Origin of the sequence: Lysinibacillus sp. AR18-8 (genome assembly GCF_001705465.1) — a bacterium.
Classification (GTDB): domain Bacteria; phylum Bacillota; class Bacilli; order Bacillales_A; family Planococcaceae; genus Lysinibacillus; species Lysinibacillus capsici.
In genome coordinates this window covers 56,927-170,913 of the sequence record NZ_MDGU01000012.1, presented here as the reverse complement: position 1 = coordinate 170,913, position 113,987 = coordinate 56,927, and the positions used below count along the sequence as shown (strand labels likewise).

Sequence of the window (113,987 nt, the reverse complement as noted above, 5' to 3'; positions counted from 1 at the left end):
GATTTAAAACCATTTAATGTTTTGCTAACATGTTGTACTTCTTGATTTAATTGTCCGGCCTCTGTTTCAGCAGTATTTAATCCGTTTGCAACGTGTTGTGAAGCTGTATGACCTGTTTGACCGAAATGGTTAAAACCTTGTGCTGTATGTGTTAATCCTTGGCCAACACTAACTATTTCATCCTCAATGTTATCCATGACCTGATTTAAGTGTTGTAAGGTTGCTGTTGCTTCATCGCGGAAATATATACCTACAAACATGTCACGCATAGCGCTACTCATTTGATCACCCCTAGCATTTTTAAGGATGCGAGTGTTTCTAAAATAGTATCGTTATCCCAATCTTCCACCGAATGTGGATCAATTTTATAGTGATACCCAATTACGTACTTCCACCATTTTTCGCCTGCTGCTTTTTCATAAAAAGAAGGGATGCTTTGCATCCCTGAAAGATTTTTTATTTTATTACTTTCCTGTTCGAAGAAAGTTAAAGGCTGCGTTAGTGACCTCCTCTAACTCCTCCCATGTTTCAAAATCATCCATGTTTAATTCATTTGGAATAACTACCACATGCTTTAGCATAAGGGGCATCATTCTTGAATTTAGAACTTTCCCATGTAATCCTGTACCCTCATCCATAATTTCAGCTTGCTTTGAATTAGGTACATTTTGGAATGTGTAATCATTACCGGCTGTTGACGTAAATTCTTTTGTTTTTGGTGTAAATGCCATTTGAATTAATCCTCCTTATATTGTGCTGCTAAAATCGTGTATTCGACGCCTTCTACTTCTGCTCCACGGGAAAAATTTGGGTTCTTCGCAAAACGACAATCTAAACCGTTCACACGTTTCTTACGTTTAGCATCATTTAGTGACACATTGAATGATTCCTTTGATTTTAATAACGCATCTAGCATAGGTACTACACTTGAATCTTGTTTTAATGTAAATGTGAAGGTACCTGTTTCGTCTGCTGATTCATTGTAAGTAACAGAACCATCAGCGCCTACATGTTGACTAAATGTATCTTCATTCTTCTCAGCTTCGATTGGAGTGCCATCCATAAAACCAGTAAGGATTATGCCACCAACAATCGCTACAGTGTCTTTAAAATTAAAAGTTTCTGCCATCTAAACCTCTCCTTAAACAGTTAATACACCACGTATTTGCACTTTTTCGAACGCTCCTGAAATAGTAGCCGTCCATTGAATATCGGGCAAAATACGTTGTGCTAGGGTATTTTTTGGAATATCTTTCCTTCTAGGAAAAGTTATTGTATACATTGGATTACCTGCGTCATCTCGGGCAATAATGCCTTCTCCAGTTGTTGTATTTTCTACTGTCGAAGCAAGTACGCTTTCCACCTCTGCAACAGCTAAACCAATACCTGTATCGGTACCTGGAACTTTGTCTCTCAATGCAAGCAATCTAAATACGCTTTCAGCCATACGTGCTTTAAGATAATGCGTTGCTTGAATAACATCAATGAACTCACCACTAGTTGCTACCCCTTTCGAGTTCAATAACAACCCTGCTTCATTAATGTAAGTAGAAGCGTTTGCAGCATGAATACGATTAATCATTGTATTGTCATACTTTACAGCAGGTACACCTTGTACATTTTTGAATGTCCATGTGTATGCCCCAATTTTCTTTGGTGCACAAACACCAATAAGCCCTTCAGCTACATACGTATTAGGTTGATCATGAACTACAAGGAATGCATTATCATATAATCCTCTTAACTTTTCAGCTAGCTCAACATTTGACGTTGTAGCACCATAAATTTTATCTTTAGTATTAGTCCATTCAGCTAAGGCAGTGATTTCCTCATCTCCTTGCTCTGGACTTACAACATAATAGAAGTCGTTGTGTGTTTTAATTAATTCGTTTAGAGATGATATTAAGGCAGTTGGCTCTGCCGTTGCTGAATCATAAGCAACACCAAAAACAGCAATTTCCGCTGGCCTCGGATTTTGACCAAACATACGAGATAGTAATTTATATTCATTTGTTGTTTCTTCAAAATCCTCTGCTACACTTTCTATCCCTGTATATTCCTTGTAATCTATAGCTTTACTAGTCGCTAATAACAATGATAATCCAAAACCTTTTTCAGAAATCGGCTTTGTCTCTCTTGAAATTTGCACATCAACATAGCGCATTTAATCACCTTCCTAATTTCATTTCTACTTCTACTTTGTCGAAGTAATCAATATCGTGTTCTTCAATATCAAGATAACGAATGATTACATCAAATCCCCACTTTTCATCATAGGAATCTAACAAAAAGGTAGTACGGTTTGTTACATCAGTTAGATTTACAATGGCAACATTGATTTCATCTAAAAATAAAGAACCTCGCCACTCAAACCACTTCCGAAGTTGAGTAGCTACTTCAAAAGCGTTATCATGCGAAGTTCCATAAGTGTTAAAAGAAATAGTTGCATTGCGTTCTTGTATTCGAGTTTCTGATAAGGCATCAGGCTTATTAACGTGGGATACATCTACTTGCCCTACTCCTTTGCGGTCACCTATTACTTTATAAGTGGCATAAGGTAATTTTGGTATATCACCTGTTTGATCTGCCCTTATAATTGTTAAATCAGTGTCGTCCGAGAGCTGTTTGCGAATTAATTTAATTAAATCCACTTTTCTCGCCACCTCATCAAGTAAATATTCACATCTGTATAAGCTGAAAAGTCTTTGAAAGCTTGTACAGCGTATTTTTGGTTATTGTACTCAACCTTTGTGCCTTCCGGTATGTGATCAACTGTTAACAATTTCTTTTCTTTCACGGTATAAGTACCGTTTTCAGCATATTTTAAGTCATCGTTGCTAAGAGGAAGGATGATTCCCGTTAATTCTGTAGGTGTTTCTTTGCCTTCTGCCCATTCACCGTCTACATAACCACCCTCATCCTGTAAATGAGCAATAAAGGGTACTCCTTGATCATGAATTACGGATGCAAATAACATTTTTTCTGGCATTAACGACTCACCACCTTGTAGGTGATTCTCATACGTAAACCACCTTTATCAATTAATGGATTACTAGACCCTTTTTGAGCGATTGTTGACGGAGCATTAGGCGGATCATCTAATTGTGTGAGTTTCCTTTGAATATCCCCTACCATCTTTGCCCCCAATCGTTCACAAATAGTACGAGCGTTCATTTGTCCATCCAATAGTTTAGGTAGTTGTTTTTTCACGAATTTGGCCCATTCACCATTCTTTTCATCAAATGTAGACCTCAAAAAAGAACGTTCAGGAATCACTATGGCACCTCTTTCTTTACGGATGGTGATACCAAACTCATGTACAGCTGCAATCATGGCATAAAAAGAGTCATCACTCCCAAAAATACCGACTTCAATCTCATACCCTGCTAATTCACTCAATGATTGAATTAATTGAGGAATACGATTTGTACCCCTTATCCTTACACTACACATTACAGCACCACCAAATTAATTGATTTCTTTGGTTTTAATTGATCAGCCAACTCATCCATAATTCGTTGATATTCTTGACCATATTTTGTTCCAAGCAAACCAATATTTTTGTTCGGATCACTGTATTGACGTTCAATCACGTCGACTTTTTCACGGATTACGGATTGGTCCTTGGCTACACTTAAAACTACTAAGTGAGCAGCTAAGTAACGTGCTAAACGCTCTTGATATAACTCTGGAACAGGCAAAGAGGACACTTCAAGGGAAGCATCCTCAATGCACATTGTTAATCGTTCGTCAGATATAGAAGTAAATTCATCACTAAGCATACGAATACGCTCAATTGAAGTTAATAACATTGTGAATCCCTCCTATTTTTCGGGATTTTTCAATTCTAAAATGCGTTTATCAATAGCATCCAGTACAGTTTTTCTGTCCTCTTCTTCTTTTAAGGCCTCCAACATTTCAATATCAAATGCATCTTCAATCATTGCAATCGTGTCCTTTGCTGTTGGTCTTGTTTTTTCGCTATCATAGGCAAATTCACCTTTAGATTCAAGGTGCTTCATTAATGGATGAGTAAGAAAACGTTCAAAATCCTTCTCATCCACTTTATTTGTACCTGGGTTAAGCGTTAAACCGTTGGCAGTATAGGAGTGATTTCCTTTGTTTTGAACTAACATCAATTATTCCCCCTTAAATTCCATCCGCACGGCAAATAGCCATTGGATAACGAATGATTAAGCCTGTAGTACGCTCTTCAAAAGGTACTTTGGTATTCGGGAATGCGTATTCTTGCGGATGACGTGTAATATCTAACGGAATACCTAGTTCCGCAACGTCAGGAGAAGAATCAAGAACTACGAAACAATCAGTATTGGCTAAACCTTTACCTTTTAAATCATTAATTGTTTCGATACGTTTGAACATATTTTCTGATTGTAGATATTGAAGAGCAGTTTGCTTCGTAAATTCGTTATACACTTTCTTTTGAAGTTGTTTCTTTGCTTCAGGTGTTAAAAGTAAAGTATCAGCCTCATGGCCGTTTAACATATCGACTTTTGATTTTGCTTCGATAATGTCGTCAATGATTTCCTCACCTGTTTTATCAGCCCATTTTGTTGAAGTACCTCCATTATTTTGTGGAGTTGCATACACTTGAATGCCTACGGAATCTGTTAATCCCTTAATACCATGTTTTTTATCACCTGAAAAAGCAACCTGATTTTCTTTCTCGGCAATTGCCTTACGTACTGTATCTGCCTTTGTGACGTCAATCGGGCGTCCTGCCATTTCAGCTTCGCGTACTTCAAAAATAGAAATATTAAAAGCTGCAGCAATGGAATAGATTTTCACCGTTTCTTCTGTTAAATCCGCATCTACTAAAGGCACATCAGTTGCACCCGGAGCTAGAATTTTAGCAGCGCCTGAACGTGTTAAAACATCATAGCTATACGTTTTCGCACCTGCTGGAATATCAGTTTTTAAAGAAAAAATAGATCGAGCCTTTAACTCTGATGCGTGTGGTTCATAGACACGCTTATCAATTGCGTTTAAGTCTTGTGGGCGGATTAAAGCATCTCCGCGATATGCTTGAATTGTCATGTAAAGTTTCCCCCTTATGGTAAGTTAATTTCGATTTCGACTAATTGATTTGCTGAGGCATTGGCTTTGAATACTGCACCGTTGATGCCAATTTCCCCATCTACAGTGAATTTTTGAGTAGTTGGGTCCACTGTAACAGCTTGACCATTAATGACGTCACCGCCTGCCACAACAAAAATCCGGCCACGCTTAACAATCGCTGCCGGTTCACCTACTGGATAGTTTTGATCGTCTTTCTTTTCTACCCAATCATGGATATTTTGAGCTAAAGCAATACCGATTACTGTGCCACCAGTGGCAATAGGCTTAATTGCTGTGCCTGTTGCGTTTAATTGTACTGCTGCACCAAATGGTACTGTTTGTTCAACAGCGTATGTGTCCGCTGTGTAATCTTGATAACTAGATAATTGTCCAGCTTTCCCTGCCGGCTGCATATAATCAGGATAATTTGTAATAGGCATGAAATGGCCCTCCTTAATTTCGCATATTTAAGCGTTGATTTTTTAGTTCTTCTAATTCTTTATTACTTGATGCATCCCCAGTGTAAGCACTATTGTGACCTGTGCTTGAAAAGCCATTTGATTGTACTTGCTCCACAGTTGCATCAAAAAAGGCGTTGATATAGTCATCTGACTTACCATCACCTTTAAATTCCGCTTTTGCAGCCGATATAACGGCTTCTTTAATCTCCCTCTCTGATTTGCCTGTAAAATCGAATGAATCACCTAGAATCGGCTGTGACGCATTAATTAAAGCCACTCGCTCTTCTACTTTCTTATCTAATTCATCAGCAGAGAAGAATTTTTCTTTTAAAGTTGCAATCTCTTGATCTTTGGATTGTAATTTAACCTCTAATGCATCCAGACGACCTTGCAAAGCATCAGCACTATCGCCTTTCACCTTTGCTGTTTCCTCTTTTGCTTTTAAAGCTTCAATATGTGCTTTTACTGCTGGGTCTACCTCATACTCGACACCTTCAATTTTGATTTTTGCCATCTCAGTGTTTCCTCCTTCTTTTTCATCGATTTGCCATGCGTCTGAATCTGCCCTTATAGCAACCTCGGGACCTGCTCGTCCTTTTTCAACAATCGCTATGTGATTAATTTCAACATTACGCTGTACATATTCGTACTGATCACCGTTATATGTTCCACTTTCTGCAACAACATCCGATAAGAAGCCAATACTAATTTCGTTGTACCCCTCGTGAATTTTTTCAATGAGAGCCTTATCTGTTACAGTTAACGAAATATAGAGTTTGAAATCCTCTACACGAGAATCTGTATGGCTCATACCTTTTGCATAGGCTTGATAGTTATCAATTGTTACTGGCTCATTAGGATGGCCGTCAGTAACGGGCTTAGAGCGGGCTGAACGAATGGTTCTGTCACTGAATATTTCATCAGGCAACTTTGCCTCCATTTGGACTGTGCCGTCTTGTCGTTGATATGGAAAAACACCAGGACGAGTAATCGGTACATTAACCGTTAAATACCCTTCTGGTGTTTCCATGTAGTCTTTAATATAAGATGTGTCGTAACGTTGCAGTTTCAATGTTTCACCCCCTTTCAAAAATAAAAAGAGAGTTGTTAACACAACTCTTTACAAATGTTGAGATGCAATGGCATGCGCCATTTCTTCTTGAACATTTTTTAAATTGTAATGTGAATTTATTATAAAGTTCGTCATTTCATAAGTTTCACTATTAAAATCACAAGTAAAATACATTTCTAACTCTACTTCATTTATTTCTGTTTTAGTTTGATTATCTTGTAAGAATATTACATCTTCTGTAGAGGATGTTAATTCAATTTCTCCATTGAAAGTTAAATTTCCACTAATAATACTAAAATTCCCTTGCTCCAAAGTCACTTGTTCTATGTTTAATAATTTTGATTTTCCTTCTCCTTTACCAAAGAAATATAGTTCTCTGAAAGTACTTTTTTCTATATATTCTGTAATGTAATTCCTTATCTCATTTTGAACTTCTTCTTTTTCTAACACCTTACTTAAGATATCGTGTCTAACTAAACTGTCCATTTCATTCCATTTCTTCACAAATTCTTTAAATTGTTCATTTGTTTCAACATAAGGTTCTAAAAGTTTTGAATAAAGAACTCCGTATGGTTGTTGGAAAATATTTATTCTAGTTGTATCTTTCTGTAAATCCTTGTGTAGTTCTTGTTTATTTAGATAGTCTGTAGAATTATTAGTAATAAATATGCAATTTTCTAAACAATTTTCCTCAGCGTAACGCGCATAGGTAAGCCAAATTATTCCATCCCTAAATTCTTGTTTTTTTTCAGTGAACGGCTTTATCCTATAAATAGATCTATTGACCAATTCAGGTAATAAATTATTATCATATTCCAATACAATAATCTGTTCAGAATTAGTGTAATATCTATCAAACCTATCTCTGCAATATTCAACTTCTTTTTCCACATCTTGGTATATATCTCTAAAGTAACCACGGTGCTTATCTTGTAAATATTTAGCAGATTTATTAAAAGAATTAATGTTTTCTCTTACTTTCTCCTCATAATGATGTCTAGTTTCCATTAATACAACACTCGAAACATAAACTTTAAAATCATGTTGCTTAAAGATATTCAAAAGATTTTTCATGTGCGGCTTTTGTAAAAAAGGATCATCATAAAAGACAGTAGTATCTAAAAATAAATGCATAATTAATCCCCCCTAAATTCATTAAAATTAATTTTAACTTCATTAGGTTATATTAGTCAAAGTTAATCAAAAACAGGAATCGCCACACACCTACAACGATAATCCTCACCAGGCAACACCTTACGACCATTTACAGTAGGTGGATCATCGTATGAAAATATCTTTCCGTTAAGATCTTTGTGTGATTTTCGTACTCGTTCATCAGCCGAATCATACCATTCGAATTTTTCAATACCTATACTCTGATGCCTTTCGGCCGTCATCTGACCTAGTATTGATCCTGCTTGGTCAACAGCTAAGAATTGCGCTCTACTTTCAGCAATATCCACTTGTTCTAGTATGGACTGACGTATCTGTTTGATAGATTGCCCTTCCTGAACGCCTTTTCGAACGACATTCTCAACCTCGTTTCGGTAATCATCCTCAATATTCTTGATGTAGGTCACATTATCGTTGATTTTATTGACTAGGAATGTCTCTAACCATGGTTCTCGTTGCGCTAGATCAATCCCTCTTACAGCAAGTTGATTAGCAATGTTATGTCTATTAAACCGATTAACGCTATTTACAAACTTTTTAGCTGCCGAAAGCCTTCTTCGCTCACTGAACGACTTTGAAGCCTTCTTCGCTAATGCTTTAAACATTCGTTTAACGTTGTCGAATATCCCATCAACTAAGTATTCTCTTGAGTCCTGCCTTTGATCGTTTAATAGTGGCACTACATACTTTTCTAACTGCTTAAAGGTTTCATCTCCTAATTCAAGTAACATCTTTCGGATGTCTCGACTGTACGTAACGGCTGCCGCATCTGGGAAACGTGTTATCGGAACCTTTTTACTCATGGCGGTCACGATACCCTTTGTATACTTTATCAGCAAGATTCTTCAAATCAGCTTCATCTCCACTGAATTTAAGAGTATCTGATAACCCAAACTGACCAAAGCGTGCCTCGCGGATTTCATCAGCGGTAATAATATTATTGAGTAAGTAAATCTGATCCGTTTCAGCAACTAACTTACGTATTTCAGCATCCGTCTTAGCATCAACGTTCCAAAGAGGATTAAATTGTATTTCCCACTCTAAGGATTCGGGGTCTATACGTCCCCCCAGCTCTTTCTCAGCCATCATTAACATACGAATAAGTTTTTCTAAATGGGGCTTCATTTCATTTTCTTGGTCTGCCACGATGCGAGAGTAGTAGTTCATCACATCGTATTGAGCACCAGTAATGGTACCTGATTCTTGACCTTTGATAACCGTTTTAGGCATCCTAGCAGCACCGGATAATAAATCCCAAACAAAATCGAGTAAATCCTTGATACCTGAAACTGATGTGCCTTGTTTTGTTAGATCCTCATCAGCCGCTATTATGGCTAATGCTTCAGTACGGAACATGAAGTCCATAATCATAGAAAGTTGTTGCTTATCCTGCGTTGATAGGTTCTCAATATCGTTTGATTTATAAACTTTGAACGTAAAATCATGAAGTATTTGACCAACTGACCATACAGACGTGTCAAAAACCGTCAGAATGTCATATAACGGCTCTAGGAGTGAACGTCCTTGCGCTTCCCCTTCAAATCGCCTTGTCTGGCTATGGAGCAAACGTGAAACGTGTACAGATGATTCTGTTGTTTGTGTCTGCATCCCATGGCTAGATGCCCGATTAATACGTAATTTTTCTAATTGGCCGTATTTAATATCAAATACATCCTCATTGATCAAGAATTCATTTACCTTCAATGAGCTGAAAGCATGCAAATAATCCACTGAATATAATTTATCCATTTTCAATTCTTCGCTTAATTCGAATTTGGAGGCTTGGGTTACTCCTAAACTAATAAAACCATCTCCACGGAGACGGTCATAAGTGAACATTTCTTTAAATGCTTTCTTAGCTTTTAGGTCAGCAAGCTTACTCATAATGTTACGTGCTAATTTTTCATCTTTCATACGCAATGTAAACCAATTACGTGTCATGTCCTCGGCAGGTATATCGATGATATTCTGAACAATACGACTATCACCATATAAGTTTGTAATTTCATCATGAGTTAATTTGCGTCCAACGCCAGCAACTTGACGAGTCAACTTATCTTTATGATTAGCCTTGCCGTTACCTTGCATAAAGTCCTCTTTAAATTGTTTAGCTTGGTCAATCGTTTTTATCGTTCTCACCTACTTTCCTAATAGATTTTTATAGCGAACAATCGGATTAGAATTGTTTGTATATAGTTGATTTAATGCTTGAGTTGTCATATCAACTAAATCATCATGAGCAGCATTAGGGAATGAAACAAGCTCTTCTACGAGGTCCTCGACCCATGGACACATATTTGGATGAGGTAAATAAACATTACCGGCCTCAAATAAAGGAGACACCGCATTTGCACGTGCCTCCTTACCGCCATTAGGGTCTACTGGAACAATACCGCTAATTTCATCCTTTAGCATTTCGATGATAGCTGAACCGTTTGCCTTATCCTCTATATATTTACTTCTTGCATTGGGCCATTTATCGGACATGGCACGAATTGCTTTCATCGTTTCAGCAAATCCCATTCGCCTATGATCTACATCCAGTAAGAAATATTGTGCTTTCTTACGTCCCCAAACACCTCCGGCCACAAAGTCGCTTGTATCGGTGCCTTTAAAAGTACAATCCCAAGATTGAGCCATCTTATCAAAATGGGTTGGTAATACAAGGACTTCATCACTTAAGCCCCATTCTTGCTTTTGTTCCTTTGTACGAACATAATATTTCATCCACGCTCGCTTAAAGATAGATCCGCCCGCCGGAGATGGACGTTGTTGGTACAATGCATTCCAAGTACGACTACCAACCTCGGTTTTTTTATCATTCGCCCAATTTTCGTCATAACCCAATTCGCGGCATAATGGTTCACCTATCTTACGTCCTAATAAATCATTTTCATCCTCTGCAATTGCAGGTAAGCGCAACCTAATCCATTTACGAGGACTACGAGCTAGCAAACGGCCAATTAAATCATCCTCATGCCACCGTGTCATGATAACTATTAAGGAAGCCCCATCGTGTAGACGTGTTGATAAAGTAGCTTCCCATTCATCCCAAATACTATCTCTTATTGTTTGCGACATAGCTTCTTTCATATTTTTGATTGGGTCATCAATAATCATCAAGTCTGCGCCTTGACCAGTAATAGAACCACCTATACCGGTTGAAATCATTCCGCCCCTTCTATCTTGAATTCCCCAATCTTTTGTAGCTGCATTGGATTCAGATAATTGCACTTTAAATAGTTCATTTGAAAACTCATTGAATTTATTACGGTTTAGACGACCAAATTTAGTTGCTAACCCATCCGAATAGGCAGCAGCTATTACCCTTTTATCAGGATTTTTCCCTAAATAAAACGACGGAAATGATTCTGTTACCGTCATACTTTTGCCATGTCGTGGTGGCATCTCTATTAATATAGATAACTGTTCACCATCGGCCACACGTTGGAGCACATCACAAATTAATTCAGTATGACGAAAGTGCTCATAATGGCCGTGATGTACATATTCAACATAATCACGGTAGAAGCGGCGTGCAAGTTCTTTGTCCGCTTCGTTTTCCAATGCGCTCATTTCCTCATCGCTTAGAATTAGCAATGGCTCTCAACTCCTCCGTCGTTAAATTACTTAAATCAACGCCTGTGGTGTTGCCACCTCCAGCACCTTTTGTTTCAGAACGTACTTTTGCAATGTCTACTTTTAATTTTTCTTCACGTAACCTTTTTAGCTGTTCATCACTTAATAAATCGGTGTACTTTGAAAGCATTGCAAGTGCTGCCATTTTGTCAGCAAGCTTCACACTGATACCATCCTTGCCTTTTTTGACCTCGGTTATGATCGTGCCATCTACCTCTGTGGCATCATGGAAGTGCACTGTATTTACCTTGTATGTCTGCATTCGTGGGTTTCCATCCTTATCTAAGATTACGCCCCCCATGCCATCTAGCATAGGCTCCTCCACTTCACGCATGCCGAAGTCCACAAAATCGGTGATGTCAGCAAATGCAATGTCAATGTACTTTTGTAAGACCTGGCGTGCATCCAGCATAATACCGTTTGCTAATTCTGCCTTCAATCGATGAATCTCCTTTCGAACCTTATCATTTCTTATCAATCGGCTGCCGTTACTCATTGCTGAAGCGTAGTCACATCCATACACTTTTTGGTATGCTTTCGTGGCATTCCAATACTTTGTGTAGTACAAACAAAAAAGCAACTGTTGACTATTGAGACCGTCACTGGGGACGATTTCAAACTGTACAGTTGCTTGTGGTTCCGCTTCTGGCGTTTCTTTGCTACGTTGCATTTTTTTCGTTTTCTTTTTTACGGAACGTTCCGTATTTTTCGGCTGTTTTGATTGGAACGTTCCATTCGGTTCCGCTTCAAGACGATCATCCCAGCTATCTTTGTTTTTCCACCCACGTACAGTTCCCTCAGATACACCAAGTTGCTCTGCTATATCCTTAAGCTTTATATCACCATTATGGGCTTTGTAAATGTCATATGCTTGGTCACGTCTTGGATCTCTTGCTCTAGCCATATCTCACATGCACCACCTCCATTATTTGTTTATTACAAAAAAGAAAAAAGAGCTGATATATCAGCTCTTTACTTATTTTATAACTCCTGCAATTAATCTAAATAAATCATCTGTTGTTGCACAAATTTTTCCTAAAGGAGTATCAATACATATTTTAAGATCTTCTAAATCTGGATTGAAAACATCAGTATCAAGCTCCACGTATGTTTTTGCTGCATAAATGGTGATTCCATTAGTTCGATGTTTGTGTCTAATCAGGATTTTTGCTTTAAATTTAGTTCCTTCTATATCTAATTTTTCAACCCTAGCATAACCTTCATTTCCTCGAGCTAAATGTTTGAAATATGTTTCAAGCATCTCAGTAACTTTTTCCTTAATAGGATCAATTAAGTTTCTTTTACTATCTACATCAAAACTGAACGATGTATTAACAGGCATAATTATCACTCCAATAAATTATTTTACATAATTATTATGTCCTGATTGTCGAATTTTACACTTTTTTAAATTATTCCACTCTCAAAAGTAAGTACCGTTGCCCTAGCAGTTAAAGGGGGAAATTGTTCGATACTCACTTTTCAGGGCAAAATAAAAACACCCCGAAGGGTGTCAGATTCAAAATAGAATTACTTAACATATTTCTTGTAAAATGCAAATATATCTTTCTTCTCCATTTCTATATTATAGAATTCTTTCAATTCAATTTGAATCCTCTCAACAGAGCTAAACCTTCCATTTCTCCTTATAATTTCTTCTAAAGCTCGTTTTAAAATATCTTCCCTCGTTGGATGTTGCGATGAATCTAAATATAGATTATTGTCTACTTTCTCTTCAATTTCATCACTAAAAGCTGATATTGTATCCTTAATAAGTGAGTCCACTTCTTCTTTGGTATATGTCGATTTCTGTTCATCTAACTTTGTTGTTTCATATGTTTTTTCTTTAATTTCTTGTATATCAGTTTTAGTAATTTGGACTACATGATTTTTCACTGAACCAACTTCCTTGCTAATACCTTGCAAAGTTGCTTCTAAATTATCATTTCCCCTACGGTTATCACTATCTTGTTTAAAAGCAAAAAATATTGCTACCAAAGCTAATGCAATTGACACAGCACTAGAGATAATACTAAAGTTCACTTCGATTCCCGTATTCTTAGCGAAAATTGTAGCTACTAAAAGAATAATGATACCTATTAAAATTCCTGTTACCCATTTCCAATCTCTATTTCTCCACTCCAATGACCTCACCTCTCAATTTATCATACCTAAAAATTGGAGATGATACCATATATATTCTTACTCTCAAAACCACACCAAACCCTGCCCTATCGGTTACTAGTACATGCCAGCGCTCCTCGGTATCTAATACTCCTGAGATACTTGGTCACCCGTAAACCAGTCCTTTTTATTTGTATGGCTGTTTGATGCAGTTTTCAAAGCAAAATAAAAAACACCTCGATAAGTAAGAGATGCTTTAAGGGGGCGATTCGTCAGTAGCTTCTTCAAATTTTAATACAAAACCCTCATTTTTCACTTTTTCTAGTTCTTCAATATAGTCTTTTTTACATTCATCGAGTCTGGAATCTAGGGAGTCTTGATAGGCTGGAAATAGATTGTAATCTACTGGTTTACCCAAATAATCACCTCAAATTCTCAAATTTTTACTCATTATAGAATATATTGATATTTTCTGACAATTCATTTAGATACATTTGATTATTAGGTCTGACAAGACAAATAAACTTTTTTCTTATAAAAAAAATATAAACATACCTCATTACCTATGTATAGTAAAAAACGGATAAAGAAAAAGCCTCATCACATTGATGCAGGCTTGATTTCTTAAACTAGACAAACAATATCAGTAGCATCTCCTAAATATAATTCTTTAGGTAGCCCATATTCTTCCGAGTCATTGCATAGAAAAATACTTCCGTTAGTCTCTTTAAAAACTATTTGTTCCCAATACCAATTGTCTTTTCCTGTAAACTGCAGGACTTGTTGAATTTTTGATTGTAACATTTTATCAGCAAAATCTGGTGGTATATTATATTTTTCCTTCAAATGACTAATGGCACTTTCACTAAAATACGCTTTTTCTGGTTTTAAAAGCTGCATGTAATCACCTCTCTTTTACTTTATGATAAAGCGAAAGGTATTTCTTGCATAATAAAAGCCCCTCTTGTAACGTTTGGCTCTTATTTCTTTTTCTCAATGGACTCACAAATTGCAATTACAGCAATGGCAATCCATATTGACGATAGAGCATAAACATCACGCTCATACCCTAGTAATAGAGAAAGTACATGATTGAACATGTTTCCTATTACATATAGCCATAACAATCTTTTTGCCATTAATACACCACCTCTATAAGTAAAAGCAAAAGCCCTGTGAAGGGCTCTTAATTACGTGCAATTGAAGCGTTAGCCCACATTACAGCAGTTTCGAGGTTAGTCATAGCAACTGATTTCTCACGGCTGTTTGGACATTCTTCATCGATTAGGTAAGCAAGCTCTTTCGCCTTTTCGCGAATAGCCTCATACTTTGCTGGTTGTCCCTCTTTTGGTGCATGATACATAAAGTTGTTTTCAATTTGTGGTTTCATTTGTTTTCTCCTTCCGAATGCATAAGAAAAAGCTTCCATCATAAGATGAAAGCTTTGATATTGTGGTAATCCTATTTTCGAGTGCTCTTTTCTGACTCGTGGTAGAGCGACACCACGTTATTTTGTAACGAATTGTGTTCTAATTTTATAGTCATTTCCGTGCACTTGTTGATGTAGTAAGTTTGACTGAAATTATGGAAAGTGGACGAAGTTCACATATAAACCACTCCTTCAGTTTATTTGCCTGTTCCCTATATCTCTTAAAAAATATGGGCCGGCCATGTATGTCTTGCTCCGAACAAGTTTGCTCAGCGCGGGTCGGTCGTCGGTCTTTCTTTCCCTAATAATTAGTAATTTATAAATACCAAGAGAGGAAAACATTACCGCACCGACCTACCTCCGAGTTTACATCATATTTTTTCTATCACAAAACATGCTACATGTTTTACATTTGTTCTTTTTGTTACATCAAATGGTAATTATAACTTTTCATGAAAATTAAACCGGTATATAGTAAATAATAGGAGGTAAAATATGATAAATAAGATAATGAAAAATATACTCTTAATATTTCTTTTATTAATAACTATTTCAGTCTGGGTATATATTATCCATACCATAGACATAGCAACATCTCTTTTTTATTTGGTTATTATACTTTCATTGTTACTAGCACAATACATAATGTCTAAAAAAAGAATTGTTACTAAGAAACAATTTGTTATGTTAGTTTGTCAAATAGGTCTCGCTGGTATTTTTGTACCAGCTTTATCTCTTATTTTTGTGTGGATTATAACGAAAATTTGGGTAAATTTTATTGGTTTAATATTAGCAATGATTATATCTTTTATTGCTTCGATAATTTTACTCTTTGTTTTTACTTCACCTATGAAAAAGTCATTTCTAGATAGTGATTTAGATCAAAATGCGATAACTAATTTGAGTGCAATTACAAACTTTTTAACATTTCTTGTTACAATGTTGTTATTATTTTATACTACATTTAGTGCTAACGAGAGTAATAATTATACGGAATATTTAGAAAAGAGAATTCAAAATATTGAATCTCATTTAATACAACCAAATGAAGAAGCATTTAAACCCGTTGAGGATAATAAAAATATCAATGTTGATAACTCTGCATATTATTATATGTTTATTGCAATGATAATTTATGTTTTAGCAAGTTATTATACTTTAATACCAATGATGAACAGAAAGAAGAAAATTACTCGTAACCCTTCTCAAGAAATAAGTGTTCCCGTGAATATCAATGAAAAAGTAGAGATAGCCATTTTGTTAGATATGAAATATAAACATCTTAAATACTATGATAAAGATAAACAAAAAAATTAAAGTAGCCATATGGCTACTTTAACATTTTAATTAATATCGTATTTCTAATTCTAAAAATTGTTGTACTTGATAAATTCATGTGTTTACCAATAGCACGCATACTATCCCCATCAAGCAATCTGTGAAGTACTTCAACCTCTCTGTCACCAGTTACAAGAGGAATACGGTTTTGCACCTCTGCAATCTTTTGCTCATATTCCTTAATTCGATAATTTAGAGAATATACACGACGTTGTACTTCTGTATACACTGGATCACTTGTACCTCCACTAGCCTTTGGTAATGTCGCTTCTATGCCATACATAGCTGTTTTCGCCCCAATGTAGCTATTGTTATCAACTTTCGCTACTGGCTGCCTTGCTTCCTCGATCGTTTCAACCATCCATCGATAATTCTCAATCCACTGAAGTAAATTCTCTTTTGTAACTGTTGTTTGCCCTGTTAACATAGGTTTGCCCTCCTAAGTTGTGATATAATACCGTTATCAGACAAGCCATTATAGGGCATAAACCAATTCGAGCTGTAGCGTGTGACGACGCTGCGGCTTTTTCATTTTTAGAAGAGTTAATAATGGAAAAGCATTAAACATTTGCTATATAATGTATCTAGATATACTTTAAGAGACCAGGAGCAGAGCTAGTAGCCTTACTTGTGTTGTTAGTAACATTACAGTTGCTTTTATTAGCAAAAATGAAAAGGACGGTGGTTGATATGAAAAATAACTTTTGGTATGAGTGTTTGGTACTTGTTGTTGGACATTTAGCCGCAATGTGCGGCTCAGCTGTAGTAACGGTTGCTCTGGCCCCTTAAGGTATATCGTTTAATTCTCATATTGTTCATTCATTTCGGTCTGATATTTTTAGTTCTAAATTAAATTCATGTCGTTTATTACACTTAATGCAATTATCAATACCTATGAATTTTTCTGTTTGTTCTGATGTAAAAACCAACAATTCTTTAGCTTCAAATTTATTTGCATTTCCACAACTGCATAGCCAATATACATTCATTTTTATCACCTTCCCCTTAACAATTTCCTCATATTGTGCAGTAACTAAATTACTTCAAAAATGTTCAACTGCTTACTCCGTTCGGTAAAAGCTGGATTCAACCATAGAACTTCTTGCTTTGAAGTAGCTGCTTCAGTTGTGGCCATCTTCGTTAATTTACTCCAACCTTGTAACAGATCATTATATAAGTCACTATCATAACCACTTAAAAGAACGAATCCTTGATGTTTATTTAAAGTTAGTAGTAATTTTTCATGCTCTGAATCTTTCATTTCGTGAGCATAATGACGTTTAGTACGGGTTTCTAGTAAATACGGTGGATCAGCATAAATTAAGCAATCATCACGGTTGTAACGTTCAATTAATGTAGCTGCATCCTGGTTCTCAATTTGTACCCTTTTAAGTCTGTTCGTTGCCTCTAAAATTGTGTTAGGAAGCCCTATCCAATCAGGTAAAGCATTAACTGTAACTGTATCTATATTGTGCCGCCAACCTGTTCTGTCGGATGTTTTACCGCCTCTCGCCATCCAACAGCGCACCAGGAATACTCGAGCACGTTCAAGTTCTGATAAATCACTTTCTAACGAATCAAATGCCTGATAATACTCTTGGCGTGAGTATGGTGTAAGCTCAATTGCCCTTGCTAATGCGTCAGGTTGTTCACGGATAACCTTGAACAGATTGACGATGTTACCATCTAAATCATTCACTGTTTCAATACGTGCAGCTGGTTTATTAAATAAGACAGCACCACTACCGAAGAATGGTTCAAGATATACTTCATGCTCAGGCATTTGGCTAACTATCCATCTGGCCATATTCCATTTCGAGCCTACATAATTTAAGATTCGCTTCAAAAACTCACCTCCTGTTACTGAACATTTTCTTTCTTGTGTTCGTTATCTCAAAACAAGCTCAACTGCTCATATTTTTGCTTTTTGACAGGCGCATTCATTATTGCAGGCATATCGTCCACCATTTCTACCGTTTCTTGCACCTTTTCCAGCTTTTCGTTCACTGTAGCCGCTTCTAATACACTAGCTATGTCTGTTGCTGATTCTTCAAAAAGCACAATACGCTCAAAACATTCCGTACGTTTATATGCGCCAATTGGAGGACCATCTGGACGATGCTTAAAAAGCACACTGTAGTATCCATCTGCTCTTGGCTCCGTAATGATGTATTCCTCATCGATCAGATAAAAATGTGAGGGTGGCTTCACTACACGTGCCAAATATTTATTAAGTACTTTAGCTGGCGCATCAACAACAGCATCCACTAGCTCAAAGTGATTCTCTTGGTAGGCCCCAAAGTGAGACCCAGGTCTAGGGAAGCGGCTAGCACAATATGCATGACCGCCATGTGGGAAAAGATAGTAAAGTTCACCTTTTGTGAGATTAGTAGAACCACCCGTATCAATACATTTTCCCTGAAACATACTCACCACCTACTTTCGATAAATGGTAGCAAGTAGTGCAATGTATAGCCGTCCATCGATACAGCTTCGCTTGCATGTTCTTCAAATGTTTCAATCGGAATAGATTTGCGCCCACCATTTTTAGCTGTATGCCACGCTGCTTGAAGCGGTGGAAATGGTAAACGATAGTATTTATCTAACTCGCTGAAATACACAAGCAAAAATGTGATAGCGCCTTTTTCGTACCAGGAGCGGAGTAGTTCGTACTGATGATCATGTAAGTTTTGGAGCGGAAAACTTTTTCCCTTCGTTTCCTTTGCATCAAATACGACTGCTCGTCCATTGCAGACACCTGCGTAGTCCACCCATACAGGCTTTTCCTTCCGTCCCTCTATTTGAGAGCCCTTATCCTTTGTAATTTGCACAGGGGTTGGAATTTTACGAATATCTGCTAAACCTGCATTACGATATTTTGTATTAGCCATGTCAATGATACGTTCTAAAAATTTACCTCGATTGGCATGTGTTGTTGATTTTGCACGTTGTTTAATTGTCTGAGTATGAAACATTCTACGCCCTCATTTCTTCATGATTTTCTGCCTCTAGCAAGTCATAAATGGTGAGCTGGTTCTTCAAAAACTCTTGCTCAAGATCATCCAAGTGCCGCTTCCAGCAAGTAACCCCATACTGTCTTACAATTGATTCCCCATTTTTTAAGGGTCTGTTGCATCTTTTACAACGACTCATACTATCAGCCTCCTAAAATGGCAAATCATCGTCAGACACTTCTATCGGTCCCCGACTATTCGCAAATGGGTCCTCATCTACTCTTGTATAGCCAGGTTGATTCATAGGCAGCTGATTTTGCTGATAAGCACCTTGCCCTGGCATAGGACCAGCGAATTGTTGCTGTGATTGCCCGCCGGCATAGTTTGGCTGGTTGTTGCCGTAAGCTTGTCCGCCATATTGAGGTTGTTGCTGTTGTGATGAATATGAATTAGGCTGCTGTTGACCACTAGCTTGACTACGTGACTCTAAAAATTGGATACTGTCCGCTACAACCGTTGTGGTATACACTCTTTGTCCATTCTGATCCTCGTAACTATGTGTTTGAATACGTCCCTCTAAACCAATCAGTGCCCCTTTGCGCTGATAGTTTGCTAGATTTTCAGCTGCTTTACGCCATGCTTGGCAGTTAATAAAATCTGCATCACGCTCACCATTTTGATTGGCAAATGTACGGTTAATGGCTACTGTGAAGCGGCAAGATGCAATCCCGTTCGGTGTGTAACGTAACTCAGGATCTTTTGTAAGACGTCCAACTAATACAACACGATTAATCATTTGTTTGAATCCTCCCTTTTTTTGGCGATACCAGCATGCACATTGTTTTCTAAATATCTAAGTTGTTGCATTGCATAATGGGGGCAGTTGCTGTCACTTAACCGCTTCTGTACGTCTTGTAGGACTGGAAGCGGGAACTGATAATCACTGACAAGCTGGTTAATACGCTTCGCTACTTCATCATGTGTCACTGCCCGTACCAGTGCTTGGTCAGTGCCATTAGTAAAAGTACCTTTAGCCTGAGCAACCTTGGCGAAATGGTCACGCATTTTCATATGTTCTTCATGTCTGCTCAAATTTTTCTTCCACCTTCCCTAGCGTTGCTAAGATTTTTTGTCGTTCTGCTTCAAAGTAAGCTTTCTGTTCTTCCGACGGCTCCGCCTCTACATCCGTAATAAGTATTGATGATTCGATGATTTCTCCATTTTGTGGTTTTTTAAGTTGCCGCTCTTTAAACCATTGTGGAACAATCTCTCTCCGCACCCGTTGATATTGCGGAGGAATACTTCCGTTAGCTTTCTCCCTTTCCCCTTTGATTTGAAGGATTAATGTGGTTGCTTTTTCACGTAGTTTTTTGGTTGAAAGAATATTTGATTGCCAGAAGCTGTTGTTTTGTGACCAGTCAATTAAGTATTCAATTTGTTGAGCTGTCCGTTGATCTCGTTCCATCATGAGACGAATATGATCAGCCCAGCTATTCAAATTTGGCTTTTTAAAATTGGCATCGTTAGCAAGAATTCTTTCATAAAGCCTATTTGCTAATTGATATTCAACAGAAGATTCGTCGTAAACTCGTTTGCGACTAGTATTCTTTTTAGTAATCTCTGTATTTGTAATCTCTGTAGTAATCTCTGTATACGTATTACCCTCAGGGGCAATAGGTGTTTCCCGTTTGGGTAATACCCTATTGCCCATATCGGTAACACCCTCTTTCCCATTTGGGCAATACCCTCTTTCCTTTTTGGGTAACACCCTATTACCTAAAAAGGTAATACCCTCTAAAAGTCCTATGTTTAAATCGATAAATAATACATTGGATAAATTTGTTCCATTTGATGTGATTGTCCGAAAATCACGAGAAATTAAACCAAGTTGCTCCAAACGATCCATGGCTTCTCTGACTTGTTTTTTGCTAAAGCCAAATTGTTCAACAAAGCTATCATAAGAACGTTGTAGCGCATCCGCTTTAAACTTCTTTTTTATGCCCAGTAAACGCCCTGATGCCTCTTCTTTCACATGTGTAGGGCGATACCAATAAACAATTTCACTGAGCAATGTGATAGCAATTAAATCAGGCTTACCTGTGCTTAATCGGATGCTTTCATACCAAGTATGTGGGATGACATTCCCTTCTAAATGCATCTGTCCAATTGCATCCACTGTTGTATTTCCTGTTGTAAACATTTGGTTTGCCCTCCTTATAAAAATCCATCTGTTCGCTTACAAATGGCAAAACTGCCTTTGATTTCGATCAACTTGTAATCAGGGTAGCTCTGCCATATGTACCGGCGTACAAGGCGATATACTTCCTTTTCATCGTCTGCCGCCTGTTCAAAAATCCAATGTGGTAACAACACTCTGTGCGGTACAGAATTCATTGAGGCACTTGCATCTTGATAGCGCGTAAATATTGAATTAAGCTATCTGCTTCTTTCATTGTTAATAAATCTGAATTCTTATCAGGGATTTTGCATCTCTGCATAGCACCGTTATAAACTGTGTTAGGATCGGAACCATATGCTGTGGCAACTTCACTCAACAATTTTGCTATTTCATTGAACTGTTCCTGAGTCCTTAAACCTGTGTGATTTGGTTGATTTTTTTGCTGCTGTGGCTGACCAATGTTACTTGGCTGTTTTGGAGGAGCCTGATTCATATATTGATAATCGTTTCCGCTCGCTCCATTTGCATCATCATCCTTCTCGGTAGCCAGCCCTAACATAGCCGACAAGCTATAGCGCTTCATATAAGTAATCTGACCACCGAAATCTTGCATGCTGTTGGCTGCTGGAAATTTGAGTGGATAAGATTTCACATACTCTCCTGATTCATGCAGGAATATGGTTTCTACACAAGCCATGGTTAAATTGCCTTCAACGGTTGTATAGCTGTTCTGAATGATGGATAAATGATTTTGAACAAATATAGGTCTGACAGCATCTAAAATGCCATTGAGATCCGTGTATTCAAACGTATATGAACCACCATTTTTGGTGCGAACATTTACTTTTGCATTATGTTTTGGTGTTTGAATAGTAGCCCATGCTTTAGCTAATGCTGCCGAAATATTGACATTACTCTCGGAAAAAAGCATATTCTTCCTCCTAGCTAGTTGATTTTTTGAAGTCTTGGGCGTAAAATACAAAGTAACTATTATTTCGAATAATTTTTTAGACCACTGCCGCAAACAGTGGTTTTTACTTTGTATAGGCCTGTGAATAAATCGTGGAACGTTCTGCAAATTTCAACGTCACAACTTCTCCATCTTTAGCGATTCCTTCAAGCCCTGTGTTCTTTACTTGTAAAAATCGAAATTCTTTCTGATCTGATAAACGCTTGAAGAAAACAATACGCATTTCAATCACCTACTTTCTGATGGAATCCCATCAAGCAGCCTATAACTGCAAAGCAATCCGTCAAGGGGAGGAACGGGTTATAGACTGCTTGACGAGAGCGAGTATCGTACTCGCAATCATCTAGTTTTGTGATATAATTATTGAGACTAATTTAGTTCTGCTGTTTAATCGCGCCAACGATTAAGCAGCTTTTTTATTGCCAGCAAGCAATAATGATTGGTACGCCAATAGCAACCATGACAATTCCGCATTTCACACAGAACTCCTTATGTTCTTGATCCCGGCCGTCATCTGGCATATACAAATAATTCACTAGCCATTTCACCATGCTGACCACCACTTCCCTACTGACACTAAGCGTTCTTGCAATGACAAATTACTCCATTTATTAACTTTTAATATTTTCATTAGCAAGTTTCTTCACCACCTTTAGGGAAATACCTCGCCTACTAAAATCTTGAATTAACCCACCAAAATTTTTGTTATCTTGTAGCTGGACTTCTAAACGTCTGATAGCATGTTCTGCCTTTTTAATCCGCCAAGCACATTCAGCTGCTAAGTTGTATGTACCGTGCTGTCTATGAAATGCCATGGCTCCTTGTAAATCCTCAATGCATGCTTTCTTTGCGGCTATCTCTAACTCCAATTTCTTTACATGATCCAATTGAAAATTCCTCCTCCTATAAACATTGGTACTGTCTGTAAAAACTGCACTGCTGCATCTGCGCTAAATAATGCTGCTACTACTGTGTCTTGAGAATTTGTAATTGCGGCAGTTCTGGCTAAAAAATTAACTTCGCAAGCGATGATATTTTGCTCGATACGACTGATAGTTGATTGCGTAGTATGCATAAGTTCCGCAAAGGCTTCCTGTGATAATTTTGCTTTCTTGCGGCACTTTCTGATTAACTCTCCAACATCTACATGCAATGAAATCACCTCCTTATGCAGAAAGTGCATATTATGCTTACCACGCATGGTTTCTCTATTAAGTTATCTTTATAGTTGAGATATGAGATTGTTTGCCCCGATCTCTTATACATACCTGTCCGGGTAGTTGTATTTTTAATTATTGTTGAGAATTTCATCAATTATTTTTGCTGTTGGCTCTGCTAACCAAACTCGCTTATATCTTGAACCTATTTGTCTTTGGTGCTCCCTAATTCGAGGATCGCAAAGAATATATTTTTCTAATGACGCTTTACTAAATCTAGTTTCTCGAACTAGATCATCGATATCCCAATAAAGTGTTCGTTGCCTAACGGTTGCTTGTACTATTTGGTCGTATCTTTCTAACAATTCCTTTTTAGAAACGCCAGCGTTCTCCAGAACTAATTGAGTAATGTCCGTATCATTTTTAATCACAGTTACTTGGCACCACCTTCAACAAGTTTTAACGCTTGTTGGTTGTATGCGTTAATCTCCATTCTCAGCGTAGTAGATGGCTGCCACATGGAGATAAATTTGATACTTTCAGCAAAACGTGTTTTAGGAATTTCTCCATAACGTGGGACTTCAAAGTGATTTTTGAAATCTCTCCAAAAAGCAGAAAATACTTGACGGCTTATTTTTTTATGGGCATTCGATTCTTTGCCGCCTAACGCAGCTATCACAACTTCTCGGCCACGCTTACTTATCTGTGCTTCTTGATTGCCATCAATACGCATTGTGACAACAAGGTTTTGTACAGTTTCTTTAACTTCAACAACTTCCATTTGGATGCTCTGCAATTGCTTCCGCGTATTTAACGCTGATTCAAGCGCTAATGTGATAGGATCTTGTGATAGTTGCTTTTCAATATGTTGCTCCATTTCATTGAAGCGTTCGATGTATTTAACCGCGAATTGTGTGCCCTTTTTGCCAGTCATGCGAGTGCCATATAATTCGCACCCCTTCTTAGTTAACAAGAAGCAAGGTTGCTGCTTATTTTGACTATTTGTATAAGTAGATTCGATGAAATAGGACTGGGGTAAATTCCCCTCTCCTAATTGAGCAATAATGCGCCTCACATCTTTCAAGACTTCGTTATGGTCACGTCCGACCATTTCTGCAACTTCTGTACTCGGGATATTCCTTGATAATTGATTCATTTTGAGACCTCCTTCTCTAATACTATTTATTATAGAAATTGGCGTTTTTACATTTTTGGAATTAACTTGCTTATTATCCTGATGTATTCTGATGTATTTAACTTCATTTACGAGTTTGACCTATCCAACGAAGTGTATTTAACTTTAAAATTGGAAAAAAGGAGACAACCTCAAGTCAAGAACTTTTTTATAAGTCTGGGAACAATTCAAAAAATGGTGTTTCTAGAACCTGTTCTAGTTGCATTGAAAGCTCTATATTTGGATTAGCTCGTCCAACCTCTAAATGACTAATCAGAGCAGTTGAACAACCAATTAATTTTCCGAGTTGTCCCTGTGAAAGACCCTTGGCCTTTCGTTCAGCAATCATTCGTTTGCGTTTAGAACCTTTAAGATTTCGAAATTGCTGTGAAGGAAACTGCTCTTTGCGTTTCTTTTTACGCTTTGATTTAGTCATGCTCACACCCCCTTTCGTTGTTGGATTAGCGTTGCTACCGCTTCGTGAGCTATTAGGATGGATAAAATCATATCTATAATGGAGTTTTAAAGTGAACAAAGATATTAGATAACTAAAAACAACATTTTGTTGTTTTTGTATCTAAAAAAATTTCTGTTGTTCTTACATCAAATAATTCAGATATTGAGAGAGCTACTTTTAACGAAGGCGTCCTCACTCCCTGTTCAATCATGCCATAGTAACTTTCAGAAATAACTATGCCATAATCTTTTTTTAATTTTTCAACAACATCTTTTTGCACCCAGTTTTTATCTTTTCTAAGAGTTATTAAAACGTATCGACGAATTGGTGTAGCCAAGAAATCACCTCCCAACATTTTGTTGTTTTTATACTACCCAACAAAAAGTTGTTTGTCAACAAAAAATCAGATTTTTTGTTGTTTCATATAGACTATAGGCAACAAACCCAACAAATAGTTGTATAATATTATTACTTTCAGTAAAAGAGGTGTAACTATGCCTAGTGTTCCACAAAGATTAAAGGCACTTAGAAAAGAAGCTAAATTGACACAAGCTGATGTTGCCAAATATCTAAATATTTCAGAAAGTGCATATGGATACTACGAACAAGGAAGAAATGAAATTTCCATTAGTGGTATAAAGCAACTTGCAGAAAAATACAACGTGAGTGTTGATTATCTACTTGGAAGTACTGATAATCCTGCTCCCCTTTCTCAACAAGAAAAAGACGAAGTTGAGTTCCAGGCTTTTGCCAACAACCCTACCCTGCAAAAATGGTACAAAGAGTTGCCGAAGTCGAAGGAAGAAGATTTGGAGAAGTTGCGTAAGATGTGGGAGATTTTGAAGGATAATGGGGAATTGTAATCGTTATTTGGAGAGAATCAAATAAACGATTTTTAATTAAGACTAAAAGTAACATAATGATATCTTAAAAAAGGACATGCATAAACATGTCCTTTTTTAATACCATTATTGGAAATATTATTTATTTATGATATATTTTTTGTAGTGATTATAGGTATATTTACGCAAGAACTATTAACCACTAAACTGGAATTAAATATAACTTTGCTTTAACTTAGTCTGGTTTTTCATTATTTAATATATTAATAGGAGGTTTTATTAATGGGTTTATTTGATATTTTCAAGGGAGATAAAACTGGAACTGAGCAAGGGATGCATCCACATTTCGCATTTGTAACATCTCTACTTTACATGATGGGTGCTGATGGAGAATATGACCATGAAGAAATTGGCCAGCTGTTATCTGTTATCGGCGGACAGAAAAAAGGCGATAAAATCTATGTTGGTGGGAACAACGATGATTTAATGTCAAAAGCAATAAAATATGTTAACAAGAACTCTGTAGAACGATTCTTACGTGAAGCTGCACCAGTTCTTACTGATGCTCAAAAAATGTGTATTTTAGTTAATTTAATTGACTCCTCTCTTTCAGATGGTGAAGCTGAAATCGAAGAACAACAATTATTTAAAAAGTTTTTAAATGCTTTTGGTATTTCTGAAGAACGCTTTAAGCCATTTTTTGAAGTTATCGTATTAAAAAATGATCGTTCTGTATTTTTAGATACGAACCATCAAAAAAATAAAAATGGCTATAAAGTAGAGCTTTCGAAATACTAAATTTTAGCCTCTTAATTGAGGCTATTTTATATTGAGTTCAATATCCAATATTTATAAGTATTTTATCTTAGGGGGATTTATATGTTATACAACCAGCTTACTCAATCTCAAATTGATAATTTATGGCACTTACTTGAATATTCTCAACTCCATCAATTGAATAACTTAAGAAAATCATTTCCAGAAATTATAAAAAAGAGAGATTTAGAACTTTATAGAAATAATGTTTTAGAATTCATAATGTTAAATGAAATTGAGATCGAAGATTTATTTGATTGGTTAAACACATTAAAGCAAGACAGTAACAATACAATTGTTCATATGGAGTTTTCTACTATAGAAAGTAAGAAGAAAATAAATTTTGCCGAACTTTCGAGGAAATTCAACAATACTTCATTAAAAATTCTTGATATTTCACGGAATGAAATTGAAAAACCTATTTTTTCACTAGTCAATAATATTAAAAATGAAATTGAATTAACTTTAGTAGTACCTGCTCGAAAACTAAAAGAGGAAAAACAAAATTTCCCAATAAATAACAATCGGAAAACTTTAATTCAGCAACCTGCCTTATATTTTATTTATATTTGGTTCGATTTTAGTCAAAAAAGCATTACTTTTTCGCTTCCTTCTACCAAAGAATATTTTTCTATTTGGGATGTGACTACTAAAAAAAATTTACCTGATATTTTAACTCGAAAAACTATTGATTTTTTAGAGGATATTATAGGTGATATTGAGTTAACTTCTCCAAATTGGGTAAATAAAGCGTTAAGAGATATCACAAACGAATATTATTACCATAATAATTCAGAAATCGAACTCGAATTGGAGAATATAAGTAAAAATAAAAAGATGTTTGAATCTTCTAATGAAAATGATGTGATAGAGGAATATTTCTCTACTTTATCGCCTATATTTAATAATGAAGTTACATTACAACGCATTAAAAATGCTATAGATAAGGTTATTGAAAAAGAACTCACTGCTCATTTTGGCCTAAACCCTTGTCGTCATCCATTTGAAGTATTTTTACAAGAAGTAAATAAAGGAGATACTACGTTTAAATCAAGAAATGGTAGTACAAATCATGATATGAAAAACTTACCTTCTCTTAGTACAAGAGATACTATTTTAAGTATTTTAGACTCTAGCTCCTTAAAAGTACTCGGGTTAAAATATTATTCGGACACTAATGAAACTGTACCTTACAAATTTATTTGCAAAGATAATTGGTTTATTTTAGAGCAAACAAATGAAACTGGTACAACAAAGGAGTTGGTAAAAAATGTACTTACAGAATTCAAAGCTTACAAAGGAAGTGAACCAATTTCTAACACAAGAACAAAATAGTCAACTTGAATATATAATTGAATCACTCTATCCTGAATCTATACTTTCTATTGAAGATATAGCATATAAACTTGAAGCTACTGAGGACGATGTTGAAAGTGTCCTTATTAAATTATCTGAGTATCAAATTATTGATCCTTTGTTTATACTCAGATGTGATAATGAGGAGTTTGATCACGTCCATACTTTTAGTTTTAATTCATTTATGGAATTAAGTAACTTTGTAAATAAAAATAATGCTATTTGTCCTGATTGTAATTCTAACTTTTTTGATAGTAATGTTGAAGTTTACTTTAAAATACCAAAAGTAAAATTGAAGAAGGTGAAGGACAATGGCTAGAGGAATTAGCTTTAATAAATATAAAAATAGTTTATCAAGTGATGCGTACTGGAAACCTATAACTTCAGAAAAAGATAAAAAAGAATTTAAAATATTATTAGAATCTGTTGAATCATCTAGAAAAACTGGTACTAAAGATCAAAAAGGAAAAGCTTTGGAATTACTAATGACATATATCTTCAATAGATTTGTTTATGCTGAAGTAAAAGATGATTTAAGGACTAAGGATAACCAACTAGATCATGAAATCTTTTTTTACGAATTTGAAGCACCTGACTTTATAAAAAGAATCGTAGGATGCCATTTGATAAATGAATGTAAAAATCATAAAAAATCAGTTTCTTCTCAAGAGGTAACAATTTTAAATAGTAATCTAGAGATTAGAAACTGCAAATTTGGAATAGTTTCTTCTTATAAGTCATTTTCCAAAGGAAGAAATAGTGTTTGGGAGAATGCTGAAGGGAAAAGAAGAAAATTTGCATTATTATCAAACTTTAATAGATTAATCATTGGATTTAATTATATTGATTTTGAGAAAATTTTAAATGGCGGAAATTTTTATACTATGATGCAACAAAAATACAGAAATATAATTGATGAAATACATGATGATGAGATATTTGATAATTCTCAACCGTATAATGCAAGATTAATAGCAAATTTAAATCATCTGAAAAGTATTGGGATTATTCCAGAAGATGAATGTAATACATATATTGATGTAGTAAACAAAAAATATGGAGCATTATAAACCTTACTTCCCAAAAGTAGGGTTTTATTATACAATAAAACAGAACACATGTTCTGTTAGTCGTTTTTAGGGGTTGATTTACATGCACTATACACATCTTGAAGATTATGTCCAACAGTTCTACACTCGCCTGGGCATTACAGACCCTACCCTGCTGCATGTTGAAGAAGTGGCTTTTAGAATGGGATTGAAAGTTTTTTATTGGCCAGATAAGAGTCAGGCCTTATTTATTAATGGACAGCATTATATTTTTCTTAATGAAAATCAATCGCCACAACAAAAATGGCAAGACTTTTGCCATGAGCTATCACATGTCCTATTACACACAGGTGATCAATTTCATATGTATCCCCTATTTCGTGAGTACCAGGAATTCAAGGCCAACAATTTTATGTACCACGCTTGTATTCCTACTTTTATGTTGGAGTCATTGTCAATACATAATCATACAGAACAAACGATTATGAAGGTAATGCAAATCTTTAACGTTGAATACGATTTTGCTTTCAGGAGATTAACACAATATAACAATAAGCAGATTATGCAGAGGTTGCATAATCTGACTTTTATAAATATGAGATGATGAGTGATAAGGACAGGTCATAAGAGCATGTTAACCGCTTTAGCTACCACTGTGAAAGGAGTGATGTAAATAGTTGTCCTATACGCTAATATGCCTGTCCGGGTTAGTTAGATAGGAAGTGGATAAAATGGCTAGATATCAATTAAACACTACAAAAAAAGAGGATATTTATTGGTACATTGATGCCGATAAGAAAAAGAAATATGCTTACCGTTACAAATATTACGATCATAACGGTAAGCGTAGAGAGAAATCAAAATATAGATTTGATACTATCCTTGCCGCTGAAAGAGCTCTCATTGCTATTAAAAGTACCATTTTAAATGGTGGAGAAAAGATTGCTTTAAATGATAATATGACGGTTTCACAATGGGTAGAAATTTATTTTGATCGCAAAAAATCAAAATGGAAAGGAACTACCCCTAAAACTTATCGTAATATCATTGATTCTTATATTCACCCATTCATTGGTCATCATAAACTTTCACGTCTAACAAAAAGTATTTATCAATCACAATTTATTGATAGATTAATACCTATCGCTGCACCAAAAAGTATTGTAACATACCATAATTTTTTTATAGGTTGTATAAATGCTGCTGTAGAAGATGAAATAATAGATAAAAATCGAATTGCAAAGGCTGATTTACCACGTGCGGAGAAGCAAAATACTGACGAAGTAGAAGGAAATTATTTAACATCTACAGAGTTAGCATATTTATTGCGCTGCGTAAAAGAATCTTGTGATATTACTAGATATACTTTAATATCCCTTCTTGCGGCTACAGGAATGCGGCGGGGCGAAGCTGGGGCTTTACGTTGGTCAGAAATTGATTTTAAAAATAAATTAATAAATATAAGTCGCACTAGAGACGTTCATGGAGAGCGGTCAGCAAAAACACTAAATAGTATCAGGACAATTGATATGACTGATAATTTAGCAGAACAGCTGGAACAATACCGTAAATGGTGTATTGAAAGGAAGCTAGCCTACGGTATACAACATGCAGTGGATGATTTAGTTTTCATTAGTAAAACATGTCATCCACTGAATCAAAATGCTGCGGCATTAACTTTGTTACGTATGCATGAGTTACATGGGGCAAAATTTATTTCCCCACATGGATTACGACATACCTTTGCTACAATTTCAATTGCATCTGGTACACCGCCTACAACGATTGCCAAAATTCTTGGTATGACTACATCTACCCTCTTGAAAACATATGCACATTCCTTCGCTGAAAGAGAAAAACAAGCGATGCAAGTAATGAGTCAATTCCTTCATTTTGATAAATCTCTCTAAAACTATTAAAAGTGGGGTACGAATTGAGGTACGGTTTACACCGAACCTCCCCCACCCCTTTGATATCAAGGGGTTTCAATACATAGTGTTGATAAGCATAACTTATGACCTTGGTTTCTATCTTGATGTTTTTAATTTTTTGATGTGCATAATATCAAGGTTTTGTATTAATGTGGGTTTCTATACCTGTCTAACGAAGCCTATCTAAGTGTATTTAACTGGGGCACTTTTTGGGGCACTTGCTGGGGCACCTGTAACTTTTTTTAAAATGGTGCCCCAGTTCGTAAAAATGTAGATAAAGAAGGTTTGGACAGGTACTATTTTATAAGGAAAGAACGATATAAATTCCCTTAAAGTTAATATTATTTCTTTGCCACAGTCTGTGTCATTTTTTTGATTAAACAAATTTCTACTATATAAATACATTTTTATTATGGTACCTTCTAGTGGTTCATCTCATTTGTAGATGCTAAAGAATTTTGTTTGCTTTCTCTCACTGCTTCAGTTATGATTTTGAAATTTCTTCTAAATCAAATTCATCACGATCCATGTGTCTGGGCTCTTTCTTTGTTGGTGTTTTTATTATAGGCTATCATATTTGACAGCCTTTAAAACCTTTAATTTTCATCTCTTTAGATCATTCTGATTACGTTGTAACCCTGTGCTCTTAAAAGGTTTAGAGCAACATCGTCTGTTAGTGCTTCATGTTCACCGTGTGTTAAATGTAAGCTTGATAAACCTATAATTGGTACATTGTCAGGCTTGCGTTTGAATAAAAATTTTACTGGTACTATTATATCGTAATTCATAATCCACACCCCTTTTTACAGATATTTCTACATATAAGTTTAAATACCCTTCCATTGAAGAGAATATTAACTTTTATTTCTATATACAAAACATCCTGATTTTCCTAAAATGGGAAATAGCAGATATGAGCAGAGAGGAAAATGTAATTGATAAATTGCCCTAATTGTTTAGCCAATAATTCATTTGAAGAAGTAAATAAAGATGGTTACTGTTTATATGTATGTGAATATTGCAATTCTGTAATTGAAAAAACACCAATTCCGAAGGAGAAAATTGTTGATGAGGCTTTGCCCTCACAAAAGATTTTTACAACTACACTCGAACAACCTCCAGAGTATAATCAAAAAAATATAGATACCTTTAATTTAATATTTATTGGTGTATTTATTTTTTGTTTTTTACTACTTTTATACTTCTTAATAGTATAATGTTAAACAAAAAGACCAGCTCGGCTAAATTTTAGCTTTGCTGGTTTTAGCGAATTTACAGAAACGAGCATTATTTACTACGCTGCTCAATAATAATCTTCAAACCTTCAAAATCCCCACCTGTCATAGTACCCGCATCGAATTTATCAAGCCAAGTCTTATCAATCTTGCCTTTATCTACAGCTTGTTTAATGTAATCACAAACTGCTGCTTTAGTTGTCTCATTTGAGAATTGCTAAATCACTGTAGCGGAATTTAAGTGCTACCCCAGATGCATTGCCCAGATTTTCATGTAATGTATCAACTCCACGGTCAAGCTCATAAATAGCTTTACGTCGTTCAAGTTCTTTTTCGTTAGCTTCAGTTTGAATCTCAGCCGATAATTTACCAACATCACCATTTTCATCCGTTTTGACTGCACGATAGACATTAAGATCGTGAAGAAACTCTTTTAAATCGACTACACCATAGTTAATGAGTTTATAGATAAAATTAGGAATATCAGCAAGTACATCTGCATTTGTAGAAGCTTGTGTATTGTAATTGTCAACGAGTGATTTAATCAGTTCAATTAGAGGCTGCTCTTCCTCGTTATACCTGAAATGAATAAGGGGTATCTTTTCCCACAGAACCGGTTGATCACCTAATAAAAAGTGATATCCTTGTTTTCCTCCCGCTGGGACATCAGAGATGAGTGTTGAACCTTCAAATACGTAGTGATCTATCCCATCACTGTGATAATGCTCTACCTTTTTCAACGTCCTTTTGGTCGTACCATCGTAATGATTGGTTTCATAAACCCGTAAAAACGCCTCAATTTTCATATTTTCAGAGTCAGCATAAAACGGTATGATCTGCTCGGATGGAAAACGCATAAAACTAAGCTCACCAACTTCATTAAAGTACGGATGCAGGTAAGCTACACCTTTGTTAACGGCCTCTTTTCCTACTTTACGTAAGCGGTTAATCATGCCAGCATCAAATATGTCATCTAACTTTTTCTGATAACCTTCATTTTCACTAGTTACTGAAGGTTGCTTCGAAAGAACATAGCCAATCTTTTGATCAACAAGTTTCTTCACGTAGCCATGTATCAGCTTTAAGTTGGACTTCCACTCTGCATCCCGCTTCTTTTCTTCAATGTCCATCTGATTTTTGTAATACCTATCGCCCGTTAACATGAGCTTCCGTTTTGGAGAATCCTCCCACTCCTTTATCTCATTAAGAAGTACTTGTTCATTTTTAATAACACTTTCAACCATTCGTTTTATCACCTCCTCCATCTGTTCATGCCAACGTGGTCTAAATAAATCCTCAATTAGCATTTAATCACCTCACTTTAAAACTGACATGGATGGTCGCTTCATATCTCGTTCAAATGCATAGCGAGTACCATCAATAGTATGATTATCCTTATCCTCTAAACGAGGAAGCGGATTGCCTTCTTTGTCTGTTTGATAATCAATATTTTCAAACTCTCTCGCAATATTTGGTGTACGGGACGGGGCAATGCAAATGAAATCTAAATCATCAAGCCATTCCTCACCATACTGAACACTATCAGGCCCGTTTTTAGCAGCTTTTATTCGCTTAATATCATGATCATTTTTCAACTCTGAGATTGATTTCGGTTCAGCACTATCAGCAAATATTTCATCTGATTGGTACCCTTTTTGTTTCAATTGTTTTGCCAATTCACGGTTACTAATTTTCACACCATAAATTTCGTCGATTGCATAGATACCGTTTTTCTTCTTATCATAATGCCAGCGGACAAACGCTAATGGATCCGTAGCATATCCAAAGTCCACGCCATTACGTATATTGTCAAACGATGCAACCATTTCATGAGTAATTGAACCTTTTTCAATTTGTAAGTTATCAAACGGCACAACACCCCTGCCTATTGCTTCACCAAGGTATTCCCAACGGTATTTTAAGGGCTTATTTTTCTTAACATTTTCTGCTTCTTCTATAAATTTTTTCGATAGGAATGGATTACCTAAATAAGTTGAATGATGTACGTAAGTATTGGCATCAATCATAGAGCTCTCGTACTTCTTATTCACCCACGATTGCTTACGTTTTGGTGGATTGTAAGAATAATAAAAAGAGTAGTCAAAAGGGTATGCTTGCTGTCTGTCAGCCTGCGAAAATATCTTCCCTTCTAACTCCTCACGTAGGATTGAGTTTTCAATTGTCGTTACTTCATCTTCTGACTTAAACTCAGCTAATTCCTCAAACCATACGATGGCTAACGGAAAATCCGCATCTTTGATAGATTTAATCTTCTCTGGATCATCAGCACCAGCAAAGTAAATCTTGTTTCCTCTGCCTAAGTAAGTAATCTCAAGCTTAGAATCGACGAAACGGAATTGATCACGTACTCCCATTACGTTTGCGGCAGCCTTAAAGTTGGCGTACACCGATTTTAAAATGGTGTTTTGCACTTTCCTGATACCATGTGCTGACACTGGATACTCCATGATGTCTAACAGGATACGCATCGGAATGTGAAATGACTTACCAGAACCACGGCACCCCTTTAGTACAAGTACATATCTAAGATGTTCCTTTGCTCTGAAGGCACGCCAAAATGGTTTGAATTGCTCTGTAATGATACTAGCTAAGCTGATACGTTGCTCTGACATTACACATCATCTACAATGACCACTTTAGTTTTACCGTCCGTTTCCACCTTATCAACCCACATACGATAACGCTTGCCCAGTAATTCAGCAGCCTTAATACGCTCGGCAGTAGTTGGAGGCATATCTTCATCAATGGTTTGCGCACCTTCACCGATGCCACGTAAGGTTGCTTAAGTTGTCTCACCCCTTGCAATTGCAGTCAGTAGCTCTAATATTTCTTGTTGATCCGCCACCCTCTTGGAATTTAACTCCTTCATACGATTGTCTATATAGGTTTTTATGCTAGCATTTGTTAGCAATCTACTTCCATTCGCCCTCGCTGTTGCTTCCTTCTTCACGTTCGGATATGCCTTTAAATATGCTTCTGTGACATTTCCTAACTCGATATAATAATCAGCAAATACTTGTTGTTTTACTGTTAATTTATGTTCAATCAATGGCATCACCCCATTATGCTAATCGCTAATTTTATTCAACAGAAAAAACCCTGTGTAGACAGAGTTTTTTACTGTTTTCTTATTAAAAATTCATTAAACAATGTGTCAATGTTACTTCTACATTTTCTAATTAATATATTTGAACTGTTTTTTCGTTCCTCACTATCTTGTTCTATCAAAGCGTTTATTTTATCCAACTCACTTAAATCGTCAGTTGTTGTTTCGATTGCCTCAAAGAGAGTATCTAATGATTTGGTAATTCCCTTTCTAAAGACATCAATTTCCAGTTCTAAATTTGGAAAATACATACTTTCTGTTTTTAATTGAGCTGAAAGTGTAATTATTTGTCCTCTTATCTTTGTTTCCTCGTCAAGTGCATTAATTCTATTTGTTGAATATCGTTGGTATGAATCCCTTATTTTATCAATTTTTCCAATAATATTAGAACCATCGATGAGTTTATTTCTTTCCAAAACTTTTTTATTATCTTTCAAAGTTTTCATATTTTTTGAGTAGCCAACATATTTCCTCAGCAAATTAAAGCGTGTATTATTTAATTCGTATAATTCCGTTATAATAGCCACAATTAGTTCATTCTTATTCAGTAAAAAGGTTGTGTGTATTCTTTCTCTTTCGGTTTGATCATTTAATTTAGCTGCATCCTTGGTAGCTACTTTGTTCGCTTCTATTATAAAATATGTTGTAGCAACTACCCCCATTGTCCCAATTGTTCCTCCAAGATAACTACCCCAAAAACCTAGCCATCCGTCTACATTTCCTTTTGAAAATTTAAAAAGAGGAACATACATAAATGCTGATACAAGAAGTGGTATTACTAGTACAAACCCTAGAATAGTTAAAGGATATTTTTTAAAAAAGTTAATTAATTTCATTCTTTCCCTCCCACTTCATCATAGAACAAAAGGTATGTACAAAACCTTAATAACTTTTTGCTCTCAAAACCACACCAAACTCCGCCTATCAACTCGTAGTGTTTTGCAGTTTTTAAAGTAAAAGCTCCTTGCAGATTCGATCCTGTAACCGTACCGGATTCTCTTTCTTTGAGCTATAGAAGCATAATAAAAAGCACCTCCGAAGAGATGCTTAAACTATTTTTCAAATTTTATGTTCGTTACCATAGAATGAAAATATACTGCTGTTGGATATGTTGAAAAAGCGCGAATCATTAGCAAAGTAAAATAAATGGCTAATACAAAGGTTACCATAAATGAATAAAAAACAGTGCCAGTGAACTTATCTAGTAATGTATAAAGTGAAATAATAAATCCAAAAACAGCTATTAGTACAGGGAAATATTTTGAAGGGTCGTTAGATTCTTTAAAATCGGCACTCCTCCCTATAACTAGCGCTTGTTGAGTCGAATCCAAAGTTTCTAAAAACTCTATATTTTTGTTTATTCTTTCAATGCCGAAAGGGGATTTCTTTATGTATAAATGTTCATCAATGAATTTCTTCAATTCCTGATCTTTCCCTCTTGTCGCTTCGATTAAATCGCTAATGAAAACACTCTGATCCGAACTATTCGTTTGTTCAGTCATTCAAATCACTCTCCCTCTTTAAGTCATTATTCCACCTGATAATAGAAATTACGTCCTAACCACTAAACTAGACAAGTATTCTCTATATTTTCAAAACTCCTACCTCCTTAGCCCAATACTAATCCAGAAGATAAAATATATGTAACAACTTTTTGCTCTCAAAGGCAAATACCGCTACCCAGCAGTTAAAGGAGAAACTGCTCGATACTCACTTTTCAGGGCAAAAATAGCCTCATCTAATTAAAGATGTAGCTAGTTTTTAAATATCTCTTTCTTCAATAAGATCCCCATAAAAGTAAACTTTACCGTCATCATCTACTCTAGTAGTTTTATTATTGATAGTTTTTCCTCTTACAGTTACATATTCAGCTTGTAACATAAGATTTAAAGTGACAAAATCTACTTTTATTTCATATTCAACACGTGTTCCGTAAGTATTGATAATTGTTACTGAAATGAAGTCCTCATTTTCGGATTTCACATATAAATTGTCCATCATTTTCACCTCCCACCCAAATATAACCTATAAAATGAAATATATGTAATACTTTTTTGCTCTTAAATCCACATCAAACTCCGCCCTCTAGGCTATTTGATGCAGTTTTCAAAGCAAAATAAAAAACCTTCATCCTAAAATGAAAGCTTAAATAGTGTGGTAATCCTATTGTCGAGTGCTCACTTTTGACATTCTGGCAGAGCGTACCACGTTATTTCGTAATTGTATGTTAGATTTAAAGTGCATTTTCGTGCACTTTAAATCTATAGTAAGTTTGACGAAGTTCACATATAAACCATTCCTTTCAAAATTCGAACTATAAAAACAAAATTAATTTATAAATACAAAAAGCCACACCTTATTAGATGTGACTCGCAATAAAAAAAATATGCTAATCTTAAAATTACAATAGAGGCACTGATAACCGAACTACCACTAGTTGTAGTATTTAATAAAGATATTGGAGTGGTATCAATACTTCTTAAAGTAAGAACATCCATTGCATTTAAAGTCGTGATCACTTCACCAGTTTGCCTTGTGGTAGGAGAATTACCCCCATAATTGGAACCTGCTATTTGGTTGTTGCCATTGAACAAAGCAAATGCAGAAGAAGGCGTACCTATAGCGAACACTTCATAGATAATAAGGTAAGTACCCATTTGGTTTATTATGATAGGTGTTGTTCCTGGTACATGTGTGACAAACCCTGCAGGAGTAATATTGCCATGTGTATTGAAAGTAATTTGACCATTATTCAGAATATCTGGTTGAGCAGTTGTATCATAAATATAAGCAAGCGCTGGAAACCCCGTACCAACGGGTTGTTGTGGTACCTGTACTCCTTGATGGACATTCTTGTTATTACAACTTTCTTCACAATCTTCATGAATTCTGCTAACTCTTTTTAAAAATATAGACCAGCCATATATGTCATGCTCCGAACTAATTTGCTCGGCGCAGGTCGGTCTGTCTTTCCCTAATAATTAGTAATTTATAAATACCAAGGGAGGAAAACCTTACCGCACCGTCCTGCCTCCTATTTTACAAGATAAATTTTTGAATACCTAATGTGTAACGTATATAACGTTTGTAACATGTATCACATTTAAACATTGATTAGTTTATTATTTTTCAATATTATTGCAAGCATCAAGTATGTAATTCATGAATTGGATAGTATCATCAATACGTTGTTTTTTAGATTTATAATAACGTATGTTCAATCCTTCTCTAATACTAATAGCTTCTTTTATAAGGTTATGCCATCTTTCTGGTATATGATTGATTGCATATTTACTAGCATCTACCTTTGAAACAATATCGCATTCTTTAAGTGTATAAAATTGACGTGACATCCCTGTAATAGACCACTCTACTTCCATATCGACAAATTTATTTGGTAACAGAAGAGCTAGGGTCTTATATTTTTTTATTGTCTTCAATCGATTTAACCAATAGGTATTCATATTATCTAAAACATATTCAATTAATATACTTTCATCAACATTAAAAACTAGTGTGGTAACATCTGAACCCTTTATAGTGATTCCTTTGTTTTTTAAAATCCACCAAGTAATAGGGTTAGTACAATCATTACTCCATTTTGTTTTACCTTCATTTACGTATAAACAATTCTTTATCTCAGATTGTTTCTTACCAAAAATCTTTATCTAGTAAATAACACCCATCCATTACTGTTTTCTTATATTTTTGATTTAGTTTTTCATGAAGATCAGATATTATTTTCACATCTGATTCAGTTAGGGATCGATTTACAACAACAATAAAGTCAATATCACTGGAACCTTCTATGTAAGCATGAAGAGCAATTGAACCATGTAAATATAATGCATCCAGTGTATTAGGAATTTGATTTTCAAATAACAATAAATATTCATTTAAAAAACTTTGAACTTGGATAGGAACTTTAGAATCCACAGAAACTCTCCTTTTAATTCTAACCAATACTTATATTACTAAATAAATAATATAATTCTCTTTTCATTATGAAGATATTCTTTTTTTATTCGCCACTTTTAAAATTAGGAATAGTATACTTTTTCTACTTTATATAATGTCTGCTCGATAGTCGAGCAGAGAACGGCATCCGCTTTGTAAAATTTAACTCGAAAGTATAAACTTTTCAAAAAGTTCTTTATATTATTTTTTTGCTTAAAGGCAGGGAGAAATTCTGAATTTTTCTCCACATCACCAAAACTTTGAATCCACTGCTCTACACAAGTCTGACTAAGTATTTTTCTATTTAAAACACTAATTATGGATTTGACCATTCTCTCATCTTCCCCATCGGAGTAAATTCGCTCTGTTATAGTCATCTTTTCGTAAACCAAATCGAGGATAGTTAAGAGGTCGCTTTTATCCAGTTCGGAACATTGAGCCAAATCATCTAAAGCATCTGCTGCATGGGCTATGGCATGAGCCCAGCCTTTTTCTTCATCATACCCACGGTAATCTCGTTCTTCTTGTACATTGTAAAATACTTTCTCTTTTATGTGATGAATTTGCTCTCTTGAGAGAAATGGTAATTCTCTATGCCTCGTTAAGAGGAGCGGTATGACTAGCATGGAGAAAGACCGAGTGAAGACAGAGTCTGTATTTGTTTCACCAAGCTTAAAAAGCAAATGGTTTTTATCCAAAACAACCGGTAAAAGTTGTTCTAGTTCGTTTGCGGTGAGAGATTTATCAGGAATCCAGTGTGATAAGGTTGTATAAATTAGCTCATCACGTAGTTGGGCATCCAAAGAGCCAATGTTATTTATCATTTCTAGTATCAACTGAAATCTATCGGGAGGTGCTTGGTACCCATTTTCTTTTATTAATATCAACTTTTCTTTTAAATTCATTTTACACGCTCCTATTAGAAAAATTTGTTTGAAATCAACCCTTTATTGATTAGTAAAGTATTCAACTTACGCCTTTTCTTAATTCGCTCAGTTTTTCTACAACAAAATCATTCAAATCTTTTAGTAATTTATTTAAATCATTTATGTAATACTTATTTTGCCATCGGAACGTTTCTTCTAGTTCATTTAAATTACCTATCGAATCTAAACTATTAATTATTATTTCGATATTCTGATTAACTGTATGTTCGTAACCATTAATTTGGTCTGATAAAATTCCGATGTAAATATTTTTTATAATTAAAGTATTTAAACAAACTGTTAATTCGTTTCGCAGTTTTTCGAATTTCAGATTGTTTTCGACCAAATCCCTTTTAGCCATATCATAAATTCCGTCATCTTTACGTTTTAAAGAAAATCTATCCTCATATGTGTTAATTAAGATTTGGTGTGTTTTAGTAATTCTGAAATTATCCATTATTTTTTTGTAGATTTGAGTAGATTTTATAATTTCATGGTTCAACTCCTCTGCTTTGGTAAGGATTAATGCAATGTAATCTCTATCCCTTGCCTGCTTATCTTGTTTTTTTAACGAATCCTCCACTGATTTTTTGTTTGCTTCGATAATGAAATAAGTAGTTACAATTACGCCTGCCATTCCTATTATCCCACCCACTATACTACCTATAAGTCCATTATCAACTTTTAATCCATCGATCAATATTGTATCAATTACGAATGATGTCCCTAAAATTATGACAACAAAAAATATGATTCCAATAAAAATGTTTTTAATTTTATCTGACATTATTTATCCTCCCACTAAATCATAATCTGAGAGATAATAAATTGGAACAATTTTCTACAAATTCCACTTTCAAAACATCACCAAACCCTGCCATCTCAACTCATAGCGTTTTGGCTGTTTGATGCTGTTTTCAAAGCAAAAGAAAAAGCCACAACCCATATAAAGTGTACCCTTTGTAAAGGGTACACTTTAATTTTAGACGTGACCTTTAATATTGTTTTACATTAGATTTGTTTTATGGAATTTTCTTCTAATTACTTTTTCAATGGATTCATATTTGGTAATTCCATTTTCTATTAGTGTTAATTTCGGAAGTGTAAAGTAAATTATTATTGCAGAAGTAATTCCAATAAGAGCACCTACCATTACATCTAATGGATAATGAACTCCTACCCAAATTCGTGAAATTCCGACTAATATAGCAAGCAAAATCCATAGAATCCATTTTCCTTTTTTAAATAACCAAAAGGACATACAGAATGAAAAAAATAATATGGTATGATCGCTTGGAAATGAATTATTTATTGCTTTTTCTATCAACTGATTTGTATTCGAAAGGACAGCAAATGGTTGGTGATTAAAATGTAATAACCCTGCAAATTTCCCTATAATTTCAGCCAAAACGAAAGCTATGCTTGCGCACATGAGCATTATTTTATTTTCTCTATCTTTGGTAAACCAGAACAGAATAACAAAAATAGCTAAAAAAATAACTGTGTATTCAGCAATAATAATCATTGGTAAATTGAAGAATTGAAATTCTTTTCCTAGACTATTAAGCATTCTAAATAAATCATTATTTATTTCTAATATATTCAAGACATTCTCTCCTTTATAGCTTAATAAAGCTATGTTAAGAAAAAATGTATCTTTAAACCATCGTAAAAGGTGACAATTAATTGCTTAAGCTAACATTATTGTCACTTTGATTTGAAAGACTTTATGATTAGTTGTATCAATTGCTCGTTTCTGACATACACGTACAAGTGAACGTGTTTATTTTACATATTCATAATGTATATTGACTCAATCTGAATAGTGAAATATTTACCAGTTTATGTTATCCTTATATAAATTATTAGGAAGCCTCGGGGGTTGTTTTGTGTTGAAAATACATTCTACAAATAGATATATCATATTTATTTTTGGCATTACTTTGATGATAACTGGATTAGGAAGATTATCTGGTTTCTTTGAATATGATTCAGTTATTCCAAATCAATCTGTTGCACTACTATACATATCTATGGGCGTTTCTGTTATGTTCATTTCTTACTTTGTTAAACCCAAAAAAGAAAAAAGTTAAACGTTTACCATTCCATATCTTTCAAGCATGTTCCTCATATTGTGTAGTTAGAAACTGTAAACAACCATCCTTGAAATATCTCTTTAATTCTCTTTTCCTAACAACCATTTCTTTATTGTTATTTACTAATCTTACATACTTACTATTCTTTGTTAGCATGAAAGTATAACTTTCGTCTGTTTCTCCTTTAAAACCTATGATATAGGTTCTGCGATACTCTAATTTGTTAGGTAGCCAACCCAGTTTATGCCGTAACATAAATGGTTTCATAAAACATACCCCTTTATTATAAATTCATATAATTTACTGACAGCCCATATTGACTTTTGTACTTCTTCCATCAACCTCAAATACTCCTATTGTGCAATAATCAACCGAACCATATTTTCAAATATTACCTAATCATGTTATCCTTTTGTAAGTTATTACCTAAATATAAAGAGTTGTTATAAAATGGAAACACCTTCTAAAATTGGACATATCATATTTGTTTTAGGCATCTTATCGCTTTCAATCGGATCAGCGAGATTAACAGGTGCCCTAGAATACAATTCATTTATTTCAAATAAATCTGTTGCAATACTTTTCATTGCTATAGGGGTTTCTGTTATGTTCATTTCATTCTTTGTAAAACCTCTAAAAGTTAAATAACTTTACAGAACAATATCTTTTAAATATCTAACTCCAATTGACCTGTTATTTCTTGTACATGATCATTCCAAGCAAGTTGATAATTACTTGCTATCAGAGTTAGCTGGAACAAATTTAAAAGCCTCTAACAGTCGAAGGGATAGTTGCAAACTACGTTTTAAAAAGACCATTAACGATATAACCAGTACTCATATTATTTTATAAGTGACCTGACTTTACTGAGAAAGTGAATTAATATCTTTATTACGAATATGAACAACTCCTGTATTACTAACTTTTATATTCACTTCTGTAATGCCTCTTTTTAAAATATGTTCTATTGCATATCTAATCTCCCATTCTTTAACTTGACCAAGATCATTTGAAATACTAGCATGGCTGGATTTCTTATTTTCACTATGAATAATGACTGTCCCTTCACATTCATATACCTTTACAACACCTCCCATAAAACCAGAAGCAATAGTTACAACATCGACTCTTTCTTTTGTTATATCTCGAAATGCTTTAGTTGGAAAATTATATATTTTCGCCATTTTGACCTCTCCTTCTACGGAACGTTTGTTTGTATTTATATTAGAACAAACATTCGCTCTTTAGCAAGGAGAAATTTATGAAAATATAAAAAGTATGTTATGTAGATTTTTTTGAGATTAACGCTTATTCTATGTACAAATTAATCTGCTAATTATTGATAGTTCTTTAACCTCTCATAATGCATGTGTAACACCTACTTTTTAATCAATTTCATAACCAACAGCAACCATCCGTTGCTATAAATACCAATATATGTTTAAATGTAAATTACTAGGGGATTATACTAGAATGGAGGAATAATAATGGTAAAAACAATTAAAGGTCGCATTTTTGGTTTTGCTCTACTCTCAGCTTTACTTGTTTCATTTTTCATCTATCCATCAGGTAATGTTTCAGCAGCCGAAATCAACGTTGTTCAAAACTCTACTAGTATAGACAATGTTAGTCCAGCTGCTGTGTATACTAAATATGTCACAGTTAATACAAGAACTTCAACGTTTCCACCTGGACAAATTTATCATGTTGAATGGGATGGAGATTTTAAATACGCAGGATACCTAACAAGATTTGATTATGCATACGATCCTGATGCAGGTATTTACTTTGCAACATATAAAGGAAATATTACAATTCAATAAAATTGAATAAACACCTAATCCCCTAGAGTTTTAATAAAGCATAACTAAGCATCCTGGTCACTTTTAATAGAAGTGACCTTTTTCTTTCGATTAATCCTCGGTAAACTTAATTAATTGTCTACCTTCTCCTCGCTAGTACGCTTTTGATGACATGTAAAAATTGATTAATTTATCATCAATCTTGAATTGTTTGTCGTTTATCACTTTGTACAATGCATATTCAGCTGCTATTGACTCCTCGCTTTCTTTCCAGTAGTCCAAAGAGCAATTTTCGCATTTTTTTAAGTAGTTTCTTTACAAATCATTAGTAAATTGCCATCTAAATCTTTGAACACAAAATAAAAATTATCCTGAATCTCTGTAACCAGTTCAACATTATTTTCTTTCATAAATTGATATGAAGCTTCAATATCATCGGTCAAAAGCTGAATTGAAGGAACTTGGTAAGTGGTAATATCACCATCTTCTTTTCTCCACTTTGGCATGGAATCTAAAATTAATCCAGCTGTACCTTTCATGGGTACCACGAATAAATGTCCAAAATATTCTTCTCCCCCTTCCAAACCAAGTATTTTTCTGTACCATTCTTTTGCTTTCTCTAGGTTACGAACTGGAACAAATACACCGCCGATTCTGTTTTTTATTGGTGATTTATAGTCATGGCTAGTCACAAATACATCCTCCTTACTAATTTATTTCTACTTCTATTTCAACGTGATATTCTACTATTCCTTCTTGCACACCTTCTCGATAAGTTGAAGAAACAACACTTTTAGAAATAACTAAATAGAAGAGCTTAAAATATTGTTTCTCACCTACAGACGTTCGTTTCAAACGTTCAATTAGAACGTCAAACAGCTTTAATTATTAGTACATTCTTTTCCTTTATTTTCTAAACACATCGTTAAAACCAGCAATTTTCTTCTTTATTTTTCTCTAAAAGGTGCTTTATTTTATTATCTATATTTAATAAAACCTGTTTAATTTGTTTAAGCTGATGTTCTCTTTGTAACATCTGCTCATACTTTTCTTGGAATATAACTTTTATTTCAAGTAGATTTTGTATTTCTTCTTTTGTCAGTTTTTTATTTTGATCAATATTTCCCGACCAATCAAAAAGCATTTTGATTTCTTGGAGAGAAAATCCCGTTTGTTTAAGTTTAAGAATTGCTTCTACTGTATCAATGTCTTTCTTGTTATAATAGCGGTGCTTATTTTTAATTTCCGGTTGCAATAAATTCATTTTTTCATAATAACGAATAGTATCTTTACTAAGACCAGTACATATTGCAAATTCACCAATTTTCATTAAAATCTCCTTCTATAATATAAATTTATAAACCATTAGGGCAATTATACAATGGAATATGAAACGAATGATATGATGGCTGAAAGTAATTCGTCCATTTGTTAACCTCCCTTCTATAACTGCTAGTATATGTAACAAGATAAATGCAATTATCAGTAATATAAATAACCAACCTTTGCTTGGTATCCATAATATTAAGAGAATACTAATTGATATGATAACAAATATAAATGTTCGTACTTCAAATCCAACTTCTTTCCATTTTTTTATCCCTGCCACTCCTATTAAAACCGCATATAACACAATTAGTATAGTTGTCAAAATTACCATCCCATCACTCCATTCTTTGATTTCATTCATCTTAAAAGATGGAGCCGACTCCATGTCAACAGATAAGAAATAGTTCCATTAAGCTCAAGTATCTTAATCTTCCTCACGAAACGCCCTAGTCTAGCCCTTGACATTTCAAAGTAAAAGAAAAGCCTCCATTTAGGAACCTCCCTAAATGTTTTTTTAATCGCTTAATTAGTACAACCGTGCTAAAATAAATACATGAGTAAAAAAAATAAAACAACTAATCAAAAAGAAATGTCATTTATTGAAAAAGCTCGTAGAACTCAAATTGTGGAATGTGCTATTGAAACCATTGCAGAGGTGGGTTACGCTCAAGCTTCTTTAGGTCAAATTGCAAAACGGGCACAAATCAGCAAGGGGGTTATCTCCTATCACTTTGCAAGTAAGGGGGAATTGTTAGAGCAAGTAATTTATGATTACTATATGGCATGTCAAGCTTATACTGCTCCTCTAATCGAAAATCAAAAATCTCCTATAGATATGCTTAGCATTTATATTGAATCAAACCTTAGATTCATAGATGAAAATCGGCAACATGTATTTGCTGTCATTGAAATTGTTTCTAATGAAAGAACTGCTGATGGCAAACTTCGATTTGCGGCGGATCATGATGATACTATTTTTCTTCCCATTGAAAACATACTTACACTGGGAATGCATGCGGGTGTCTTCCGCGAATTCACCAAATTGGCTTCAAGAGTTATGGCGTTAACGATACGAAATTCCATTGACGGATTCACTATTGAATTAATGAGAAATCCCCAGTTAAATGTTGAGGAATATACGAGAGAACTGATTACAATATTCGATAAATCAACTAAAAAGTAATATGTCAGAAAACTTGAGGAGGATAGCAATGCATTACTATGAGGTAATTTGTTCTAGTTGTAGAAATAAATTCAGAGTATACGAGGGGTCACTGAGATTTAGACAGTTAAAGGAAAGAACCGATAAGATTTTTCGTTGCGAAGAATGTTACAGCAAAATTCGTATGGATGCTATTAAAAATTTCTTTAGATAGCTCCTTCAGCAGATCTTGAGAATAATAAAAGGGATTACAAGTTAAATAAGTATAAAGCCCAGGCTCAAAATTAATGAGTATCTGGGCTTTGTGGAATCATTTAGTTCTATCTCTACTTACAACTATGCTATCGTCAGTCGTTTCTCAAAACAAATTCTATCATTTTCTTATGCCTATCCATGTTTGCATTAAGAATTTGCTGCTGACATTCTACTTTGAACACAAAACCTTTGCAAAAATAAAAAGCCATCAAGAATCAGGAACAACTACTACTGCCCAACTCGATTGCACTCAAAGCATTTAAAAAGAACACCTATGTTAGGTGCTCTTCCGATCAATTTTTCTTGTTTAAATCATCTGGATAAACTATCGTGTTAATTACATCTCCATTTGATTCATCTTTAAAAATTACTTTGACTTTATAATCCTTTTCATCCACACCATTAAATAATTGATAGTACATACCTGTTAAAGCTAGCCCGAATGAGGCCATGGTGTCAAGACTATTATCAAATTCTTCTTTGTTTACAGATAAAGTGAATTCTGAAAAAGACTTGTCATAGGTTACATCTTTAATAGATTTGAACTCTTCACTTGCTTTAAGCTCATCTACACTTGCTAGAATGCCTTCTTTTAAACCTTTCATCATTTCTTTATGTTCTGTTTCAGACATTTTATAAGTTAAAGAACCATCCTCATTCTTACTGACTTCCTTCATCCCACTGCTTTTTGCCTTTGAAATAACAGAATCAATGTCCTGACCCTCAAAAAATAGAGCTGGAATAGTTACTTCTACATCTCCACCATCTTTGCTACCTTTTTCCTGGCCCTCACTACAACCAGAGATCAAAACACCTAGTAATATAAATAATGGTAGTATCCATTTTCTTGCCATTAAATCTCCTCCTCATACACCAATATACAGAATATGAAGAGATTACACTATACTTTATTTACATAAAGCTCTATTTCTTAACCGCTTCTATACATGAAAAATCATTCTTTTTTTGAGAAACTGATTTTTTATCGTTATCTTAATGTGTTTGGTGAAGTTCCACATCATAAATAAAATCTATTTCTTACTTAGTGTTCAGTGCTTAATTTTATAAAATTCAACACGTACTTTGATATAATCAATCATGCGTTGTTTTACATTTCTTTTTCTTTACATTTTCTTCAACAAAGGTTGTGATGAATTTTTATGTTTGCAGTACTTTTGGCTATAGGTATTGGAGCTATTTTTGCTGTGCAAACAGCCATTAATGCTCAATTAAGAAAGTTTGTGATTTCTCCTTTTTTAGCTTCAATGATTTCCTTCGCTGTTGGTGTCATCTTCTTAACTATTACATTAGTAAGTAGTGGTTCATCACTGGAGATTCCATTAGATTTATTGTTGAACCAACCTATCTATATTTGGTTGGGGGGAATTGGTGGCGCTATTGCGATAACTACTAACATTCTCTTGTTTCCTAAATTGGGAAGTGTGCAAACAACTATCCTACCGATCTTTGGCATGACTCTCATGAGTATGTTAATCGATCATAATGGCTGGTTTAATGCAACACAATATTCCTTTGGATGGAATCGAATCTTTGGCATATTACTAGTCTTACTAGGCGTCCTTTTAGCTACAGCTATACGAAGCAAGAAAAATGAACAGTATTCTCCCCAAACAAATAAGGAGAGTGTGCGGAATCTATGGATTTGGCGCATAGTAGGGATTCTAGCAGGAATGTTACTAGCTATCCAAATCGCTGTTAATGGACAATTAGGAAAAGTTCTTCACTCTTCTTCTCATGCTGCCCTTGTTTCATTCTTTGTTGGTACTATTACCTTGATTATAATTGTTGGGTTAAAAGATCGATCTTACACAAATATTAAAGAGCCTTTTAAACAAGCTGCTCCTTGGTGGATATGGATTGGCGGGATCTTAGGAGGATCTTATGTTCTCATCAATGTATTTCTTGTCAATCAAATTGGAAATGGCCAAACTGTAGTCTTTGCTTTATTCGGTCAAATCACTGGTAGCTTGCTAGTACAGCAATTCGGATTGTTTAACTCGATAAAGTACCGAATTCAACCATTACAAATAATTGGTTTAATGGTGATGATAGTCGGTGTATTTTTAATCAGGATATTTTAAATAATTTTCTTTGCTAATCTTGATCGATGAAACTCTTTTTCAAGAATGGATGCGACATTTCCCTAAAACATAAAACCAGAGTTCATCTATAAAATGTAGCATAAACTCTGGTGACAATGGTGGTCTAACTTTATTTTATGAATTGCCTCATGATTATTTCTTCGCCGATACGTCCTATTAGCCTTTCATTCGTATCTTCAAACCCTACTTTTACATATAGTTTCTGTGCTGGTATATTATCTTTGTCTACAACTAAAACAATTTCATCACAATTAGGAAATTCTGCTTTAACAAACTCAACTAGTAATGTCATTCCTTGTTTTGCATAGCCCTTCCCTTGTTCTGTATGATTAATTGATAATGCAGATAATAGCATCGCATTTCTATTCGTAGAATATTTCTTAACTCGTTCATTTGCATTTAGGAGAAAGAAACCAACAGGTGTATTTTCACTTAGAATTACAATGCGATGCTGTCCTTCATTAATTTCCTCAAAATTGCTCGGCAGTGCAGAAAATTGTTTTTGCTCTTCAGTAAGTACAAAAGCGTTCAGTCCTTGCATATATTCACTTGAAAAATGTTTTAATTCAACCTTCTTCAGTTTTTCCATTACATAATTCTCCATTCACTTTTTCTATACTTTACCACTTTATTAGGTTGTGGTCATTCATTTATTTGAAATTTCGAAAAACAACACGTTCGTTAGATAAATAAATCACGTAAAAAATGCCCAGGCTCAACATTAATTTGAGTACCTAGGCTTTGTTGTTACATAGTATATTCATTCTAGTTACGTTTGTGGATTTGCCGCTAACACTCTACTGGCTTCATGTTGTACTTTTGTTAGCAATGTATGTAATCTTTACTTGATTTCGTTCACTAACACTGCAGTATTTGGAGCAACAATCGCTTCAATGCCCGAAGCTTTGTAGCTAACTCGAATTGAGTCGTTGCTTTTATATAAATGGAAAGTATCCGAACTAAAAACAAATTCCCCGTTCTCATCTAAAACCGGTGAATAAGTGATATCATAATGGAACTTTATGTCCTTTGCATCGGCTGGCATATCTGGTTCAGGTTGATAATCCTCAGGAACTTCCGTTGTAACGTATCTAAAAAATAGTTGTATGTCGTTATCATCTATTTTTTTCCAAAGGTCATATGTATTTCCTTGCGTCTTCATACCATCAAAATAAGTTGTTTCCTTTTCTTTATCAGTAAGAGGCAGATAAGGAATGGCCGCTTTTGCTAATTCCGTTATTTTTATTCTTTTCGTTTCTTTCCCTACGGCATTATAAACTAATAGTGTTTTGTCTATACTTCCAAACAAATCATCTCTTTTTCCAACGAGAAGATGATTTTGAAAGGTTAAAAACACCTCATCAGTTTGCAAATTTACATTATATTGATTTACAACTTTATTCATCTCTTTATTCATTAAATGTTCTTCAAGGATATATTTTAAATTTCCAAATCCCAATAAAGGAATTATTGCTGCGATAATCATACTTAAAAACAACAAACCAAATTTTTTGGATAAACTAATCTTATTTTTAATAAAGATAATTGGAATACCCACCGCAAAAGTAAAACCTAATAAGCCAGCATATGCAAAAAATTGCATCAACCCTAATTCATCTATTTCGTACATATTAATATATACACACACACCAAGTAGAGCGATAGCGATTATTCGTATCAATTGATTTTTCATAAAATACTTCCCTTCCTTTTACAAACCCTCTAAAAGCTATGGTCGCACTAAGAAAAGTTCGGATAATTTCTCTACAATAGTTTCTCTATTCTCAATTATCAGCTCTGTTTTTCCTTTCTTTATTACGTAAGGACTACCATTTCTGCTCCTATATTTTATTTTGACTACTTTTTTAATTGTCCCTAAGTTTAGACCTATGTACCATTTTTTAAAGTTTGTAATGACTAACTAGCTTTCTATTCCAATTCCATCGAATACTTTACCTATCAAATCTTAACAATGTCTCACCTAATTTTATATATGTAATATTTTCCTTTTTCGTAATGGAAGGAGCATTACTTTTAGAAATGTGCAACTAACTAATATCATTATTGTTGGAGGAGACTGGAATAGTTCATAAGACATTTTTCTTACTTTATCGTATATTGTTTATTTTGTAATCGTACTTTTCTTAACTTATTGTATCCAATCGGTGACTGTGCTTTTTATGGGAGGTATTCGATTTACAGCTGCAGAAAGTTATCCAGGCGATTTGAGTAGTATTTCTTTAGTTATATGGAGCTTCTTATTTTCTTGCATTCATTTTGTTATTTTAACAATGTATTTATTTCTTCATCATTTAGTGTTGTCTCTCTTTAAAATTAGGTTTCAAAGCAAGATAGCATTTTTGTTTAATACTTTTGTGACTGTTTAATTTTCTATTACTTAAAATCATTTTTATAGTACGTATCAGCAAGATAACTCGTTACTTATGAATAATACTACTCTTTAGGATCAATATCACAAGTGTGTCTCTACAATCTCTAGACACAAGTATTTAAATCTCAATGGATTACTTTCTTTTGGATATTGTTACAGGGATAGTGGCAACCATTAATATTAACCCTAGATAGAGAGGATATTTTAAACATTCATTCGTTGAATACCCCAATAAATAAGGCATACCTATTACAGCCATTACTACTCCAATTACAAACAAACCCATTTCAATTTTTCTAATCATATTTTTCTCCTATCCCTTAACATTTCTTATTCATTTCTCCCTACAACCAGAGAAGCTTAATCTAAGGAGCTTCTTTAAAATAAAAGACACCCCTCAGAAATAAGGAATGTCTAACTTTTTATCTATACACATCTAACAGATTTAACAAATATCTTTCTAATTCATTAATCGCAAACAAAACTTCCTTATGAAGTCTATCCTCGACGACGCTATCATCATTAAAGACCTCTAAGTATTTATTCACTTCTACAAAGAATTTTTCATACTCCTGTAAAAACTTATCAATCGTTTGATCACCAGGTGTTACAGATAAATAAATTGTTTTAAATAAATTAAAATCACTATACGCATTACTTAAAAAATAGATTGCCAGTATTCTATCGCTATTAATATACAATTTCACAAAAGATAGATTTTGCTTCAATTTTTTCAATGCATTGATAAGATTGTTCGTTTGCTTCAACATATTTGCCGTATTACTATACATCTGATAATCACCTCCATCTTTATAATAAGCAGAAAACCAACAAATTGGAATAATTTTCTGCAAATTACTAGCTGAAAACTTCCTTTACAATACAATTAAGTCGAAATATTAATTAATAATGCTAAATGTATGACAGAAAGGACCCCCATTGGATAAATAATGGATCTTGAAAAGCTATTTTTAAATTCATTTCGAGGATGCCTTTCAAAAAATAAATGCAGGATTGCATGAATGATAAAGAATAGATCAAGGACCCAAAAAATGATGGTTTGATACTGACTGAAAAGTAAGGAAAGGATTAATACGTATAGAAACAGGTGAATAAAAGTGAATACTTTATAAGCCTTTGAATCTTCCATATCTTTAAGTATTATAAACAATCGCCACTCAGAGCATCTTATTGCATCCATTTCGTGCAAAAGAAATAAAGAAAAGTTAAATAAAAAAAGAACGAGTAATAAATCAGGCATATAAAACCTCCTACAGACTATATACCAAATATTACTATAAAACAACTTTCGAAATACTAAGTAAACATGCCTAAATATGTCGATTTGTAGGCATATGGAGGCTTTCATTCTTTCCCTTATATTAAGCAACATAACCTTTTTACTTCATTCATTTTTGCATAAAGACATTTAAATCCATCTTACATTTAGTTCCAAATGATATTTTATCAAGTGGGCACCATTCTAAAATTGTCTACTTTCCTTGAGTAATCTTCTAGAAGTAAACAAAAGCACACAATCAGAAGGCTTTTCGTTGGTAAATAATATGTGTAATTCCCCAAGAAATAATATAGATTAGCATAATAAAAAGTGTTGCCCCTGTATATAAAACCGTAACGGATGTATTATCTACAAAATCAATAATTGTTGTTAAGTGTTCATTCATATACAATGCAATTGGTCGTGAAATCCAAGTTAAGAGGATAAAGCTAATAAGTATAACCGTTGTAATATAACCCTGTTTAAATATCTGAAATAATGGGAAGGTAAGCGCAGCAAATAGTAAGAATAAGCCACTACCAATGGCAATGTCAGATACCGTAAAATGTTTATTGAAAGCTAGCAGCGCTAGACTTGTAACACCTATGGATAAAATCATATAGACAATCGCTCCAAGATAGCGGGATGCGATAATTTCTGTACGTGTGTATGGCAAGGAGTTTAATAATATGTTCGTCTCAACTTTTTCATCGTATGCATACGTGTTAAAGGGAATAAAAATACTGGCGACCAGAAAAATTAAAACGGGTGGTGCCCCCAACAAAATAAAAACTAAGATAAAAGGAATAAAAAGCAATAGCTGCCTTTTCTGTAGTATGACATCGCGTTTAATTAAGTTAAGCATGATGGATGCCTCCTTTAAAGTAATACATGATATCTTCCAGAGAGGCACGTTCAATAATAACTGTGTCTCCGAAAATATTTTTCGCTGCTTTAATATTATCCGTTAATGCTTCAAATCCTGTGGATGCACGATGAACATGGACAAATGCTTTTTCAGTGTCTCTATCAAGTAGATTCAATTCACCTTTAACGAGCGCATAGTTTTCAGCTACATCGTGTATAGATTGATTAAATACTAATTCCCCTTTCTGTATAAAAGCTATGTAATCTGCGATACGATCTAAATCAGTTGTAATATGCGTAGAAAAGAAAATAGTGCGATTGCCATCAACCATTAATTCCTGTAATAGATCTAACAGCTCCCGTCTAAAAATGGGATCTAATCCTGCTGTCGGCTCATCCATAATGATTAGCTCTGCATGATGTGAGAGGGCTATTGCTAATGAAGCCTTCATTTGCATCCCTTTAGAAAATGTTTTTATTGCTTTGTTAAGCGGTAATTCGAATTGTTCTACATATTGATAAAATATTGTATCGTCCCAGCGCTTGTAGGCAGGTGCAACTATACGTTTTATATCTTTTAAGTTCAACCCTTCAAAAAATATATTGCCATCGTATACAAACCCAATGCGCTGCTTAATCTCCTTCTCATGCGTCTTGTAGTCTAATCCGAAAAGCTTTACTTCTCCAGCATCTGGCCTTAATAGATTCATCATCGTTTTTATCGTTGTAGACTTACCAGCTCCATTTGCCCCAATGAAACCCGTTACAAAGCCTCGCTTTACCTGTAAATTTATATGATTTACTGAAAAGCCCTTGAACCTCTTTGTGACATTCTTTAATTCGACTACATTTTCCATCCCTTTCACTCCTCGTATAAAATCTTCAATAATTCCTTTAGTTCATCAAGAGACAGGCCTATTTCTCTGCTATTCGCAATGACCGCACTCAGTTGTTCCTCAATAACCTTCAGCTTCTTTTCCCGTATAACCTCCAAATTTTGCTCCGCTACAAAAGATCCTTTACCAACAATGGAATAGATAAAGCCCGCCTTCTCCAATTCTTCATAAGCCCGTTTTGTCGTTATTACACTAATTTGTAAATCCTTTGCGAGGTTACGCATGGAAGGTATAGCTGTACCCTCCTGTAGTTCACCTGCTAAAATAAGTGATTTAATTTGATTCGTAATTTGTTCATAAATTGGCTCCTTTGAACTGTTCGAAATAATTATTTGCATGCCAATCCCTCTTCTTTATTTTTTTGAGAATATCGTTGAAATAATATTCCCTAGTGCTGCAATCAGTATAGCAATAACATGGATTGTGATGAACATATTAAAAAAAGGAAAGGAATAAGGCGTTATCCATTCGGTGAAAAGCCTCGAATCCAAAATCCATCTTCCCATTCTGGCAACTAAATTATTACTATCGTTCATGTTCGGCTCAAGAGCAGTGCCATCGACCGCGATAAAGATCAATTGAACAATTAAAAATATACCAATAGTAATGATCCATCGTTTTAACAGATTACTTTCATCCGCTTTTTCAGTGCCTATCACTTAAACAATTCCCCCCACAAATTCGTTATATTGTATATATACTATATAAACATTATATACACAAATAAAAAATTTGTTCAACCACTTTTTTTAAAAAGGAAATTTTATACCATGAAACGATCTATGACATTCAAATACAAAGAAGGAGCCTGTTTTGATAGCTATTATCAAAACAGGCTCCTATTAACAACTTGCCATTCATTGTGTCTTGTCATTCAAATATGTTCATTCTACAGTTGCAATCTGATAATTTATGATATAATGAATCATCTGACTAAATTGGCAAGACAATGGCTGTAGCGTGTGACGACGCTGCAGCTTTTTCTTTGTTTTTTCCTTACGTGATTAATTTAAATACTTACCCTGCTTGGGTAGTGCGATTTGTTCAAAATCATCGACAAGTTTTTTTAGGTTGCTTGTCAGTTCTTCGCCCTTCATTGGTAATCCGTGCCCTGTGATGGCAACTGAAGGTTTTAGTATTGCTAATTTTTCGATAGATGCTCGAGCAGCCAGCCAATCTGTTGTAAAATATTGAGGGGGACCACTGATTTCTTTTGTCTGCGTAATCACCTTATAAAGAGATTCTTGTTTGACCGTAACAAATGCATCTCCAGCAATAAGCACCTTATCCTTCTCACGGAATAAAGATATATGCCCTGGTGAATGGCCAGGCGTATGAATCCATCTGAAACCTGCCATAAATGGAACACTACCATCAGAAGGTAAAACTTTGAGGTTACCACCTAAATTTATAGCTTCATTTGGAAAAATAGGTGACATTTTAGCAACCAAGCCGTTATTTACCGTTGGATCAGGCTCGGGATAATTTTGTTTTCCAGATAAAAAGGGTATTTCCAATGTATGCGCATAGACAGGAACATCCCACCGCTCTATTAATTCTATGAGTCCTCCGACATGATCAAAATGACCGTGAGTCAGTATGATTGCCTTCGGTCGAGACTTAGAACCATAACGTTCTTCAACAACTGAAATGATCTCATCCGCACTTTTGGGCATCCCCGCATCTATTAGCACAAAATCTTTCATCTGCGGTTCACCATAAAGTACAATATTTACAATTTGAATCGTGTATTGATATAAATCAGGTAATATGTCTATACCTACACCGCTTCCAACAGAAGTTGCTGGGATAAATTTATAATCGTCCCCGTAATTCAAATTCTTGTCCATTTTAAATCATCTTCTTTCAATTAAGTCATTGGAGGTTCAAGCATTAACTATATGAAAATGCCACAACTATTGATGATGGCATACGCATACTTACCTTCTTACTTCTTTTCTTTTTTATTGAAGGGCTGTTCTTTCTGTTGCTCTTGTTCCTCTTTTACTGCTTCTAATTCTTCAGGATTAAATTCCATTGCTATTTCTTCTTGCTCTACTTCATTCTTTTGCTTTTCTTTTGTCAAAACACTCACCTCCAATATGCTTTAAAGTGGCCTTCCTAAAGAAAATCTATACTTTTCACTTTTTCAAAGCTACATTAAACGTATAACTAAACAGAAAACACCCATTCTATAAGTGCGTAGTGTTTCACTACTTAAAGAGCTGCAGAGATTTCTTTCTCTGTGGCTTCTTTTAATTTTTACATTAATAATTTTATTAAAAGTGAATTTTACTTATTTTTTCAGCCATACTAACATGGCTTTAATGGCGAAAAATAAGAAAAGGATGTGTACAGATGGGTATTCTTGGTGGAAATCCAAAAGATGAACCGTTGCATTATGGTGAGGTATTTAGTGTTTGGTCGGGTTTAATTGCAGACTATGGCATGATTTCTGGCTATCAAACGTTTTATAATCATGCTGGTGATGAAGATCTTAAAAAAATTATTGAAGATATCATCGAAACATGCAGGGAAGAAGTAAAGCAATTAGAAAAAATTCTAAAAACAAACGGGATCGCACTACCTCCTGCATCACCTGAAAGACCTGTAGCAAGACTGGAAGATATTCCTCCAGGTGCAAAGTTTAATGATCCAGAAATAAGCGCTGCTCTAAGTGCTGACCTAGCAGCTGGATTAGTTGCATGTAGTCAGGCAATGGGTACTTCTACTCGTGAAGATATCGCATTAATGTTTGGGCAATTCCATATGGCTAAAGCTCAACTTGGTGCAAAGCTTTTACGTTTAAACAAAAATAAAGGCTGGCTTGTACCACCACCATTACATGTTAATTATCCTGAAAAATAAAGACTATTCCCCGAATTGAGGAAAGTAAATGTATTATTATAAAGAAGAATTGATAAACATTATTAAACCTGACAAACCAGATCCTCAAGCAGCACGAGTAATGCAAGAAATACTTGGTGGTCATTATGGTGAAATGAGAACCATGATGCAGTACTTTTTTCAAAGCTCTAATTTTAGAGGCAAAGAGACCCAATATCGTGATTTATTACGGGGCGTTTTCTTAGAAGAAATTGCACACGTTGAACTTGTACAAAATACAATCAACCAATTACTAAATGATTCTGGGGAATCCTCTGCTCCTGGAAATAACGGCATGGACCAAGCACCTTTAGATGAGGCAGTTAAACATGCCAATCCACACCATTATATTGTGGGTGCACAATCATCTTTGCCTGTAGATGCAGCAGGTAATCCCTGGAATGGTTCGTGGGTTTATGCACATGGAAACCTTATTGCAGATTTATTGGATAATTTAGTATTGGAGTCAACGGGTGTACTTCAAAAGACACGTATATATGAGATGAGCTCTAATCAGACATTTAGAGAAACACTTGCTTTTCTAATTGTTCGTGACAATGCTCATCAAAATGCATTTGCCAAAGCATTAGAAACTTTAGGGGTAGATTGGGGAAAATTATTCCCTGTACCGAACTACGATATCAACAAATACCCAGAGTGTAGAAAGTTTGTTGAAATGGGTTATCACAATGCTCAATTTAACTTTAGATTAGATCCAACTCGTATCGGGGAAATCTTCCAAGGACAAACTCCAAGTAGAAATGGTGGAGAATTAAAAGTGACCCCTCCACCAGAAGGATTCCCAGTACCTGTTATGCCAGAGATGCCAAATGAACACAGTCCTGGCCTGAAGGATATGAATAACTAAAATACTTTTAGCTGTAGCGTTTGTCGACGCTGCGGCTTTTTGAATGTAAAAATAGACTGTATTTACACAAACTATTAATAAGTGTATCGCATAGGCTGTGACGTTGGTTGACCGTCATAGTCTTATTTTTATTTTAAAGGCAATAAACTATGCACAATGAGTTAACTTTTCATATAAATAGTAGTGTTAAGCTAATCTAGTTTAACATGTACCTCCCGAATTGTTACTTAGGGTCACTTTCAGCCGAGTGACCCTTAAATATTTATTCATTTATATAAACCTCGTTTTAAAGGAGATTATTTTACCTGAAGCTTTCTATACTTTACATATTCTAGATTTTCGAAAGGAGGGACTTTCATATGGGATATGAAGTTTACGGTTCAAACTATGGCAAGCATGATAATTTATCATTCGCTCTAATTGTTGTCCTCTTTATTCTTTTAATTATTGCTGGTGCTACTTTCTTATATCATTAATAATTACCTTCTATTATCCTCAAATATTCATGCTATGATCAAAGGGTCGTCTTACACCCTGGTGACCCTTTTTTACTACTTACTTTGTTGCATAGAAGAATGTATGTAGGAAGTTTGTTGCTTAGTGTACTAATCTAACAAACAGTTCATAGAATATATCAAGCATAATTTGGGCTATAAATAACAAAGGAGAATGCCTATGAGCATTGATTTTATTACACTTGCCCCAACAGTCATGCAGGTGTTTAAAGCAGGAGATGCAAATCCAAAAAAAGTAAAGCGCATTGTTTATGGACAAGCTACCTCTGATGCAAATGGAATAGCCACATTATATTTTACAGACAATGCATTAGCGAATGGCATTCCTCTCTTATCTACTATTGACTATGCAGTGGCAAGTGTATACTCGACAAATCCAACGATAAACTTAAGACCGAGGGTTCAAATGAGAGAGAAGAATATTAGTGGGAAATATGTCTCTGCTAATATTACAAATATTAGTGGTGTGACAGTATTAGGAATTAATGTATTAGGAGCGGAAAATCCAGTAAGTGGCGTTATTGTAGATTTTATGATTTTAGGTAGTTTTGATTTGTAAACAGATTATACTGAACAAACTCCCTCGTGTTGCTTTTTACATTCTTCTTGGTAAAACCTCATATCCTCACTTCTTTCATCGAGAATAGGCAAGTAACAAATGTATTTTGATTTGAAATGTAATGAGAAAAAAAATAAAGACAAAGTCGAAAAAATCGACTTTGTCTACTGAAACCACTCTATTTAAGAATGTTTTTCTTCATTTAAAAATTAAAGTTTAACGATGTTAGCAGCTTGTGGTCCACGTTGACCTTCTTCAACTGTGAATTCAACTTTTTGACCTTCTTCAAGTGATTTGAAACCTTCACCTTGGATAGCTGAGAAGTGAGCGAATACGTCTTGTCCGCCTTCTACTTCGATGAAACCAAAACCTTTTTCTGCGTTAAACCATTTTACTGTACCTTGTGTCATTTAAATGACCTCCAATAATGTTATTAAATAAAATCATACTACTTCCAAAGAAAAAAATTCACATATTACAAAAAGTAACTAACAAAACACGATTACTCTTTGTAATATGTGAATTTATTATTTCTTTAAGAAAGATTCTATTACATACAGTATATGATAAAAAATCGTATTAGTCCAGTGAAAAGTGAATTTTTTTATCAATGAAGGCTAAAACCTGCACGTACCACCAATTTTAAAGGTTAAAATTAGTCATTTCAACGCCATTAAGTAGCTAGAGGCAATTGTTTTTGTATTTCAATAGCGACATTCCTTACCTCGTATATTTTTTGAAGCTGAATATTACAATTTAGGACTTAATTGCCCTATGCATCCTTAGGCTCTACATGGACATGCACTTCATAAACCCCTTGCTCTTCCACCATATTTTTTTCAACAACCGAAGCAACATCATGCGCTTTCGTGATATCTAACTTTGCATCTACAAGTATAACGACATCAATTACCTCATTATTCCCATAATTTCTTCCTCTGATTTCTTTCAATCCTTTAACGCCATCTATTTTTAAAATAATCTCTTTGTATGTTTGAAGAATTTTCTCATCAAATCCATCCGATAGTTCATGAGAGGCTTCCTTGAAAATCTCCCAAGCTGTTTTACAAATGATGAAACCTACGACAATCGCAGTACCCGTATCTAACCAAGGCATATGTAGTTGTGACCCTAAAATTCCTACAGCGGTTCCAATACTTACCCAAGCGTCTGACAAATTATCTTTAGCTGCAGCCATAACGGCTTTACTATTGATTTTTTTAGCCAATTGTTTGTTGTAACGATAGACTAAATACATCACCAATGCTGATCCTATCCCTACATAGGCTGCGACCATATCCGGCGATTCTTTTCCACCTTGAAAAAAGGAAGAAAAACCACCGACCAATACTTGTATACCAACGGCCATCATAATAAATGAAGCGACCATTGATGCAATGGTTTCACTTTTCCAATGACCATAGCGATGATCATGATCTGCTGGTTTTTGTGAAAGCTTTAGCCCAATAAGTACTGCAATAGAGGCAATAATATCTGTCGTATTATTCAACCCATCAGCTTTTAAAGCTTCTGAACCACTCAAGTAACCAATGCCAACTTTTATGATGGATAAAATTATATAAGCAATAATACTGATAATGGCACCACGTTCACCTAATTTAAGATTATTATATCTTTCTGCTTCCAATTCACTTACCTCCCACTTACGTACATTATCATCATAACAACCCAACATCGAGTGGGTCTACAGCAACCTTTTTGCCTTGCTATACATAAGTAGGAGGACTATAAAAGTGTTGATATGGGGAAAAAATAAAGCCCTTAGGAAGATACGCTGTCACTGGTTTAAAGCCTAGAAATTATTATACTAACCGAATAAAATAGTAGTGTATCTGTTCTTTAAGATTTTTTCCTCCAACGAACACACCTAACAAACCTTGGTCATTCCCAATTTCGGGAGTGACCCTTTTTACGTACATATAAGCACGTAGAAAAGCCTCGCCACAACTGTAGCAAGGCTTTTAATCAATTATCCTCGTAAAAATCCGCCCTCTGAGTGGATTATTTGACCAGTTATCCATGTAGCCTCCTCGCTAGCAAGAAAGCTAATCACCTTGGCCACATCCACTGGTGTCCCAATCCGCCCCATCGGAAATTTGGGTAACAGATAACTTCTAATCTCATCATTCATCCATGTAGAATCTGTTGGCCCTGGATTGACAGCATTGACGGTAATGCCTAGCCGTGCTAGCTCCTGTGCTAATGATCTAGTAAAGGCTGAAATTGCCCCTTTCGTTGCCACATAGGCTAGCTCTCCCATCATAGGACCTAAATCTTGACCAGAAGTCATATTAATAATTCTCCCTGAGTTTAAATTAGCTTTTTCAAAAAGACGTGCAAATTCCACACAAAGTAGTAGGGTTGACCTTATATTCACCGCGTAATGCTCGTCTAATGTTTGAGCATCTAATGCTAGATAACCATCTTGTGCTGAATGGGCAGCATTATTCACTAAAATGGAAGGTACACCTAGTTTTTCGAAAACCGTTTGGAGTATCGTTTTTGGAGCTTGGGAATCTGATAAATCAATCGACAATTCTTCACATGAAACACCCTTACTCAAAATTTCCTGTTTGAATTCTCCTATCCACTTACGATCAGCATGCCAGTGTGTGAAAAAAACATTAACACCATCCATAGCCAGTCTTCTACAAATAGCTGTTCCAATATCTTGAGGGTGGCTTGCACCCGTAATGATTGCTATTTTATGTTGTGTTTTATTCATTTCTTTTTACCCCCATGGTTATTGAGATTATTAATAAAAAAAGAGCATCACCATAATGGTCCGCTCCGTTTTTAGAAATCAAAACCCTTACACTGCACTTCTTTGAAAATGACCATCATACCTTGACACACACCTATAAAAGAAAAAGATACAGAGTTTGTCACATGTAGAGTATGTATTCCCCTCTTCATCTAATCTGAATTATTTTTTAATCTAAAGTTTTCATCGTATTTTGAACATCAATAGAAAAGGTCTCTACATCAAATTGATGCTGCTTTATCGTATCTTCCGCTAACTGTTGAGCCTTCTTTTTAGCCTTGTGATTTTTCTCTTGTGTTAAATTAATTCTTACTTGAATTTCCTCAGACGTCATACTATGGTCAATGCTGAAAGTGCCAAAATTTTCTGCAAACATCGCCTCAAATAGATTGGCCATGATATCATTATAACTTAGCCGAGTTGAGATCGCTTCTACTGGCTCATAGAGTTGCTTTAACGTTATTTGAAAAGAGATGGGGTTTAATTCATTAGCTTTGATAACGTCCAGCATTGTTTCTTCTATATGTTGCTTTGTCTTGTGATCGACCTTGTCAGGTAATGACACAAGGAGCTCTATTTTTCCATTAGGTAAAATTCCATAATCTAATAGAAAGCTATAGGATTCTTTGCGCAATGTATAGGAAATCTCACTAATTAAAAATTGATATTGCTGAATATAACGCAATAATTCATCATTACTAGGCTGTGGCATGGAAACATTGGTTTTTTCAGCATATTGAATAGGTGCATTTGCCAAAAAGAAAAATGCACCACAAACAATGCTTAAAAGTAGAAACCATAACGTAAATAACCTTTTAATAAACATGTATAGCCCCCTTATTCGGGACTATATGCCAACTATCGAAAGTAAATTACGGTAGAATTTTATAAAACAACACACGATCTTGATTTTCACCACCATAATTACTATGAATGGACATATTTTCTATCACTTTGTCACCTTTTTCCATTCTAAAACCCAGATTCGTATGGAAGGCGATGGATACTTCATTAATAGGCGACGTGACACATTTCACAATATTTCGATGGTATTGCTTCACCACATGAAAGAATACATCATATAATCTTTTTGCAATATTCTGTTTTCTGTAATCAGGATGGACCCCAACAAAATGGATGAACGCTTCATTTGTTTTGGACTGCGATAAAAAGCCAATGAGGAAGCCAATAATTTCGCCATCCTTCTCCATAATAAGGCTTGTATTTGTAAAGTGATCAAAAAATAATTTAGGCAGCTTGTCTGACATATTCCTATCACCCCACCACTCATTAATCAATGGAGATAAAGTATAGTAATCTGAACTCTGTACACTACGAATGTTCATGGAATCCCTCCTCCTTTTCAAGTCATACAACAGATTTATGGTCTGAATGTATCTACAGCTAATATATAAATGGTGACAATCACCATGACAAACACACTACAAATGCATATTTAAGTTATTGTGCTGAGGCTCATACAAACTCAAAAACAATCACCACAACCAGATATGGATAAAACAATGTCGATGAATACTATCTCTATACCCTCCATCTAGGAAGGTTAATCCTTCTCTTATTTTACCCTACCATTTATTTCAATATCAATGGTTCTATTATACCTTTGCCATCACTAATGCCTTTAACGTGTTACTTAAAGCCTGAATATGATTTGTTGTATCCGTCATGCTTACTAGAAGCTGATTTTCGTCCTCCACTGAATGTAGAATAGCACCAGTAGAAGCCGCATTTTGCTCGGTCATGTGATTCAGTTTTTCAATTTGCTTTTGGATTACCTCGAATTGTGAGATGGCACTGCTTAATTCATGCATCCCTCTTGTTAAATCTGTATTCGTTTCCGTAAAAGAATCCTTTAAACTATTAAAGAAATGACTGACATCCTGTAAAAGCTGTTCTCCATGCTGGAGTGCCTTTTCACCGTCATCAGAGCGCTGATGAGCCTCTGTCGATTTTTCAAACAAGGTTTTTGTGACATTGGTAATGCTGACAGTAATTGCAGCGCTTTCCTCTGCTAGCTTACGCACTTCATCTGCTACAATAGCAAATCCTTTTCCATGTTCTCCCGCTCTAGCTGCTTCTATCGCCGCATTTAAGGCCAATAAATTAGTCTGTTCTGCAATATGGGTAATCCCCTTTAATAGACTATCCACTGTTTGCAGGCTGTGTTGCAGCTCGTTGACAGTTTCCGCAGTTGAGCCCATCGCATGACTCATGACGCTCATTTGAGTCATTGCATCCTGCATTTTATCCCACCCTGCTAATACTTCTTGTTGTAGATCAGTAGATTTAGCGACCGTATCCTTCGAAATCGTCAATGTTTTATTGACAAAATGAACCGAGTCACCCATTGTGCCATGAATCATTTGTAAACTAGATGCCTCCTGCTGAATACTTGCAGAAATATCCTCTGTCGCTACTAAAATTTGCTTACTAGAGCCAGAAATCCTTTGCATTGTTTGTTGGAATTGCGTGACATGTTTGTCCAATGCCTGACTACTCTTTTCGATTTCCTGAAATGTATTTTGTAGTTGATTGAAGGATGCTTGCACTTCATTTTGCTGGATTTCTGCATGTTGAATCAATTCATTTCCCCATTTTGCCAGCAAATAAAAAGCAATAATGACCCCATTCATAATTGCCAGAAGTGTCACAAAGACAATGGTGTCATCAAATGGTCCTAACAATGATGACGAGTTGACCATATATAAAATGAAAAAACTAAAATTGGTTAGAATCCCAAAGAAAACAATCAATTCTTTTTTAAAATATAGGGCAATGATGGCCACGGTGCACAGTAAAATATAATGTTTATTTAATGAGAAGCTATCAAGCAAAAATAAGGTAAACACAACACTTGATGGAATGAGGCCAAAAATAAAGCCTTTGACATACGTTTTTATAGGTAAAAAATAATTACATACCGCCAAAGCAATGACAGCTAACCCAATAAATAAAAAATGGATGCCCTTTGATAGAATCATAGGTCCACATATTAGAATGGCCAAAATTGAGATAATAGCCAAATTTACACGATGAACTTTTCGTGTATCATAACGAATTTTATGCTCCATTACTATCCCCCTAAAAAAATGAATAGACATTCAGTTTAATTTTCTATTATTATATAGTATAACAACCACTTTTTGTAGATAAATATTGCATTTATAAGCAGAATTAGCTTATTTTTGAAAAAAGGGGGAAATTGAATTGACTAGCGTCCAACAAATCGCACCAAATTTCTACTGTATCGATACACATGATTTAGGTCGAGAGCAGCGAACAAGCTCCTATCTATTAATCGATGAAAAGATTGCTCTTATCGAAACTTCGGCCAGTCCATCCGTACCTTATATTATGGAAGGGTTACAGAAATTAAATATTGCAGTAGAGGATATAGACTATGTCATCGTGACACATATTCATTTAGACCATGCAGGCGGAGCAGGGTTATTTTTGCAAAGCTGTCCCAATGCTAAATTAGTGGTTCATCCACGAGGCGCAGCCCACATGATTGATCCAAGTCGTCTTATCCGCAGTGCTAAAGGGGTTTATGGCGCTGAATTTGACCGCCTTTTTGATCCAATTGTGCCCATTGACGCTACAAGAATTATTGAAGTCCATCACGAACAGCGATTACAATTAGGTCAGCATCATTTAACGTTTTATCATACTGAGGGGCATGCTAAGCATCATGTTTCAATGCTTTATTCCGCAACAAATGGCTTGTTTGTAGGAGATACAACAGGTGTTCGCTATCCCGAAATGGATGAGGAAGCAATTGATTTAATCATTCCGTCCACCTCTCCAAATCAATACAATCCTGAAACAATGGAACAATCCTTAAAATTGTACGAAAAGCTACAAGCAAGTGAATTATACTTTGGTCACTATGGGGCTTATAAAAATCCAGCTGAAGCCTATCGTCAGGTGCGCTATTGGACACCACTCTTTTTAGAAGAAGGTAGAAAAGCGCAAGCAGCATCCAGCCAGTTCCAAGAACAAGTTCACTACTTAGATGCTCGCTTAAAGGAACTTTTATTTAACTATCTACAGGAAAACGGCATTCCGTCCGATCATCCTGTCTATCAAACCATCCCATTCGATACCATTGTGTCCGCAATGGGCATACTGGATTATCTCGAAAAAGCAAATGCGCAGATTCCACTTTAACGGCAATAAGAGGTGTTCCCAATGACATTAGGGACACCTCTTTTTTAGAAGCGCTTATAGTACTGGTCAAAGCAAGCTTTTTGTAAAACCTGCCCTTTTACATCGGAGGGCGCTCTTTTTTCAGGTGAACCGCTCGCTTTACATCGCACTGCGCTTATGCCCTGTCCAAGCTTTTCCTATCTCCATAAGTGTCCTCATTCCTTTAATTGATCTAGAACTGCTTGAAAATTTTGTTGCTCCCCTACTTCACGAAATAATTGAAAGGGATTGCTCATTTTTTTCATGCGCTCCATGACAAAGGGAATCGTAAAAAGTGTTGGTGTTAGGTTTTCATTGACCTCCTCCCATAGAAGCGGTGTTGCTACTAAACCCATTTCATTGCCCCGAGTAGAATACGGGGCAATGATAGTCTTGCCCTCTGCATGCTGCACATAATCTAAATATAATTTTTCATGACGATTCTTTTTTAAACGCTCAATTGTATATAGATTTGGCTTTTGCTCACATAAAAAGCGACAAACAAACTCTGTAAATATACGTACCTCTTCATAAGTAAATGTATTTGCGGGTAAAGGAATATACAGCTGTAAACCTTTTCCACCTGATGTTTTGACAAAGGATTGGAGCTGAAAATAATCAATAATGTTCTTTAAATCAAGTGCCCCTGAAACGGCTAATGAAAAATCTTGTACTGAGGGAGGATCTAAGTCGAAAACGATTTCTGTCGGGTACGGAGAATGATGTGTTTGAAATGGAATGTGGAGCTCTAATGCCAGTTGATTTCCAAGCCACAATAACGTTTCCAAGTTATTACACACGATATAATCAATATCATCCATCACAGCTGTTGCCACAAAATTAGGCATTTTTTCTGGTTTACTTTTTTGATAAAAACTTTCGCCTGGAACACCATGTGGATAGCGTATTAGCGTTAGAGGACGATCCTTTAGAAAAGGCATTAAATAGGGCGAAATATTTTGCAAATAGAACAAGTATTGATCCTTTGTAATCCCCATATTCGGCCATACAGGCTTGTCTGGATGTGTGATAGCAACTGAATCAGGGATAGGATACAGTTGACGTTGCATGTGCAGCCAATTACATTCCTTAGGTGATATCTCTAATCGAAAGGCATGAAATCTAGGCTCCCGAAGCTTACTACCATCAAAATCAATACAGGCAATATCAACACAAATCGAAGGCTCAAGTTCCCATAGCTCCTTTTTACGCAGTCCATTAGTCTGAAAGAATTTGACAAGTGTTTGATGCTCTTCCTCTGTCATCCCATGCTTAAACGTAACAACTTCTCGTAATTCATTGTCCTCAAAAACTGCACCATGAAAATAACTATTGCTATGGTCATATTGTGTGACAATGACTGTGACATAACGCCAATTTTTTATCTTTAACCAATGATTTGATCGTATGTTTTCAAGCCATTTACTTGTTTTCTTCTTAGCAACAATGCCTTCCCCATTGTAAAGCTCGATGGACTGCCATAAGCTCTCATGCTCCTCACTACCATGTATGACTTGGATAGGCGTTGGATTCTCATAGTTTACGCTTGGCCATTTGAACTTCGTAGCAAGCTTGCCCAATTGCTCCTTACGCGTTTTTAAATAGTGGTTTTGGAGAGATTCTCCTTTAAGGGTTAAAACATCAAATGCTAGATAGTGAAAAGGACATGAATGAGCATGTTCCTGAATCACGTCTTGATTTTGCATTCTCCCCCTCTTCTGAACAACGGCAAAATCACTTTTATAATGATTGCGTAAATAAACTAACTCCCCATCCAAGGTTAGGGGTAAAAAGGTTTGAATGGATGCATATATTTGCTGACAAAAAGCTAAAATTTCGGGAAACAAGTGATTTAACTGTCGTCCATTTCTGCTAATGAGCTTCGGCTCCTCATCCCAAACTAATAAGCAGCGAAAACCATCATATTTCGTTTCAAATAGCCATTCATCTCCACTAGGAATATCGTTTGTTTCGGATAAAAGCATTGGTTTCATTCCGCTATACCTACTTTGCTTTTTATATTCAGTGTTTGAAGATTTCATTTTAAGATACATAAAAAACCTCAAAATACATCATAGTAAGAAAAACGAGGTGACAACAATGCATACAGTGTGGAAAGGCAGTATTTCCTTTGGACTTGTTAATATTCCTGTGAAACTACATGCTGCAACTGAAAATAAAGATGTCAAATTGCGTCAGCTTCACAAAGACTGCCATACGCCGATTAGCTATAAAAAGGTTTGTGAGGGCTGTAACCAAGAGGTAACAGATGAGGATATCGTGAAGGCTTATGAATATGCCAAAAATAAATTTGTTGTGTTGGATCAAGAGGATTTAGAAAACTTGCGTAAGGAAAATGAAGATAAGGCTGTGGAAATTATTGATTTTGTGCAATTAACTGAAATCGATCCAATCTATTTTGAACGCACCTATTTTTTATCACCCGATTCGACGGGAGCCAAAGCCTATTCATTGTTACGAAAAACATTAGAACAATCAGGGAAAATTGGCATTGCCAAAATCGTTATCCGCTCTAAAGAGCAACTTGCCATTGTGCGTGTTTATCAAAATGCCCTTGTGATGGAAACAATTCACTATCCAGATGAGGTAAGAAGCATTGGCGATGTCCCTAATATTCCAAGTGAACAGGATGTAGTACAAAAGGAGCTCGATACAGCCCTCATGTTAGTGGAACAACTAACAACTACATTCAACCCTGAAAAATATACAGATGATTACCGCAATGCTTTATTAGAACTAATTGAAGAAAAGAAAGCTACAAATACGATATCTACAAGCGATAAACAACGTCCAATTCCTGAAAATGTCACGGATTTAATGACAGCTCTACAGGCCTCTTTAGAAAAAACAAAAAAGCCCGCTACAAGAAAACGGACTACACGTACAAAGAAAAATGCCTAAGAACAAGCGTATCCTGACATCGGGATACGCTTTAGAATTGTCGAAAATAGGAATCTAAATCCTTTTTGCGCTGAATCATTAAAAGTTTAGCCAATACAGCATGTTGCTGTTTAAAGAATTTAGGCTTTCCTACCCTTTCAAAGCGTTTATTCCAACGAAACATTTTAAAAAAGATCGAAAAAGTAGGTTGATAGTGAGCTTTTTCCAAGCCCATTTTTTGTTTTATAAATCTTTTTATTATACGAAAGACTCGAATTTTATAAGGCGTATCGAGAAAGATAATGCAATCAGCTTGCTGGAAGCTATCAACAACCCAATCCTCCTGATGGATCCCCTCTATAATCCAACTGTTCGTTTGGAGAATGGTTTGTAAGTGCTCCTTTTTTTCTTCATCTGTTCTTAGAATATCCCCTGATTCCTTTCGCATCCATGCCACATTATCAAGCTCATAATAAGGAATCTGCAAGGTTTTAGATAACTTCCTCGCCAATGTTGTTTTCCCACTGCCAACGGACCCAATGATATGTATTTTTTGTGGAAACGCTTTTGTCACAGAACCCCTCCATTATATGTACCTTTGTAGAAATAATTCCTTTATTATACAATAGATTTCAGCTTACATAACGATAGTTTCCCAAGAACATTCGTTCCTAATTATGGTATAATAAAGGAAAAACTAGGAGATCTTTATTCATGACAATACATGAGCAAATGTCGCAACAACAAATAGCTGGCCTCAGCATTGCCTATATAAAGGATGGTGAGCTTCAGAAAGCAGAGTGTTTTGGTCTATTAGAGGTCGGGAAAACTAACAGAATCAATACCGAAACCATCTTCAATGCCTGTTCAATTAGTAAACTAGTTACAAGCATTTTAGTGATGAAGCTGGTCGAGCAAGGTATAGTAGATTTAGATGAGGATATTAATCAAAAGCTCACATCTTGGAAGATGCCAGAGCATAGCTACACTCAGGAAAAAAAAGTAACATTACGACATTTGTTAAGTCATCAGGCCGGGATTAGTGACCCTAAAGGCAGCTTCTCTCCCTTACATTCACTATGGCAGAGGCCTTCGATGGTCGACTTATTAAAAGGTACAACTCCTTATTGTTCCATACCAATCGATAGTACTTTTGAGGCTGAGCAAGAATTTCACTATTCAGATGCTGGCTTTTGCATTGTTCAATTGCTGATTGAGGATACAACAGGCTCAAGTTTTTCAACACTCATGACAGACGTGATTTTCCGACCACTAGCCATGACAAATAGCTTTTTTTCTTCCGCAGTCCCAACTGCCAATACAGCAAGTGGTCATCAGAAAGATGGCACCCTAACAGCACAAAGATACCCTATTTACCCGTATGATGCAGCTTGTGGATTATGGACAACACCGTCAGATCTAGCAAAATTATTACAAGAGGTAATGCAGGCCTTAAAGGGAAAGGGTACACTTGGTTTAGCTTCAATCCATGAGCTAATTCGTCCTCAGGGCTGTAAAGAATGGATGGGCCTTGGTGTATTTCTTGATGATGCTGGTGAGCAGCTTGAAATATCCTCACTTGGCTGGGGCGTTGGCTATCAATGTATGCTAGTGGCCTACCCCCACCTAGGCAAAGGCTTTGTTGCCATGATTAACACCGATACAGGCGTACATCAAATGCAAGGTCTCTTAGGAGAAATCTATCGTTCCTTTATCCAATAAAGAAGAGGCTTGATTTAAGCCTCTTTCCTTACCTCATAATGCAGTTGTACCATTTGACCATATCGTTTTGTTTCCAATAGCCTTAAGTTTTCGAATGGACGGGGAGATTTAAACAAGGGTATCCCTGAGCCCAGTAAATGGGGTGTAATCGTAATAATCCATTCGTCAATTAGCCGCTCCTGTAAAAAAGCATCTAGAAGGTCCCCTCCCCCTACCATCCAAATCTTTGTGCCTTCTTGCTCTTTTAAACGTTGAGTAAATGTAACGACATCCTCCTGGATAAACGTCACATGCTCATTTTCCCCAGTTTGAGTTGTTGAGAACACATAGCATTTTTTATCAGGATAAGGGAACGGTTTAAGATGTTCTAGGATATAATCATATGTTCGTTTTCCCATAATGACGGTATCAATGGTCTGATACATATCAGCGTAGCCATTATCACCCTCTCCCTCTGTTTCCTCTAGCCACTGTAGATCATCATTTTCCTTAGCAATAAATCCATCTAAACTCCCTGCAATAAATACCAGTATTTCCCGTGACATTACGTCAGCTCCTCTTCTTTTGAAAATCTCTTGTACAATCTCTATACTAAATATAAAACATGACAACTATTGGCATGATTAAATAAAAAGGTGAAAAAATATGACCAAAGCTAAACGATTAATTGATATTTTGCTATTTGTCAGTAAGAAAAAGAAATTTACAGCGCAGGAAATTGCCGACACCTTCCATATTTCCGTGCGAACGGTGCATCGTTACCTTTTGGATTTAAGTGATATGGGGCTACCCATTTACGCGGAACAGGGAAGATATGGGGGCTATACGGTGCTATCAAATGCCATTCTCCCCCCGATATTATTTACCGAGGAAGAGGCGGTCGCCATTTTCTTTGCATTCCAGTCTTTGCACTATTATCGTGATTTACCCTTTAATACTGAAATGAAGTCTGTCTCTCAAAAGCTGTATGAATCCTTACAGAAGGAAGCCAAGAAAAAGGTGGATACGCTGCAATCCTATATTGCCTTTTGGAACCCTAAAAGAGCCATTACAACACCACTCTTAACGGACGTTTTAGAGGCTATCATCAACCAATCACAATTGCATATCCAGTATGAATCGAAGTCTGGTATCACCTCTAAGCATATCCAGCCTATTGGCGTGTACGCTCATGATGGCTTATGGTATATGCCTGCGCTACTGCTATCAAATGAAAGAATATTACTCTTCCGTGTAGATCGAATTAAAGGGATAAAAATTAGTGAAGCAACCCATAAAACGACGATGAATTTGCAGCAATGGCTTGAAACTGACTATGAGCCACAGCTGCCTATTCGGTTATATGTAGAATTATCAAGCGAGGGCGTTCGTCAATGTTTAAGTGAGCCCCATCTTGAAAAAGCGGTTGTTCGACATAGTGATGGAACAGGCTATATCGATACGATCATCGATCAACATGAGCTCCACTTTAATAGCTCCCTTTTCTTTCGCCTTGGTCAACATGCGATTGTCAAAGAACCGTACGCACTAATTCAGCTTATACGTCAGCATGCATATGAGCTATTAGCGATTTACCCTGAGCCAATAGAGCCTCTATAAGATGACAATTTTGTCAGATTCACGTAACATTCATCGTTACTACTTTTAAAAGATCTTCCTTATAATTGGTTTTGAAGGAGGAGATATACGTTGCAACCGACCAACAGTAATAAACGAATTGATACATTAGATTATTTAAGAGGGTTCGCCTTACTGGGCATTATTTTAGTCAATATCCCCTCATTAATGTGGATTGAACCACCTGAATTGGTAAACGATATTGCCTATAGCCGCCTTCTAACACTTTTTGTAGAGGGTAAATTTTTTATCATTTTTTCATTTTTATTTGGAATAGGATTCTATCTCTTTATTTCACGCGCACAGGCAAGGGGCGAAAAAGCCTATGCCTTATTTAGTCGTAGGCTTTTGATTTTACTGTTTATGGGGCTAGTGCATTTTTATTTCCAACCAGGTGAAGCCTTAACTGTCTATGCTATCTTTGGCTTTGTAGCCTTACCTTTTTATAAAATGCGCAAAGACATCAATCTCATCCTTGGATTCATCCTATTAGCCATCACTGCCTATTTTGGTCTAAAAATTTTAATGCCATTTCCACTGATTTTGCTTGGTCTAGCTGCTGGTCAATATCATTTATTTGAAAATATCTCGTTACATCGAAATAAAATCATGTTAGTGACGATTGTAATGGGCTTTATAAGCATGGCTAGCTGGTTTTATCAATGGCAGTATGTCCCTGCGCCTCTTGTCAATATCCAGCATTTGCCCAAGGATCAGCTAGCGGCTCATATTACAAATATTGAGCAATTTTCATTAATTGGACTACAGTTTAGCCCATTCGCTTCTGCCTTTTACATGGGAACAATCATCCTATTATTACAAAGCACTTTGTTCCAGCGACTATTGGCACCGTTAAAAGCATATGGACGCATGGCCTTGACTAATTACCTGGGGCAAACAGCGCTCATTCTCTTAATTGGCCATGCTTTCGGTTTAATTGGACAACTTCGCTATCTTGAATCTTTGTGGATTTGTCTAGGCATTTATGGTTGCCAATTGCTCTTTAGTAAGCTATGGCTATACTTTTTCCGCTTTGGCCCTATGGAATGGCTATGGCGAATCGGGACATATTGGACAATTCCTCCCCTACGACAAAGTACGAAAGATTATTTATCGTAAAGGATAAACACCTATCAGCTTGGTGGTAAACATCATATATTGGTAATGTACCCTACTCGCTTTCCATCTTTGCTCATATCTTCAGCAAGAAACACATCCCCATTTTATTTAGTCACCAAAGTGACTAATTTAAAAACAGCGTTAAGCCATTGTTAACGCTGTTTTTTTACTTTTATTACATCTAACCTAAGTGAATCATTGGGGTTACTTTGTGGGGAATAGGTATTAAAAGCTAATAAAGTTACTCGGACATAAACATACAAGTCACTGGATTTTAAAATCCAGTGACTTGTATTCATTACCATTATTTTTCTCTTGCAAGCAAGTATAGCTCTTCATCTTGATAATTGGTTCACTGTACTAAATACGGGTTAATGCGCCATCAGGTTTGGGAATTTCTTGAACTGTTAGCTGATTCATTTTACAAAAATGTTTAAAGAATTGTTGTGCCAACTCCAGTTCTTTTGGGTCACTTTTCAACGAAATGATATCAAGTAAAATTTGAGCCATCCATAAATTTTCGAAATAACGATATTTCCCTGTTTTCCATGTCATTTTTTCGGGGAATTTTTCATTGATATAATATTGCCAGAAAAGTAACTGATCCGATTCCTGTTCTGTCAGTTGAATTCTGTATTTTGAATGAGCAGGAATATGTCCATCTTCACACAGCTTGCCGACGAATTTTTCATTCACCATATAGACACCTAAGATGCGTCTATCACTTTCAGGCTGGCTGGAATCTCTTGCTGTTAAAAGGACAGCGCTATTTTGGTGCAAGCGGCTCGGCTTGTTTGGCTTCCCTTTATTATTACCACTCTTTAATATACCTGAAAAAACATTCCACTCTGAAACAGAACTATTCTGTTCCTCTGAATCACACCAAAAAACCATCTGTGATGCGGGATGAAGTTTATGATTACTCATAAGTTTTTCGTGTTCCAAGCGAAGCAAGAGTTCTTTCCGTTGAAGTTCTTTGGCCTCTTCCATCCGCGATTCTTCTTCTTTTCGTTCAATTTCTTTTTTTTGTATAATTTCCTCAAGTAACTTAGCATCACTTTTATCATGTATTGTTAGGTGCTTTCCAAATACATCTGGAAAAACAAACCTTTTATTTTCTGATGCAAAATGTATTTCAATACTTGAATCATTTTGATTAACTATACTACCTATGCCAAAACGCTTGTGTGTAACTTTCTTATTAATTAGATTCATTCATCTAGTCCTCCTTATGGAATAAAAATTAAGTTACTATTAGATAGTAAAATTTCAAATAACTTCTTTAAAACAATTTCGAATTTTTCTTCTGTTTAAAAATAAAAAAACGTATCCAAATTCTTTCTGCAAAATAGGACATCGGAATTCGAAATACGTTTATAAAAAAATGATCGTAAGACTATTATAACATTTTTTAATAAAATTACAAATTTATTATTGACAACACATTTTTACATGAGTTAAAATATTTATTTATTCTCTGAATGTCATTAGAATCCTGTTAGACCATAAACTTCTAAAAAACGCCTTATAAAATCCAACTTTTCCTTGTTACCTATTTGATGCCCATAAATTCTTCACCTGTTTCTTATTCTTAGCATACAATGCAAATAATACCCTTTTTTGTAGGGAGGATTATATGAAGCAAAATAAAGGTAATCGGAATAATGAGGGATTGGAATCCGTGAGTCAAGCAGCTAAGTTGGCTGTCATTGCGGGGGCGATTACAACACTTGGAGACGCTCTAGCGACCATTGCGGCTGGTCTTGCTCTAGAGGATGAGTTGAAGGAAATTGAAAGTAATAGCAATGATATTGACAAACTACAAAAGCAAATTGACGAATTAAATTATGAAATGAAACAATTAAAAAGGATGTTACGTTAATACCGTCTGTACACAAAAACGACAATACCACATGGATATTGTCGTTTTTTAGGCTATTTAGCAGCCCAAAGTTCAATCTCTATTTTTATATCTGGTAGCCCCAATGCAGATACATAAGCAATAGTCATAGAGGGATAGGAATGACCAAACATTACTTCCCATTGCTGATAGAAATGATGCCAATCAATCTCCTCTGTCGCCCATATATTCACCTTTACCACATGAGATGCATCCAATCCCTCAGTTGCTAAAAGCGCTTCAATATTTCTAAATGTATTGGTGGTTTGTTCAATTAAATCTACTGGCAGTTGATCATCTTGATCAACCCCAATTTGTCCAGAGAATGCATACATTGTTGCATCTTTCGGGATGATTGTGATGTGGCTATATTTCCCAACAGGGCTAGGTACCTGCATTGGATTTTTACGTACTATGTTAGTTTTCATATTCTTTTCTCCTTTAGGATTGTATTTTTTTCTAAAAAAGGGCAGACTTATCCCTTGTTTGTTGATTTTAGAAAAAAACAGCTGTGGAGAACCCTATACCCATGCTTAAAAAACGAATAGCTCTTTTTTTCATATGAATTCTCCTCCTTGTCCCTAAAGTTATGTTCACTTTACCATTTCTATCCTAGACAATCAATGAAATACCCAAACTCTTTTGCATTTCATCGATTATTTCTCAGGCAATTAACTATTCAACCATAGCAATCACAACATATATATAGTAGTGTAAAGCTAAATTAGCCTTACACCTCCGAAATTGTTACTAGGGTCACTCCATCCCAAGTGTCCCTTTGCATAAAAGAACTAGGTACCCCTCTTTGGCGGTACCTGTTTTTTTTGTTATTTGGGGTCGAGTCGCACTTATGTTGGCTAAGTTTTGTCCACCTGCATTACAGCTAGTTTTAATTCATCTGCAAGTAATGCTGAGGTGTAGAATTCTTATACGGAAATTTACCATTGCCAATACAAGAACTATAAACTTAAATATAATTACACCGCACACTTCCTTAATGCGATCCTTTTGCTTTAAGCTCAAATACTAGAGATTCTTTGTCTAAGCATTGTTTATACAACAAATATAGAAAATGAATGCAGTATGCAACAAAAATGTTAAGCTTAGTAATTATGAGCCGAGTCATGTTTACATAATTAAGAGATAAAAATATGAATCCCTCCTGTAATAACACTTAATGCCGCTATTGAGATATGGATTGTTCGCAAGCTTCGATTTTTTCTATAGTTGAATAAATTCATTCCTATAATAGCAGTAATTGATAAAAGAATAATTGCAATTAAGCCAATAATTCCTTCATTCTCCAATTCACCCTCATTAAAGTACATGATTATCCCATGACCAATACCTAACAACAATGCCATTGTGCCAAAAAGAATATGATATCTACCTATTAACTTTGCTACGTATAAATATAGCCCTTTAGATTGTGGGAAAGTACGAGTTACAGACTTCAAGAAAGTTCTAATAGGAAAAATCATACCCGCTGCACCAATTCCTATGAATGTACACCAACCAATTAATTCACCAAGGTCCTCATAACGCCCTTCTTCGTGTTGTTGTCTACCGTTACCCTCATCATACTCATCTTTTCCTTCAAAAATATCATCTGCATAAATGGGATTTACATCATACAAAAAAAACATAACTACCAATACTATCCCAAACATTTTTAAATATCGCATAGGAGATCTCCTTCCATATTGAGGTTCAACATTAGTCTAAGCAACCAATATGAAAAAAATCTGAAAAACGGTACTAGAAAAAATTACGATATTTAATTTAAATTTCTTTTTTGGCTTAGAATAAGTAGAAGATTGGTCGCACAAAAAATTCAGGTGGATTTCATAATGTTGTTATAAATTAGTTATATTGAATATAAAAAAGGTAGGAGGAGCTTCGTTGAAAATACTGATAGCAGAAGATGATAATCGATTAAGAAAAAACATTGTTCACATCATTCAAAAAGAATTTCATCAGGTGGATGCTGTAGATAATGGTCAGCATGCATTAGAATACATACTGTTTCATACATACGATCTAGTCATTTTAGATTGGATGATGCCAGAAATAAGCGGTATTGATGTGTGCAAAGAAGCTAGAAGAAATGGTTATGAAGGTGGCATTTTAATACTAACAGCAAAGGATGATTGCAATGACATCATCTGCGGATTAGATGCAGGTGCTGACGATTATGTTGTTAAACCATTTAAAATGGAAGAACTCTTAGCTAGAATACGTGCCATTTTAAGAAGAAAAAATAAATCCATTCATCAAATCATTCAAATTGATGATTTAAAGTTATATTTGGATTCCAGAACACTTTTTAAAGATAATCAAGAAATACTATTAACTAAAAACGAATTTTTATTGTTAGAGTACCTTTTTATCAACAAAGGCATCATTCTTACTAGAGAACAAATTTACACACAAGTATGGGGCTTTGATCATGAAATGACAAACAACAACCTTGATGCGTTAGTAAAATTAGTTCGTAAAAAAATCGATCATAATCGTCCAAAATCCATTATTGAAAACATTAGAGGAATAGGATACAGAGTGAGGTAGCATGTTTAAGAAAACTCGTAAAAAACTAACTTTATTTAACTCCATTTATTTTATAGGCTTTTTCTTTGCTTTTCTTATTATTCTATATTTTTCATTAGTTCAACTAATGGATTATCAACAAATAGAAGAACTAGAAACTTATTATAAAGAACAATATCATGACTTTTTTGAGCACAAAAATGATAATGAAGGGAAATTAGAATTTAACCCAAATGGTATGTATTTTTACTATATTTATACAAAAGACCAGATACTAGTCCACGGTGACGAAAACTATCAAGGTTTATTTAAAGACCTAGAAAAAATCATTCGAACGGAAGATCCTTCTAAACGTTTTGTAAAAAATATTAAGTGGCGCGATAAACATCTTTTAATTTTATCGAAACCCATTCAGCCGAACGATGAATTTCTTGGATATATTGTTATAGGCAAATCGACCACATCACAATATCATTTTTTTCAAAAAATGATCTTACTGTTTATTGTTTTAATTATAATTTTTACGATAATAATTGGATTCTTAAGTTACTACATGGCAGGAAAAGCCATGATTCCCATTCAACATGCACTTGAAAAACAGAAAAGCTTTGTTTCAGATGCTTCTCATGAGTTAAGAACACCGCTAAGTGTATTTTATAGTTCACTCGATATTTTAGAAACTGATGAAGCTAATAATATGAGTGATTTCGGTAAAGAATTGATTGAAGATTTAAAGCATGAAGCAGAGTTAATGAAAGAGCTATTAGATAAACTATTATTTTTAGCCCGACATGACAAAAATCGTATTCATTCAACTAAAGAAAAAATCTCCTTAACAGAGTTGCTACTAACGATTAGTAGGAAGTTTAAAAGAGCGTTACCGAAATCAATCGTTTTCGAAACAGAAATCCAACCTAATGTTGAATTTATTGGAAATTCAAATAATATAACTGAATTAATTTATATATTATTAGATAATGCCGCTCAGTACACACAAAGAGGATCAATCTATCTAAAGCTTTTACAAACTGATAAAATGATATATATCTACATTGAAGATACAGGCATTGGGATTTCTAAGGAAGACCTACCTTTTATTTTTGATAGATTTTTCCGGAGTGATGCTGTGAGAAACAGAAACGGAACAGGACTAGGACTTGCTATAGCTGATTCTATTGTTCAAGATCACGGAGGAACATTCACAGTTCAAAGCGAATTGGAAAAAGGTACAACATTTTGTATTCAATTTCCTCTTTATACTAAAAAATAGGCTCTTCATCGTTACATGATGGATAAACCATAGAATGGCATTACATGTATCAGTAGTGCCATTCAACTAGTTTATTTTTTTGAGCTACTTTGGCAGTCTAGCTAACATGGAGAAACTGCCTTTCATCCATTCATGCATCGCTTACTTGCTAACCCCTTGCTTTTGATCTTTCTTCTTAAATCCATCACTCATCAACCTTACAAGTAGTGCGGTAATTATAACCATTACCGTACTGCTATAAAATAAAATTACCAACATTTGATTAGAGTCAGTACCAATGAATAGCCCATGAATAAGTGATAATATCCAAGCAGGTAAAACAAGAAAATGCATCTTCTTCCAAAGTGAAAAGTTCATTTTATTTATCCATATATCTGATGTTAAAAGAACTATTAAAAATAAATAAAAAGCTATGGTTCCTAGCCCAGACAACAATGCCTGATAGTTAGCGCTAAAAGGTAATACGATTTCAGAAATAGTATAGGGTTCGTATTGATCAATCATTAGTAAAAGTAAATGTACAATAACAGTTATAAATCCCATCCATCCACTCATTTGATGTAATTGAAAGTATAAGTTTTTATTGGACTTGAGAGTAGAAGATTTCCTTAGTAAACCAAAAAAAATTGACATACTGAAGTAAAAATAACTTAAAAGCCCTAATAATCGAATCCATTCCCAAGTACTAAATAACATCTAATTTTTCTCCTCCTTTCAGCCAATATATACTTCCATCATCTTTTGCTATTAAGCAAGCACAAGGCATCTGTAGTTTGTCAAACCATACTTGTAATTCTTGTTCATTTAATAAAAAAGCCAGTTTTGTTGCCACTTCTGCTTGACATAATGAGTTTGTTATTATCGTTGTTTGAAGGATAGGGCTAATGATTACCTCTCCGGTTCTTCCATCTAATAAGTGATGCTTTTCTTTCCCCTGCTGTTTCCAACTTCTGAATATACGATTCGATGTGGCAATTGCTCCATTTTGAATTCTAATTGAACTGATCTCTTCGTGTATATGAAATGGATGAGCAATCCCAATGGTCCATGTCTTTTTGCCTGACGACCACATTTTCATATCTCCACCACCATCTACAATTCCAAACTCTGGAGAAACCTGTCTAAGCCAATCAGCTATTTTTTCAACTACGTATCCTTTGGCAAATCCACCTAAATCAATTAATTGATTATCCGTTTTTAAAACTTCATTGTGATCCAAAAAAAGAAATGGCTTATTTGTCTTTTTTTCTATTTGTATTGCCTTATACGTTGATTCTTGAAAAGGAAAGGATCGATCATACCCATGTTGTTCTAAATGTAATTTTAGATACGGAGAAAATATATTATTAGTTAATGTATAATAGTTGTCTGCTGCTTTTAAACAATCATATAATGCAGGAGAAATTCTACCTATTTCTCCTACCTTTAGTTGATTAATTTGATTTAACTCATTATTTGGCTCAAATCTCGACCACTCTCTTGCAACGTGTTGCAACCATTTCACCACTTTGTCTTTCCAATCCATTTTTTGCGTTCCAGCAATTTCAATATAAAAGTTTGTATTCATCGTGTTTAATGAAAGGGTATCCAAGCAACTTCAACTCCACTTCAAACTAAGTTTAGGATCGTTTGGTAGTTCGATCGGTACGAGTTTTATTTTGTTGTAGTTGATTCACTCCAACAATTTCAAAATTTGTCCAATCTAATTGAACAAGTTCCTTTTCTCGGTCTGACATTTTTTTTGATTGTTCATTTGTCAAATTTAGATCAGCTATGTTTTTATCTGATGGAACATTATTAAATTGCGTTAATAGTAAAGAAGATAATATTACTCCAGAAGTGCCTAATATCCATTTAGCTTTCTTTTGATCTTTCATTCAATCATCTCCCTTTTTATTTTAATAACTTCAATACAACAGCGTTATTCATTTCTTGCCATTCAGCCACATAGCCCAAACCATTTGAAATTACACTAATTGGAACATATATATTATCATTCAAGTAAAATGTAACAGCTGGTATCGGTGTTTTTATCTCGTTATAGTACACTACATTTGTCCCCGCACGAAAAATTAGTTCTGTACCAGCTTTATTAATTTCTAATATTTTACTATCATCATAATTAACTACTTTTGCACCTAAAAGTTCAGCAACAATTTTACCTGGCACATATATTTCACCATCTAAAGGAATCAAGTAAAGTGACACTGTATTATTATTATTTTCTAGTTTTAATTGAATTTCTTTCGCTTCTTTTAGGGGTAACTCTCCTTTATTTACATAAGTCGATCTTGTCCAAATATTCCATGTATTACTATTTGTTTCAGGGTATCTTTGGTCATAATATTCATAATCCTCCTCTTCTTTATAATAATCATAATCATCATCTTCCTCGTCATCATCATAATCATCATTGTGCTTTTTATGAACATCACCCTCGTATTTTTTATAATCTTCTTCATCATCCGCATTTGCTATGTTGGCATCAACAAATGGCCAAATTAAACTAATAATTAGCAGTATTTTGATAATCCTCATTTTTTCAGCTCCTTTATGATATTTCCATCTTAATTAAGCTAAATGAAAAAATACTGAAAAAACAAAATCATTCATTACAAATTTAACAAATGTATAGACTGCCATTTTTGTTTCGATAGAGAAAGTTAATTTTCTATGAGAACTTAAATAGCATTCTTGATTGAAATCAAAAAAAATTGCCTTCTGCAAATATAGAAGGCAACTTCAGTATTTTACTAGGCTTTTAGGATTCTCCCCCATAATACCTAATACATTTAATTAAAATAAATAGATCGAATTGCAATTTGTACCCATGAAATGTTGTCACTAAAGAAATTACTAATATTATCTAAAGATTTTATGCTCATAAAGATAGTCATAGGAAAGGTCAACAAACAAATATTCATGCTCGTTGATGGCAATGGAGAATGTTCTTGTAATTTCTCCTGTTTCAATATCCCGATACAATTCAGAGATTTCCCCACTTTGATCGTTGCGCATTTTGATAATCGTTTGAAGGAAATAAGGGCGCCAGCTCCAATTTTTATTGATGGCACGTGGCTGTAGCTCCCAATTCCCATCAATTCGCATAACGTTAGGCGTTAACTGGAACCCATCCTCATTACAAATATAGAGACGGAAGGAGTAGTTATCCAATAAATCAGCTAAGTACTCCAAATGGGAGACATTGTCGCTTGTTGGTTTCACACGGTGAACAATCGCTTCTAATTCCTCCCTTAATTTTTTCAACTGCAAATATTGCGCCTCCAGCATTTTCTTTTCGGAAGTAATAAATTGCTGGCATTCTTTTTTAAAACGTTCCTTTAATATATCCTTATCAACAAAAGTCATAGCTGGATTTGCTAGGTATGGCCCTTGATAAAATCTACCGCCATTTTTCCAAGCAAATTGTAGCTGATAAACCGTTTCAATATCTTCAAATAATAGATTTGCTCCAATTTTATAAGCTAGGCTACCAATGGCAGAAATCATGTCCGATTGAGCGGACCAAGAATCGTAATTTAAATCACGTGTATTGACCTTTAAGATATGTGGTGCCAATAGCGCAATATGCTCTAAATGACTTTCGGCTCCTACTTCCTGAACGGCAATTTTTACCCCAAACGTCGTAAAATAGCGTAGGGCGTGATGTAATTTGTTAATATCCCCTATAAAACGATGCTCTGATACGACAAGTACGATACGCTGTAAATCTTTTTCCTCTATATATTGTTGGATAATATTAAAATGACTTTCACCAAAATCTTGCATCAATAAATTTGGATTGCTTGGGATATAAATATCAATTTCTGGTGCAATTTCATCAATTTTGGCTAATGCCGCATGTAAAATTTTATGTTCCATATCAATTCGATATTCTTCTGGAATATCTTCATTGTTGACAAAATCCTTTAAATTAATTTGCTGACCTTGAATTTGTAGATATCCGGAAATTTCGTAGGCAATCACCGTATGCGCATCTGCGCTAAATATCGGTTGATAATACCCATGTATTTGATCTAAATTTGTTAACACTTCAATTGCGTCCATCATCGAAACCTCCAATATGAATAACGTTTTCATTGTTATTCAAAAATAACATTACATTTATCATGACTAGCTTAAAAAATGCTCTCTGACTGTATAATAAGTTGTTTAAAGTAAAATCGCAACTTCACTTCTCATCATTAATGGAAATCCGCCCCAATTTTTAACACCATAATTGCATTATTTCTAACGACTTTCCTACATAGTAGGTTGCTTGTTACACCAACTTGCAACGTTATGCTTTTGTCCAACCAAGGCTGTTCTGATATTTTACTCTCCCTTTAATCTATGCAACTTGACGCAATGACAGCCGTGATAATGGATGATGATTATCCTATACCAGTCAATTAATTCAGTCATTTACCCAGTATTTAAGGACAATTTTATGAAAAAAACAGTATCCCAAAAGGACAATAAGAGGCTCCTACTGGCATACTGTTTATTATTATTCAGACATAAAGAAATACCAAATCAGAGCGATTACTGCTAATGATAAAATAACTGCAATTGTCACCCGAAGCGGTGAAATAGGGGCATTACCACCAACTCGACCCGTTTGTCCATTCACCATAAAGCGGTAAATCTTCTCCTTATAGCGGAAAGAAGATAACCAAATCGGTAACATTAAATATTTGTATGTAATATCATCATGGTTTGTGGAAAAGCGTAGATTGGATACTACATCCGCCCTATTTTCCCAACGGATTTTGGATGTAATCTGCGCATGGAGGTGATCATGGATTTCACTTTTTGCTTGGCTCCAGCCATCCTGCAAACCAACACTGTAACGCTCTGATAAAAATCCAGCTACATATTGAGGTTTATAGGCCTTATTATTAAGAAGATTAAATGGTTCAATTTTTCGCATCATATCTCGATCATAGCGTGTTGTGGCACTCACTAAATGATCGTCTATAAATTCCTGATAAAACCCACTTGTTGAATACCAATCCGTTTCAGTATGCGTTTTACCATCTTTATCCGTAACCGTTCGATGTCGTCCATATCTTGCGGAGTATCTGGAGCTTGTTTTTGAATCAAACGTCCAATACGGGAGGTATACCCCTTTAAAGGCATCAGGCTTTGCACTTATTTTGGCAGCCTTTGGTGTAAACCATCGACCTTTGATCCATTTCTGAAAATGTTCTCCTGCCTGCTTATCCGTTACTTCAAAAGCACATACGCCATTGGGAGCAAGCGTATTTTCAGCGCTCGCTTCCATTACCTGATTTGAGCCGCAGTAAGGACAACTGTCAGCGACCTGCAGAGCATCATAAATTGTCTCGGCCGCGCAAGCTTTACAAATAACTGTTTTCTTCTCCACGCCCCAATTGAAATTCCCACGTTCCGCTGCTTTTAAGAAGTCCATTTCCTGTGCAACCTTTTCCTCTTCTTGCTCAGGGGTTGCAATTTCTGATTCAAATCCACAATACGGACAAGTAAGCTTACCTGTAGCAGGATTAAACTCAATTGATGCACTACAGGATGGACATTCCGCATCAAAGTCAAGCTTTACTTGTTTGACATGTTCAACTTCTTGCGTTGACATAGGTCATCATCTCCTTACTTGACATCCTTTTCATCAAAAACATCGCCGCATTCTGGACAAAATTTAGGCGGATTGGCAGGGTCCTCTGGTGCCCACCCACATTTATCGCATGCATAGAGTAAAGCACCAGCTGGTTTTTTAGAGCCACACTCGCTACAAAACTTTCCTTTATTCACCGCTCCACATGTACATGTCCAGCCCTCTTCCGCTGGTTTTGCTGCACCGCAATTTGAACAGAATTTCCCTGTGTTGTCATGACCACATGCACATGTCCATGTACCAGATGCTTTGGCTGATTGATTTTGCATCGCAGCCTGAGCCATTTGCGCTTGTTTATTTTGCTCATTCATTTGATAAAGCTGACCAGCATTGACTCCACCTGCTTGTGCAGCCATATTCATCCCCATAAAGCCTGCCATAGCGCCACCATCATTGTTAGCAGCTGCAATCATCGCTTCTGCCTGAGCGCCTGTTAAATGGGCAGCAGCCATACCTGGATCACGCATGACCGCATTGCGTTGTAGTTGTTTTATCATGGCTTCGTCTTCCTCAGAAGCCTTTAGGGTACTAATCCCAAATGACACAACAGCTAAACCACGTGTAGCAAGCCACTTTTCTGATAATACCTTATTGAGTGCGTCTGCTAACGCAACCGTATGCGCAGGTATTTCACTATAACGAACGCCACTTGCTGAAATTTGTGCAAAGGCTGGCTGTAACGCTGTCATTAATTCTGATTTTAACTGGCTATCAATGGCCTCTCGCGTATATTCACGCTCTACATTTCCACATACATTTGTATAGAATAATAACGGATCAATGATTCTATAAGAATACTCACCATGACAACGAATGGCAATGTCGATATCTAATCCGATATTACGATCAATAACACGGAATGGAATTGGTGCGGGAGTACCATATTTATTGCCAACAATCTCCTTTTTATTAAAATAATAAACTCGCTGATCTTTAGCAGGTTCTCCACCAAATGTAAAACGCTTGCCTATCTGTTTAAATGTTTCCATAATGCCATGAGATAAATCTGAGCCATACATAATCGAAGGCTCTGTAGATGTATCATAGACATATTCCCCAGCTTCTGAAGAAAACTCTACAACCTTCCCCTGTTCAACAATCATCATACATTGCCCTTCATTGATGGCAATAATCGAGCCATTGCTAATAATGTTGTCATTTCCTTTATTTGAACCTCGTTTAGAAGTGCGTTTAATACCCTTAGTTACTAGAACATCTGAGGATAATGCCTCACAATAAAAATATTCACGCCATTGATCCTCTAAAACACCTGTTAATGCCCCAACGCCTGCTTTCAATAAACCCATAAATATTCCCACCTTCACATTGATGTTTAGCTTATTTTAACATCTCTTCATACTATGTAATACGCAAAATCAGACAAATTGTTTCATTTTCTTCCTATCAACTAAAAAAACGAGAAGCGCCAATGATATAAATCATCAAAACGTTCTCGTTACTTTTTCTGTATTAGGATAAGGCAGCAATTATAACAAGCACCCACGCAACAATAAATAACATGCCACCAATTGGCGTAATCGCACCTAGCTTTTTCACACCTGTCACGGCTAGCACATATAGACTACCAGAGAAGAATACAATCCCTGTAAACATCAAGTAGCCTGCCCAAGAAAGTAGACTTGAGCTTCCTAAAAATGCATCATTGGATAGAATGCCAAGGGCTAGAATCCCTAAAGCATGATACATCTGATATTGCACAGCCGTTTCCCAAACGGCTGCATAATGCGGTGAGGCAAACTTATCCTTGAGTGCATGTGCACCAAAAGCACCTAAAACAACACCAAGAGCTGCCAAAATAGCGCCTAAAGCTATAAACATTTCCATCTATATGTTCTCCTATTTTGCCTCTACGGCAATTTCTTTATATTTGGCATCCCAAGCTGGGTCAATCTTACTTAATGATACCGGTCGCAATGTATCCTTATGTGCAAGAATATGTACGGATTGAGCTGTGGCTGCTACCGTGCCATCCTCATGTAAAATTTCATAGCCATACGTCGTTCGTAAACGATCATGCTTTTCTACCCAAGTGCGCACCGTCGCCACTTGTCCATAATGCATGGCTGCTTTATACGAAATCGATAAATCCATCACTGGCGATACATAGCCATCTTTTTCTAAGGCAGCATACTCAAAGCCTGCATCACTTACAAGCTGGGTACGCCCAATTTCCATCCAAATAATATAGTTCGCATGGTACACCACGCCCATCTGGTCTGTCTCTGCGTACCGTATTTCAATCTGTTTCTCACTCACAAACATTTTCTTCACCTCGTCCTACATTATAGCGCAAAAGTGTTGATTTGGTGGGGTTTTTGCTCTACTGATTAGAAAAAGTTAATAAATTGTAATTTAAAAAAATTTGAAATTAGATTCAGAAAAATATTTGGTGAAAAATGTTTTTTCTGTTTTTACCCGTTGTACCCCACTTATTTGGGGTACAAAAATTTAAAAATAAAAGATACTGGTCAGGTGCTGGAAATCAAAAATGTAATTTTTTAACAATTTAATTCAAAGCAAAAAAAGGTTTTAGTTTATAAGTTTTCAATAAATATGATTGAGAAAAACCACTCATCACTTTATTAGAACTGCCCCGTAAAAGTTAAACATCAATCTAACTTTACGGGGCAGTTCACACACAGAGTTGTCTTTTATTCATTTATTATTTTATTGACTATCCAAAAATTATAAAAAAGGCAATAAAAAACATCATTGTGAATGAACCTATAGCAATTAATACATTTCCATATGACAGCAATTCACTCGCTCTTTTCCATCCTTCTAAATAGACCCATGACAAAAGTAAACATACCTATATTAGCAAACACACTTGTTAACAGCTTTCCTACCCAATCTTCCTTCTTTGCAAAGGTTGAATGTGCAATGCGAGATGATATAATTACAATAGCTATTAGAATAAAACAGGAAAGAAATCCATAAATATCCAATCTATCATTTGAATGCAAAATCCATTAGATACATCCTTCACTTTGCATGAAATCTTCAATCTTTTTCCGTACTACTGCTGGGGAAATTAGTTGAATATGTTCCCCTTTATCGTCACATGTAAAAATTCCTTTGAAAACTTCAGGCATAGCGTCGTACTGTTTTTTTAACTGTTCATTAAATTTTTTGAAACAGTCGTATTGATATTTTTCCAATAAATAAGGTATCAGAAAAGATGAACGCAAGATTTCGTATTCCTGATAATTATATGGTGTACTTTCTGATCGCCTTTTTAAGATTTCTAACATCTTTTTCATTAAAATCGCAACTTCTTCTTCGCTTGCATAGGCAGCATATCCTCTAATCGCAGTTAGCCGCATATCTAAATATCTCTCTTTTTTATATACTTTGAGAAAAAAGTCCTTTCCGTTCTCAGGCAAGTCAAATACTATTTGTTTTAATAATACATTACGTTTAGCAATATCCTTTGTATTAAAATATGTTTCCATTATTGAGTTTCTTTTGTCCATATATCACACATCCTTTCCTAAGCTAAGAAGTTACATTTTGTTTTTTAACAATACAGTACGAAATAGTTACTATATTTCTGTTATGTCAAGCTTACCATTTCCAACATGTCTTTACGATTTTAAGTGTTAATTTTCAATATCGTTTTTAACATAAATATCTAAAAACGTATTCCTAGGAATAACTACTTCCTATTCTAAATTGTTGACTCCATTCCTCGTAACTTACGAATGGTACTACAACACTTGGAGGCTTCACCTCTTTGTACGCCTTATTAAAGGCTTGTTTGTAATTTAACCCTAAATCAGACATATAAGCATCAATACGAACAGCCGATTGCTTTTGGTAGGTATCGTCCATGTAGTCTCTTCCTCATCGATACTCTGGTAACTTGCCATTCCATATATATTTTGTGCCAGCGACACTGACTATCCATCGATGCAATGCCCCATACCATAATGTTAGTAGCTTTCATTATCAGCTTTCTGACCATCTAGCTTTCTATGTGACTTACTAACCCTTGTATCAAGTGATGACATCCAGACTTTAGTGAGCCGTTTTAATTGTACTAATACTACTATCTATTGTGTTTTTCGGCGAAGAAATATTAGAATTTTTCAAAAATTACCTTCCTGAAGACGATTTCTCATATTGTGCAGTGTTTTTTGATTAGCAGCTTAAGCTCGCTATGCTAATCTAAATAATCGAAACCGTAATAATATGTTAAGATTGACTTATATAAAATTAAAGGAATGATCTTATGAAAAAAGCAGTCAAATTAGCTTCCTAAAATTATCTAGATTTTAAATTTTAGGAGGCTTTATAAGATGAAATTCAATAAAATTGATATTAATAATTGGGAACGAAAAGAAATTTTCAATCATTTCTTAAATCAACAAACGAGCTTTAGCATCACCAGAAATATTGATATTACTGAACTTTATAAAATTACAAAAGATAAGGGATATAAATTCTATCCTGTATTCATCTTTTTAATTACTCACGTGGCAAATTCAAATAAACATTTTAGAATGAACTTTAATTCTGCTGGAGAGTTTGGCTACTGGGATAAGGTAGTCCCAATGTATACTATCTTTGATAAGACATCAGAGTTATTTTCAGCCATTTATACAAATACAGATGAAGGCTTTAAAAAATTTTATGAGAATTATATTTCCGATACTGAGAAGTACAATGGTACAGGAAAACTGTTTCCTAAAACACCGATACCTGAAAATGTCGTCAATATTTCTATGATTCCATGGACTTCTTTTACTGGTTTTAACTTAAACATGAATAATAGTCCAAATTATTGTTTGCCGATAATCACTGCAGGTAGGTTTATCAATAAAACTAGTAATATTTATTTACCTTTATCCTTGCAGGTTCATCATTCTGTCTGCGATGGTTACCATGCAGCTCTATTTATGGATAGATTTCAGACTCTTTTAGAAAATAAACTAGAGTTTCTTATATAAATAAAATACGAAACACTGACTAATCTCTTTTAGTTGGTGTTTTTTACCAACCTGTAGGAAAACAGGGTAGTATATGTGCCTTATTTTGTGTTCCTTGTATCTGATTATTGTCTTTCTGCTTTCCTTCTATATCCACTCAAGTTACTGAACAATATCTTTCTAGTAATCGATTAACCAATACCAATTGAGTTCAATGCTCCTTGCATCTGCGTTTTCGCATAGCCAATCATTGTTTTAAGGTTTTCCAATTCCCTTTCAACTTTCAGGCGGTTACCCTTTTCATTTTCATACATTTTAAGTATTTATTCTTTTGTATTTTCGTGCTTGCCCAATTTAGTGATCTGTAAGAATCCCTAAACTGTTCAAACGTGTATTTCCTATCGTTCTTTATAGCGTCTGCCAGTAAAAAAACCGAATAAAAAGCCACTCAAAATGAATGGCTCAATCATAAACTTAGTATTAAATTCTCGGACTAAAAATTATTACTTATCTTGCCAACAATTTTGTTAGTGGCACTACATTTATTGTAATCGCTCTAAATCCTGATATTCTTTCATATAAGGACCTTCTTCTGCAACAAATGAATGATACAATGCCTTTACTGCGAAATTTTTCTCTAAACCCATTTCAGATTTTAGCTTTTTTAATTCATCATGCAATGTTCGATGTTCGTTTATAAGCTTTAGCATAATTGTCTTATTATATTTCATTACATCCGTCCTTTTCGTTTACAACATGAAAGCTATAATACACTATTTTCACTTATAATCGCAAGAACAGCCTTGAACACCCCCACCTCCATCGTCATTTGTTTGTTTTGGAATGTTTACATCAAGTTTCTTTATATAATAAAAACACCTCATATGAGATGTTTAGTTGCTTCAATCTAGTAAATTGTATAAATTATTCATAAATCTATATTACTGTCCTAAAATCTCCTGGATAGATTGTTCTAAAATATCCATAGCCAGTTCTAATTCATGTTCATTAATGATAAGTGGTGGAGTGAGAGTAAGCACATTTCCTTGGGATACTTTAAAGCTTAATCCCTTTTCCATACATTTATACATTACTTGCTCTGCTTCAGATATAGCTTTTTCTTTCGAATTTCGGTTTAATACTAATTCTACTCCGTATAAAAGACCGATTCCTCGAACATCCCCTATAATTTCATACTGTTCTTGCATCTTTTCAAGACGTATCCTCATATAATTTCCTAATTGATTAGCCTTATCAATTAATTTAAACTCCTCGATATAATTAAGAGTAGCCAATGCTGCTGCACAACCTAATGAACTTTTTTCATGAGTGTAATGACCAAGTGCAATATCTTGGGCAACATCAAGTTCTCCTTTTACCAGCATCGCTGCCATTGGAAAAACGCCTCCACCCAATCCTTTTCCCAATAATACAATATCTGGAATAACTCCAAAGTTTTCAAAAGTGAACATTTTACCTGTTCGCCCTAAAGCTGTTGGAATTTCATCAAAAATCAATAATATATTGTTTCTATCACAAATATTACGTAAACGTTGATAGTACTCTTTTGGTGGGATATGCACGTCTGTACAACGAACAGGCTCTAAAATAATTGCACCGATTTCATTTTCTCTTTCAAGTACATATTCTAAATAGTCAAGGGATTTAAATCTACCATTGTCATCATCAAACAAACCACGATATGAATTGTAAGGAGCAATATGCTGACTCCCTGGCATTAAAGGACCCATACCGTTACGGAAAAGTGCTTCTCCTCCAACTGAAATAGCGTCTAAAGAAGCACCGTGAAATGAATCCCACATAGATATAGTTTTAAATTTGCCTGTTACCTTTCTAACAAGTTTTAAAGCCATTCCAACAGCTGAAGTTCCCCCAGGAGACAACAGTACTTTATTTAAACTTTCTGGTGCAATATCAACTAATTTTTTTGCCAGCTGGATCGCAACTTTATTTGTATAACGTCTTGGTGAGAATGGAAGGATATCTAACTGCTCTTTTACTGCTTGAATAACATATTCATTACCATAACCTATTTGATGAACATTATTTCCATGAAAATCCATATACTTTCTTCCATCTATATCCTCTATGTAAATTCCATAGCTTTTTTCAATAATATTTAAACAAGGGGTAGAAAGAGATTGATGTAAATAATACTTGGAATCATCGTTTAAAAGCTCAAATGATTCTTTGCTCAAGTGTTTTCCTTGCCATAAAGTACGAGTTTTTGTTAAATTAATGTCCCCTTCTGTTCTTAAAACTTCAATGTTTTTTTCCATTATTTCTTCTCCTCTCATTATAGGTAATTAATTTTTTTACTTAAACAAAATAACATTTGTTTTTTAATTAGATATTAATATCTTGTAAATCTTTTCACCCAATAACATTTAGACGTAGTTGTTGTGAATCAATAATAATAATCTATGCTCATAGAACACCGTCGAATCAAAGGGGGGGGAAAAATTTGATCGAATTTCCAAATAAGAAAGTAAAGTTCCCTGAGCACTAGCTTCAACTTTAAGCATTGGTAATTATTTGCTCTCAAAACCACACCAAACTCTGACCTCTCGACTCGAAGTGTTTTGGCTGTAGACGCAGTTTTCAAAGAAAAAGAAAAAGCCTCCATCCTAAGATGAAAGCTTAAATATTATAGTAATCCTCTTGGCAAGAGCTCACTTGTGACTCGTGATAGAGCGGCACCACGTTATATGTCATGCTCCAAACAGAATTATGGAGTGCAGGTCGATCGTTGGTCTGTCTTTCCCTAATATTGAGGTTATTGAAAATACCACATGACCTACCTCCGAGTTTACATCCTATTTTTCTTATTACAAAACATGCTGCAAGTTTTGCATTTGTTCAAAACATTTTATTAAAGCATTCATTTATAACAATTGCGCCTATCTTTTTAAATCCCACATTTAATCCTCTAAATAATCAAATTTTCTCGCGTGTTCTACTTCCTGAATGGAAACTTGGCGTGTTAATTCATCTGTTTCAGAGATATGGTATGAATCCCATTCGTCATTAACGGCAATTTCTTCAGGATCTTCATATAATTCATCATAATCTTCAAAATCTCCTTCAAAATCGGAAGGTGTTTCAGAAGTTCCATATTTTGCTACAACTTGAAACATATCTTCATAATCATGAATATCATCCTTGTCATCACGGCCAGCAAAAGAATTGTCTACTGGTGGAAGCATCACTTGCTCTTCAACCGGTCGATCTGTTGGAACGTCTTTTGCAGTATGTTCAATACAAAAAGAGGTATAAGGCAGTGCCGCCAATCGATCATATGGGATATCTTGTTGACAAACTTCACATACGCCATAGGTACCATCCTCAATCTTTTGTAAGGCCGTATTGACTTTTGCTAACTCATCATTGTCATGGACTTTTAACGCCATATCTTTTTCACGCTCGTATAATTCGGTACCCAGATCTGCTGGATGATTATCGATTGTTGACAACTCATCAACAGAATCCCGTAAACTACCTCGTTCTAAATATTCATCATCTGTATCCATTCTTCGTTGGAGCGAGTGTTTTTGCTCAATTAACATATTTTTTAGCTTTGATATCTTCTTCTCATTTAGAATAGTCATCACGTCCTTTTCATTATTATGAACGAATTTGATTGAATTATTTGTTTTAAAGGATAAATTTAAAGACAAAAACGAAACTATATTCTTTGATAAATATGCTATATATAATTAGTTTAGCGTGCGAATAAGGACATATTAAATCCGCATGTTTTTTATGCCCTTTTAGATTGTCCTAAAAGTTATTGCCTTCGAATAAAATGCAATTACATTTGATTATTGGAGGCTATTTTATGGATTCTATATTTACCTTTATCTTTTTAGGCATATCAATGGCTGCAACAATTGGACCTGTTAAGACTGTCCTATTGAATACAGGTTTAAAAAATGGCTTTTTTCATGCATGGTTTTTTAGTCTGGGTGCCATAGCGACTGACATTATCTATATGTTTATCGTATATTTTGGAATTGGCCAATTTATCAATTCCATCTGGTTAAAAACAATCCTTTGGTCCTTCGGCTGTTTTGTTCTTTTGTACACCGGTATCGAAAATTTACTGTCGCTACATAAAATTGAGATGGATTCGAAAACAGGGAAAAGGACACGACTGAGACAATCCCTCATGACTGGATTTTTCATGTCTTTTTTGAATCCGCTAACCATCCTTTTCTGGCTGGGAATATACGGCTCCATACTCGCAAAAACGGCTGGTATCTCAACAGGGTATGAAATCATTTTGGTGAGTATCGCCATTTTAATGGGCATTATTTTTGTAGATTTTATTTATGCCTTTTTATCCAGTGTCGCTCGAAAATTATTATCTATACAGCTTTTGAAAACGGTCTCTTTTATCTCAGCCTTATTAATGATTGGTTTCGGGATCTACTTTGGGATGCAGGCTTACCAAGTGTTATTCCAATAAACTCACCGACAGCGCATAAAATGAACATGAAAGGAAACCATACCTTTTAAAAGAATATTAGTCGAGGTGTGGTAATGGACCAAGAGAAGGTTAATGTAAGTGTCTGGTGTATTGTAAGTTTGACTTCTATTCCGCTCATCATGACACTTGGAAATTCAATGCTTATTCCCGTGCTCCCTATACTGGAGGATAAGGTCGGGATCACATCATTTCAGTCGAGCATGATCATAACAAGCTATTCAGTCGCAGCTATTTTTCTGATCCCCGTAGCTGGCTATTTATCGGACCGCTTCGGCAGAAGAATGGTCATATTACCAAGCTTAATTTTAGCTTTAATCGGTGGTCTGATTGCTGGATTTGCTTCATGGAAAATGGATGACCCCTACGCAATGATTATCGCTGGAAGAATTATTCAGGGAATTGGGGCCGCTGGTGCAATGCCGATCGTATTGCCTCTTGTAGGTGATCTTTACCAGGATGATGACGAAAAAATAAGTTCTACATTAGGGATAATTGAAACGTCTAACACGTTTGGGAAAGTGTTAAGTCCCATTTTAGGATCAATATTTGCTGCATTTTTATGGTTCCTTCCCTTCTTCTCCATTTCAGCGCTTAGTCTGATTTCGATTGTACTAATTTTTTTCTTCGTTAAAGCTCCTAAAGATGATGATGAACCATTGAAGCTCAAAGAGTTTTTACAGAATACAAAAAAAGTTTTCAAGGAGGAAGGAAAATGGTTATATACCGTATTCCTTAACGGAGTCCTTGTGATGCTCATATTATTTAGTATGCTATTTTTCTTGTCAGAAAATCTCGAAAAAGTTCATGATATAAAAGGGATTAAAAAAGGGTTTGTCCTGGCCATCCCGCTTTTATTACTTTGTATAGCTTCATTTATATCTGGTCGAAAAATTAAAGGAAACCTAGGAAGGATTAAAAAAATAATCATTGCCTCCTTGATTGCAATGTCTGTCAGTATTGTCTTTGTTGGGTTTACAAGTAAAAAACTGATTCTTTTATTAGTCGTTACGAGTATAGTGGGGATTGCTATTGGTGCACTATTGCCCGCACTTGACACAATTATTACTGACAATATTAGAAAAGAGTTAAGAGGAACCGTATCCTCTTTTTACAGCTCAGCACGATTTATAGGCGTTGCAGCAGGCCCTCCTATTATGTCTCTCGTCATGAAAAATTATCTCAATGCCAGCTATATTACGGCAGGTGTATTAGGATTTATTCTCCTGTTTGTAGTCTTAAAGTTTATCAATGTAGAGGATATTGAAAAAAACAATGAAATGGCATAAAAATAAAGAGCTTTAGACTGAATGACCTTATTTGAAAGCACATCGTTTATCCAGATCTCATACTAAAATAATTCCGCTTAAAAATACTTTTAGAAATAACTTATAAGAAGTAGTCTCTCGGCTACTTCATCTTTTGTTGTCGTACTGGATAATTTCATGAGCTTCGAATAGCGCGTATGCTATCCCATCAAGCAATCTCTGAAGTACTTCAACCTCTCGATCCCCATGCACTATCGAAATTTGCTTTTGCACCTTTTCCTTAATTCGATAATTTCCTGTATACAACGGTTGTACCATCATATGCCTTTGGTAATGTTGATTCAATCACTCCAATTTAGCTATTGTTATCAGCTTTCGTTACTGGCTGCCTTGCTTATTCGATTGTTTCAGCCATCTTTAGTAACTGTTGTTTGCCCTGTTACATAGTTTCTTCCTCCTAAGTTACGATATACTACGTTTACTAGATTGTCTTTAAAGGCATCAACCAATTCGAGCTGTAGCGTCTGCAAACACTACGGCTTTTTTTATGTATTTTTATTTGCAAATTAATAATTGAGTGTATCGCACACACTTAGTGGCGCTAGTTGACCGTCACGGCCTCTCTCATTTTAGGGTCATTACCAACCCAGTGACACTAGTTACTTTCCTCATATTGTTCAATAGCTCCACTATTCAATGTTCTACTAAGGTGCTATGTCATGAGATATAGGTTAACCTTCACTTACATACTTCGCATTACTTACTAAACCAACCCACACTTTTCTTTAATTTATAGATATGATTAATAAGGCTAGAGAGTATACAGAATACTTCATACTATGAAAATGTAATCTGCAGATTATACAAATTTTGTTTATTTGGAGGTGAAATAAATGAGTTTAACTACTGGCCCAATTGAAAATACAGGAAATCAACCAGCTAATGCAGCTAGTGTTCGTGTCAAAATTCTTAACCTTACGGGAGGTTTATTAACCGGCGTAGTAAGAGTTTTTCGACTAGATGGGTCAAGACAATTATTATCAACAACTCCTTTTGCCGCTATTGCGAATGGTTCTACTTTTGTAACTCCTGGTGTAGTTGGAGCTCAATATGAAGTTGAAATTATTCCAAATCAAAATGGTGGAATATATAGCGTTTATGGACGAACAGCTTCAGGTGTAATTATTGCTGCCCAACGGTTTGTGAACTCAGAATTAACACAGATTCTTTAGAATTTAATGTTAAGATTATAAAAGCCCTATACCAGTGTATAGGGCTTTCCATATTCATTCATTTACCTCCAGCTTATCACTCCTTACAGCACATTTTCTTTCTGACATGAACTTCAAATTGTCCAGCTAATCCCCATTCATATCCGAAATTGTAAATCTATCTCACCCTACTATTAGCTTCTAATGACTTCAGACCAGAAACTATTCTTCACTCCCCCTCCTTAATGTCCAAACAACTGTATTTGATATGAATAAGATATTTAGAGAATAGGAGGTGAATATAAAATGGCATCATTTGAAATTGGGGCGAGAGGTCTTTTCAATTTTCGAAACGAACGCTTTTTCGTATTAGTTGAAGATGAAATTACAATTCCAGAAAAAGGTGTGGAGATTGATCCAGTTAATATCTATGAGATTGACCAACAAACTTTTGATTTTATCAGAGATGAAGGAGATACACCTTTAGTTGTACCACGTTTCAATCTTCCTCCTGTACCACCTGGATTTGAATTAGAACGAAAATGTATTTTTACAGTTGATAATTCATACTTTGTGATCTATGAATTAGAAAATGGCACTGATAACTTTGTTATTTTAAGAATCAGTGCAGCTTTATTTAACTCATTGAGAAATTCTGGTGTTCGTGAATGTATTCCTCAAAATTTTATTAATTAATAAAAAAATTATTATATTTATAGTAATGTTCAGCAAGAATCCTCTTCCTTGCTGAACATTTTGAGGATTATTAAGACCTAATTTTTTTAAAAATAGAACCCTTTCTTCTTTTACTAAAGCACCCGTTAGTACAATAGGTTCAATAAAAAAGACCATCAAAAATGATGGCCCTACTTCACAAACTTTTACAAAAAACAAAGGACATGAAAGCTAATTAATCTTTCAACTATACTTTCATTGTTCCATAACGTTTCTAACAAACAATTGCTTGTTTTTATAAGCAATTGTACTTACTATCGCAAGTAATAGCCCCGAAATAACGAATACCATTCTAATTCCTAACAAATCTGCTAATACTCCCATAACAAGAGAGCCAACGCCAAAAATCCCTGTTCCGATCGCACCTAATGAGGTATAAACAGTTGATAACTGTTCTTTTGACACACTAGTTTGTATAACCGTTTGTTGAGGAATTTGTTTAATTTGTCCAAAAAACCCTACACAGAGCGATAAAAGTAAGGAAATCATTGGAATGCTGTTTATGCTAAATAATATTGTAAATAAGGAACTTGCCATTGAACCAGCAAAAATAAAGGTTCCTATTTTCTTTTCAACAAAAGAAGAAAATTTAATACAATAAGCACTTTCTAAAATCAGACCTAAAAAGTTAGCTCCATTGATAAATCCCCACCATTTTTCATCAACGTTCAAAGCCTCGTTAACAAACACATATAAGATAGCAGCTATCCAAACCGTTGCTGCAATTGTTTCCAAAAATTCTATCCAAGCAATCCTTTTTAATACTGGAGTGTTAGATAAAGTTTTCCAACCTTCTTTAATTTTTTCTAGTTTCCCTTTTTGCTCGGTTGTTTCATGGTTTACACTTTCTAAAAGGCAAAGTAACATGCTTGCAATTACAAATAAACATCCAACTAACCAAATAAGTTGTTGAGAACTCATAAAGATTAGTAATGAACTTCCTACGAACCACATAACTGCTTGTATGGTCTGCGTAATTGTTTCTGCAATTCCATTAGCTTGGAGTAGATGTTCAGGTTTAACATAGTATGGAGTTAATGTCTGTCTTATTGGATTTGCACATCCGTCAAAAAAAGCAATCAAGCCTATTATTAAAAAGATCAAATAATAATTAGCTGCTGTTAAACCAATTAACATAAACCCTAGAATAAAGAGTAAAACCGTCTTTACTATTTGTGACCCAGCAAGTAACCATTTAAGATTTAATTTCTCAACCAAAAGAGGAGTCAGTAGACTGGATATAAACATAGAAGAAGCAATCGTAAATGGAACAAACGATGCAGCAATTGCAGAACCTGTTACTACAAAAATTGTTCTTATAACACTGACTATATATAATACATCGCCTATATTAGCGAGTGACTGACCTATTAGTAATAAAGAAAAGTTTCTATTCAATTTCATTATATATCCCCCATTATTTCATTAAAATTCTGGCTTAATAGGGGTATATTAGATTGGACTATTCAATTTTATTAAACATCCCCTATTATTTCATTCGAATTTGGTTTAACAGGGGGTATATTAGATTGGACTATTCATTAAAATTTGACTCCTATCATATGTCGGACAAATCTGGGGATGTAGATTTATCACAAATTTTGTATCATCGATTAATATTTATATGAATTATAGCATATTTTTCCACTCCCATAGTAACTATATTCATACACCATTTTTCCCTTACGATTCTTTTGTTTATATTCAGTAAATTCTTCATAAAATATAAGAATTTTACTTCCTTTTTCGTTCATTTCTCGCTTCACTTGTTTTGTTGTAGGTACTTGTGATTGCTGATTTTGTAATGTTTCAATTCTCGAACGGAAGTCCTTATTGTTCTATAAGGAAGGTTGCTTTTGAAACATAAACCTATATTTGGTACATTGTGAGGCTCAAGTTAGAGTAAAAAGCATACTACTCTATTACTTCGCAGTTCAATATATCCGTCCTATTTTTTGTCACTTCCACAAAAAGGTAAAATAGTCTGCTATTAAATCGATTACCGATTTTTATTTTTATGTACAAAATATGTTAATTTTCCTAAAATGGTAAATAGTAGATAGATATATTGAGGTGAATACAAATGAATAATTGTCCTAATTGTTTAGCCAGTAACCCTTTTAAGAAAGTATATAGAGATGGTTTAGTATTTGTAAAATGTGAATATTGTAATTCGATTTTTGAAGATACTTTAACGAGAAAAAAGAGAGAAGTGTCAGAGAAAGTACGAAAGGAAGTCCAAAACAAAGTCACAAACGAAGAAAACATACGAGCAGCTGAAAAATTCGTTTGGGGTATTGTAGTTCTACTCATTATTGCAGTTATTATTGACGCCATGTTATGGAGTAATTAGTTGCGTTTATTTAGTTGAAGTGCATTTTAACAAAAAAATTTTCGCTTCAGCCAAATTCATTTGAAAAGATATTATTCGATTAAATCAACCTAGAATAATTAATGACTATTTTCCTAACGCAGTAAAACTAATTACACATTAATTAATGGACTATAGTAGAATTTTACAGTATTATTTTACTAATACAGATATTTAAAGGGGCTAGAAAATGCGGATTCAATACAATCAAGGCTTGTTTACACAAAATCGATATAACCAAACAAATTCGGAAATTAATAAAACATTAAATAAACTTTCTTCAGGCTATAAAATCAATCAAGCTGCTGACGATGCTGCCGGTTTAACTATTAGTGAAAAAATGCGTGCGCAAATTCGAGGGTTGAATCAAGCTGGGGAGAACATTCAAGATGGATTGTCTTTAATTAACACAGCTGATGGAGCCTTAGCAAATATGTTAGATCCTAATCTACAGCGACTTAGAGAGCTTGCAGTGCAAGCTTCAAATGATACTTTAACAGATGACGATAGGCAAAAGGTTCAACAAGAGGTGGACCAAATCATAAAAGGACTAAGTGATATTGCCTCTAATACGGAATTTAATGGTATGGTTTTGCTTGCTGGAACGAAAGATAAAAATGGAAATAGTATAACATCTGGTTCTTTATCTCAATATGTTCAACAAGTTACAACTAGTGGTGGAATAACGGATAAATATACATATAATTCAATTGATTATGCTAGCGCTATTATTGATTTTAGCAATATTAACTCAGCTAGTGATGTAGCTAAGTTAAATGGAGAAGGAGTTAACTATACTTGTTGTACTTGTAATCAAGCCTATAGTATTAAATTTGTAAATGGTAATCCAGATACATCAAGATTAAATGATTCTAATCCGGTAATGGAAGTGGATGTGAGTACAATTACAAACGGGACTGATTTAGTCAACAAGATAATTGAAACAGCTTATGGTCAGCCAGGATTCGTATATGATCCAACTCCACCTAATTCGAATACTCTACCAAATGGCGCAACAAATTTTGTAAAGCACTATTCACAGTTAGCTTCTGATGGTGGAAAATTATATATATACGATTTTAGACCTGAGAATTATGGTTTGAATTGGCCAAGTAATGGTAGTGGAGTGTTTGAACTTAATGTTTTTGGTGAACCAGGGAAAGAAAAAGATTTGTTCTTACATTTAGATATACAAGTAGGGAGTAATGCTGGACAAAGTGTTAAAGTATCAATACCTAACGTAACGGTAGAGCAACTAAATATCGATCCTCTATCTGTTAATTCTCAAGAGAATGCAAATTCAGCAATTACTATTATTGAAAATGCAATTAAGAGAGTGTCATCTGCAAGATCAACTATAGGTGCATATCAAAATATGTTTGAACATGCCTACAACAACGTTAAAAACGCTGAAGAAAACTTAATGAAAGCTGAATCAACTTTACGTGATTCGGATATAGCAAAAGAAACGTCTAAATTGAAAAAAGATCAAGTTCTTTTGCAATCATCCCAATCCATGATTGCGCAAATTAATCAAATGAGCCAGGGAATTCTGAACATATTAGGTTAATTAGCAAACAACCCAGCACCAAATCAATATAGACTAGTGCTGGATTGTTTTTTAGATACTACTTAAACTCAATTTCCTCTGCCGAAGCCCCTTTAGTATACGTAATGGTCGCTCCATCAGGTAAATTTCGTATTTCTTTTACATTTTTTCCTTCGATAATTATTTTTCCAATTTGTGTACCTTTAAAATCAATAATAGCATTTCCTTTTTTGGGACTAATCGTTACTGTTTTATCCGCAAATCCTTCCCCGTGGAATTCCGCATATTCACTAAATACCGCAATTCCATTTTTAATATTCGTATTTTTCCCTAACGTTAGCGAAATGCTTGGGCGATTCATGATCAGTTTACCTGTTTTGTAGTTATCATAATTGTATACATTTTCAGGTGTTATTGGTGTTGGTATTTCCTCATTGTCTGCTTTCAAATCAATTTGAACTAATACTGGGTCATGATCTGATGCACGGCCTTGTGCTTCTGTAAAGTTCGCATTTATATGAATCAAGTCAATTTCTGTAACGTCAGCAAGCTTATTCGAAACTAAAATATGATCCAACACTTGATTGTTTCCTTGGAAGAAGTACGTAAAACGATCTTGCTCTGGGGCCTTATCTATCATATTCGTTAAAACATCACCCTTTAACGTTTGAAGAGCTGGTGTGAATTCAAAGTCATTCATGTCCCCTGCTACAATGATATTTAAATCTGGATTAATGGCAAGTCCTTCATCGATAAAATCATTGATGGCTTGAGCAAGCTGAATACGTTTCTTTACTGATTCTAGCACTGGTGGCTGAGTTGGTCCCCAAAGTGAGCCATCTCCACCTTTAGAATTTAGGTGAGCTCCGATAATCACTACACGTTCTTTCTGGAATTCAAATTCGGCTGCAATTGGTTTTCGTGTATCTACAAATTTTGATGGATCAACAAAGCCAGGATTTAAAGTAAGGCTTCCATCTGCTGTCCACGTATTGGTTTGGTCACCCATTCCTTTTATACCTGACACTAATGAAACACGTTCTGGATTATATAGGTAGCCTACACGAATATTACCGCCAGGTGCACCACCTACTGTATTGTTAATTGGCATGACATCAATCCAATCATACGCAGGACCACCCGCAGCTTTAATTGCATGAATTAATCGCATATAGCTTTCCGATGCATCCGCATTTCCTGAATCAGTTTGTCCATCATTATCTTGAACTTCGACTAATGTAATAATATCTGGTGATTTCATATTATTCACAAATGTCCCTGCAATTCTGGCTACTTTTTCGTTTGATGTATTGGCAGGATTATTTGAAAAGTTTTCGATATTATAGGAAGCGACATTTAACTTGTCCGCTACTGGTTCAAGATGCGTCACTTCTTGCTGAAGATTCGCTTTTGTCACTTCTGGGAAGACTTTATTTGTGTTCAGTCGATAGCCATCTGTAAAATTCTCTACAAATCCGATAAGGGCATCATTAAAACGATCACCTGAATCATAGTTTTTCCCTGCTACCCCTTCAAGCATAATTTTTTCTGGGTTATAATCATCGGCCGCTATATTTAAACCACCATTCACATTGAATGTATTATTAGTTGTGCTCGGTACAACAATTGGAGAATCGTTATTATAAATCGGTCCTATTACTCTCGCATCCGGGAATGATACCAGCATATACTCGATAGATTCCCAAAAATCGATGCCATCTTCTTGTGGGTCAAAAATTGCAAAACTATCATTATCGATAATTTTATTTGGTGGCAACAGATCCTCCCCTATCACAAGGGCTTCTGGAATTCCTGCTGTACCTGTTTTTGTAATATTTGTTGCTGCAATTTGTGTATCTGTCAATCGAGAGTTGCCACCTGCCTCTACTACATTTCCTGAAACGTTAATAACGTCCCCTACTGCTACATTATGTCCTGTCTTATTTACTTTGATAGCAGTTGATTTTACGCCATCAAATGACGACTCGTTTTCTTGCATAATAAAGCTAGTTGAATTTAAAACGAATGTTACAATTCCTGCCACATCATTTACTGTTAAATCGACATATGGTGATTTATGGCTTGCCCCTTGAATATCGCTAATCTTGGCATTTTTAGTATCAATAATTTCATAAACAAATGTAGCAATTGCACTGTTCGTTAAACCTTCTTTCACTGCAATCGCTTTAAGCGTCATTGGTTTATTAACAAGGATTTCCTCTGTATACTTTGCACTAGCTGTTGTTGGCGTTGAGCCATCCACTGTGTAATAAATCGTTGCTCCTTCAGTCATTGTAGAAAGGGAGACTTTCGTGCCAGCTGTTACGCCCCCGACGTGAGAAGCTTTGATATCCTGCACCTTTGTTACATCTTCAATAACGCGAAGAGGGAGCAATTGATGGTTTGTATATTGACCAACAATCCCTGTAATTTCCCCATACGTTTTTCCACTCACTAAACCAGAATCTCTTGTTTTATCGTAAATAGCAAATGGGCCTACTTCGTCAGTACCTGTAAAGTTTTGACCCGAACCAGTAACGGTAACATTTTTAATTGTAACTAGTTTCGATTCATTGTCTTCCGCAACCTCATTACTTTTAATAAGATGTGGCTCTGGTATTGTCGAAGGAACAGGCATACCAACAAGTGAAATATTCGTTAATTGCTTTAGACCGCTATATTCATCTACTCGTCCTTGCACCGTCACTCGATCACCGACATTTGCGGCAAGACTATCCACAGGATAAATGGCTATCGCCGCCCCATCTTCATCTTGAATGTGCGCTGTAGCCGTTTCTAATTTTGCTGTCACGATCCCTGATACGATAACAGTTTGCCCGATTTCTTTATTACGAGCTTCCGTAATGGATATAACAGTTGGCTCTTCTTTAACCGTATAATTAAAGGATGCAATGTCACTATCGTCTAGGCCTGTTGCAGTAGCAAATGCTTTTATAGTCATGGCTTCATTTATAACAATCCCCGCTGCTGCATCATAAACCTCACTAGCTACTGACGGTTCAGAACCATCGATTGTGTAATAGATGGTTGCATTTGGGGTATTTGTAGATAATGTTACTTTCGTTCCTGCATAAACTTCGCCTGTTGCTGGTAAAGCCTTAATATTCTCTACTTGTGTTGGCTCATAGTTTGATACTAATTGGAAGCTTTCCGCGCTTAACGTTTTTAATTGATATGTCCCGTTAAAAATTGACGCAATCCCTGTCACTGTGATGACATCATTGTTATTGAAACCATCTGCTTCAAACTGAGAGAACTGATAGCCTGTACGGTTATCATGGCGAATTAACAGCTCGTTATTTGCTGCATCGACTGCTTTAAATTCAAATGTACCATACGTACCAGATGGCGCTAAATCTTTAATCTTCACATTTTCAAGTGTGATTAATCTTCCTTGTGTGCTATCATCCGCAATCGGTAAATTTACTGTCTGCGGTGTAGGTGCCGTCCCTGTAGAAATCCGTTCAATTGTCGGTGAATTAAATTGAACTTCTCCACTATATAAACTAGTTTTCCCTGTGATGCCGACAATATCTCCAACAGCTAAGCTCCCTGCTTCTGCAGAACTAGAGAAGACATATACCCCTGCTGTCTCATCCTGTACATAGAAGGCCTTGCCTCCCCAGCTACCAGGTAATGTCGTAACCGTCCCTTGAATTTGAACTGTGCGGTCTGTTCCAACAGCTGCACGAGCTTCGGCAATTGTTGCTGTCTCGGGAGGATTTGGTTCAGTAGTATCGTCCCCAACAAACTCCATTGAAGTTGGTGATTTTAGCCCTGCATGGTTGCCAAAATATTTTTCCAGTGAACCTGTTATTCTAACTTTTTTCCCGAGATTACTTGGGTTAGTAAATAATCCAAAATTGGCTCTATAGGAGCTTGGTAATTGAATATACAGCATTTTCGTGACATCTGTTTCATCTGGTGTATCAGCAATCGCAATATTTGTGTCACTATCTGCTATCACAGAATATGAAGTTTCACTTTTAGCAAACCCTACTATATATCCCTCTACAGTAACATTACTCTTTACTGCGGTTGGATCAAATTGATTGACCGCTTCCCCCACTCCAATTGCTTCTGTCGTTTCGGCCTTTACAACTGTGAAGTAAGGTGAAATCATAGAGATTACAAGTAAAAATGATAACGCTATTTTGGTAACGACATTACATTCATATTTCTTCATTCGCTTAGCTCCTTATGATTTTAGTCTAAAATAATCTTTTCCTTAGGTTTTACATGGAAGTTATTATTCAATTACTGTGTTCCCTACAATGGTTAACCCATCTAAAGAGAGGGTTACATTCGGCGCATAAATGATTAAATCCCCCGAAATAGTACCTGTACTACCAGATGGCATTAAAGAAATTCGTATTAAAGCTTCTCCAAAATACAGATGATTAGTTTTTTTTCGGGTTTAAATATACCCATTATGGCACGATCATTAAATTATTAATCTTTTTATAAAATTGTGGCGAGCGCTGTACATCCTTGTAATCGGTGTTACTACAACCGCTGAAGCTGTTAATGCGTTCAAATACTTGGATTTCCCCACCTACTCATACTTTGCGTAATCCCTCCCTATTCCTGTTTAGTAAAGATAAGTTTTAAATCCTCTTAACAAAATTATCGGTAATTATCAAACAATACCAAAATATTGTTTAACATAATAATTTTAACAGAAAAATAATAAATACTTTGTTATTTAATATGAATATTCTAAATTCTATGTAAAATAGTACATATTTATCTTTTACAATAGTCATTCGAATAGTAGTTTTATATTATGTAATTACATTTTCGTATGAGCTAATGTACCAGCTCAGTTCCGGCGGCATAAAAAACTTCACTACTTTTGTAGAGAAGGACTGACATGACACCATAATAGCAGCTCGCTGAAAGATTGTTGCTTGACTGCATTCCCTTCCACTCCTTATGAAGCATCGAGATACAGTAAAACGCACCATAGCCCATCACACTTGTTGTCATAGTGGATAATAAAAAGCCCTCCATTTGTGGAAGGCTAAAGTCAATTCGTTTGGTTTGTTATAGTAAGGAACATCTAATCTTTTAAAGGTTCATCTTCTTCCATTTACGAATTTTGGTTCTGAAATTTGTAAATGGAGCAACTGAGTTAATATGAACCCATTTCCAAACAGGCCAATTAGCTTGTGTTTTTGCCCATCGTCTTTGATCAACTTCAAATAATTCCTTTTCTGAAAGGGTATTTAACCACTCACATAAATGATTGACAGCTTCATTAAGCATTGATTGTTGTTCCTTCAAAGAGTACTCTCCGTATTGTTTATAAAAAGAGTTATACAATCCACTTAGATTATTCCATTTATAGCCTTCTGCAGGTGTATGTACTTCTTCGCCCTTTTGTTCTTTTTGCTCCCAGTGAAGCAAAAGATTTATCCAACCAAGTTGATAAGAAAGATTTTCAGATGGCGTTTTATCAACTTCGTTAATCCGTTTGTTTTTCAAGATTTCTGGTATATCATGAAATTCGGCAATATATTTTTTATACTTTTCGTTAATCGTACTAATCAATTCTTCTTTGTTGGCATACTGTCTCACTCTGTTTCCGTCCCTTCCATCTATTTCTTATGTTCAGTCTAACATAACGCGAATACGCTAATTTTGAAATTTTTTTTAAAAAAGTTGTTATATGGTAAGTGTTGCCTTCTATTTTTTCGGCGGATGTATAAGTAACCAAAATTTACACACACTAACCTTGAGTGTATCACCCATAACGAGTGAAACAGAGGGTTTTATTACGGTCTTCTTTTCTTATGTGTGATGATTAATAATAGAGGTGCTTGAAGTGACTACATTCGGAAAATGCTTATATATCGCATTCTTCATCATTATTTTTTTATTTACAACCATTTGGAATTATATTAAAAATGGTCATTGGGCTTTGCTAGAAAATTTATTCTTTGCCTTTTGGGTGGCCAGTTTCTTATTCATGGCATTACTACTTAGAAGTAAAAAAGAAGAATCGAAAAAAGCTGAAAATAGAAGCTGATTTGCCTGTTTTAACTGACTAGTGTTAAAATCCGCATCTATATTTGCTGTAGCTCTAATAAGCTGCAGCTTTTTTATTGTTGCATTCATAAAAGCTAGTCAGAACTACTATTTTATCGGTATATTAAAACTTAAAATGTTATACTATTCAATAAATTACTTTGAAGAAAGGAACGTGAATGATGGAGGCGAAGACCATTTTGTTAGATCAACTTTTAGCTAATGCAAATGACCCAAGTTGGTATATCTCTTTTTCTGAAGTCGTAGAAGGGCTATCTGAAGCAGAAGCCTTTTGGAAACCCGATTCTTCTAGCCATAGTATGGCTGAAATTGTCCAGCATCTAATCTACTGGAATGAAATTTGGCAAATACGGTATCGAGAAAATCAAGTAAAGGCTCCTTCGCAAACAAATAATGCGAATACGTTTCTAGTTAAAGAGGAGGTAACTTTCTATGAACTAAAAGAAAAGTTATTACATATCCTACTTACGTGGCAAGAATTAATTGAGGAAGAACAACTTTTATCTATCGTAAATGGATTCCCTGTGAAGGCGCAATGGTGGGCCATCATATCTAATGCCGCTACCCATAATGCCTATCATATTGGACAACTCGCATATTTACGTAAAATGGAAAAATAGACATTTATATGCTATACTCTTAAAATAGGACTACTGTTAATAGTCCTATTTTTATGTGCTGCCGCTTATTTAACTCAAATAACACCAAAGGGAGATGCATATGAGCCTAGAAGAAATTACACAGATCTATTCATTTTACTTCTTCACGACACCAATTTTAGTAAGATTAATTGTATTTAATTTTATTTTTAAAGCCCATAAACATACTATGGTGATTTTATTGGATGCTATTGTTTTAGTATCAACCACTATTTGGTTAATATTGATTAGAGAGGTCATTTTCCCTTTGCCTTCGTTAACTTTAAATGTATTTAGTGTACTCTACATCCTATTAATTATTGACATTTCTCTCAATTATTATCGCTTAAAAAGGAAGAGCTCCTTGCAGTGAAAAGCCCAATTTATACATATAAACAAGCTCCAAACAAAAGAAAAAAGCATCTTTTTTCAAGATGCTTTGCTCTTACTATTGGGGCAATTCTTCTGGTGTTTTCTCAAATTCAAGTATATGTCCATCAACTTTTGCTCTTTCTAGTTCCTCAATAAATTCTTCCTTACGTTCATCAAGTCTGGAGTCAAGTGTGTTTTGATAACCCGGAAATAGATTGTAATCTACTGGTTTCCCCATAAGTTCACCTCTTATTCTCAGCTTTTTTATTTATTATAGGGTATATTGATATTTTCTGACAATTGTTTATGTCAATTTTGATTATAAGGACTGACAAGACAATACAACGGAAGTCTTATAAAAAATGCCTACCTATACTTTATTGCCCATAAAATTATGCTGATAAATCGAAACAGCAAGGTTTATCTTTGCCTCTAAACGTGCAATTTTCACAAACTTCGTTGATAATCCCTAGACTGTTCCTCCTTTTTTCGGAAAATAAAAGCATTTTCCCTCAATTAGGTATGCTACAAAATCTTAAGAAATCTTCATAATTTTTCTCAATAATTATTAATAATTACCATTTACAATAAGAAAAGTCGACAATAGATTAACATAGTTAGGAGCATCTTGTCTTGGGCGTTACAGATATTATGAATAACATTCGAATTTTAATGTTGCCAGTCATCCTTATAGTTGGTGCTGAGTTCTTACTTATTGGACTTTATTATTTCCTCTATCATAAAAAACAACAGTCAAATCGAAAAAAAATAAACTTTAAGCAACTGATACTTGTAGCACTCTTTATCGGCTATATTGTATTTGTGTGTGAACTAACGATTTTTGGACGTGGTTCTTCCCATTTCATGCAAATGAATCTCCAACCATTTAGTGGCTATATAGATGCATGGAAGAAATACTCGTTACGTGATCTTCAAAATTGTATTTTTAACATTTTAATGTTTGTGCCACTAGGCATTTTCTTACCTTTACTTTTCTCTAAATTTAAATTGTTTAAATGGCTTCTTCCTGTAGTGGTGATGGCAACCTTATCCATTGAAACGTATCAAACACTTACAGGAGCAGGGATTTTCGAGCTTGATGACTTAATCAACAACTCGCTTGGTGGGATTATTGGATACCAGTTATATAGACTAGGATCTTCCATTGTTCAGCATAAAAAAATAAAAATGAAAAGTTTGATCGGTAACCTAGCCATTCCTCTCATGATGGGTTTGATTTTTATTGGCATGATGATTGTCTACGCTCAACAGGAATTTGGTCATTTAGCAATTAATGCCTACACAAAATCAAATATGTCGGATGTTGATGTAACAACCTCATTAGATTTACATACAGCATCTACCGTTGCCCCCGTGTATAAAAAAATAATTCATACAGATGAAGTTGAGACTTTGTTGCAAAAGAAATTGGATTTATCAGAGTTAAGTCGGCAGGATATTAGTGGTGATCGTGAGCTCTTATTGAAAGATAAAGCCGAGAACTCGTATACGCTATTTATTAATTCAGAGGGTAATTGGTCGCTAACAGAAGATCTTTATACGCCCGTACAACCTTCTTTAGCTGTGCAAGAGACACTTGTGAAGAAGGCAAAGAGTATGATGGATGAGCTTTCTCTCCTTCCTAAAGATGGGGAGTTTACAGCTTTGGATAATGGCGTATTTGAATGGACGCTTCCTGACCAAGCTGAATTGAACCAAGATTATTGGCTTGGTGAGGTAGAGCTCGGTTTGAAGCCAGATGGTAGTTTGTATTCATTATCGTATAATATTCATGAGCATCAATTGATCCGTGAAGTAAATATTTTGTCACCTGCAGAGGTGTATGAACGAATTAAAAAGGGCAAATTTCCACAGATAAAATATAATGCACTTGTAACAGAAGAAGAACTGTTGATAAAAAAAGGCGATCAGCTTACTGTCGATTTAATAGAGCTCTCGTATATGTATGATACAAAAGATTTCTATCAACCCATATACAGAGTTTCTGGTACATTAAATGGAAAAAGTTGGTTCACCTTGATTCAGGCGAGAAAGTAGCTTTTTTGATACCGCTAACTAAGGAAAGCCCAGACTTGATACTGGGCTTTCTTTTTATATGAGTTGAAATAACATCTCAAACTTTGGAATACTTCTAACAAAATGGACACCATCAACAAATAACTACTTAAAAATACTAGTGTTTTTAGATTTTATCTAATCTGTAGCCTAGGTGTCCGTTCAATTAAAGATAAGAGAGTTGAATATAATATTTATATTGAGAGCATAAAGGAGGGTTAGAGAATGTTCGGTAAACATACATGTCAGAACTGTTGTCCAAATGAAATGAAATATTTTCCAAAAATTGTTGCACTTCCTGGTCCTGTTGTTCCTGTCCCTTCACCAGATCGAAGTGTTTTAGCGTACGGATCCCTTAGAGGAGATACATTGGGCCCTTTATCACCTGATCCAACACCCGTCACTTTCCAAGTGGTTGGTGCGCTATCAAATGTTACGGTTAGCCCATCTGGGAATGAATTGGTCGTTCAAAATGACGGTGTCTATCAAATCACCATTTCGATTAATGCGCAAGCAACAGCAGCCCCTGATCCTGATCAACCATTTTTCACAGTTAGCATTACCGTCAATGGTCAACCGATTTTTCTAAACGGCATTGCAGTCTTTAATGTTGTCAATAGAAGTAGCTCGGCCTATGTGGTCCAAGCTACATTAGCCGCAGGGGATTTGGTGGGAGCCAGTGCAGCTTCAGATTCCTTCGTCGCTAGTTATGCTAACCGCTCCTTAACGATTGTTCAATTGAATGGTTAGATTAAAAGTATATAAAGGACAGTAGCTCTCATCTCTAAATTTTAGAGATGGGATCTTTTTGATTTGACGAGGAGTGTATTCGGCTTTCCTCTAATACTTATTATTTATTTCTTACTCATAATCAAGTGACGCCAAGTCTGTTCTTCTCCTATTTTTTAGGTACGCCTGAATGATCATGTGTTATAGTAAAAAAATAGTTACATGAGGTGGAGCAATGGTTAGAAGAAGATAGCTAGCCTCCTAGGTTGTCAGTAGATTTAGGGGGCGAACTTAATTGATAGGAGTGTTCTATACATGAAACAAAATAAATATGATGAAATCAATTTCTTTTCCGAATATGAAAAAATGCCACGTTCTGTTCAAGGACTAGACGCGGCAGGTGAATGGCACGTATTAAAAGCACTTCTTCCAGATTTCCAGGATAAGACCGTACTTGATCTAGGCTGTGGCTTCGGCTGGCATTGTCGCTATGCCCGTGAACAACAGGCAAAATCAGTAATTGGTGTGGATTTATCAGAAAAAATGCTGCAAAAAGCGCAGGAAAAAACGAATGATCCTTTTATTACCTATTTAAAGATGCCGATCGAAGATATCCATTTCTCCGCTTCTCAATTTGATGTAGTAATTAGTTCATTAGCGATTCACTATGTACAATCCTTCGAAGCACTTTGTAAGAAGGTTTATGCTTATCTAAAACCTAATGGTTCATTTGTCTTTTCTGTAGAGCATCCTATATACACATCACGCAATGAACAAGATTGGGTCTACGATGAGAATGGCAACCGCCTGCATTGGGCAGTTGATCATTATCAGACAGAAGGCATTCGAGAAACGACCTTCCTTACCGAAAATGTTATTAAATACCATCGCACACTGTCTACTTATATAAATGTCTTAATACAAGCTGGATTTACGATAAGTGCGGTGAAGGAACCTATGCCTTCAGAGGAAATGCTAAAAAATATTCCGGACATGCAAGATGAACTACGGAGACCTATGTTTTTAATCATTGCAGCTGAGAAAAAATAATCACTGTGTGCTTAGGCAATATGGATCGGGTATCGCTAAGTATACAGCTATATCGTATATAAACAAAAAACCAGATGCTCTCTTTTGGGGAGCACCTGGTTTTATTGTGAAAGTGAATCTTACTAACTTACTTAGTTTTGATTCGTTATAATACTACGACAACTTGAGGCGCTGAACAAGTTAAAATATTTTCCAATAGGATTTTAGGGGGAATTAATGCTTTTTCGAGAAAATAAATCATTCTATCAAATTTTAAGTCTTTCTTAGTTTCATTAAAATAAAAAATAATGAAATCTCATAAATGACTAACCGTAGCTCATGACACAGGGTCATTTACCAATGACAGCCCCACTGTATAGGTGGGTGACTGTTTGCTATTTTCACATAATTTAAAGTATGTTTCTACAAACTGAAATTGATAACAATGCTCCCCCTGCTCTAACTGAAAAATTTCTGCTTAAAGCGTGAAATCCACTTCATCATTCTCGCATGGTGATGGAAAAGCAATACAAGCAAGACATGCGCTGTTACAACCATACAGGTCTCTATGGTTTTAACTATGATAGGTGAAGCTACTAATTTTTCGTGCTATTCATAAAATATGTTGAAGAAACACGTCTGTAAAGGAACATTAAACAAAAAGACCAGTCACTCTTTTAAAGAGAACTGGCCATTTTGCGTTTAGGTTGAAGACTATGAAATATCTTCATTCACAGATTAACATATTATACTGAACAATATCTGAACAACCATACAAAAAAGACTAGACTCTCACATGATGATGTAAGCTCTAGTCTTTTAAGTGAAAGTGAATCTTACTAAATCTTGTCTAGCTTTAGATTCAAATTACAATACGAATGAACAGGCTAAAGGTTTCATAAATTCTTTATTTTTTCGTTAAATTATAGGACTACCACCACAAAAAGACCAGGAAACACGAAAAAATGTGAATCCTGGCCCTTTTGTGAAAAGTGAATGTTACTAGTTTGCTTTAGTTCTTTGTATTCTACTGATGAGTTAGACGGCTGATGTTTTAAAAAGTTACACATTCTTAAAAATTTTTTACTCTACTAAAAAAATGGCAAATCAAACACGCCGTCAGCTCCATCTATAGCACACGCTCCTCTGACTTATATCGGTCTTTTTCCAGTAAAGATATTTGTCCTTCAGCAGCTACTCTTCCTTTAGCCCATATTTTCCCTTCCGAAGCCGTGACACTCCAGTTAAATTGTTGTGTGCCTTTATTTTTCACCTCATATC

At 35.2% G+C, this 113,987-nt stretch carries 143 protein-coding genes (1 of these 143 cut by a window edge); 36 read left to right on the top strand and 107 right to left on the bottom strand.

Features of this window, described 5'->3' with window-relative positions; translation table 11 throughout:
• From BFM98_RS10915 to BFM98_RS10815, 24 genes are all read right to left on the bottom strand, one after another.
• On the bottom strand, positions 1–281 hold the start of the coding sequence (locus BFM98_RS10915; protein WP_066037361.1) for a phage tail tape measure protein. It extends 1,762 nt beyond the left edge of the window; only the first 281 of its 2,043 coding nucleotides appear in the window; its start codon is at positions 279–281; its stop codon lies beyond the left edge, outside the window.
• Positions 278–442, bottom strand: a complete 165-nt coding sequence (locus BFM98_RS23965; RefSeq protein WP_175400748.1) for a hypothetical protein — start codon at positions 440–442, stop codon at positions 278–280. The genes BFM98_RS10915 and BFM98_RS23965 overlap by 4 nt, the downstream gene beginning before the upstream one ends.
• Positions 443–464: 22 nt before the next feature.
• Positions 465–731 carry a hypothetical protein gene (locus tag BFM98_RS10910; RefSeq protein ID WP_066037360.1) on the bottom strand — a complete coding sequence of 89 codons (267 nt, stop codon included), beginning with the start codon at positions 729–731 and terminating at the stop codon, positions 465–467.
• Between the two features lie 5 nt (positions 732–736).
• Positions 737–1,129, bottom strand: a complete 393-nt coding sequence (locus BFM98_RS10905; RefSeq protein WP_066037359.1) for a phage structural protein — start codon at positions 1,127–1,129, stop codon at positions 737–739.
• A 12-nt stretch (positions 1,130–1,141) separates the two neighbouring features.
• Positions 1,142–2,164, bottom strand: coding sequence for a DUF3383 family protein (locus BFM98_RS10900; RefSeq protein ID WP_066037358.1), 1,023 nt, complete (start codon positions 2,162–2,164; stop codon positions 1,142–1,144).
• 4 nt (positions 2,165–2,168) lie between these two features.
• The gene (locus tag BFM98_RS10895; RefSeq protein WP_066037357.1) at positions 2,169–2,651 is read right to left on the bottom strand and encodes a phage neck terminator protein; all 483 of its coding nucleotides are present in this window, start codon (positions 2,649–2,651) and stop codon (positions 2,169–2,171) included.
• Positions 2,642–2,989: a hypothetical protein gene (locus tag BFM98_RS10890; RefSeq protein ID WP_066037356.1), complete on the bottom strand. Its 348-nt coding sequence runs from the start codon at positions 2,987–2,989 to the stop codon at positions 2,642–2,644. Before BFM98_RS10890 ends, BFM98_RS10895 begins: the two co-directional genes overlap by 10 nt.
• Positions 2,989–3,453, bottom strand: a complete 465-nt coding sequence (locus tag BFM98_RS10885; protein ID WP_066037355.1) for a hypothetical protein — start codon at positions 3,451–3,453, stop codon at positions 2,989–2,991. Before BFM98_RS10885 ends, BFM98_RS10890 begins: the two co-directional genes overlap by 1 nt.
• Positions 3,453–3,812, bottom strand: coding sequence for a DUF4054 domain-containing protein (locus tag BFM98_RS10880; RefSeq protein WP_066037354.1), 360 nt, complete (start codon positions 3,810–3,812; stop codon positions 3,453–3,455). The genes BFM98_RS10885 and BFM98_RS10880 overlap by 1 nt, the downstream gene beginning before the upstream one ends.
• Positions 3,813–3,824: 12 nt before the next feature.
• Complete coding sequence (locus BFM98_RS10875; protein ID WP_066037353.1) at positions 3,825–4,136, bottom strand: hypothetical protein; 312 nt, start codon at positions 4,134–4,136, stop codon at positions 3,825–3,827.
• Between the two features lie 13 nt (positions 4,137–4,149).
• Positions 4,150–5,058 carry a DUF2184 domain-containing protein gene (locus BFM98_RS10870; RefSeq protein ID WP_066037352.1) on the bottom strand — a complete coding sequence of 303 codons (909 nt, stop codon included), beginning with the start codon at positions 5,056–5,058 and terminating at the stop codon, positions 4,150–4,152.
• Positions 5,059–5,072: 14 nt separating this feature from the next.
• Positions 5,073–5,519, bottom strand: coding sequence for a structural cement protein Gp24 (locus tag BFM98_RS10865; protein ID WP_066037351.1), 447 nt, complete (start codon positions 5,517–5,519; stop codon positions 5,073–5,075).
• Positions 5,520–5,532: 13 nt separating this feature from the next.
• Positions 5,533–6,612, bottom strand: coding sequence for a DUF2213 domain-containing protein (locus BFM98_RS10860; RefSeq protein WP_199768255.1), 1,080 nt, complete (start codon positions 6,610–6,612; stop codon positions 5,533–5,535).
• Between the two features lie 48 nt (positions 6,613–6,660).
• The gene (locus tag BFM98_RS10855) at positions 6,661–7,746 is read right to left on the bottom strand and encodes a PIN domain-containing protein (protein ID WP_066037350.1); all 1,086 of its coding nucleotides are present in this window, start codon (positions 7,744–7,746) and stop codon (positions 6,661–6,663) included.
• A 62-nt stretch (positions 7,747–7,808) separates the two neighbouring features.
• Entirely contained in the window at positions 7,809–8,624 is an 816-nt protein-coding gene (locus BFM98_RS10850; RefSeq protein ID WP_175400747.1) for a minor capsid protein, read from the bottom strand.
• Complete coding sequence (locus tag BFM98_RS10845) at positions 8,581–9,924, bottom strand: anti-CBASS protein Acb1 family protein (protein ID WP_233731956.1); 1,344 nt, start codon at positions 9,922–9,924, stop codon at positions 8,581–8,583. Before BFM98_RS10845 ends, BFM98_RS10850 begins: the two co-directional genes overlap by 44 nt.
• Positions 9,925–11,385, bottom strand: a complete 1,461-nt coding sequence (terL, locus tag BFM98_RS10840) for a phage terminase large subunit (RefSeq protein WP_368664809.1) — start codon at positions 11,383–11,385, stop codon at positions 9,925–9,927.
• Positions 11,366–12,328, bottom strand: a complete 963-nt coding sequence (locus BFM98_RS10835) for a terminase small subunit (RefSeq protein ID WP_083225356.1) — start codon at positions 12,326–12,328, stop codon at positions 11,366–11,368. The genes terL and BFM98_RS10835 overlap by 20 nt, the downstream gene beginning before the upstream one ends.
• Before the next feature lie 72 nt (positions 12,329–12,400).
• Positions 12,401–12,766 carry a hypothetical protein gene (locus tag BFM98_RS10830; protein WP_066037348.1) on the bottom strand — a complete coding sequence of 122 codons (366 nt, stop codon included), beginning with the start codon at positions 12,764–12,766 and terminating at the stop codon, positions 12,401–12,403.
• Between the two features lie 188 nt (positions 12,767–12,954).
• Entirely contained in the window at positions 12,955–13,569 is a 615-nt protein-coding gene (locus BFM98_RS10825; protein WP_066037347.1) for a hypothetical protein, read from the bottom strand.
• 235 nt (positions 13,570–13,804) lie between these two features.
• Positions 13,805–13,966 (bottom strand): hypothetical protein, encoded by a 162-nt coding sequence (locus BFM98_RS23960; RefSeq protein WP_175400746.1) that lies wholly within the window; start codon positions 13,964–13,966, stop codon positions 13,805–13,807.
• Between the two features lie 206 nt (positions 13,967–14,172).
• A complete protein-coding gene (locus BFM98_RS10820; protein ID WP_066037346.1) occupies positions 14,173–14,448 on the bottom strand; it encodes a hypothetical protein in 276 nt (91 codons plus the stop codon).
• Positions 14,449–14,528: 80 nt separating this feature from the next.
• Positions 14,529–14,687 carry a hypothetical protein gene (locus BFM98_RS23955; protein ID WP_158651951.1) on the bottom strand — a complete coding sequence of 53 codons (159 nt, stop codon included), beginning with the start codon at positions 14,685–14,687 and terminating at the stop codon, positions 14,529–14,531.
• A 47-nt stretch (positions 14,688–14,734) separates the two neighbouring features.
• A complete protein-coding gene (locus tag BFM98_RS10815; RefSeq protein ID WP_066037345.1) occupies positions 14,735–14,938 on the bottom strand; it encodes an Acb2/Tad1 domain-containing protein in 204 nt (67 codons plus the stop codon).
• Between the two features lie 534 nt (positions 14,939–15,472).
• On the opposite strand from BFM98_RS10815, the gene BFM98_RS10810 reads away from it, so the two are divergent.
• On the top strand, positions 15,473–16,294 hold the full coding sequence (locus BFM98_RS10810; RefSeq protein WP_066037344.1) for a hypothetical protein: 822 nt from the start codon (positions 15,473–15,475) through the stop codon (positions 16,292–16,294).
• Between the two features lie 13 nt (positions 16,295–16,307).
• On the opposite strand, the gene BFM98_RS10805 is transcribed toward BFM98_RS10810, so the two are convergent.
• The 18 genes from BFM98_RS10805 to BFM98_RS10740 all read right to left on the bottom strand — a co-directional run bounded on the left by BFM98_RS10805 (position 16,308) and on the right by BFM98_RS10740 (position 25,543).
• Entirely contained in the window at positions 16,308–16,742 is a 435-nt protein-coding gene (locus tag BFM98_RS10805; RefSeq protein ID WP_066037343.1) for a helix-turn-helix domain-containing protein, read from the bottom strand.
• 606 nt (positions 16,743–17,348) lie between these two features.
• Positions 17,349–18,161, bottom strand: coding sequence for a DNA adenine methylase (locus tag BFM98_RS10800; protein ID WP_233731958.1), 813 nt, complete (start codon positions 18,159–18,161; stop codon positions 17,349–17,351).
• Positions 18,162–18,208: 47 nt separating this feature from the next.
• Positions 18,209–18,742: a hypothetical protein gene (locus BFM98_RS10795; protein ID WP_066037342.1), complete on the bottom strand. Its 534-nt coding sequence runs from the start codon at positions 18,740–18,742 to the stop codon at positions 18,209–18,211.
• Positions 18,743–18,744: 2 nt separating this feature from the next.
• Positions 18,745–19,290: a Holliday junction resolvase RecU gene (locus BFM98_RS10790; protein ID WP_066037341.1), complete on the bottom strand. Its 546-nt coding sequence runs from the start codon at positions 19,288–19,290 to the stop codon at positions 18,745–18,747.
• Position 19,291: 1 nt separating this feature from the next.
• The gene (locus tag BFM98_RS24275) at positions 19,292–19,468 is read right to left on the bottom strand and encodes a DUF6011 domain-containing protein (protein WP_233731975.1); all 177 of its coding nucleotides are present in this window, start codon (positions 19,466–19,468) and stop codon (positions 19,292–19,294) included.
• A gap of 12 nt (positions 19,469–19,480) precedes the next feature.
• Complete coding sequence (gene ssb / locus BFM98_RS10785) at positions 19,481–20,065, bottom strand: single-stranded DNA-binding protein (RefSeq protein WP_066037340.1); 585 nt, start codon at positions 20,063–20,065, stop codon at positions 19,481–19,483.
• Complete coding sequence (locus BFM98_RS10780) at positions 20,062–20,361, bottom strand: DUF6877 family protein (protein WP_199768256.1); 300 nt, start codon at positions 20,359–20,361, stop codon at positions 20,062–20,064. The genes ssb and BFM98_RS10780 overlap by 4 nt, the downstream gene beginning before the upstream one ends.
• On the bottom strand, positions 20,348–21,469 hold the full coding sequence (locus BFM98_RS10775) for a hypothetical protein (RefSeq protein WP_066037339.1): 1,122 nt from the start codon (positions 21,467–21,469) through the stop codon (positions 20,348–20,350). The genes BFM98_RS10780 and BFM98_RS10775 overlap by 14 nt, the downstream gene beginning before the upstream one ends.
• A 14-nt stretch (positions 21,470–21,483) precedes the next feature.
• Positions 21,484–21,663 (bottom strand): hypothetical protein, encoded by a 180-nt coding sequence (locus tag BFM98_RS23430; protein WP_083225355.1) that lies wholly within the window; start codon positions 21,661–21,663, stop codon positions 21,484–21,486.
• Positions 21,660–22,379 (bottom strand): ERF family protein, encoded by a 720-nt coding sequence (locus tag BFM98_RS10770; RefSeq protein WP_066037338.1) that lies wholly within the window; start codon positions 22,377–22,379, stop codon positions 21,660–21,662. The genes BFM98_RS23430 and BFM98_RS10770 overlap by 4 nt, the downstream gene beginning before the upstream one ends.
• 103 nt (positions 22,380–22,482) lie before the next feature.
• Positions 22,483–22,641, bottom strand: coding sequence for a hypothetical protein (locus BFM98_RS23950; protein ID WP_158651953.1), 159 nt, complete (start codon positions 22,639–22,641; stop codon positions 22,483–22,485).
• 193 nt (positions 22,642–22,834) lie between these two features.
• Positions 22,835–22,969 (bottom strand): hypothetical protein, encoded by a 135-nt coding sequence (locus BFM98_RS24420; RefSeq protein WP_255409617.1) that lies wholly within the window; start codon positions 22,967–22,969, stop codon positions 22,835–22,837.
• A gap of 60 nt (positions 22,970–23,029) precedes the next feature.
• Positions 23,030–23,305: a hypothetical protein gene (locus tag BFM98_RS10765; RefSeq protein WP_066037337.1), complete on the bottom strand. Its 276-nt coding sequence runs from the start codon at positions 23,303–23,305 to the stop codon at positions 23,030–23,032.
• Positions 23,293–23,571 carry a helix-turn-helix domain-containing protein gene (locus BFM98_RS10760; protein ID WP_066037336.1) on the bottom strand — a complete coding sequence of 93 codons (279 nt, stop codon included), beginning with the start codon at positions 23,569–23,571 and terminating at the stop codon, positions 23,293–23,295. Before BFM98_RS10760 ends, BFM98_RS10765 begins: the two co-directional genes overlap by 13 nt.
• A gap of 135 nt (positions 23,572–23,706) precedes the next feature.
• Positions 23,707–24,006, bottom strand: coding sequence for a hypothetical protein (locus BFM98_RS10755; protein ID WP_066037335.1), 300 nt, complete (start codon positions 24,004–24,006; stop codon positions 23,707–23,709).
• A gap of 2 nt (positions 24,007–24,008) precedes the next feature.
• Positions 24,009–24,731, bottom strand: a complete 723-nt coding sequence (locus BFM98_RS10750; protein ID WP_066037334.1) for a Rha family transcriptional regulator — start codon at positions 24,729–24,731, stop codon at positions 24,009–24,011.
• Between the two features lie 187 nt (positions 24,732–24,918).
• Positions 24,919–25,185 carry a helix-turn-helix transcriptional regulator gene (locus BFM98_RS10745; RefSeq protein ID WP_066037333.1) on the bottom strand — a complete coding sequence of 89 codons (267 nt, stop codon included), beginning with the start codon at positions 25,183–25,185 and terminating at the stop codon, positions 24,919–24,921.
• A gap of 112 nt (positions 25,186–25,297) precedes the next feature.
• The gene (locus tag BFM98_RS10740) at positions 25,298–25,543 is read right to left on the bottom strand and encodes a helix-turn-helix transcriptional regulator (RefSeq protein WP_217492437.1); all 246 of its coding nucleotides are present in this window, start codon (positions 25,541–25,543) and stop codon (positions 25,298–25,300) included.
• Between the two features lie 157 nt (positions 25,544–25,700).
• Here BFM98_RS10740 and BFM98_RS10735 point away from each other — a divergent pair, with 157 nt between their 5' ends.
• From BFM98_RS10735 to BFM98_RS10705, 7 genes are all read left to right on the top strand, one after another.
• Positions 25,701–26,069 carry a helix-turn-helix domain-containing protein gene (locus tag BFM98_RS10735; RefSeq protein ID WP_066037331.1) on the top strand — a complete coding sequence of 123 codons (369 nt, stop codon included), beginning with the start codon at positions 25,701–25,703 and terminating at the stop codon, positions 26,067–26,069.
• A gap of 261 nt (positions 26,070–26,330) precedes the next feature.
• Positions 26,331–26,846, top strand: coding sequence for a tellurite resistance TerB family protein (locus BFM98_RS10730; RefSeq protein ID WP_066037330.1), 516 nt, complete (start codon positions 26,331–26,333; stop codon positions 26,844–26,846).
• Between the two features lie 81 nt (positions 26,847–26,927).
• Positions 26,928–28,199: a hypothetical protein gene (locus BFM98_RS10725; protein ID WP_066037329.1), complete on the top strand. Its 1,272-nt coding sequence runs from the start codon at positions 26,928–26,930 to the stop codon at positions 28,197–28,199.
• Positions 28,168–28,539, top strand: coding sequence for a hypothetical protein (locus BFM98_RS10720; protein WP_217492436.1), 372 nt, complete (start codon positions 28,168–28,170; stop codon positions 28,537–28,539). Before BFM98_RS10725 ends, BFM98_RS10720 begins: the two co-directional genes overlap by 32 nt.
• Complete coding sequence (locus BFM98_RS10715; protein ID WP_066037327.1) at positions 28,532–29,290, top strand: hypothetical protein; 759 nt, start codon at positions 28,532–28,534, stop codon at positions 29,288–29,290. Before BFM98_RS10720 ends, BFM98_RS10715 begins: the two co-directional genes overlap by 8 nt.
• Before the next feature lie 82 nt (positions 29,291–29,372).
• Positions 29,373–29,873 carry an ImmA/IrrE family metallo-endopeptidase gene (locus tag BFM98_RS10710; protein WP_083225353.1) on the top strand — a complete coding sequence of 167 codons (501 nt, stop codon included), beginning with the start codon at positions 29,373–29,375 and terminating at the stop codon, positions 29,871–29,873.
• Between the two features lie 127 nt (positions 29,874–30,000).
• Positions 30,001–31,179, top strand: coding sequence for a tyrosine-type recombinase/integrase (locus BFM98_RS10705; protein WP_066037326.1), 1,179 nt, complete (start codon positions 30,001–30,003; stop codon positions 31,177–31,179).
• Between the two features lie 632 nt (positions 31,180–31,811).
• Here BFM98_RS10705 and BFM98_RS23945 read toward each other — a convergent pair.
• From BFM98_RS23945 to BFM98_RS10645, 13 genes are all read right to left on the bottom strand, one after another.
• Positions 31,812–31,988 carry a hypothetical protein gene (locus BFM98_RS23945; protein ID WP_175400745.1) on the bottom strand — a complete coding sequence of 59 codons (177 nt, stop codon included), beginning with the start codon at positions 31,986–31,988 and terminating at the stop codon, positions 31,812–31,814.
• Between the two features lie 650 nt (positions 31,989–32,638).
• Positions 32,639–33,742, bottom strand: coding sequence for a phage portal protein (locus BFM98_RS10690; protein ID WP_254660025.1), 1,104 nt, complete (start codon positions 33,740–33,742; stop codon positions 32,639–32,641).
• A 9-nt stretch (positions 33,743–33,751) separates the two neighbouring features.
• On the bottom strand, positions 33,752–35,068 hold the full coding sequence (locus BFM98_RS10685) for a PBSX family phage terminase large subunit (protein ID WP_066037324.1): 1,317 nt from the start codon (positions 35,066–35,068) through the stop codon (positions 33,752–33,754).
• Positions 35,068–35,190 (bottom strand): hypothetical protein, encoded by a 123-nt coding sequence (locus tag BFM98_RS24550; protein ID WP_313869744.1) that lies wholly within the window; start codon positions 35,188–35,190, stop codon positions 35,068–35,070. The genes BFM98_RS10685 and BFM98_RS24550 overlap by 1 nt, the downstream gene beginning before the upstream one ends.
• A 48-nt stretch (positions 35,191–35,238) precedes the next feature.
• A complete protein-coding gene (locus BFM98_RS24545) occupies positions 35,239–35,505 on the bottom strand; it encodes a terminase small subunit (protein WP_368664808.1) in 267 nt (88 codons plus the stop codon).
• Positions 35,506–35,573: 68 nt separating this feature from the next.
• Positions 35,574–36,398, bottom strand: a complete 825-nt coding sequence (locus BFM98_RS10675) for a hypothetical protein (protein WP_066037323.1) — start codon at positions 36,396–36,398, stop codon at positions 35,574–35,576.
• 216 nt (positions 36,399–36,614) lie between these two features.
• A complete protein-coding gene (locus BFM98_RS10670; protein WP_066037322.1) occupies positions 36,615–37,064 on the bottom strand; it encodes a hypothetical protein in 450 nt (149 codons plus the stop codon).
• A 259-nt stretch (positions 37,065–37,323) separates the two neighbouring features.
• On the bottom strand, positions 37,324–37,560 hold the full coding sequence (locus tag BFM98_RS10665) for a hypothetical protein (RefSeq protein WP_066037321.1): 237 nt from the start codon (positions 37,558–37,560) through the stop codon (positions 37,324–37,326).
• Between the two features lie 1,124 nt (positions 37,561–38,684).
• The gene (locus BFM98_RS23425; protein WP_083225352.1) at positions 38,685–39,026 is read right to left on the bottom strand and encodes an aminoglycoside adenylyltransferase domain-containing protein; all 342 of its coding nucleotides are present in this window, start codon (positions 39,024–39,026) and stop codon (positions 38,685–38,687) included.
• Positions 39,027–39,213: 187 nt separating this feature from the next.
• Entirely contained in the window at positions 39,214–39,498 is a 285-nt protein-coding gene (locus tag BFM98_RS23420) for a nucleotidyltransferase domain-containing protein (protein WP_083225351.1), read from the bottom strand.
• A gap of 104 nt (positions 39,499–39,602) precedes the next feature.
• On the bottom strand, positions 39,603–40,424 hold the full coding sequence (locus tag BFM98_RS10655; RefSeq protein WP_066037320.1) for a DUF2785 domain-containing protein: 822 nt from the start codon (positions 40,422–40,424) through the stop codon (positions 39,603–39,605).
• Positions 40,425–40,485: 61 nt separating this feature from the next.
• Positions 40,486–41,232, bottom strand: a complete 747-nt coding sequence (locus BFM98_RS10650) for a hypothetical protein (RefSeq protein WP_066037319.1) — start codon at positions 41,230–41,232, stop codon at positions 40,486–40,488.
• A gap of 219 nt (positions 41,233–41,451) precedes the next feature.
• Positions 41,452–42,051, bottom strand: a complete 600-nt coding sequence (locus tag BFM98_RS10645) for an undecaprenyl-diphosphatase (protein WP_066037318.1) — start codon at positions 42,049–42,051, stop codon at positions 41,452–41,454.
• A gap of 283 nt (positions 42,052–42,334) precedes the next feature.
• Here BFM98_RS10645 and BFM98_RS10640 point away from each other — a divergent pair, with 283 nt between their 5' ends.
• Positions 42,335–42,538 (top strand): hypothetical protein, encoded by a 204-nt coding sequence (locus BFM98_RS10640; protein WP_231595622.1) that lies wholly within the window; start codon positions 42,335–42,337, stop codon positions 42,536–42,538.
• A 21-nt stretch (positions 42,539–42,559) separates the two neighbouring features.
• Here the strand turns inward: BFM98_RS10640 and BFM98_RS10635 are convergent, their stop codons facing one another.
• The 3 genes from BFM98_RS10635 to BFM98_RS10625 all read right to left on the bottom strand — a co-directional run bounded on the left by BFM98_RS10635 (position 42,560) and on the right by BFM98_RS10625 (position 43,725).
• Complete coding sequence (locus BFM98_RS10635; RefSeq protein WP_054550260.1) at positions 42,560–42,808, bottom strand: hypothetical protein; 249 nt, start codon at positions 42,806–42,808, stop codon at positions 42,560–42,562.
• Positions 42,809–42,984: 176 nt separating this feature from the next.
• On the bottom strand, positions 42,985–43,128 hold the full coding sequence (locus tag BFM98_RS23940) for a hypothetical protein (RefSeq protein ID WP_175400744.1): 144 nt from the start codon (positions 43,126–43,128) through the stop codon (positions 42,985–42,987).
• Positions 43,129–43,404: 276 nt separating this feature from the next.
• Positions 43,405–43,725: a DUF1827 family protein gene (locus BFM98_RS10625; RefSeq protein WP_048392662.1), complete on the bottom strand. Its 321-nt coding sequence runs from the start codon at positions 43,723–43,725 to the stop codon at positions 43,405–43,407.
• A 303-nt stretch (positions 43,726–44,028) separates the two neighbouring features.
• Here BFM98_RS10625 and BFM98_RS10620 point away from each other — a divergent pair, with 303 nt between their 5' ends.
• Entirely contained in the window at positions 44,029–44,364 is a 336-nt protein-coding gene (locus tag BFM98_RS10620) for a hypothetical protein (RefSeq protein WP_054550262.1), read from the top strand.
• A gap of 281 nt (positions 44,365–44,645) precedes the next feature.
• Here BFM98_RS10620 and BFM98_RS10615 read toward each other — a convergent pair whose 3' ends face one another.
• From BFM98_RS10615 to BFM98_RS24150, 3 genes are all read right to left on the bottom strand, one after another.
• Positions 44,646–45,035, bottom strand: a complete 390-nt coding sequence (locus BFM98_RS10615; protein ID WP_066037316.1) for a VOC family protein — start codon at positions 45,033–45,035, stop codon at positions 44,646–44,648.
• A gap of 233 nt (positions 45,036–45,268) precedes the next feature.
• Positions 45,269–45,673, bottom strand: a complete 405-nt coding sequence (locus BFM98_RS10610; RefSeq protein ID WP_053075698.1) for a helix-turn-helix domain-containing protein — start codon at positions 45,671–45,673, stop codon at positions 45,269–45,271.
• 12 nt (positions 45,674–45,685) lie between these two features.
• The gene (locus BFM98_RS24150; protein WP_054550265.1) at positions 45,686–46,033 is read right to left on the bottom strand and encodes a hypothetical protein; all 348 of its coding nucleotides are present in this window, start codon (positions 46,031–46,033) and stop codon (positions 45,686–45,688) included.
• 192 nt (positions 46,034–46,225) lie between these two features.
• Between BFM98_RS24150 and BFM98_RS10600 the strand changes: the two genes are divergently transcribed.
• The gene (locus tag BFM98_RS10600; protein ID WP_066037315.1) at positions 46,226–46,855 is read left to right on the top strand and encodes a TetR/AcrR family transcriptional regulator; all 630 of its coding nucleotides are present in this window, start codon (positions 46,226–46,228) and stop codon (positions 46,853–46,855) included.
• A gap of 28 nt (positions 46,856–46,883) precedes the next feature.
• Complete coding sequence (locus BFM98_RS24270; protein WP_066037314.1) at positions 46,884–47,048, top strand: DUF2197 domain-containing protein; 165 nt, start codon at positions 46,884–46,886, stop codon at positions 47,046–47,048.
• A gap of 334 nt (positions 47,049–47,382) precedes the next feature.
• On the opposite strand, the gene BFM98_RS10590 is transcribed toward BFM98_RS24270, so the two are convergent.
• Positions 47,383–47,943 (bottom strand): hypothetical protein, encoded by a 561-nt coding sequence (locus BFM98_RS10590; RefSeq protein ID WP_066037313.1) that lies wholly within the window; start codon positions 47,941–47,943, stop codon positions 47,383–47,385.
• A 306-nt stretch (positions 47,944–48,249) separates the two neighbouring features.
• Between BFM98_RS10590 and BFM98_RS10585 the strand changes: the two genes are divergently transcribed.
• Positions 48,250–49,191 (top strand): DMT family transporter, encoded by a 942-nt coding sequence (locus BFM98_RS10585; RefSeq protein ID WP_066037312.1) that lies wholly within the window; start codon positions 48,250–48,252, stop codon positions 49,189–49,191.
• 130 nt (positions 49,192–49,321) lie between these two features.
• Here the strand turns inward: BFM98_RS10585 and BFM98_RS10580 are convergent, their stop codons facing one another.
• The 11 genes from BFM98_RS10580 to BFM98_RS23930 form a co-directional block, all read right to left on the bottom strand.
• Positions 49,322–49,801, bottom strand: a complete 480-nt coding sequence (locus BFM98_RS10580) for a GNAT family N-acetyltransferase (protein WP_054550269.1) — start codon at positions 49,799–49,801, stop codon at positions 49,322–49,324.
• 252 nt (positions 49,802–50,053) lie between these two features.
• Positions 50,054–50,905 (bottom strand): hypothetical protein, encoded by an 852-nt coding sequence (locus BFM98_RS10575; RefSeq protein ID WP_066037311.1) that lies wholly within the window; start codon positions 50,903–50,905, stop codon positions 50,054–50,056.
• 832 nt (positions 50,906–51,737) lie between these two features.
• Positions 51,738–51,908 carry a hypothetical protein gene (locus BFM98_RS23935; protein ID WP_175400743.1) on the bottom strand — a complete coding sequence of 57 codons (171 nt, stop codon included), beginning with the start codon at positions 51,906–51,908 and terminating at the stop codon, positions 51,738–51,740.
• 118 nt (positions 51,909–52,026) lie between these two features.
• Positions 52,027–52,395 carry a hypothetical protein gene (locus tag BFM98_RS10570; RefSeq protein ID WP_048392639.1) on the bottom strand — a complete coding sequence of 123 codons (369 nt, stop codon included), beginning with the start codon at positions 52,393–52,395 and terminating at the stop codon, positions 52,027–52,029.
• A gap of 95 nt (positions 52,396–52,490) precedes the next feature.
• Complete coding sequence (locus BFM98_RS10565; RefSeq protein ID WP_066037310.1) at positions 52,491–52,865, bottom strand: DUF6713 family protein; 375 nt, start codon at positions 52,863–52,865, stop codon at positions 52,491–52,493.
• Positions 52,866–53,142: 277 nt separating this feature from the next.
• Positions 53,143–53,748, bottom strand: a complete 606-nt coding sequence (locus BFM98_RS10560; RefSeq protein WP_048392634.1) for an ABC-2 transporter permease — start codon at positions 53,746–53,748, stop codon at positions 53,143–53,145.
• The gene (locus BFM98_RS10555) at positions 53,741–54,607 is read right to left on the bottom strand and encodes an ABC transporter ATP-binding protein (RefSeq protein ID WP_048392631.1); all 867 of its coding nucleotides are present in this window, start codon (positions 54,605–54,607) and stop codon (positions 53,741–53,743) included. Before BFM98_RS10555 ends, BFM98_RS10560 begins: the two co-directional genes overlap by 8 nt.
• A gap of 5 nt (positions 54,608–54,612) precedes the next feature.
• The gene (locus BFM98_RS10550; protein ID WP_004225203.1) at positions 54,613–54,984 is read right to left on the bottom strand and encodes a GntR family transcriptional regulator; all 372 of its coding nucleotides are present in this window, start codon (positions 54,982–54,984) and stop codon (positions 54,613–54,615) included.
• Between the two features lie 15 nt (positions 54,985–54,999).
• On the bottom strand, positions 55,000–55,305 hold the full coding sequence (locus BFM98_RS10545) for a YfzA family protein (protein ID WP_048392629.1): 306 nt from the start codon (positions 55,303–55,305) through the stop codon (positions 55,000–55,002).
• Positions 55,306–55,650: 345 nt separating this feature from the next.
• Complete coding sequence (locus BFM98_RS10540; RefSeq protein WP_066037309.1) at positions 55,651–56,496, bottom strand: MBL fold metallo-hydrolase; 846 nt, start codon at positions 56,494–56,496, stop codon at positions 55,651–55,653.
• A gap of 98 nt (positions 56,497–56,594) precedes the next feature.
• Positions 56,595–56,732, bottom strand: a complete 138-nt coding sequence (locus tag BFM98_RS23930; RefSeq protein ID WP_155483390.1) for a hypothetical protein — start codon at positions 56,730–56,732, stop codon at positions 56,595–56,597.
• Positions 56,733–57,004: 272 nt separating this feature from the next.
• Here BFM98_RS23930 and BFM98_RS10535 point away from each other — a divergent pair, with 272 nt between their 5' ends.
• From BFM98_RS10535 to BFM98_RS10525, 4 genes are all read left to right on the top strand, one after another.
• Positions 57,005–57,514, top strand: coding sequence for a DUF3231 family protein (locus BFM98_RS10535; RefSeq protein ID WP_048392625.1), 510 nt, complete (start codon positions 57,005–57,007; stop codon positions 57,512–57,514).
• 28 nt (positions 57,515–57,542) lie between these two features.
• Positions 57,543–58,400: a manganese catalase family protein gene (locus BFM98_RS10530; RefSeq protein ID WP_066037308.1), complete on the top strand. Its 858-nt coding sequence runs from the start codon at positions 57,543–57,545 to the stop codon at positions 58,398–58,400.
• Positions 58,401–58,759: 359 nt separating this feature from the next.
• A complete protein-coding gene (locus tag BFM98_RS23415; RefSeq protein ID WP_004225198.1) occupies positions 58,760–58,876 on the top strand; it encodes a YjcZ family sporulation protein in 117 nt (38 codons plus the stop codon).
• Between the two features lie 199 nt (positions 58,877–59,075).
• On the top strand, positions 59,076–59,474 hold the full coding sequence (locus BFM98_RS10525; RefSeq protein WP_066037307.1) for a hypothetical protein: 399 nt from the start codon (positions 59,076–59,078) through the stop codon (positions 59,472–59,474).
• A gap of 209 nt (positions 59,475–59,683) precedes the next feature.
• On the opposite strand, the gene BFM98_RS10520 is transcribed toward BFM98_RS10525, so the two are convergent.
• The 6 genes from BFM98_RS10520 to BFM98_RS10495 form a co-directional block, all read right to left on the bottom strand.
• Complete coding sequence (locus BFM98_RS10520; RefSeq protein ID WP_004225195.1) at positions 59,684–59,884, bottom strand: cold-shock protein; 201 nt, start codon at positions 59,882–59,884, stop codon at positions 59,684–59,686.
• Positions 59,885–60,246: 362 nt separating this feature from the next.
• Entirely contained in the window at positions 60,247–61,122 is an 876-nt protein-coding gene (locus tag BFM98_RS10515) for a cation diffusion facilitator family transporter (protein ID WP_066037306.1), read from the bottom strand.
• 342 nt (positions 61,123–61,464) lie between these two features.
• On the bottom strand, positions 61,465–62,220 hold the full coding sequence (locus BFM98_RS10510; protein WP_066037305.1) for an SDR family oxidoreductase: 756 nt from the start codon (positions 62,218–62,220) through the stop codon (positions 61,465–61,467).
• 208 nt (positions 62,221–62,428) lie between these two features.
• Positions 62,429–63,085, bottom strand: coding sequence for a hypothetical protein (locus BFM98_RS10505; RefSeq protein WP_066037304.1), 657 nt, complete (start codon positions 63,083–63,085; stop codon positions 62,429–62,431).
• Between the two features lie 46 nt (positions 63,086–63,131).
• Entirely contained in the window at positions 63,132–63,605 is a 474-nt protein-coding gene (locus BFM98_RS10500; protein WP_066037303.1) for a GNAT family N-acetyltransferase, read from the bottom strand.
• 270 nt (positions 63,606–63,875) lie between these two features.
• On the bottom strand, positions 63,876–65,351 hold the full coding sequence (locus BFM98_RS10495; protein WP_066037302.1) for a methyl-accepting chemotaxis protein: 1,476 nt from the start codon (positions 65,349–65,351) through the stop codon (positions 63,876–63,878).
• 136 nt (positions 65,352–65,487) lie between these two features.
• Between BFM98_RS10495 and BFM98_RS10490 the strand changes: the two genes are divergently transcribed.
• Positions 65,488–66,450: an MBL fold metallo-hydrolase gene (locus tag BFM98_RS10490; RefSeq protein WP_066037301.1), complete on the top strand. Its 963-nt coding sequence runs from the start codon at positions 65,488–65,490 to the stop codon at positions 66,448–66,450.
• Between the two features lie 194 nt (positions 66,451–66,644).
• On the opposite strand, the gene BFM98_RS10485 is transcribed toward BFM98_RS10490, so the two are convergent.
• Positions 66,645–68,462, bottom strand: coding sequence for a DNA ligase D (locus BFM98_RS10485; RefSeq protein WP_066037300.1), 1,818 nt, complete (start codon positions 68,460–68,462; stop codon positions 66,645–66,647).
• A 106-nt stretch (positions 68,463–68,568) separates the two neighbouring features.
• Here BFM98_RS10485 and ku point away from each other — a divergent pair, with 106 nt between their 5' ends.
• On the top strand, positions 68,569–69,390 hold the full coding sequence (gene ku, locus BFM98_RS10480) for a non-homologous end joining protein Ku (protein WP_004225181.1): 822 nt from the start codon (positions 68,569–68,571) through the stop codon (positions 69,388–69,390).
• 31 nt (positions 69,391–69,421) lie between these two features.
• Here the strand turns inward: ku and BFM98_RS10475 are convergent, their stop codons facing one another.
• A complete protein-coding gene (locus BFM98_RS10475) occupies positions 69,422–69,943 on the bottom strand; it encodes an AAA family ATPase (RefSeq protein ID WP_066037299.1) in 522 nt (173 codons plus the stop codon).
• A 140-nt stretch (positions 69,944–70,083) separates the two neighbouring features.
• Between BFM98_RS10475 and BFM98_RS10470 the strand changes: the two genes are divergently transcribed.
• Positions 70,084–71,091, top strand: a complete 1,008-nt coding sequence (locus BFM98_RS10470) for a serine hydrolase domain-containing protein (protein ID WP_066037298.1) — start codon at positions 70,084–70,086, stop codon at positions 71,089–71,091.
• Between the two features lie 14 nt (positions 71,092–71,105).
• Here BFM98_RS10470 and BFM98_RS10465 read toward each other — a convergent pair whose 3' ends face one another.
• Complete coding sequence (locus BFM98_RS10465; protein WP_066037297.1) at positions 71,106–71,636, bottom strand: dihydrofolate reductase family protein; 531 nt, start codon at positions 71,634–71,636, stop codon at positions 71,106–71,108.
• 100 nt (positions 71,637–71,736) lie between these two features.
• Between BFM98_RS10465 and BFM98_RS10460 the strand changes: the two genes are divergently transcribed.
• Complete coding sequence (locus BFM98_RS10460; protein ID WP_066037296.1) at positions 71,737–72,690, top strand: helix-turn-helix transcriptional regulator; 954 nt, start codon at positions 71,737–71,739, stop codon at positions 72,688–72,690.
• 90 nt (positions 72,691–72,780) lie between these two features.
• Entirely contained in the window at positions 72,781–73,827 is a 1,047-nt protein-coding gene (locus tag BFM98_RS10455; protein WP_066037295.1) for a DUF418 domain-containing protein, read from the top strand.
• A 360-nt stretch (positions 73,828–74,187) separates the two neighbouring features.
• Here the strand turns inward: BFM98_RS10455 and BFM98_RS10450 are convergent, their stop codons facing one another.
• Complete coding sequence (locus tag BFM98_RS10450; RefSeq protein WP_054550286.1) at positions 74,188–75,042, bottom strand: hypothetical protein; 855 nt, start codon at positions 75,040–75,042, stop codon at positions 74,188–74,190.
• A gap of 421 nt (positions 75,043–75,463) precedes the next feature.
• Between BFM98_RS10450 and BFM98_RS10445 the strand changes: the two genes are divergently transcribed.
• Positions 75,464–75,709: a hypothetical protein gene (locus tag BFM98_RS10445; RefSeq protein ID WP_048392591.1), complete on the top strand. Its 246-nt coding sequence runs from the start codon at positions 75,464–75,466 to the stop codon at positions 75,707–75,709.
• Between the two features lie 53 nt (positions 75,710–75,762).
• On the opposite strand, the gene BFM98_RS10440 is transcribed toward BFM98_RS10445, so the two are convergent.
• Positions 75,763–76,155, bottom strand: coding sequence for a RidA family protein (locus tag BFM98_RS10440; protein ID WP_016992195.1), 393 nt, complete (start codon positions 76,153–76,155; stop codon positions 75,763–75,765).
• Between the two features lie 708 nt (positions 76,156–76,863).
• The gene (locus tag BFM98_RS10435; protein ID WP_054550288.1) at positions 76,864–77,412 is read right to left on the bottom strand and encodes a hypothetical protein; all 549 of its coding nucleotides are present in this window, start codon (positions 77,410–77,412) and stop codon (positions 76,864–76,866) included.
• A 217-nt stretch (positions 77,413–77,629) separates the two neighbouring features.
• Between BFM98_RS10435 and BFM98_RS10430 the strand changes: the two genes are divergently transcribed.
• Positions 77,630–78,295: a response regulator transcription factor gene (locus BFM98_RS10430; protein WP_036076407.1), complete on the top strand. Its 666-nt coding sequence runs from the start codon at positions 77,630–77,632 to the stop codon at positions 78,293–78,295.
• A gap of 1 nt (position 78,296) precedes the next feature.
• Complete coding sequence (locus tag BFM98_RS10425; protein WP_066037294.1) at positions 78,297–79,544, top strand: sensor histidine kinase; 1,248 nt, start codon at positions 78,297–78,299, stop codon at positions 79,542–79,544.
• 141 nt (positions 79,545–79,685) lie between these two features.
• Here BFM98_RS10425 and BFM98_RS10420 read toward each other — a convergent pair whose 3' ends face one another.
• From BFM98_RS10420 to BFM98_RS10365, 11 genes are all read right to left on the bottom strand, one after another.
• Positions 79,686–80,240, bottom strand: a complete 555-nt coding sequence (locus tag BFM98_RS10420) for a ferric reductase-like transmembrane domain-containing protein (RefSeq protein WP_036076409.1) — start codon at positions 80,238–80,240, stop codon at positions 79,686–79,688.
• Positions 80,230–81,111 carry an FAD:protein FMN transferase gene (locus BFM98_RS10415; protein ID WP_254660024.1) on the bottom strand — a complete coding sequence of 294 codons (882 nt, stop codon included), beginning with the start codon at positions 81,109–81,111 and terminating at the stop codon, positions 80,230–80,232. The genes BFM98_RS10420 and BFM98_RS10415 overlap by 11 nt, the downstream gene beginning before the upstream one ends.
• Positions 81,112–81,163: 52 nt before the next feature.
• The gene (locus BFM98_RS10410; protein WP_066037292.1) at positions 81,164–81,421 is read right to left on the bottom strand and encodes a hypothetical protein; all 258 of its coding nucleotides are present in this window, start codon (positions 81,419–81,421) and stop codon (positions 81,164–81,166) included.
• A gap of 16 nt (positions 81,422–81,437) precedes the next feature.
• Positions 81,438–82,082 carry a copper amine oxidase N-terminal domain-containing protein gene (locus BFM98_RS10405; RefSeq protein ID WP_066037291.1) on the bottom strand — a complete coding sequence of 215 codons (645 nt, stop codon included), beginning with the start codon at positions 82,080–82,082 and terminating at the stop codon, positions 81,438–81,440.
• Between the two features lie 324 nt (positions 82,083–82,406).
• The gene (locus BFM98_RS10400) at positions 82,407–83,612 is read right to left on the bottom strand and encodes an EAL-associated domain-containing protein (RefSeq protein ID WP_066037290.1); all 1,206 of its coding nucleotides are present in this window, start codon (positions 83,610–83,612) and stop codon (positions 82,407–82,409) included.
• Between the two features lie 442 nt (positions 83,613–84,054).
• Positions 84,055–85,158, bottom strand: coding sequence for a TFIIB-type zinc ribbon-containing protein (locus BFM98_RS10395; RefSeq protein ID WP_066037289.1), 1,104 nt, complete (start codon positions 85,156–85,158; stop codon positions 84,055–84,057).
• Positions 85,159–85,172: 14 nt separating this feature from the next.
• Entirely contained in the window at positions 85,173–86,504 is a 1,332-nt protein-coding gene (locus tag BFM98_RS10390) for an SPFH domain-containing protein (RefSeq protein WP_048392584.1), read from the bottom strand.
• 163 nt (positions 86,505–86,667) lie between these two features.
• The gene (locus BFM98_RS10385; RefSeq protein ID WP_066037288.1) at positions 86,668–87,042 is read right to left on the bottom strand and encodes a DUF423 domain-containing protein; all 375 of its coding nucleotides are present in this window, start codon (positions 87,040–87,042) and stop codon (positions 86,668–86,670) included.
• A 12-nt stretch (positions 87,043–87,054) separates the two neighbouring features.
• Positions 87,055–87,480 carry an acyl-CoA thioesterase gene (locus BFM98_RS10380; protein WP_004225136.1) on the bottom strand — a complete coding sequence of 142 codons (426 nt, stop codon included), beginning with the start codon at positions 87,478–87,480 and terminating at the stop codon, positions 87,055–87,057.
• Between the two features lie 710 nt (positions 87,481–88,190).
• Positions 88,191–88,694 (bottom strand): hypothetical protein, encoded by a 504-nt coding sequence (locus tag BFM98_RS23410; RefSeq protein WP_083225350.1) that lies wholly within the window; start codon positions 88,692–88,694, stop codon positions 88,191–88,193.
• A 172-nt stretch (positions 88,695–88,866) separates the two neighbouring features.
• The gene (locus BFM98_RS10365; RefSeq protein ID WP_066037286.1) at positions 88,867–89,052 is read right to left on the bottom strand and encodes a hypothetical protein; all 186 of its coding nucleotides are present in this window, start codon (positions 89,050–89,052) and stop codon (positions 88,867–88,869) included.
• Between the two features lie 467 nt (positions 89,053–89,519).
• On the opposite strand from BFM98_RS10365, the gene catA reads away from it, so the two are divergent.
• Positions 89,520–90,170, top strand: coding sequence for a type A chloramphenicol O-acetyltransferase (gene catA, locus BFM98_RS10360; protein ID WP_066037285.1), 651 nt, complete (start codon positions 89,520–89,522; stop codon positions 90,168–90,170).
• A 170-nt stretch (positions 90,171–90,340) separates the two neighbouring features.
• Here the strand turns inward: catA and BFM98_RS24415 are convergent, their stop codons facing one another.
• The 4 genes from BFM98_RS24415 to BFM98_RS10345 form a co-directional block, all read right to left on the bottom strand.
• Positions 90,341–90,463, bottom strand: a complete 123-nt coding sequence (locus BFM98_RS24415) for a hypothetical protein (protein WP_255409618.1) — start codon at positions 90,461–90,463, stop codon at positions 90,341–90,343.
• A 228-nt stretch (positions 90,464–90,691) separates the two neighbouring features.
• On the bottom strand, positions 90,692–90,880 hold the full coding sequence (locus tag BFM98_RS10355; RefSeq protein WP_066037284.1) for a hypothetical protein: 189 nt from the start codon (positions 90,878–90,880) through the stop codon (positions 90,692–90,694).
• A 210-nt stretch (positions 90,881–91,090) separates the two neighbouring features.
• The gene (gene pbfA / locus BFM98_RS10350; protein WP_066037283.1) at positions 91,091–92,449 is read right to left on the bottom strand and encodes a (R)-1-hydroxy-2-aminoethylphosphonate ammonia-lyase; all 1,359 of its coding nucleotides are present in this window, start codon (positions 92,447–92,449) and stop codon (positions 91,091–91,093) included.
• A 642-nt stretch (positions 92,450–93,091) separates the two neighbouring features.
• On the bottom strand, positions 93,092–93,772 hold the full coding sequence (locus tag BFM98_RS10345) for a TraR/DksA C4-type zinc finger protein (RefSeq protein WP_066037388.1): 681 nt from the start codon (positions 93,770–93,772) through the stop codon (positions 93,092–93,094).
• Between the two features lie 236 nt (positions 93,773–94,008).
• Between BFM98_RS10345 and BFM98_RS10340 the strand changes: the two genes are divergently transcribed.
• Positions 94,009–94,638 carry a LysE family translocator gene (locus BFM98_RS10340; protein ID WP_048392575.1) on the top strand — a complete coding sequence of 210 codons (630 nt, stop codon included), beginning with the start codon at positions 94,009–94,011 and terminating at the stop codon, positions 94,636–94,638.
• A 74-nt stretch (positions 94,639–94,712) separates the two neighbouring features.
• Positions 94,713–95,945: an MFS transporter gene (locus BFM98_RS10335; RefSeq protein WP_066037282.1), complete on the top strand. Its 1,233-nt coding sequence runs from the start codon at positions 94,713–94,715 to the stop codon at positions 95,943–95,945.
• 126 nt (positions 95,946–96,071) lie between these two features.
• Here BFM98_RS10335 and BFM98_RS23925 read toward each other — a convergent pair whose 3' ends face one another.
• Positions 96,072–96,242 (bottom strand): hypothetical protein, encoded by a 171-nt coding sequence (locus tag BFM98_RS23925; protein ID WP_175400741.1) that lies wholly within the window; start codon positions 96,240–96,242, stop codon positions 96,072–96,074.
• A 575-nt stretch (positions 96,243–96,817) separates the two neighbouring features.
• Here BFM98_RS23925 and BFM98_RS10330 point away from each other — a divergent pair.
• Entirely contained in the window at positions 96,818–97,156 is a 339-nt protein-coding gene (locus BFM98_RS10330; RefSeq protein ID WP_048392571.1) for a hypothetical protein, read from the top strand.
• Between the two features lie 285 nt (positions 97,157–97,441).
• Positions 97,442–97,831 carry a hypothetical protein gene (locus tag BFM98_RS10325; protein WP_048392570.1) on the top strand — a complete coding sequence of 130 codons (390 nt, stop codon included), beginning with the start codon at positions 97,442–97,444 and terminating at the stop codon, positions 97,829–97,831.
• 234 nt (positions 97,832–98,065) lie between these two features.
• On the opposite strand, the gene BFM98_RS10320 is transcribed toward BFM98_RS10325, so the two are convergent.
• The gene (locus BFM98_RS10320) at positions 98,066–99,274 is read right to left on the bottom strand and encodes an MFS transporter (protein WP_066037281.1); all 1,209 of its coding nucleotides are present in this window, start codon (positions 99,272–99,274) and stop codon (positions 98,066–98,068) included.
• 679 nt (positions 99,275–99,953) lie between these two features.
• Between BFM98_RS10320 and BFM98_RS10315 the strand changes: the two genes are divergently transcribed.
• Both BFM98_RS10315 and BFM98_RS10310 read left to right on the top strand, forming a co-directional pair.
• Complete coding sequence (locus tag BFM98_RS10315; protein ID WP_066037280.1) at positions 99,954–100,223, top strand: hypothetical protein; 270 nt, start codon at positions 99,954–99,956, stop codon at positions 100,221–100,223.
• 208 nt (positions 100,224–100,431) lie between these two features.
• Positions 100,432–101,811 carry a flagellin N-terminal helical domain-containing protein gene (locus BFM98_RS10310; RefSeq protein WP_066037279.1) on the top strand — a complete coding sequence of 460 codons (1,380 nt, stop codon included), beginning with the start codon at positions 100,432–100,434 and terminating at the stop codon, positions 101,809–101,811.
• A gap of 58 nt (positions 101,812–101,869) precedes the next feature.
• Here BFM98_RS10310 and BFM98_RS10305 read toward each other — a convergent pair whose 3' ends face one another.
• From BFM98_RS10305 to BFM98_RS23920, 3 genes are all read right to left on the bottom strand, one after another.
• Positions 101,870–105,997 (bottom strand): chitobiase/beta-hexosaminidase C-terminal domain-containing protein, encoded by a 4,128-nt coding sequence (locus tag BFM98_RS10305; protein ID WP_066037278.1) that lies wholly within the window; start codon positions 105,995–105,997, stop codon positions 101,870–101,872.
• Between the two features lie 884 nt (positions 105,998–106,881).
• Positions 106,882–107,391 (bottom strand): ClbS/DfsB family four-helix bundle protein, encoded by a 510-nt coding sequence (locus BFM98_RS10300; RefSeq protein WP_066037277.1) that lies wholly within the window; start codon positions 107,389–107,391, stop codon positions 106,882–106,884.
• A gap of 333 nt (positions 107,392–107,724) precedes the next feature.
• Positions 107,725–107,931, bottom strand: a complete 207-nt coding sequence (locus tag BFM98_RS23920) for a hypothetical protein (protein WP_175400740.1) — start codon at positions 107,929–107,931, stop codon at positions 107,725–107,727.
• A gap of 89 nt (positions 107,932–108,020) precedes the next feature.
• On the opposite strand from BFM98_RS23920, the gene BFM98_RS10290 reads away from it, so the two are divergent.
• Complete coding sequence (locus BFM98_RS10290) at positions 108,021–108,482, top strand: DinB family protein (protein ID WP_048392558.1); 462 nt, start codon at positions 108,021–108,023, stop codon at positions 108,480–108,482.
• Between the two features lie 466 nt (positions 108,483–108,948).
• On the opposite strand, the gene BFM98_RS23915 is transcribed toward BFM98_RS10290, so the two are convergent.
• Positions 108,949–109,110 carry a hypothetical protein gene (locus BFM98_RS23915; RefSeq protein ID WP_004225101.1) on the bottom strand — a complete coding sequence of 54 codons (162 nt, stop codon included), beginning with the start codon at positions 109,108–109,110 and terminating at the stop codon, positions 108,949–108,951.
• Between the two features lie 395 nt (positions 109,111–109,505).
• Here BFM98_RS23915 and BFM98_RS10280 point away from each other — a divergent pair, with 395 nt between their 5' ends.
• The 3 genes from BFM98_RS10280 to BFM98_RS10270 all read left to right on the top strand — a co-directional run bounded on the left by BFM98_RS10280 (position 109,506) and on the right by BFM98_RS10270 (position 112,727).
• Entirely contained in the window at positions 109,506–110,930 is a 1,425-nt protein-coding gene (locus BFM98_RS10280; RefSeq protein WP_066037275.1) for a VanZ family protein, read from the top strand.
• 243 nt (positions 110,931–111,173) lie between these two features.
• Positions 111,174–111,698, top strand: coding sequence for a hypothetical protein (locus BFM98_RS10275; RefSeq protein ID WP_066037274.1), 525 nt, complete (start codon positions 111,174–111,176; stop codon positions 111,696–111,698).
• A 294-nt stretch (positions 111,699–111,992) separates the two neighbouring features.
• Positions 111,993–112,727, top strand: coding sequence for a class I SAM-dependent methyltransferase (locus BFM98_RS10270; protein WP_066037273.1), 735 nt, complete (start codon positions 111,993–111,995; stop codon positions 112,725–112,727).
• A 1,108-nt stretch (positions 112,728–113,835) separates the two neighbouring features.
• Here BFM98_RS10270 and BFM98_RS23910 read toward each other — a convergent pair.
• On the bottom strand, positions 113,836–113,979 hold the full coding sequence (locus BFM98_RS23910) for a hypothetical protein (RefSeq protein WP_175400739.1): 144 nt from the start codon (positions 113,977–113,979) through the stop codon (positions 113,836–113,838).
• Positions 113,980–113,987 lie beyond the last annotated feature (8 nt).

Excerpts from the sequence above, each read along its gene's own strand:
- BFM98_RS10715 (WP_066037327.1), top strand. The coding sequence starts at position 28,532 with ATGGCTAGAGGAATTAGCTTTAATAAATATAAAAATAGTTTATCAAGT.
- BFM98_RS10610 (WP_053075698.1), bottom strand. The coding sequence starts at position 45,673 with ATGAAAATTGGTGAATTTGCAATATGTACTGGTCTTAGTAAAGATACT.
- BFM98_RS10290 (WP_048392558.1), top strand. The coding sequence starts at position 108,021 with ATGATGGAGGCGAAGACCATTTTGTTAGATCAACTTTTAGCTAATGCA.
- BFM98_RS10795 (WP_066037342.1), bottom strand. The coding sequence starts at position 18,742 with ATGTTTCAGGGAAAATGTATTGATACGGGTGGTTCTACTAATCTCACA.
- BFM98_RS10530 (WP_066037308.1), top strand. The coding sequence starts at position 57,543 with ATGTATTATTATAAAGAAGAATTGATAAACATTATTAAACCTGACAAA.
- BFM98_RS10500 (WP_066037303.1), bottom strand. The coding sequence starts at position 63,605 with ATGAACATTCGTAGTGTACAGAGTTCAGATTACTATACTTTATCTCCA.
- BFM98_RS10405 (WP_066037291.1), bottom strand. The coding sequence starts at position 82,082 with ATGAGGATTATCAAAATACTGCTAATTATTAGTTTAATTTGGCCATTT.
- BFM98_RS10510 (WP_066037305.1), bottom strand. The coding sequence starts at position 62,220 with ATGAATAAAACACAACATAAAATAGCAATCATTACGGGTGCAAGCCAC.
- BFM98_RS10745 (WP_066037333.1), bottom strand. The coding sequence starts at position 25,185 with ATGACTAAATCAAAGCGTAAAAAGAAACGCAAAGAGCAGTTTCCTTCA.
- BFM98_RS10735 (WP_066037331.1), top strand. The coding sequence starts at position 25,701 with ATGCCTAGTGTTCCACAAAGATTAAAGGCACTTAGAAAAGAAGCTAAA.
- BFM98_RS10875 (WP_066037353.1), bottom strand. The coding sequence starts at position 4,136 with ATGTTAGTTCAAAACAAAGGAAATCACTCCTATACTGCCAACGGTTTA.
- BFM98_RS10580 (WP_054550269.1), bottom strand. The coding sequence starts at position 49,801 with ATGGAAAAACTGAAGAAGGTTGAATTAAAACATTTTTCAAGTGAATAT.
- BFM98_RS10835 (WP_083225356.1), bottom strand. The coding sequence starts at position 12,328 with ATGGCTAGAGCAAGAGATCCAAGACGTGACCAAGCATATGACATTTAC.
- BFM98_RS10440 (WP_016992195.1), bottom strand. The coding sequence starts at position 76,155 with ATGAAAACTAACATAGTACGTAAAAATCCAATGCAGGTACCTAGCCCT.
- BFM98_RS10775 (WP_066037339.1), bottom strand. The coding sequence starts at position 21,469 with ATGTTTACAACAGGAAATACAACAGTGGATGCAATTGGACAGATGCAT.
- BFM98_RS10750 (WP_066037334.1), bottom strand. The coding sequence starts at position 24,731 with ATGAATCAATTATCAAGGAATATCCCGAGTACAGAAGTTGCAGAAATG.
- BFM98_RS10670 (WP_066037322.1), bottom strand. The coding sequence starts at position 37,064 with ATGACTGAACAAACGAATAGTTCGGATCAGAGTGTTTTCATTAGCGAT.
- BFM98_RS10555 (WP_048392631.1), bottom strand. The coding sequence starts at position 54,607 with ATGGAAAATGTAGTCGAATTAAAGAATGTCACAAAGAGGTTCAAGGGC.
- BFM98_RS10665 (WP_066037321.1), bottom strand. The coding sequence starts at position 37,560 with ATGGACAATTTATATGTGAAATCCGAAAATGAGGACTTCATTTCAGTA.
- pbfA (WP_066037283.1), bottom strand. The coding sequence starts at position 92,449 with ATGGAAAAAAACATTGAAGTTTTAAGAACAGAAGGGGACATTAATTTA.
- BFM98_RS10870 (WP_066037352.1), bottom strand. The coding sequence starts at position 5,058 with ATGACAATTCAAGCATATCGCGGAGATGCTTTAATCCGCCCACAAGAC.
- BFM98_RS23410 (WP_083225350.1), bottom strand. The coding sequence starts at position 88,694 with ATGGACAAAAGAAACTCAATAATGGAAACATATTTTAATACAAAGGAT.
- BFM98_RS10730 (WP_066037330.1), top strand. The coding sequence starts at position 26,331 with ATGGGTTTATTTGATATTTTCAAGGGAGATAAAACTGGAACTGAGCAA.
- BFM98_RS10335 (WP_066037282.1), top strand. The coding sequence starts at position 94,713 with ATGGACCAAGAGAAGGTTAATGTAAGTGTCTGGTGTATTGTAAGTTTG.
- BFM98_RS10705 (WP_066037326.1), top strand. The coding sequence starts at position 30,001 with ATGGCTAGATATCAATTAAACACTACAAAAAAAGAGGATATTTATTGG.
- BFM98_RS10805 (WP_066037343.1), bottom strand. The coding sequence starts at position 16,742 with ATGTTAACAGGGCAAACAACAGTTACAAAAGAGAATTTACTTCAGTGG.
- BFM98_RS10890 (WP_066037356.1), bottom strand. The coding sequence starts at position 2,989 with ATGCCAGAAAAAATGTTATTTGCATCCGTAATTCATGATCAAGGAGTA.
- BFM98_RS23925 (WP_175400741.1), bottom strand. The coding sequence starts at position 96,242 with ATGGTACAACCGTTGTATACAGGAAATTATCGAATTAAGGAAAAGGTG.
- BFM98_RS10880 (WP_066037354.1), bottom strand. The coding sequence starts at position 3,812 with ATGTTATTAACTTCAATTGAGCGTATTCGTATGCTTAGTGATGAATTT.
- BFM98_RS23945 (WP_175400745.1), bottom strand. The coding sequence starts at position 31,988 with ATGAATTACGATATAATAGTACCAGTAAAATTTTTATTCAAACGCAAG.
- BFM98_RS10415 (WP_254660024.1), bottom strand. The coding sequence starts at position 81,111 with ATGAATACAAACTTTTATATTGAAATTGCTGGAACGCAAAAAATGGAT.
- BFM98_RS10275 (WP_066037274.1), top strand. The coding sequence starts at position 111,174 with ATGTTCGGTAAACATACATGTCAGAACTGTTGTCCAAATGAAATGAAA.
- BFM98_RS10600 (WP_066037315.1), top strand. The coding sequence starts at position 46,226 with ATGAGTAAAAAAAATAAAACAACTAATCAAAAAGAAATGTCATTTATT.
- BFM98_RS10790 (WP_066037341.1), bottom strand. The coding sequence starts at position 19,290 with ATGTTTCATACTCAGACAATTAAACAACGTGCAAAATCAACAACACAT.
- BFM98_RS10380 (WP_004225136.1), bottom strand. The coding sequence starts at position 87,480 with ATGTTTGTGAGTGAGAAACAGATTGAAATACGGTACGCAGAGACAGAC.
- BFM98_RS23935 (WP_175400743.1), bottom strand. The coding sequence starts at position 51,908 with ATGATTAGAAAAATTGAAATGGGTTTGTTTGTAATTGGAGTAGTAATG.
- BFM98_RS10305 (WP_066037278.1), bottom strand. The coding sequence starts at position 105,997 with ATGAAGAAATATGAATGTAATGTCGTTACCAAAATAGCGTTATCATTT.
- BFM98_RS24420 (WP_255409617.1), bottom strand. The coding sequence starts at position 22,969 with ATGGTGAAATGGCTAGTGAATTATTTGTATATGCCAGATGACGGCCGG.
- BFM98_RS10435 (WP_054550288.1), bottom strand. The coding sequence starts at position 77,412 with ATGCGATATTTAAAAATGTTTGGGATAGTATTGGTAGTTATGTTTTTT.
- BFM98_RS10685 (WP_066037324.1), bottom strand. The coding sequence starts at position 35,068 with ATGTCAGAGCAACGTATCAGCTTAGCTAGTATCATTACAGAGCAATTC.
- BFM98_RS10485 (WP_066037300.1), bottom strand. The coding sequence starts at position 68,462 with ATGAAACCAATGCTTTTATCCGAAACAAACGATATTCCTAGTGGAGAT.
- BFM98_RS10400 (WP_066037290.1), bottom strand. The coding sequence starts at position 83,612 with ATGGACGCAATTGAAGTGTTAACAAATTTAGATCAAATACATGGGTAT.
- BFM98_RS10710 (WP_083225353.1), top strand. The coding sequence starts at position 29,373 with ATGCACTATACACATCTTGAAGATTATGTCCAACAGTTCTACACTCGC.
- BFM98_RS10675 (WP_066037323.1), bottom strand. The coding sequence starts at position 36,398 with ATGAAATTAATTAACTTTTTTAAAAAATATCCTTTAACTATTCTAGGG.
- BFM98_RS10495 (WP_066037302.1), bottom strand. The coding sequence starts at position 65,351 with ATGGAGCATAAAATTCGTTATGATACACGAAAAGTTCATCGTGTAAAT.
- BFM98_RS24275 (WP_233731975.1), bottom strand. The coding sequence starts at position 19,468 with ATGAGTCGTTGTAAAAGATGCAACAGACCCTTAAAAAATGGGGAATCA.
- BFM98_RS10855 (WP_066037350.1), bottom strand. The coding sequence starts at position 7,746 with ATGCATTTATTTTTAGATACTACTGTCTTTTATGATGATCCTTTTTTA.
- BFM98_RS10650 (WP_066037319.1), bottom strand. The coding sequence starts at position 41,232 with ATGTCAGATAAAATTAAAAACATTTTTATTGGAATCATATTTTTTGTT.
- BFM98_RS10620 (WP_054550262.1), top strand. The coding sequence starts at position 44,029 with ATGGTAAAAACAATTAAAGGTCGCATTTTTGGTTTTGCTCTACTCTCA.
- BFM98_RS10810 (WP_066037344.1), top strand. The coding sequence starts at position 15,473 with ATGATAAATAAGATAATGAAAAATATACTCTTAATATTTCTTTTATTA.
- BFM98_RS10565 (WP_066037310.1), bottom strand. The coding sequence starts at position 52,865 with ATGCCTGATTTATTACTCGTTCTTTTTTTATTTAACTTTTCTTTATTT.
- BFM98_RS23425 (WP_083225352.1), bottom strand. The coding sequence starts at position 39,026 with ATGAATACCTATTGGTTAAATCGATTGAAGACAATAAAAAAATATAAG.
- BFM98_RS10520 (WP_004225195.1), bottom strand. The coding sequence starts at position 59,884 with ATGACACAAGGTACAGTAAAATGGTTTAACGCAGAAAAAGGTTTTGGT.
- BFM98_RS23950 (WP_158651953.1), bottom strand. The coding sequence starts at position 22,641 with ATGCGTATTGTTTTCTTCAAGCGTTTATCAGATCAGAAAGAATTTCGA.
- BFM98_RS10355 (WP_066037284.1), bottom strand. The coding sequence starts at position 90,880 with ATGAAATATAATAAGACAATTATGCTAAAGCTTATAAACGAACATCGA.
- BFM98_RS10470 (WP_066037298.1), top strand. The coding sequence starts at position 70,084 with ATGACAATACATGAGCAAATGTCGCAACAACAAATAGCTGGCCTCAGC.
- ssb (WP_066037340.1), bottom strand. The coding sequence starts at position 20,065 with ATGATTAATCGTGTTGTATTAGTTGGACGTCTTACAAAAGATCCTGAG.
- BFM98_RS10420 (WP_036076409.1), bottom strand. The coding sequence starts at position 80,240 with ATGTTATTTAGTACTTGGGAATGGATTCGATTATTAGGGCTTTTAAGT.
- BFM98_RS10390 (WP_048392584.1), bottom strand. The coding sequence starts at position 86,504 with ATGGGTTTATTGAAAGCAGGCGTTGGGGCATTAACAGGTGTTTTAGAG.
- BFM98_RS10340 (WP_048392575.1), top strand. The coding sequence starts at position 94,009 with ATGGATTCTATATTTACCTTTATCTTTTTAGGCATATCAATGGCTGCA.
- BFM98_RS24270 (WP_066037314.1), top strand. The coding sequence starts at position 46,884 with ATGCATTACTATGAGGTAATTTGTTCTAGTTGTAGAAATAAATTCAGA.
- BFM98_RS10330 (WP_048392571.1), top strand. The coding sequence starts at position 96,818 with ATGAGTTTAACTACTGGCCCAATTGAAAATACAGGAAATCAACCAGCT.
- BFM98_RS10460 (WP_066037296.1), top strand. The coding sequence starts at position 71,737 with ATGACCAAAGCTAAACGATTAATTGATATTTTGCTATTTGTCAGTAAG.
- BFM98_RS10575 (WP_066037311.1), bottom strand. The coding sequence starts at position 50,905 with ATGAAAAATCAATTGATACGAATAATCGCTATCGCTCTACTTGGTGTG.
- BFM98_RS10820 (WP_066037346.1), bottom strand. The coding sequence starts at position 14,448 with ATGCAGCTTTTAAAACCAGAAAAAGCGTATTTTAGTGAAAGTGCCATT.
- BFM98_RS10625 (WP_048392662.1), bottom strand. The coding sequence starts at position 43,725 with ATGGCGAAAATATATAATTTTCCAACTAAAGCATTTCGAGATATAACA.
- ku (WP_004225181.1), top strand. The coding sequence starts at position 68,569 with ATGCATACAGTGTGGAAAGGCAGTATTTCCTTTGGACTTGTTAATATT.
- BFM98_RS10910 (WP_066037360.1), bottom strand. The coding sequence starts at position 731 with ATGGCATTTACACCAAAAACAAAAGAATTTACGTCAACAGCCGGTAAT.
- BFM98_RS10570 (WP_048392639.1), bottom strand. The coding sequence starts at position 52,395 with ATGTATAGTAATACGGCAAATATGTTGAAGCAAACGAACAATCTTATC.
- BFM98_RS23955 (WP_158651951.1), bottom strand. The coding sequence starts at position 14,687 with ATGGCAAAAAGATTGTTATGGCTATATGTAATAGGAAACATGTTCAAT.
- BFM98_RS10525 (WP_066037307.1), top strand. The coding sequence starts at position 59,076 with ATGAGCATTGATTTTATTACACTTGCCCCAACAGTCATGCAGGTGTTT.
- BFM98_RS10540 (WP_066037309.1), bottom strand. The coding sequence starts at position 56,496 with ATGGACAAGAATTTGAATTACGGGGACGATTATAAATTTATCCCAGCA.
- BFM98_RS10585 (WP_066037312.1), top strand. The coding sequence starts at position 48,250 with ATGTTTGCAGTACTTTTGGCTATAGGTATTGGAGCTATTTTTGCTGTG.
- BFM98_RS10725 (WP_066037329.1), top strand. The coding sequence starts at position 26,928 with ATGTTATACAACCAGCTTACTCAATCTCAAATTGATAATTTATGGCAC.
- BFM98_RS10590 (WP_066037313.1), bottom strand. The coding sequence starts at position 47,943 with ATGGCAAGAAAATGGATACTACCATTATTTATATTACTAGGTGTTTTG.
- BFM98_RS10885 (WP_066037355.1), bottom strand. The coding sequence starts at position 3,453 with ATGTGTAGTGTAAGGATAAGGGGTACAAATCGTATTCCTCAATTAATT.
- catA (WP_066037285.1), top strand. The coding sequence starts at position 89,520 with ATGAAATTCAATAAAATTGATATTAATAATTGGGAACGAAAAGAAATT.
- BFM98_RS10900 (WP_066037358.1), bottom strand. The coding sequence starts at position 2,164 with ATGCGCTATGTTGATGTGCAAATTTCAAGAGAGACAAAGCCGATTTCT.
- BFM98_RS10425 (WP_066037294.1), top strand. The coding sequence starts at position 78,297 with ATGTTTAAGAAAACTCGTAAAAAACTAACTTTATTTAACTCCATTTAT.
- BFM98_RS10690 (WP_254660025.1), bottom strand. The coding sequence starts at position 33,742 with ATGCTAATTGAGGATTTATTTAGACCACGTTGGCATGAACAGATGGAG.
- BFM98_RS24150 (WP_054550265.1), bottom strand. The coding sequence starts at position 46,033 with ATGAATGAAATCAAAGAATGGAGTGATGGGATGGTAATTTTGACAACT.
- BFM98_RS23940 (WP_175400744.1), bottom strand. The coding sequence starts at position 43,128 with ATGAAAAGTATTGCAACAGATTTATTTGAAATAAATGAATTGTATTCT.
- BFM98_RS10315 (WP_066037280.1), top strand. The coding sequence starts at position 99,954 with ATGAATAATTGTCCTAATTGTTTAGCCAGTAACCCTTTTAAGAAAGTA.
- BFM98_RS10320 (WP_066037281.1), bottom strand. The coding sequence starts at position 99,274 with ATGAAATTGAATAGAAACTTTTCTTTATTACTAATAGGTCAGTCACTC.
- BFM98_RS24415 (WP_255409618.1), bottom strand. The coding sequence starts at position 90,463 with ATGTATGAAAATGAAAAGGGTAACCGCCTGAAAGTTGAAAGGGAATTG.
- BFM98_RS10905 (WP_066037359.1), bottom strand. The coding sequence starts at position 1,129 with ATGGCAGAAACTTTTAATTTTAAAGACACTGTAGCGATTGTTGGTGGC.
- BFM98_RS23415 (WP_004225198.1), top strand. The coding sequence starts at position 58,760 with ATGGGATATGAAGTTTACGGTTCAAACTATGGCAAGCATGATAATTTA.
- BFM98_RS10560 (WP_048392634.1), bottom strand. The coding sequence starts at position 53,748 with ATGCTTAACTTAATTAAACGCGATGTCATACTACAGAAAAGGCAGCTA.
- BFM98_RS10410 (WP_066037292.1), bottom strand. The coding sequence starts at position 81,421 with ATGAAAGATCAAAAGAAAGCTAAATGGATATTAGGCACTTCTGGAGTA.
- BFM98_RS10365 (WP_066037286.1), bottom strand. The coding sequence starts at position 89,052 with ATGGACGATACCTACCAAAAGCAATCGGCTGTTCGTATTGATGCTTAT.
- BFM98_RS23915 (WP_004225101.1), bottom strand. The coding sequence starts at position 109,110 with ATGGGGAAACCAGTAGATTACAATCTATTTCCGGGTTATCAAAACACA.
- BFM98_RS10385 (WP_066037288.1), bottom strand. The coding sequence starts at position 87,042 with ATGGAAATGTTTATAGCTTTAGGCGCTATTTTGGCAGCTCTTGGTGTT.
- BFM98_RS10465 (WP_066037297.1), bottom strand. The coding sequence starts at position 71,636 with ATGTCACGGGAAATACTGGTATTTATTGCAGGGAGTTTAGATGGATTT.
- BFM98_RS10445 (WP_048392591.1), top strand. The coding sequence starts at position 75,464 with ATGAAGCAAAATAAAGGTAATCGGAATAATGAGGGATTGGAATCCGTG.
- BFM98_RS10450 (WP_054550286.1), bottom strand. The coding sequence starts at position 75,042 with ATGAATCTAATTAATAAGAAAGTTACACACAAGCGTTTTGGCATAGGT.
- BFM98_RS24550 (WP_313869744.1), bottom strand. The coding sequence starts at position 35,190 with ATGCCTCCAACTACTGCCGAGCGTATTAAGGCTGCTGAATTACTGGGC.
- BFM98_RS10830 (WP_066037348.1), bottom strand. The coding sequence starts at position 12,766 with ATGCCTGTTAATACATCGTTCAGTTTTGATGTAGATAGTAAAAGAAAC.
- BFM98_RS10310 (WP_066037279.1), top strand. The coding sequence starts at position 100,432 with ATGCGGATTCAATACAATCAAGGCTTGTTTACACAAAATCGATATAAC.
- BFM98_RS23965 (WP_175400748.1), bottom strand. The coding sequence starts at position 442 with ATGCAAAGCATCCCTTCTTTTTATGAAAAAGCAGCAGGCGAAAAATGG.
- BFM98_RS10550 (WP_004225203.1), bottom strand. The coding sequence starts at position 54,984 with ATGCAAATAATTATTTCGAACAGTTCAAAGGAGCCAATTTATGAACAA.
- BFM98_RS10655 (WP_066037320.1), bottom strand. The coding sequence starts at position 40,424 with ATGAATTTAAAAGAAAAGTTGATATTAATAAAAGAAAATGGGTACCAA.
- BFM98_RS23430 (WP_083225355.1), bottom strand. The coding sequence starts at position 21,663 with ATGAATTCTGTACCGCACAGAGTGTTGTTACCACATTGGATTTTTGAA.
- BFM98_RS10535 (WP_048392625.1), top strand. The coding sequence starts at position 57,005 with ATGGGTATTCTTGGTGGAAATCCAAAAGATGAACCGTTGCATTATGGT.
- BFM98_RS10815 (WP_066037345.1), bottom strand. The coding sequence starts at position 14,938 with ATGAAACCACAAATTGAAAACAACTTTATGTATCATGCACCAAAAGAG.
- BFM98_RS10325 (WP_048392570.1), top strand. The coding sequence starts at position 97,442 with ATGGCATCATTTGAAATTGGGGCGAGAGGTCTTTTCAATTTTCGAAAC.
- BFM98_RS10395 (WP_066037289.1), bottom strand. The coding sequence starts at position 85,158 with ATGTCAACGCAAGAAGTTGAACATGTCAAACAAGTAAAGCTTGACTTT.
- BFM98_RS10505 (WP_066037304.1), bottom strand. The coding sequence starts at position 63,085 with ATGTTTATTAAAAGGTTATTTACGTTATGGTTTCTACTTTTAAGCATT.
- BFM98_RS10865 (WP_066037351.1), bottom strand. The coding sequence starts at position 5,519 with ATGCCTATTACAAATTATCCTGATTATATGCAGCCGGCAGGGAAAGCT.
- BFM98_RS10270 (WP_066037273.1), top strand. The coding sequence starts at position 111,993 with ATGAAACAAAATAAATATGATGAAATCAATTTCTTTTCCGAATATGAA.
- BFM98_RS10770 (WP_066037338.1), bottom strand. The coding sequence starts at position 22,379 with ATGCTTTTTTCCGAGAGTAATGTCAATATTTCGGCAGCATTAGCTAAA.
- BFM98_RS10635 (WP_054550260.1), bottom strand. The coding sequence starts at position 42,808 with ATGAAACCATTTATGTTACGGCATAAACTGGGTTGGCTACCTAACAAA.
- BFM98_RS23920 (WP_175400740.1), bottom strand. The coding sequence starts at position 107,931 with ATGAATGCAACAATAAAAAAGCTGCAGCTTATTAGAGCTACAGCAAAT.